Source organism: Photobacterium sp. GB-36, from assembly GCF_003026135.1.
Taxonomy (GTDB): domain Bacteria; phylum Pseudomonadota; class Gammaproteobacteria; order Enterobacterales; family Vibrionaceae; genus Photobacterium.
Window position 1 is genome coordinate 1 of sequence record NZ_PYNY01000013.1, and the last position, 104735, is coordinate 104735.

Consider the following 104735-nt stretch of genomic DNA (forward strand, 5'->3'; position numbering starts at 1 on the left):
AATACATCGCTTCTGGATTTTTTTTATCAGCTAAAGGTTGAAGTGTTTTTTCAGCTTTTCCCCATAACTTACGCTGAATATTCAAAATCCCCTCAAAAAGTGGATCACCAGGCTGATAGATACTCGCAATATCAATAGAAGGGTTGATACTTGATATCGGGTTTTCTGATAAAAATTGTTCAAACACAGCAATATCGGCTTGTTGAGGTGTTGTTGCTTTTGAGCAACCGGTTAAGGCTATCGAAGAGAGAGTTAAAAGTAGAGTAGTAATTATTACTTTCATGCATTTAAGGCCTTAATTTAGCTGACTAAGAAGCTAATTGATTTTAATGCATAATTGTACACCTAAAAATTACTAGGCAATAATTTGCTTTAATATTGATTAAAAAAGCGCTTCCTTTTCATTTAGGAAGCGCTCAAAAATTGCTAAAAAATAATTAACCTTCAGGGACGTGAGCACCATCGATATAAATCACTTTTTTTACCGAGTCAGCTTTTTCTTGAGCCTTTTTATTCGCAGCAATTAAGGCGTCTTTTTCTTTAGGTGGGTGGGTAAAACTTATTCCAAAATCATCGCCATTAAATAACTCTGTCGCTTTAGCTGCAATGTACTTTTGTGTTTCTGTTAATGAATCATCATGAAGGCTTTCAATTCTATAACCTCTCCATGATATGTTCGAACCAAGTTTTAACCCTTGTTCGTCTAAACGTTTCATCTCCTCACTATGGAGGCGATTATGCTTGGCTTCATAATCTCCTAAAGCATCAATAGCCGGTACAAAGTTATTAAACCGCGCATAATTAAGAAGATCCACAGCCATAGCTTCCATGTTTTTATTTGGCTTATCTTCATTGATAATTGTATTCGCATACTCTACGAGCGGGTAGTAATAATGCTTTTCAGCAGATTGAATAACCGCATCAATATACTCCTTGTGGGTTAGGTCAGGTTTCAATGTAGTGCTGTAATATACGGCACGAACGTCGCCTGTTTTGGCTTTTTCAGCAAAGAGTTTTTGTGCTTTTTTTGTCCATTTATCGCTGCATTCATTGGGAAAGTACATTCGACAAATATCGTTTTTTGGAGAAAAAAACAAAGCTGCGTATGGATTACCTTGTTCAGCTGATTCCATATATAGCTTTTTAGCTATAGGGTTGTTTTTAATACCCGTTCCCCATGTAATTGATGCTAACCAAAATTTTGCGTCAGGATTTTGGTTCTTTGCCATAGGTTCAAGTTGTTTCTTTGCCTCAGCCCAAAGGTTACGTTGGATATACAAAACACTTTCAAAAAGCGGATCACCAGGCTGATAGATACTCGCAATATCAATAGAAGGGTTGATACTTGATATCGGGTTTTCTGATAAAAATTGATCAAACACAGCAATATCGGCTTGTTGAGGTGTTGTTGCTTTTGAGCAACCGGTTAAGGCTAAAAAAGAGAAAACTAATAATAGTGTACTAATAGTTACTTTCATGCATTTAGACCTTAACTTAGCGGACTGAGAAGCTGATTGATTTTAATGCACAATAGTACACCTAACAATTACTGGGCAATAATTTGCTTTAATATTGATTTAAGAAGCGCTTCTTAAATATCTAGAAGCGCCCTAAGATCATTTAAATTGATGAGTTTGTATTATTGTATATCTGAACGTGAGTAGAACATTGTTGCGTGAGCACCATCAATATAAATAACTTTTTTAACAGCATCTGCTTTCGCTTGAGCTTCTTTATTAGCAGCGATTAAGGCTTCTTTTTCTTTTGGGGGGTGAGTGAAGCTTAGTCCAAAGTCATCGCCATTAAATAAATCAGTTGCTTTGGCTGCAATATACTTTTGTGTTTCTGTTAATGATTTATCCTCAAGAGCATTATTTCTGTAACTTCTCCATGATATTTTCGACCCAAGTTTTAACCCTTGTTCGTTTAAACGTTTCATCTCATCACTATGAAGGCGATTATTTTTGGCTTCATAATCTCCTAAAGCGTCAATAGCAGGAACAAAATTATTAAATCTAGCATAATTAAGCAGTTTAACTCCCAAAGTTTCTAAATCTTTATCGGGATTGCTTAATTTTACAATGTTGTTGGAATATTCAACCAGTGGGTAGTAGTAATAATTTTCAGCAGCTTGAACAATCGCATCAATATACTCCTCGTGGGTTAGCTCCGGTTTCAGTGTTACACTGTAATACACGGCACGTACATCACCTGTTTTTGCTTGCTCAGCAAAGAGTTTTTGTGCTTTTTCTACCCATTGCTCACTGCATTCATTCGGAAAATACATTTGGCATTGATGATTGTCAGGTGCAAAAAATAATGCCGCATATGGGTTACCTAACTTAGCTGATTGTAAAAGCATCTTACGAGCGATAGGTGTGCTTTTAATACTTCCTGAGTATGAGATTAAAGCAGACCAATAAAGTGCATTTGGGTCATTTTTATCAACAAGCGGTTTCAGTGCTTTTTCTGCTTTTCCCCAGAGATTACGCTGAATATTAAGTACCCCTTCAAAAAGTGGATCACCAGGCATATAGATACTTGCTACATCAATAGATGGACTGATGCTTGAGATCGGATTTTCTGATAAGAATTGCTCAAACACAGCAATATCAGCTTGTTGCGGCTTGGTTGCTTTGGTGCAACCCATTAACACTATCGATATAAGTGCGATAATGAAAGTCGTAAATTTAAATTGCATCTGTCTTCCATTCTATTGATGTGTATTGTTGAGTTCGTAGTTTATCTTTAAGCTGATCGCGAATTTCTTTGGTATGAGCATCAAGATCATCGCCATTATAAAAGCATATATAATCGGTCATTGTGAAAGCAGGGTTAGAAGTGATTACTTTATACAATGTCATGTTTTTACAAAGCTCAGCGCAGTTTTTATTAAATTCATATTCATCTTCTTTTTTGTTATCACCATACTTTTTAATAAATAAAGCCAATTTTCTCCAACTCACTTTAAAGCTTTCCCATTGGGTTGATGGGGCCTGCTGTGTTTCTATATCACCATTCATGAGCACGAGTGCTCGCTCAAATTGGTTTTGATTGACACCACTAGTGTTATTAGTTAACCATTGTAAAATTTGTAAGATAGCATTAATTTGGATAGTGTTTTCAGCAATTTTATACTGAACGGATATCAAACAGTTAAGTAGGGAAGATAGTGTTTCTGGTGGGATACTAGTTATCCATGTTTGCATATTAACTTTGTTTTCTTCTTCAGTAATACGCTGAGCAAGAAACGGCGCATACTCTCCTTTTAGCGTTTCTTGTTTATAGTAGCGTACTGCTTTATCGGGCAGTAACATCGCCTCGGCAAAAGTTAAACCCAATGTGATGGCAACAGTCAGCACGTTGTTAAAGGCAACAAAATCTTCATTTACACCGTTACTGTCAGATTCACCAAACAATGCAATGCGTCTAAATCCACTTTCCTTAAGCACCGCTAAGCAGCAGTTAATAAAACGGTCAGCATTTTCAGGGTTTAGCTCAATAGCAACTTTACCCGAGCAACCTGGACCTGCCACGAATTGAGCGGCAGCGATTATGATAAACTCCCCATGTTGATAGGTGAGTCTTAACTACACATCTCCAGTATTTGCCATCTTTATCCAAATATCTAACGCTTCTTTTTTATTGCCTTCATCGTAAATAATAGAAGCATAACCTACCATCCCCCTAAAGTTACCGTTACAATTTGCGACAGAACCAGATAGATGGCAAGGATAAAGGAAGACACGCTCAAATCAAAATTGATGATTTAATGAGCGCGTCAATAAAGCCTGACAGCCTTTAAACATGTGATAATACATCTGAGGAATACGGAGCTTCGATTCTAGCCGAAGATCTAATTATTTGCGACAGAACCGAAGAAGGCGCAACTGAATTATACATATGTATATAAACACAATCACTAAGTCACATGATCAAATAGTAACCCTTTTCGAATGGTGACTTCTTTTTGAGGGTCTTTTACGTAGATCTGGTACTTTTTATCATCATACTTAAACGTTATTAAACATTCATTGAAATGTCTTGTGTTTGATCTATGTGTGACTTCCTTATACGTACAATTTTCAATGCTAAATATTTTAATAGTATTTACCGTATAAGGGTAAAAGATTTCGAGAAATAAGATTACTTGCAATGCATGAATTGCAACTATAATGATCGCTGGATGTTTATGTATAAAATTAAATATAGACTCCCCCTTAGTGAATAATACTACAATATACCCAGCAATTATTGACACAAAAATCACAGAGGAAATTTCTGTTGGTACTCTTAACACAAAAATAGCGTTTATACTCGCTACCGTCAAAAGGCATGGGAATGCATATATAAATATACCAAAAGTATGATTCAATTTTTTTTCTAAAGATATCGCGAAAAGAGAGAACAAAAATAAACGGAAAAAAATCCAACAAAAATACAGCACAGGAAATATAAAAAACGAAATTAGCAGTGCTAAAGCGCCAATAAGTAAACTAGAAAAATACAAACCAAAACAAATACATATAAATAATGAGAAAGAAACAAACCTAAGTTTTTTCTCTAATACCCATAGTATAGCCCCTCCAATATAGAATTCGACCCAATCAACAAATTTTTGTATTGGCGCTATAAATTCTATTTTTTTATTTTTTGACATAATTTTATTTCTGCTCAATACAAAGAATCAACTTATTAAGTTTTAATATAAAAACGGCGTTGTTGATCAAATCGGTTTAAAGACCAACGACGCCATATGTGACTCGCAGTTAGTTTCGAACAAGCATACCTAGTCCTATGGCTTTGTTTATAGCTTTGTCATTCGCCATGATTTCTCCCACTTGAGCGTTATAACATCTCAAGCTCAATTTACCGCTGGTTAGGGCTTTGTTGACGCGCTCATTAAATCATCAGACATTATAGTTTTTTATCGTGACGGAGGATTTGAAATCATCGACTCCTACATCAAATTGCACGTTACTACTTGATTCTTTTTTGTTACATTCTATTAATTCCTTGCGTGCAAAATACAGCTTCACTTTCGCTTTTTTAACATCTGCAATCGTGCTTTTATAGTGAAAAATCAATCTAATGAAATAAGAAGTAACATTTCATTTTATTTTGCGTGACAATTCAAAGGCGGGGGAATTAATATTACTAGCTGATGTTTTGACAGCTCATTAGGCAATTAGTTAATGGGTTGTCCCATATTTATCCTAACACCTATCAACCCAGATAGAGTTGAAAGTCTAACAAGCTTTTGTCCAACAACGAGCTAGCTATCATGGCTAGCTCAGTGTGATCACCAAGCGACTTTGTCATTACGCTAACTACCAAGGGAATATGTCGGGACTGAATTAGCTTATCTTTTAAAGTAATTAATTAGACCTTAGAAGGAGCTAAGGATGTTCTACATGGATGCTAAATCTCAATTCACTGTTGATATCATTAGCAAAGTTATTGAGGGTAAAATTACCATCAATAGTGCTACTCAATTGCTGCAAAAATCACGAAGAACCGTTGAGCGTTACTTGCGTCGTTATCGCAAAGAAGGAATTCGATGTGTTATTCATGGCAACACTGGCCGTGCTCCAATTAATAAAACGCCTGATTCACTCAAAAAAGAGGTTAAGTATTACGATTTTAATCTTCAGCATGTGAGAGTAAAGGTCATGATTAAAAAGTTGCAAAAGTAACGGACGTATGATTTTTTGATATTATTAGCAGTAAGCAGGTTTCTCTAATATAAGATATAAGAAAAAGCCCGATAATAATTATCGGGCTTTCTAGAGTTAAATATTATTAACTTTGATTGCGGATGTAAATAAGTCCACTTCTTTTGCTAATAACTGCAGTAAAGTATGGTTATCAAGTTTATATATTTCATTTTCAATATAGATGAAAGATTGATAAATCAATTTCTCTTGTTTTGATATGTGCTTAAATAGTTCTGTGTGGTTTTGCGATTTCTTAAGTGTTTTATCTAGCTCTGTTAGAGATGCAATTACACTATCTAGATCACTATCAATGGTAGAATCCAGTGACAAAGACTGCTTGTTTTCATTCAGTTGGGTCAATATACGCAAGATAATATTAGAGCTGCGACTGCATAATAAAATATGCTCGCCTGTTTGTGACTTTCTATGCGGTTCACCTAAATAGCCCATCCAATGATCAAACAGATTGGTATCGTTAACCACGCAATCTTGGTAGTGACGTTGTAACTGAGTGGCCGTACTATCTGATTTATCTGCTACGTACATTTTTAAAGAGACCAGATAATCAATATAGCCTGTTGTTGTTGCCGTTAACTGAGTAGGGAATAATTTCTTATTCCAACCAGGTGATAAGATAAATACAAATAATAAAGGTAAGAAAACACCCAGAACAGTGCTGTCTAGGCGAGGTAAAAGAATATTATCGCCTTGTCCGTTAAGAGAGAAGCCTGCGAATACAAACAAAGTCACGCAGAATACCGCAAAGCCGTAATGACGTGCTGAGGTGTGGAAAAAAAGTATTACAGCGATACAAAAGATGAACGGCAGGATGCTTGACGATACTTGGAAGTGCAGTAATGCAACAACAACCAATAAACCACAAATTGTACCGGTTAATCGTTGAAGTAGTCGTGTCCATGTCATTGATAAATTCGGACGTAATACCAATAAACTAGTCATAAGAGTCCAAAAACCAAAGTCTAAGTTTAATGTTCGAACAATAATTAATCCCGTCGCTAAACTTAATGTTCCCCGAAGGGCATGTCGAAAATAACTCGATTTTAACGTAATTTGACTGGTTAACTTAGAGGCTAACTCTCGCCATTTCCATGACACAACAATTGGCTTGATAATGCTGGAGCTTAATGTTTGGCTTGTTTGTTGGTTCAACTGCTGAAGTGTTAAGTAGATAATATCCAGTTTATTAATATATGAAAGCGCAGCCAGTGCTTCCTCTTTTATGTTCTCTTGTATTGTATATTGGCGTAACTCTTCAAAGTCGATACTTGGAACGTTTATACGATGAACATTATCGACAGTCACTTGCTCTAAATATTGACTTATTTTTAACGTTGCTTGGTGAATCTTATCTAACCATTCAGGACATGTTTGTTTGAGATTTGAAGTTGGAATGAAATAAAGTAAACGTGTTTGTTCGTTAATACGCTCAGCAACTTTTAAGAAACGATAAATATCTTGCAGTTTTGCGCTATCTTCACCAGCAGTAAATTGCTGGTGAATTCGACCTTCTAAGGTGTGAGATAAGCCCGCAATTTGGGATCGTAATTGCGCCGATTTAATAAACAACTCATTTTTGTCGGAAGAAAAAATAAAGCCGTGATCGTGAGTGATAAGCTTTTTAGCAATCGCTTGATACAAATCAGACAGGATATCTTTGGATTCTTGGTTCGGAAGAAAGTAGATGGCTAACGCTTGCCAAAAAATGTACCACAAAGCGCCACAGGTTAACCACAAAGGAACAAGCCAAATAGGTCGACCATCTAAATGCAGTAACATAGCGTATATAGCGAGTAATATGGAGGCAAAACCGATAGCCCCTAGCCTTGGGCTTAAAACAGCCAACATAAATAAGCTAAAACTGACAACCGTTAAGCTAATAACAAATAAGACTGAATGTGGGAAAACGGCTTCAGTTCCTAGGCTGATAAGAAAGAAAACAGGAATAGCGATACAAAAATCAAGAATGCGATATTTTGTCACACTAGACGTATCAGCAAAGCCACAGCTAATACTACCCAGAGAAAATGCAATCCCCATGGTTACATGACCCATAAGGAACAAAGGTACTGAGCAAGTAATGAAGCTAAATGCAGCGATGTTGGTTCTAAAGTTGAGCAAAGTCCGTAAAGTAGGGTAACGGAGAAGTACGTTGTATAAATTCATAGTGTATTAAATATCGTCGTTTGTGCGATTTGCTTTGTTAATCATAATCTCTTTTTAAAAAGAGTGAAGGCTTTATTGGTATACACTGGTGTTTTTTAGGTATTTAGTTTGGTTGGTTATTCCCTAAATGTGAGTAAATATTTCTACATCAAGTAAAAAATTCTGGATGAAATGTAGTAAATTAAGATTAATATACTGTGTGTAATGTGAATGAAGATTTAATATCTAATATTTCTCAAATATCACATCGATTACTAAAATAAATAATTATTTAAAGCATGATTGTTTATTTTTTTAAATAATGAATAAATAACATGCATAAGATTGAATAAATAAAGAATGAAAATTAACCGTATGATTTACCTTGATTTTTAGTAATTCATTATTTTTTAGAAATATATCAATAAAATTATTGATATATTTATTTAATACTGTTTATGATGCGAGAAATAAAAAACGAATACAAACAACATGGAGATAGTTGTTAATGTTTTTACTTAAGGATATATCAATAAAGCTGCAGTTAGTTATTCCTGTTATATTTATGGCTGTTTTATTATTTATTGGACTAATGCTAGGGCGAAATAACCTTATAGAAAGTGTTGATAAAATGAACGCAACAACACAATTAGTTGTTGAAGCTAAAGATAGTACCGCGAGTTTAATTAGCAATAGTTACGCAATGAGAGTAAGTGCAATTTATGCGCTTTATGATAAAGATTTATTATCACGGTTATCCAAGTCTCTTGATAGTAGCGAGTTAAGTAACAAAAATGCGATTGCAAAATTGCAAAAAATACCTGAAATAAACCAAGAATTAGAAGCATTTCGAACATTAATGATCAGCTATATTAGCTTTAGCCGAGACACAATGTTAGAAGTGCTTGATCTTAGGCATTCCGGTCAAATAACCGACTCTGAATATCAAAAATATATTGTTAAATATCGCCAATTAGGTGATGACATGATTTCAGCAATTGATGCGTTGGATAAGCGTGTAAATTTAACCGCAGATGCTTATATTACCCAGCAAAAGAAAGAGCACGGACAAACAATAAATGCGATTGGTTATGAATTTATCATTACATTGATAATCGCTATTATTATTTGTTTAGTCATTGGTTCAATGATTGTTAAGCCAATTACTGATTTGCAACGTGCAATGCAGAAAATAGCTGATGGTAACTTGAAAGATGAAATCACCGTTGACGGCTCTAATGAAGTGGGTGAATTGGCACGTAATTTAAATCGCATGATTGTTAAATTGCGTTCAACTGTGGCGGTATTAAATGATGTTGGTCGTAATGTCGCAGCCTCATCGACTGAATTATCAATTGTGATGAAAGATTCTGAGACTCACGCAAATAACCAAGTGATTGAGATTGAGCAAGTGGTAACAGCAATCGATCAATTAACAACAACGGCACAAGAAGTTACTCAAGCTGCACAAAAATCTGATGAAAATTCAAAAAGTGCTAGTGAGTTGGCTAATAAGAGCCTTGATTTGTTCTCTAACAACCAACAAGCAAATGAAGAAATGGCTGAATCATTAGTGGAGGCCGCTGATGTTGTTGCGCAACTAAAAGTACAATCGGCGCAAATTAGCCAAGTTATTGACTCGATACAAGGCATCTCAGAACAGACTAATCTATTGGCACTTAATGCTGCGATAGAAGCCGCACGCGCAGGAGAAAGTGGTCGCGGTTTTGCCGTGGTAGCTGATGAAGTTCGTCAGTTAGCAGCAAGAACACAAGCATCAACAAAAGAAACACAGCAGATTATAGAGCGTCTGCAAGAGCAATCGACCTCAGCAAATGAGCGTATGCAATCTGCAATTGATACATTAGAAAGCAATAAATTAGTCGCTTTTAAAGCAAATGAAGCGCTAGAGGGCATCACTGCGGCTATTTCAATGAATAGTGATATGAATACTCATGTTTCAACCGCTTCTGAAGAGCAGTTACAAGTCACAATGGATATCAGTAATAGTATTGAGAATATTCATCATATCATTCGACAAAATGCATCAGGTTTAAGCCAGTGTACGGTTGCAAGTGAAGAGTTATCTGATCTTGCTGAAAAGCAAAGCGAACAGTTGAAATACTTTAGGTGTTAACGATTGATAATCAGTTATAAATAACCGTTTTTCTTGAAGCCTTACTGTGTGTATACATTTGATGATAAATCAATATGTAGCATACGCTGTAAGGCTTCTAGTTTTGTTTAGGGCTTTGACGCTCGAGGTTAAGTTCTTTTACACGTTGTAATAGATAATCTTTGAAATTAGCGCATCGCACTGGCATATATTTTCTTGGTTTATAATACAAACTCAGTTCAAATTCGCTACTAACATAATTGTTTAATACCGTGACTAACCGATCTTCTTGAAGATCGTGTTTAATCAAACTGTAAGGCAGGTAAGCAATCCCTCCACCGGCTAGGGCGATATTTTTTAAAATTTCACTGTCGTCTACTTCTACCGATCTAGGTATTTGAACAGAGTTATATTCACCATGTTGTTCAAAGATCCACTTGTTTCCACCGACTAATGTTGTTGCAAATAGGCACAAATGCTTTTTTAGATCATGGGGTATTATTGGCTCTCCATAGCGTTGAATATAACTTGGCGAACAACAGGCTTTTAACGGTTCACTGAAAAGAGAACGTTTAACCAGTAAACTGTCTTTGTTTTGAAAACCGCGGTAAGTTGCATTTGCTCGAATGGCAAAATCGACATCGTGGACATTATCCACTTCAAACGCTGTTTCGATCACAACAAAATTAATAGTAGGGTTATTACTGATATATTCACCAATAATTTTACTCAAAAAATGCTTAGCAAACAAAGGGGTACTAGCAATTTTTATTGTACCAATATCATCATTGCCTAAATTTTGTATTTCATTAATGGCATCGGTTATTTGATTATTGATGTGGCTAAATTGTTTAAATAGTAATCTGCCAGCTTGTGTTGGTGTGATTTTTCGCGTGGTACGTTTAACAAGGCTAACTCCCATGTTTTCTTCAAGCTCTGTGAGCCAGCGACTACCAGCAGACGGTGATATACCATATTGTTTTGCAGCATCAGTCACTGAATTGCAGCGTACGACATGAAGAAAAAAAACAATTTTGTCTAACATTCGCATTCCTTGCATTATTAATAACGTTCCGGAGTATCAAATGTAAATAGTAACGTTATAGTTTATGATTTAAAGCTATCTTCACGGTAATTGTGTCTTTTTCTTATATGTGGAACGTTATTTGATTATTTGCAAGAGTGAATTGCTTTAATGCAACTGCACGCTGAGGACAGGTTACCTATTATTAAGTTAAGCCGTAAAGATTAGAGCTTATGTATTGGGTGTAATAATAAGTATATAGAGTAAATATGTCTTTTTAAGAGGGGTAGTAAAAATGCTAACGGATAAGGTTTGCCTTGTAACTGGTGGTGCTCAAGGTATTGGTCGCTGTATTGTCGAAACCTTTGCTAACCAAGGCGCAAAGCATATATTTGTATGTGATATGAATTTTGGCGCCATGGCCGATTTAGAGCAACAATTTCCTAATGTAACTGCACTCGAATTAAATGTATGCGATAGAGCTAATGTATCGGAGGCGATCACAAAAATCGCACAACAGTATGGAACCATTGACGTATTAGTGAACAACGCAGGTATTACACGGGATAACTTAATTGAAAATATGTCGGAGAATGATTGGGATCTTGTCATTGATGTCAATTTGAAAGGCGTGTTTAACATGACACAAGCCATTGCTCCGTTAATGATGGCTTCAGGTTCGGGCTCTATTATCACAATGTCATCAGTGGTTGGCACCGACGGTAATATTGGTCAAACCAACTATGCAGCGACAAAAGCTGGCGTGATTGCAATGACAAAATCATGGTCAAAAGAGTTTGCACGTAAAGGGGCAAAAGTACGTGCTAATTGTGTTGCGCCTGGTTTTATTGAAACACCAATGACAGTCGATTTACCTGAAAAAGTGATTGATTATATGGTGTCTAAAACGCCGCTAAAACGTATGGGGCTGGCGCAAGATATTGCAAATGGTGTGCTATTTTTAGCGAGTGATAATTCAAGCTTCATTACTGGTCAAACATTGAAAATCGATGGTGGGCTAGTGATATAGAGGCAATACATAATTCATCTTCCTACCTCATTTAGACGAGGGAGTATTTTGCCTTGTTGCAATGTGTTTCTGGAACGAGAAAAGCGTAGAATATGCATTACTAAATAGACATCAAAACAAGATGGATTGAATTTTGAACAATTACTGCGATTGAATAAACATCACTATTGCTGGAATAGTGATGTTTTTACACTTAATTGTCAGAGTTGTGTAAAATATTAGGGTTTTGCTAATATTTTCAATGCTTTCCACTTGAAAAGCATTAAACTGCGTCGACTTATGCTTTTAGGATTGATGTCGTGGTCACCTTTTTTATACAAAATATAAGTGTTGAGAGTGTAGTGCTATTACTTCTCGCTGTTATTTTATTGTTTTATTCAATGCAGAAAGAAAATATTTGGTTAAGCCGTTTAGCGCTTATATTAATGGTTTGTGGTGGGGCGGCCTTGATCAATAAACAATACCAAGAGTATCAATCTTTTTCTGATCAATTAAATATAAAGCATGATCACAGTGGCTTTGTTGATATTCCATAAACCTGTTAGCACATTGTTGCGATAGTGACTTGATTTGACTTAAATAGGGCATAAATAGACATACCGATACGAAGGTTTTCTTCTATTAGATCTAGATTGTCTACTAATGCACAGACGGTAATATCATCATTTAATGCGATAGTAACTTCGGTTGATTTCGTATCTTGCTGAATTGACGTTATCGTGCCTAATAATTGGTTATCAAAACGATCACGTTTTCCGTGGATCATATTTTCTTCACTACAAACTGTAATCGCTGGGCCTTTAATCAGAGCGACGACATCTTTGTTTTTTTCCAATTGAAGTTTTACCGTACTGCCATGGGTGATCGTGGCATAGATATTATGGGTGTCGGTAAGTGTAATCGTAACGCGATCATGCAAGCTATGACGTTCGATAGAACTAATGTGCCCAAAGAATTGATTTCTCGCACTTGTCTGTAATGAAAAACGAGACATGATACCCAACAAACTATCTAATGGCGCGCTTTCATCATTTAAGGCTTTTAAGCCCATATCTTGAATTTGATTTAGCAGTTCATACATTTGCACTAAACGTAAACCAAATCGCGTGAGCTCCGCGCCACCGCCACCTTTACCGCCTTTTTCACTTGTTACAAGTGCAGAGCCAGCAAGAATATTCATATCCTTAACGGCATCAAAAGCGGCTTTATAACTAATACCTGCAAGTTTTGCTCCTTTGCTTATCGAACCTGTTTGGTGGATGGCATTGAGTAGAGCAATACGACGAGGATTGGCGAAAATCTTATTTTCAATAAGAAGAGTAGAGATGGCAGTAAGGTTCATAACAGTAATTTGATCTTATATTTTTTTCTATCTTAGCGCAGTTTACCCTGTAGGTATAATTTAAATATATAAGTAACCTTTTGTATTTATTATGATATTACTGTTTTATCTAAAGTAAAGTTATTGAATAATCAAAAGATTAGCTATAACACTGTTGGTTTTTTAAACTGCCTGCACCCACAATCCATGAGTACAGACAGTGCCTTAATCCAACGTAAAAGGGTTACGTTTGGCAATATGATCAGTAAGGCTACTGACTGATTCACAACAACATTGTTCCATCACTTGTTGTAGTTGTCTTTTCAACATATTAATAGTGTGATGACCACCGTTAATACCCAACGCACCAACACCATACATAAAACTGCGACCAAGAAAGGCAAACTCAATTCCTGTTGAGAGTGTACGAGCAATATCAGCTCCGTCACGAATACCACTGTCCATCATAATCGTAATTTGACCTTTGCATTTATCCATTATTTCAATGGATTTACTAATAGTAGAAGGCCCTGCATCTAATTGTCGACCACCATGGTTTGAGATAATTATGCCGTCTAAGCCAAGCGCAATGGCTTTTTGACTGTCTTCAACCGTTGATAAGCCTTTTAAGACTAGGTTGCCTTTCCACTTGTCACGTAAACGTGCGACTTTATCTTCACTTAAGCGACCATTAAAGGTTTTATCCATGAATAATGCGAGATGGTGCATGTTCATTGAGCCTGACATATATTTAGATAAAGTCTCGAACTGAGGCTGTCCTTTTTTCAACGTGGCTAATGCCCATTTGGGTGACAACATTATTTCGACAATGTTTTGCCATGTCATTTTGGGCGGCATAGCTAAACCATTACGGATTTCTTTAGGGCGATAAGCAAAAGTAGGGACATCAGAAAGCAATACTAATGTTTTGATCCCAGCATCTTCACAGCGTTTAAGTAAGTCATCTGTAATCTTGTCATCAACAGGGTGATAGAGCTGGAACCATGCTTTACCTTCTGTGATATCGGCAATCTTCTCAATCGGAGAGGTTGAAACAGTACTAAGAATAAAAGGTACATTTTGTTCAAAAGCGGCTTGCGCCAATATTTCAGGTGCATTTGGCCAAATCAAACCTTGTAAACCCACAGGGCTGATACCAAATGGCGCATCATACGTTTCGCCAAACAGGGTGGTTTTTAAAGAAATCGAATTGTAATCACGAAGATAATAGGGGATTAGCTCAATTTGGCGAATATCATGAGTATTGCGTTTGAGTCCCATTTCAATGTTGCAGCCGCCATCGACATATTCAAATGCAAACTTAGGTAAGTTGAATTTTGCCTTACGGCGAAGGTACTCAACATCAGGGTAATGGGTATTAAAATAATCCTTCATTTTTTATTATCTCATTTTGATAAGCTGCAAATAACATAGAACAATTGAATTGATTATGAACGTGATATTTACAATATCTAAAAAACAAAAAATGGAATAAATAAAACCCGTTAATCGATGTTGTTAAAAGCGATGCGCTATGTGATTAATTAATGGTTTCAAAGTAGAATTTGTAGTCGCGAACTCCATCTATTTGAACGCCTTTTTCTCTTAATTCCAGAAACTGTTTGAGTTTAATTGTTCTAAAATCCATTGCTTTAAGCGCAAGAATGATGCGTAGCTCATCCATTGATCTTGATTTAGCTTCAGAGCTACACGTACCGCAAACAACATGCGTTTTTTGTTTAAAGCCTACTTTATTCAGCCAGTTTAGCTCTTTGGGATCTTTTTGAGTGCCACAAAAGTAGCAGCAATTGTCTTGTTTTAGTGCGGCTTCTTCCCTTAATGCTTTAGGGCTAGGTGATGTGGAGGGTGAAGCCGCGCTATTTTTCTTATTACCACTGAATGCAGAGAATTGAACGACATTAGACATTTTGATTGCTCTTACTCATTAAGGAAAATTTATTAAAATTGAACATGATTTTAATCTACCTGTATATCCTATTTCTTGTGCATTCAGTTAGTCAAATATTCATAAAGTAACTAATGATGTTCAAAGTACGGTCATCGCAATGAATAAGCAAGGTAGAGAATACTGGCTCACTTTTTGAACACATCTCAGTGCTTATAAAAGTTAAGGATATGTAGCGCGTAACCCACACAGTTCCCGAAAATGTTGTTTAAGATCTTTTCGGCTAATGTATAAGGCGATTTATCAAGTGGATACATAATGCGAGGCAACGCACGACTATAAACATCAATCGTTACAGGGTGTTTACCATGCAATACGAGATAGGTAAGTTGTTGTTCATAAAATACGCTGAGTGATATTGTTATTTCCACTATTGCTCGCCATTTAGTAAGGCGTTAAATCAAAGGATGGTTTATGTCTATAGCAACGGGTATTGCACTATTTCTTGCGATGCTTCTATCTGCCGCTATTCCGGGACCAAGTGTGCTCGCTGTTATATCGAGATCTCTTACTTATGGTTGGAAACAAGGCTTATTAGTTGTGCTCGGAGTGGTACTGGCTGATTACATCTTTATCTTTCTAGCTTTGTCGGGTCTATCTGTGGTTGCAAACGTTATGGGTGAGTTTGCTATCGTCATAAAATATGTAGGAATTACCTATCTCTTTTGGTTGGCTTATGTCACATGGACTTCTGATGTTTCTGTAACATCAACACGAGTTCATGATAAAGGGATAAAAACTTCAAGTGTGGCTGTTGGTATGTTAATGACTTTATCTAACCCCAAAGCGATATTGTTTTATATGGGGTTCTTTCCCGCGTTTATAGATCTACAGTCAACTTCACTATCAGACGTTATTATTATTTTTATGATTTCGACGATATCTGTCGGTGGGGCACTAAGTCTCTATGCTTGTATTACGTCAAGGGTAAGTTTTGTATTTGAGGGAAAGAAAGTGAAAAAGTTACTTAACAAGTTCTCTGGTGGCTTTTTAGCAACCTGTGGGGTTTTGTTGGCAACAAAGGCTTAAAGTAGCGGACACCTATCTAACATTTTTGAAGTCCAAAAGATCTTAAGTAAGTAATCAGTGCCAATAGCATTAAGAGTTACGCTATAAGTAAGCACTACAAAGCTGATAGGTTAGGGGAAAGGCTAATATTTATTGTTAGATAAAATAAAACCTTACGTCTGAATAACTTATTTGAACAAGTAAACATTCGCAAGGTTTTATCGGTTTATTTACTTACCAGCAATATTTAGGCGAGCAAAACGGATTTTTGGCGCATAGAAGCTTCGATTGTAATCGTGTTCTAATACATTACTTACCGCGTCTATTTCTTTGAGCATTTGGTAGAAGTTACCTGCTACCGTAATACCACGTACTGCTTGAATACGTTGACCATCACGGCATAAGAAACCACTCGCACCAAATGAGAAATCACCACTGATAGCATCAGCGCCAGAATGAACGCCTTGCAATTCAACAAGCTCTACATATTCACCTGCAGTGGTTTCAGCAATGCTGTTCACACCTTCAGAAATAACCGTGTGACGAGAGCCAACACCTAATCCACCTTTTGCCGAACGTGATGCATTCGCGGTGTTTTCGATCCCGAAGTAACTCGCGGTATGGCTATTGTGCAGCAAGCTATTTAGTTGACCTTCACCGACTAGAATAGTATCGCGAGTGGCAAAACCTTCGCTATCAAAGGCTTTAATAGAAAAACCGCCTTCAATATAAGCTTTGTCAGTGATGGTAATAAGTGGACTCGCCACTTGGCGACCAATCGCATCACGCCAAGGGTTAATGCCTTTCATTGCAGCTTGACCAGAAGTACACATTCCAAATGCACCGAATAAGCTACTAAGTGAGCTTAGGGTGAAAATGACAGGGTATTGTTTGGTAGCGATAGGTGAACCATCGAGTAGGGCTTTTGCCATGTCATAGCCATAGTTAATACAGAAGTTAGCATCTAACTCACTGAACTTACGACCTGATGACATACCGCCATGCATCGCTTGCTTGCCGTCTTTTTCAATTAAGCTGTAAGCATAACAGTAGGTCGAACGCTCACTGTGATGGCAAAGCGTACCTTGAGTATTGGCTAAAATCACATGGGCGTCTGATTCAGCAAAGCCATTATATGGCGCGCTTTTAGCGTCTGGTTTGTTTACTACGCCTTGCTCTAGTGATAGAGCTAGAGCGATCTTTTGATCTACATCGCCATCATCATCTTGATAAATCTCACTTAAATCTGTGCTGATTTTACTATCAATACAGCTAATGGTTTGATGTGGATCTTGCTGTGAATATTCGGCGTTCAATAGCGCGTTATCAACCATTAGATCAAGGCTCGTTGGATCTAATGACTCAGAATAGCTGGTGGCAATACGCTGATCTTTTACCACGCGTACGCCAATCACTTGTCCTGACGTTACCTTGTATTCATCAAGCTCGCCATTATTCGCTTTAAGTGAGAAGTTATTGCTGCGATTGGCAATCACATCAGCACTCGCGCCTTTTTTAGTGACACGCTCAAGCACATGGTCGATGGCCTGCTGTAATTTATTTTGATCAGCCATTAGTTACCACCTCCCACAAGAATATTATCAACTTTTAATGCAGCTTGACCCACAGTTGTCGGCACTGAGCCACTGACAGAGCCACACATACCAGCCGCAAGGGCAAAATCATTACCAACCATACTGATTTCTTTTAATACTTTAGGACCAGTACTAATTAGGGTTGCAGATTTCAGTGGTTTAGTGATTTTACCGTTTTCAACAAGGTAAGCTTCCTGCACTGCAAAGTTAAACTCACCTGTACCAGGTTGAACTGAACCACCACCCATTTTTTTAGCGTAAATACCGCGCTCAACACCAGCTAGCATATCGTCAAGGCTACTATCACCGGGTTCGATAAAGGTATTACGCATACGTGAAGTTGGCGCAAATTTATAGGATTGACGACGACCAGAGCCTGTAGGAGCAAAGCCTGTTTTCATGCCGCCCATGCGATCAACCATGAAGCTAGTCAGTTTACCATCTTTAATGAGTTGAGTGCGTTGGGTCTCCATGCCTTCATCATCAATATTGATAGAGCCCCATTCGTTTACCATCGTGCCATCATCCACTGCGTTCACGACTGAATTGGCAATGGTTTCACCCATTTTATCGTAGAAAACAGAGGCTTTTTTCGCAACAGAGGTGGTTTCAAGCAAGTGACCACACGCTTCGTGGAAGATTACTCCACCAAAACCATTACCGATGATCACTGGCATTTCACCAGAGGGACAAGCATCAGCAAACAGTTTAACCATCGCTTGTTTAGCTACACCTTGACCTAACTGCTCTGGATTGACCTTGCTATTAAACTCCCAACCTGTGAATGCGCCTGGTGCTTCATAGCCAGTGGATTGTTCGCTACCATTTTGCGCGACGGCATTAGCAGAAATACGGGTGTAATGGCGAGTATCCCCAATGTGTAAACCTTCAGAGTTGAAGATTTCAATTTGTTGTTCACGTTGAGCAATGTTACCGATGAACTGGCTAACTTTTTCATTTTCAGCACGAGCCGCTTCATCTGCTTGGCGTAAAAACGCAATTTTTGCTGCCATATTCGCATCTTGGCTTAATGGTAACTGGCAACTGTGCTTATTGGTAAAGCGGTTTAAATTCAAACTACCAGCCGATAAAATTTGTTCACGTTTATCTTTTGCAGCCAGTAGGCTAGTAACGCGTTTCAATTCTTCTTCGTCTGTGCTGTTGGTATAGCCGTACAGAACTTTAAATCCGAAAAATAGACGAATACCAATACCAAAATCGATCCCTGAGTTGATTTTATCGATTTCACCTGAAATTAACTGCACAGAGTTAGATTGGTGATGTTCAACAAAGAGTTCGGCAAAATCGGCACCTAAAAATAGCGCATGATCGATGACTGCTTTTGCAGTGCTAGGGTTTAGCATGTGTGCTCCCTTGTGTTTTTATAAGTTCCATTTAATAAATTAGCATTTTTTTATTGTTTCTTCCTGCTATTACTCTAATAGGTCGAACCAATTAAACAGTGCTTGTTTGATGAGTAACCCTGATGTTGTTTGCTTAAGACAAAATAATAGAGCAAAGAATCTGTTCAAGATCATCCCAAGGTAAAACTTCATTATCAATGACTTCAATGCGGGATTCAAAACCTTCAAGTGATAGTTCGTTAACCGATACCACTTGGTTTACAACATTAAAAGCAAAACAACCATTTTCAGTATTCACGACAGCTTTTACACGGTTCGCATTTAAGCTTGAGAATAGACTGAAAAGCTTTGAAAATTCAAAATGTTGATCAGCGGCAAAGAACCAACCACAACTGTGGAATCCTTGACCGTGGTTTTCTTTACGTATGAATTGCTGCCCTGGTAATAGCTCGATCTCTGGCTCTGGGGCGATATCGTGGTGATGATCGTCATGATGATGGTGATGGCTATGTTGTGCAGCGCGATCAATACGTGGAATATCAAGCCACTCTAGCTCTAACTTACCCAGCTCTACCTCACCGATTAAGGCTTTTTTGGGTTCAGCTTGTTCAATCGCTGATTGGAAAGTGAAAAGATCGTAGTCATCACATTGGTCGATCTTGTTAGCAACGACAACGTCGGCAAGAGCAAGCTGATCTTGGAAGTTTTCATTATCAGTATAGAAACTATCAGCAAAGTGACGAGGGTCAACAAGGGTGATGGTGGCACGTAAATCGACGTAATCTGCATACATGCCAGAAGTTAGCTTGTTGATCACTTCCTTTGGATGACCTAATCCTGTTGGCTCTAACAGTAAGCGATCAGGTTTTTGCGCCAGTAGGGCATTAATACCAACAGACATGGGTAATCCAGCAACACAGCACATGCAGCCACCAGGAACTTCTTTGATAATGGCGCCTTGTTGTTCGAGAATTGCGCCATCGACGCCAACATTGCCAAACTCATTGATAAGAATTGCCCATTTTTCATTTTCAGGTTTACGAGCAAGAAGAGAAAGAATCGCAGTTGTTTTACCAGCACCTAAAAAGCCAGTAATAATGTTGGTTGGAATACGTTTCATGTTGTGCTGATCTCTATACGTCTACATTCTGTAATTTGTTTATTCTACCGTATGTTACAGAGTAACGGTATCTCGCTGAATAAAGCAAAAATGTGGATGTGTTGAGTCATTAATTTGATAAAGATGAATAGGAAGCCTAATGGTTGGCTTCCTGATATTGTCTTTGATCGCGGGAGCTGAAACTAAATATAATTTTTCGCTTCACTGTATGCTTCGATCTCTAAAGGCGTGCTGTTGTAACCGTAGATATAAATTTGCATCAAGTACTGACGAATTTGCTCTTGTACACCGCGTTGCTCAAATTGACGAACATGAATCAGTTCATGGGCTAATAGCTCGCGATTATCTCGTTCTTTATTTTTTATCCAAATACCATATCCATAGGTGTATCCCGCCATGTTAGGGCCCGCATAACCGGATTTTTTGGCTAATTGTGCTAATGTTGGATCTGTAGGGAATGGAAGTGTGTTGCTGTAGTAAACATGCACTTTTTCTGGGTGTTTAATACCGATACGTTTGGCAATAGCTAATGCTTGCTCATTCAGTGGTTGACCTTTTTCTTGCGCGATTTTCTCTTGTTGTTTTACATATTCTGTCGCTGCGGGAAGAATAGCATTAATGCTCTCTGTTAATTTAGCAGGTGGGTTAGCGTAAATTTCATCTCTGTTAATACACCCTGAAATTAATAGTGTGAACATGAGGATACATGCCAATCTCATAACGATTCCTTGTTAAGTTTTCGACTTTCTTGTGTTAGTAGGCATCGTATATGAGTGCATACTTGAGTGTTCCACTTTTACATAATAATACGAGCTATTTCACGAAAGTTGGAAAGAGTGATGTAAGCAGAGTCTTTGGGAGTGAACCTGTTAATGAAGACTTTAAAATAGGTATTATTGATAACGGTTGGTTGCGTGTCAAAAACGTCAAATTAGCTGTGAAGAAAAATTATTTTATTTCATTGGTAATTTTAACTTGCTGATAAATAAAGGTTGTCGTGTTTATGTCAGGCTTGTGACGTGATGTTTTTGATAAGATATCGTTAGGCTTTGGCGGAAAGTAGCAAAAAGGATTTGTAATGATTATTCGAAAATTACGATTACAACGTGGTTGGTCTCAAGAGCAACTTTCTCAATTAAGTGGATTAAGTATTCGTACGATTCAACGTATTGAGCAAGGACAAAAAGCGGGGCTAGAATCACTCAAATCTTTAGCTGCTGTGTTTGAAATACAAGTATCAGACCTTCAAATGGAGCCGCCAATGAATAAAGAAATCAGTGTCACAGAAGACGAAAAAAAAGCGCTTAACTATGTTAAAGGTATTAAAGGATTTTATTCGAATCTAACTACGTACGTATTAGTCATAAGTGCACTCTTCGTAATTAATTACTTTACGAGCCCTGGTTATTGGTGGGCGGTATGGCCTGCACTGGGCTGGGGGATTGGTATTGTGAGCCATGCGCTTAGTGCGTTTGAAGTCCTTAATATTTTCGGTCCTGAATGGGAGAAAAAGCAAGTCGAGAAACGCTTGGGTCGAAAGTTATAACCTTAACTGTAAGTTATTATCCCCGATTAAAATAACTGCATAGAGTGGTTAAACCTAGAGCCCTATACTTTATAAAAACATAATAAAGGTAGGGCTATTTTTATATATAGCTATTGTTTTTTATGGTTGTAAATAGGTAAACAAGTCTATATATGCGATATCGTTTTAACGACATAATCATGATAGGTTAACCAATCATGTAAGTAATATGTTCTGGTGTGTTAATGCTCTCTTCCGTCGTCCGTAATATCTGGTATACCCCCTCAGTTAACTTTGGTTTTCGTGCATTCAGTGCAATGTTATTGATTATTTTAATTGGTCTAATTTCTGGACAAGTCAATTATGCAATGACGGCATTAATGACATTACCAGCCGCTTTAATTAGTGGGTTAGATATTGCAGGACCGAGACGTTGGGCGCGTTTTTTGATCTCATCAGTGGTGTGGATTAGTGCGTTGTTATTGTCTTATTTTATGCTTACTTGTGCTATTCCATTGTGGGTTATTTATGGGGTGTTATCGATATTAGCGGCAGGCTGTGCCCTTAATGGTCCGTTTTGGGGGCGGTTGGGTATCTCTAGTTTATTGATTACTGTTATGGCCTTGTCACTGCATAACTCAAAAGCTGACATGTATTCCTATTTGATGCTGGTTTTAGGTCCATTAGGTTTTGCTTTATTCAGTTGGGCTTGGTTTGCATTATGGAAACACTATGCGCTAAAAGTCGGTTTAATTGCTATTTACGATCAGCTTAATGCGTTTTTTAAACACCGAACCCAGTTTTTATTGGGTGAAGATATCGAGAAAAAAGCAATAGAAACCAAATATCAATTGATTGAATTGTTTGAGCAAGCCGTTCAATCAGAGTCATTTCTATTATCAAAAAACGATGTAAATTCTTTAAAACAAGAGTTATTTATTGCCGCTGACATTTTTGAAGGTTTGATAAGTTGCCATACCAGAAATAAAGATCTGATCAGTCAGTTTCAACATGATAAAGAGAAACGTAATCTGTTGTTGAAATGGAGTGAAAATTGTCAGCAGAGGTTATTGTTTAAAGCGAAAGCGCTTCAACATACACAAGTTATACTCCCTGCAGAATCGTGTATTGCCATTGCAGATCAATTAATAGAGGCAGTTCAAGCAGAGTTAAATCATCAAACACGGTTTCGTTACTGGGCGGCAAGTATTAAATACCTCTCTCGTCGTATTGAACTTGAACAACCAACGTTCGAAAGACAAATTGAAATTCAACCTTTTGAATTAGCTTGGCATTGTCCAAAGAAAAATAATCCAATATGGCGACATGTAGCGCGTTTCTCGATGATTTTCACCTTGGGTGCTTTTATTGCTGACTCATTTCATTTAGCGCATCCAGAGTGGGTATTTATTTCAATTATAATGGTTATCCAACCGAGTTTTTCATCGATCAGAAGTAAAATATGGCAAAGATGGCTTGGTACAGGCTCAGGTTTATTATTTGCGACTGGGTTGATTTTCCTTGGTATCTCTGATCTCCAAGTTTATATACTGTTAACCATACTACTGACAGTTGCGATGTTTAATATTCTTAAAAATTATGCACTTGCGGTTGGTTGTATTACAGCGATGTTGGTGTTGGTGTTCCAAGTTATCGCTAACAGTGGCATTGATATTGTTGTTCCTCGAATGATAGATAACCTTATTGGGTGCTCTTTAGTATTAGTGGGCTACAGCTTACTTTGGCCACAATGGAGAGGAAAAGAGATCCACGCTCAATCGATTAAAGCACTTCAAGCATCTAAAACCTTATTCTTAATGTGTTATGAGGAACTTCAATCTGAAAGTAATAAGATTGAGCCCACTCAATTTGGTAAACAACGTTTGGAGATGATGTCCAAAGAGCGGGGACTGGAGCTGATTTATAATGAGATGCAGAATGAGCCTCGTTTCACACGCCGTGATCCTCAATACTATGAAGAGATGCTCAGTCATTATCGTTTGCTGTCTCACTATCTATGCTTACTTATTCCTCTTGCGAGAAATGGAACCACAATACATAGTCTAACGGATTGGGAAGGGACGATTAATCGTGCAATGGACGCTTTGATTTCAAGCATTCAAGGTGAAAAAGTCATTGAGCTTCCCTATTTTGATGAAACAAATATACCAATGACTTCAGATAAACCGACTAATGAGCAAGCAGCCTATGAGTTGGTTTGGTTATCTTTAATGGCTGTAAAACAAATGCATGATCTCGTGCGTGATAAATACTTACAAGCTGCTAGTTAAGCTAATAATTGGGCAATGAAGTGTTTAGGAGAGAGTGAACAACTGTTTACTCTTTTTTTATATGAATATAAATCTAGTCTTCATGCATGACTGTTGAGTAAGAAACGATGTTATGAAATATAACGGTTTCTGTCACTGCGCGATAGTCATGAGGTTTATCTGCCTCAAATCGAATACTTTCACCTTTGGATAAATAGTGCCATTTATCATCAACATACACACCTAACTCTCCCTCAGTAACAACAGAATGCTCAATGGTTCCAACCTTGTGTGGTGACGAATGTTGGGTATGAAAGTGGGTTAGTGTGATTTCGAACATCTCAAATTTAACCGTAGGATCATAAGCGATTAACGTCTTCACATGCATATCGATATCGGCTGGAAAGATCCGTCCATCAGTATCATTTTGATCACTAAAAAAAGCAGTGAATGATGAATTCAAACCACTCGATATCTTCCACAAGGTTGCCACGGTTGGGCTAGATTCTTTACGCTCTATTTGTCCAAGCATGGCTTTGGATACACCCGTTAACTTTGATGTTGCATCTAGGCTAAGTTTTTGTTTCTCACGCAATGCTTTTAAATGTTTCGATATTCTGGCTTTAAAAATGTCTTCGTTCATCAATTTTCCTGTTGTGCGCTATAACGCACAATGATAAGGTTCCGTCTGTGCGCTATAACGTACAAATAAACCTATCTGTATCGTGCGCTATAACGCACATGATAGCATTGTTCTAAGGAGTAGAAAATGAACGATCTGAGATTTAATTTAAGTCATATTTCAGCTGGAACAATTGCTGTTTTAGTCGGTTACACCTCGTCTGTTATTTTAGTTATTCATGCCTTAACAGAAATGGGGTTAGCCCAGTGGCAGATTAATAGCTGGTTGTTTGCTTTGGGGTTAATTATGGGTATAACCACTATCGGCTATTCTTTTTATTTCAAAGTACCAGTATTAACAGCATGGTCTACTCCCGGTGCTGCTTTTTTGATCACAGCTGTGCAGGGGTACAGCGCGGCAGATGTCATTGGCGCATTTATTGTATGTGGTTTATTGACCTTTATTTCTGGGTTAATTCGTCCACTTGCTTTGGCGTTGCAACGTATCCCATCGCCAATAACTTCAGCGTTATTGTGTGGCGTCATATTGCCTATTTGTTTAAGTGGATTCACGCAAATAGACACTCATCCAATCATGTTTTTGGTGTTGTTTAGTGTGTATATAATCACGAAACGATTTATGGCTCGATATTCGATGTTGCTGACGTTGCTTGCTTCTGTAGGTATTGCGCTGTATTCCAATACCTTAAATACCGCTGCAATCCATATGGCAATGCCAACATTTTATTGGTTAACGCCGAGTTTTCATTTTCAACCGATCATTAATATCGCTATTCCTTTATATCTAATAACTATGCTGTCACAAAATATTGCAGGTTTTGCTGTACTTCAAAACTTTCAATTTAAAGTACCCGTTCGCCCAGTATTTTTAGGAACAGGTTTAGTGAATATGATTGCTGCACCTTGTGGGATCTTCACGTTGAACCTTGCGGCAATCAGTGCCGCTATTTGTATGAATGACGATATTGACGGTAAGCATAGTGATCGCTACAAAGCTGCTATCTGTGCTGGTGGATTTTATATGTTAGTGGGTATTTGGGCATCAATTGTGGTCGCTATTTTCGTATCTTTGCCTGAGGGATTAGCCGATATTCTTGCTGGCTTTGCTTTATTAACCACCTTAATTAACTGCTTGTTTAATGCATTTTCTGCCGATGAATATCGAGAGTCAGCGATACTTACTTTATTGATAACTTTATCAGGTATTCATTTGTTAGGGATCAGTGCGGCTATATGGGGAGTAGGTGTTGGCTTGTGCCATTTCAAGTTAATGCAGAGTAGAAAACCCGTATTCATTGCTGGGCGTTAATGGGTGTATATCCACTTAACCTTAAATACAGCACAGTAAATCATTGCCTATTCAATAATGAATGGGCTGTAAACCACTGTGTTCTTGTTAACCGTCATCGTCATGATTTATTTGCACAATAAATACTTCGTGTAAAAAATAATAAGACACTGCTATTTGTCAGTTTTATGTAATTTATAACCCATTTTTGCTGTTATTGTTTGTTGTTTATCCTCTCTGTTGTTATGGTTGCGGCGAAATATTGTTTAGTGCTCTAAATAAATATTATTAGGTTTACATAACAAGGTAGGATTTTTTGAATACTTCGACGGATAAAGTAAGTAGTAAATACAGTATAGAAACGACGGATTATCAAGTTGGACAAGATAATATTCAGCGCTGGGGTTTTGATATTCACAAACCGGTGTTTGGTATTAGTGCGATATTAATTTTGCTATTTATTGCTGTGATGTTAGTTGTCGATCCTGCGACAGCAAAAACTGCATTAAATAATACGCGAAACGGTATTATGGAGCAGTTTGATAGCTACTTTATGTGGGCTGTTAATACGTTCGCAGTTTTTTGTATATTCTTAATGCTTTCACCACTAGGTAAAATTCGTATCGGTGGTAAAGAGGCAAAGCCTGAGCATTCAACATTGTCATGGAGTTCAATGTTATTTGCAGCAGGTATTGCTAGCGGTATCATGTTTTTTGGCGTTGCAGAGCCAACGGCTTATTTCACTAACTGGTTTGGGACGCCTTTTAATGTAGAGGCTCTGACGCCGGAAGCTAAGCAACTAGCGATGGCGGGTAGTGTGTTCCACTGGGGGATCAGCGCTTGGTCTATTTACGCAGTAGCAGCATTAGCGTTAGCCTTTTTTACTTATAACAAGAACTTGCCGTTATCAATTCGATCTTTGTTGTTCCCTATTTTTGGTGATCGCGCATGGGGTTGGTTAGGCCATGCTGTTGATATTCTTGCTGTTGTTTCTACTTTATTTGGTTTAGTGACCTCTTTAGGATTAGGCGCGCAACAAGCGGCGAGTGGTATTAATTATGTTTTTGGTACTCACGGCGGCTTAGGGTTGCAGTTCGGTATTATTGCCTTTGTTACATCAATCGCGATTTTCTCTGTAATACGAGGCATTGATGGCGGGGTTAAACTTTTAAGTAATATCAATATTGTTATTGCGTTTGGGTTATTAGTTTTAGTAGCAATTTTGGGTTTTGATGTCGTTAAACATTCATTACCAGATACCTTTATGGCTTATGCGAAGAACTTTTTTGCACTAAGCAATCCTATTGGTCGTACTGATGATACATGGCGTCATGGTTGGACTATCTTCTATTGGGCATGGTGGATTTCATATGCGCCATTTGTGGGTATCTTTATCGCTCGAGTATCTAAAGGACGAACAGTAAGACAGTTTATTTTTGCCGTTCTCTTTATTCCAACATTAGTAACGATGACTTGGTTCTCTGTCTTCGGTGGTATTGCGGTAGAGCAAGTAGCGTCAAAAGTAGGAGAGTTGGGATTACATGGCCTACAAGATCTATCTCTTACTTTATTTTATGTATTTGATGCGATGTCAATGAGCCTGTTGTTATCTGTGATTTCGATTGTACTTATTTTAGTATTCTTTGTGACATCATCGGATTCCGCATCGTTAGTTATTGATAGTATAACCGCTGGTGGTAAATTAGATGCGCCAGTACCACAACGTATTTTCTGGGCAACGATTGAAGGTGTTATTGCTGCTATTTTATTATGGGTTGGTGGTGCTCAAGCATTAGAAGCATTGCAGTCTGGAGTGGTGATTACCGCGTTACCGTTTAGCTTTATTCTGGTAATAACGTGCGTGAGCTTATGGAAAGGATTGATGAGTGAGCGACACTTATATACTTAAGCTAGAAGTAAATTAAGCAATTATCCAAAAGTCGGCATTTGTCGGCTTTTTATTTTCTAATCATAAAATTCATCAATAGTGCAGGGTGATCCATCACTGAATTTTAAAATAATTACTTTATTTAGCTTGTCGAGTACTGGCGAAAAGCCGAGCCTTTCTTCAAACTAAAGCCAGTAATAAAGTCGTGAATGAATGGAGTCACTATAATGATTAACTGGATTACTGTTGAGTCTAACGCAATTCGTAAAGTGGGTTATAGCGAAGCAAAAAATGAGCTTTATGTTGATATGGGACAGCGTCAACCTTATTGCGTCTTTTCTGAGGTTTCCAAATATGCTTTTTTTCATTTTGCAGCTGCAGAATCGGTAGAAGATCACTTCGAGAGCCATATTAAATCTGTTTATAGTCAAGTGTCATAGTTTAGTTGCTGTATATAGATGTTCAGTTATTTGCTTGTTTCTTAAGATTTCATTTTTCGAATAAAATACAGTTTGCTTAATAAGCTTGTCAGGCATATTTTAGGATAATAGAGCGTAATTATAATTAATAGAATTACGCTTATTCATCGTAAAGAGAGTAGGCAGTAATGAGCATTGCAGATTTAACCGAAGCATCTTTTTTAAGTGCAAACCGTATAAGCCAACAAGAATGGCAAGCCAGTTCGGTTGATTGGCCGACATTGCATCAAATTGGTCTTAATCATGAAGCCAATATTGAACAATTAAAAGAAACGGCTGAAATGTACGCGCGTATTATTCAGCGTTGTCAGTATGTACATTCCGTTCGCTGGCGGGTAAAAGATCCGCAGCATTTAATGGAAAAGATTGTTCGTAAAACCCAAGCAAATACTCCCACATTTAAACAAAAATATGTCGGTATTAACCCAACTAATTACGACCGTATTGTGACTGATTTAATAGGTGTACGTGCGCTGCATTTATTTAAAGAAGATTGTTTACCGGTTCATGATTATCTCTGCCAAGAATGGAAAAATGCTGAGCCACCAATTTATTACGTCCGTAATGGTGACGATAAGGTCTTTACTGAATTACCGAGTGATGTTGAAGTTAAGATTCATCCTGCGGGATATCGGTCATTACATTATGTCTTTGGTTCACAGCCGTTAAACCATACTGTTTTTACTGAAGTCCAGGTTAGAACAATTTTTGAGGAAGGTTGGACGGAAATAGATCATAAAATCCGTTACCCTAATTTTTCTCATAATGAACAAGTATGTGAATTTTTATTGATGTTTAATCGCTTAGCTGGATCGGCTGATGAGATGGGATCTTTTGTCAAACAACTGGTCAGTGAGCTAGAACAACACCAAAAATCAATTGATGAAATTACGCACAAAAGTGATGTAAACGCCCAAGAAGTAGCAGAGCTGTTTAAATTATTAGAGCAAAATGAATCAAAACAACAAGGCTCTCAAGAACTTATTGATAAGCTACGAGAACAAGTTGAACAGTTACAAACAGAGAAAAATACCTTACAGAAAGTGACAAAGCACCATGTCGTTAATAGGATAGATTTAATGGGTAAAGCGCAATGTAGGGCTGCTGATCTTATGAAATAATCGCATAACTATCCGTTTTTCGGATAGTATCTAGTTTGTTAGCCTTAGAATAATGCTTATAATTCATATATTCCTTTTAGGTATCTGTAAAATATAAAAAAGTTGTACTGAGGTTGTATATGATGAGAACACGTTTTGATCGTATTCGTCATGCTGTTTGTTTTGAAATTATTGGATTAGTGCTTTTAGTTGGTGTGTTGAGTCAATTTGGCTATGATTCTGATCATGTTGGAGCAGTTGGCATTGCGTTTTCATTTTTAGCTACAGGTTGGAACTACATTTATAATAACTGGTTTGATAAGTTAATGGTACGACGCTATAAAACTCTTAAGAAAACATCGTTGCAGCGTGTAGTACATAGTGTAGGTTTTGAAGCTGGATTATTAATTGTCACTATTCCTATTTTATCTTGGGTATTAAAGGTGTCGATTTGGGAAGCATTTATACTGGATATCGGTATGGTTCTTTTCTACTTAATCTATGCTTATGTTTATAACCTGATTTACGATAAGATTTTCCCTGTTCCTGAAGTGGTACATTAATTGGTGTTGCTACAAAAAAGCCCTCAAGTTTACTTGGGGGCTTTTTTATATTACTAACATCGATATTCTTACTGTTTAGCATCTAGCATTGTCCTTACGACAGGGTGCAGTGTTACAAATTGTAAGTTTTAGTTATTAATGACTAACTAGCCAACACAGGGTTTGACTTGATTTGTTATGCTTGTAATGTATCTGGATATAGCGAATTATCCATATATAACATTGCAAGTTGAGGGATCATGTTTCGATATATCCAACGCCGTAGAATAAAAAAAGTTATTAAGATCCTTTCGCCTATCTTATTAAAAGGTTACGGAAGCCGTGATTATTTCACGATTGGACAAGTAGAAGCCAATATAAAGTCACTTTGCAAACGTCAACAACAGATAGCATTCGCTTTGTTTGCTGATCCTAATGCGCTGGATTTAACAAATAATACTGAACTACACCAAATTCGTATCGATATATCTTACGATTTCTTTTTAGCCGATGAATATAACGCTCGTGATGTTCTCAACTTACTTAGTAAAGGTGGATGGAAAGGTGGTCGTATGGATGACGACATGTCGAACCGAATGGGAATGACTAGTCGTTACTAATAATGGTTCTGGTTTAAAAAGTGAGTAATAATTTGATCATAGTTGCTTATTTTACGGCGTATTTTCTTACCATAAATAAAGGGATGTTTGCGAGTTTTGTATCTAGTGGTTTTACATTCTCGCAGTCAGTTCAGAGCGGTGCTAAATTATCCCCGAGATTTAATCCTTAACCCGTTTTTAATTGCCTAGGTACCTAAAGTTATACATAGATGCGGTAATGAGTAGGGTATCTACTTATTTAAGCTCTTCAACTAGCGTGTATTTTACTTGTGCGGGACAGTGGTTTGCCAAAAGGTTATGCTCACTGGATTGGGGATTAACGTAAATCCGTAATAATAGTATGTTTTAGCTTGCTCAAAATCTCTTATCGCATTTTGGATACTTGGATCAAACGCCAACGTTGCAAGTAATGTTGCCGTGGTATCGAAATGATTTTTAATTTCAGATTTCTTGATTTCTCGGATAGAAATTAATTGCTCGATAGCGCGATCATAAATAGCATCTTCGCTGATCTCTGGACTTTTCCACGCAATATACATACCAGAGATAATGACGGAGCATGCGCATAAGAACGATAAGTATAGCGTGATCTTTTTGGCTATTTTTATATGGAAATCATTCCTTTGTAATATAAATTTGCCATTTATAAATTATTCTATATGCCGATAAGCATTTTTTATTATTATATGTAAGGCATTGCATTTGATGGAATGTTGTTGCGATAAAATTCAGATTAAATGAATGAGTATGCTTTTATTGCATCGGGATAGTGTGAATATTCACTTATATAAGAGTGTAATAAATAGTGAATATTTCTAAGATGTTAATAAAATTTAGGCGTTCTGGGTTGTAGGTAAGGCTTCAAAAAGAAATAGGTTCTTTATCTATTGAGCGTAAACGTTATATTCTCTACAATACCGACGTTTTTTATTAACGATAGAATTTTTGATCATGACAGATACTACATCACAACCAGCATTACCAGATCGTCTTTCAGGTAACCCTCGTAGCCCTCACCACGTGGCAGAGTGTTTCAACTATGACATCGGCATTCGTCTTAACGGCAAAGAGCGTTTTGATGTTGATGAGTACTGCATCAGCGAAGGTTGGGTGAAAATTCCTTCACCGAAGGCACTAGATCGCCGTGGTCAGCCAATCTTGATCACACTAAAAGGCACGGTAGAAGCATTCTACAAGTAATAAGTGTTGATTAATGAATCAATGAAAGCCTAGTTTTCGAACTAGGCTTTTTTTTGCGTATAATCTGAGAAAATAAATTCACAGTTGGAAGCCATGTTATTTCGGTCTTGCGACTGAAAAGGTCTTTTCCAATACTGCGTATTCACTGCCGCCTAAGCGTGATAACGGATTTACCTTTAATGCTTCAATTACTAAGCGCTTTTGCTCACTATCGATAACTTCGTCATCAATGTAGATCTGCTTAATTTCAGCGAAGATCAAGCTTTGTGGTGTTTCCCCAACCTCTTTCACTTCATATAGGTGACAACCAAAGGCAATAGGGCAATCTTTTAGCCTTGGCAGTTCAAAGCCATCAAAAGAGGTGAGCTCTAATTGGGTCTGTTCAACCTCAGATTCGCCATACTCTAAGGTAGCAGCGGTTTGAGTGACTTGTTCTGCTAACGCAATATTAGCGATATGTACCACCATCTTTTTATTGGCAATAACGTTACGCGTAGTGTCTTTGATTTCTCCGCTCGGTTTTTTACCCACAGAAAACATCAATAATGGTGGGTTACTAGCAACTGGGGTGAAATAAGAAAAAGGGGCAAGATTGTAGTTGTGCTCACCAGAATCTGTCAGAACCCATGCGATAGGACGAGGGATAATGGTTTGTGTCATTAAATGGTAGATATCAGTGGGAGATTGTGTGGATAGATCAAGGTACATGTGCAAATCCTTCGCGCTGAAAAGTTCTTATCTATTGTACTGCGAATGAAGGTTAACTCAATGTGATCAAGTTAGAATGAATAGACAATAAAAAGCCGACGGAGAAGTCGGCTTTTTACGAAAATTACGCTTTAATTACGTTTTTAAAATGTTTTTTCTTTGTAAATAAGAAATCAACATCAGGCGGGAAATCTTTGTTCGTTTTAGCGTGCTTCATCATATCAAATACTTTGAATTCAGCTAACACGGCAAATTGGTAAGGTTCGAAGCTTTCGCTGTTTGCCTGAAGTGTTGGATCGTAGTATTTACCATCTTTGAAAATAATCGCTTGGTCAACGATGGTGTCTTCATTACAACGATAGCCAAGTACGTAACGCTCACCTTTGCAATAAATCACATTCATATAGCTGTTGTAGAAGGTTTCATTTTCAGTTGCAGTGCAGGTTGCCAGCATTTCTGGATCCATTGCTTCTACTGTCACAAGACGGACTTTTTCAGCAATAAAATTGCGTTCATTGAGTTGTTGGTGAATAGCTTCAAGACTTAGTTGAGTCACATTAAATACCGCGAAATGAATAATGAATAAAAACGGGCAGATTATACGACTGTTAATGATAAATGTCTTCGTTAAAAACAGTATTGGGTACGGATTAATAAAGACAACTGAAAAAGAGACGACGGCAAAACGAACAAAATGCGGCTTTCAGCCCGAATAAATTTTCAAGAAATCTTTACGAATGCAAAGAATGTAAATTTAATGCAAATGGTAATGGTTATCACTTATATTCCTTTTCATCGTTTGGTAGGCACTTTATTACTTACCACATAGTAGCCATGATTTGCTCTTTATATTATTACAAACAATACCTATTCAGCAGTGATAGGTGCTGAGAGTAACTCTGATGTGGCTTCACTTTCAGGTTATATCTTTATTTTGGAGTTAAAGGAATATGTTTTCTAAAAGCCAGCTGACGTTGTTAATTGGTGCGGTACTTTCTGCCCCTGTTGCTTATGCAGAATCAACAGAAGTTGATGAGCACATGGTCGTAACAGGTCGTGATTACGGTTATAAAGCCGATACCAACTCTACAGCGATGCGTATGGAGATGACTCAGCTAGAGACGCCAGGACAAGTTGCAGTAATTGATGAACAACTTATCGATGAACAGCGTGCGAGCACGCTAGGTGAGGTGTTACAGAACGATGCAAGTATTTCAGCTGGTGGAACAGGCCGTAACCGTGAACGTTTCTCTCTACGTGGTTTTGAACTTGGTAGCAGTAGCGGTTTCTTGCGTGATGGTCACCAACATTGGTCTCACTACCGTCAACCTGTTGAGCTTTTAGAGCGTGTTGAAGTAATGAAAGGCCCTGCAGGTCTTCTTTACGGTAAATCTGCACCTGGTGGTTTAGTCAACATGGTTGCTAAGAAACCAACTCACGAAACACAAGTTAACTTTAGCCAAGATGTTGGTTCAAATAATCATACACGTAGTGTGTTAGATGTGAGTGGGTCACTCAATCAAGACGAATCACTTCGTGCTCGCGCTGTTGTTGCAAAAGAAGATTATGATTTATGGCGTAAGTATGGTGATGGTTCAACACCTTCAACCGATCGCTTTGTTGGTGGTCTATTTGTTGATTACGACATAAATGAAGATGTGACATTGTCACTACACTACGATCGCACTAACGATAAAGGAAGTGTAGATTCTGGAGCTTACATTGTTGATGGTAAGCCAGTATTGGGGCGTGACCATGTGTGGGATGCACAGTGGTCAAAAATTAATAATGAAGTAGAAAACTATGGTTTTGATGTTAAAGCGCAACTAACAGATGTTTGGGCATTAAATACAGGTTTTAATTACCAAGACTTTACACGTCACGATGTGGAAAGTTACCCGAACTTTGCAAACTTTGAAGAGTCAGGTTTAGTAAAGCAAGGTGGCAATGATCGCCACGATCATTGGGTATTTAAAACCGCTTACGCTGATTTCGTCGGTGAATTTGATGCACTTGGCATGCAACACCAGTTACTCGTTGGTTCTAACTGGTTAGGCTACAGCTACGATCGTTTCCAACGTTCATTTAATTCTGTAGAAGTAGCACCAAACCAATCTACACCAGTACCTAGTTACAAATCGGGTAAGCCAAAAGAATCTCACTCTTCTTATAATGCTTGGGGTTTCTACGCACAAGATATGGTAACGATTAACGATTACTGGCAAGTACTTGCTGGTGTTCGTTTTGATCGTCAAACACAAGAAGGTAAAGCGGCGGAAGAAGCAGTATCACCTAAAGTGGCTGCGATTTTCCATCCAGCAGAAAACGGTTCAATTTACTTAGCTTACTCTGAAAGCTTTGAGCCGCAAGGTACGGTAACATCAGGCTCTACGAACTATGTGAATGATGGTGAACAACTTGATCCGCTTCGTGGTAAGCAATATGAGCTAGGTACTAAGTGGGAACTACTAGATAATCGTCTGTTTGTATCGGGTGCAGTATTTAACATTACGCAAGAGAACTCGACGATTGATGTTCAAGTAGGTAAAGATCTGTACGAGAAAACTCAAGCGGGTGAGCGTGTTCACAACGGTGCAGAACTTGCGCTGCAGGGTAACGTGACAGATAAGTTAAGCATGAGCGCGTCAGCAATGTACCTTGATGCGGAATACACCAAAGATCAGAAGTACCAAGGTAATCGTCCTGTTGACGTACCAGAATTCGCTGCAAGTGTTTGGTCTACGTACAAGGTAACACCGGCAACCGATGTTAACCTTGGTGTTATTTACGAAGGTTCACGTTTTGGTGATGCTGCGAATACCTTTAAGAAAGACGGCTATACACGTGTTGATTTAGGTATGGCTCACACGTACAAGTACGATGATAATTTAGATATCATTGGTCGTATTAATGTAGAAAACGTATTTGATACTGATTACATGGCTGGTGGCGGTTCAACAAGCAAAGATTATGTTGGCGCAACGGGTGTAACACTTGGTGAAGGTCGTAACTTTATGGCTACGCTTGAGTTTAAATACTAATTTGTAAATATTGTAACTAAGGGGGAGCCATTGCTTCCCCTTGTTGCGATTAAATGCTATTTCACTATTTTTGGTCGTTGTACGATTTAACTTTTTATTATTACTTCACTTTTTTATTTTTTGCGATTCAAGATTACTCATTATTAAGTTTGATTATGAATTTTATTAAAACCAGTTTAGCGGTTGTGATTTTAAGCATCACAACTGGGGTACAGGCATCGAGCCTTGATACAGCACGTTCTATTGAAAACAAAACCAATACGGCTTCAGCATTAAGCCAAGATAAGATTGATCGTAATGCTGATTCGGCTATCGCGATGAAAGCACAAATCGAGCAATTACAAGAAGAGCTTAAAAACCTGACGGTCTATCACGATCACCTTGCGCGTATGGTTGATAATCAAACCCAAGAAATGGCCTCTATTCATGAACAAATAGAGAACATTAAAGAGACGCGCCAAGGTGTTGTACCTTTGATGTACCAAATGATTGATGGTTTATCGACTGTTGTTGAGCAAGATAAGCCTATCAAACATGAACAGCGTTTAGCGCGTATTGAAAAGTTGAAAACGATGATGTCGCAAGCTGATATTAGCGATGCAGAAAAATTCCGTCGTATTCTAGAAGCCTATCAGATTGAAATGGATTACGGCACGAAATTGGGTACGTACCAAGATAAAATTACGTTAGAAGACGGTAAAACAATCGAGGCTGATTTACTGTATCTCGGTCGTATTGCATTTGTCGCTCGTAGCTTAAACGGTAGTCATTACTGGAGTTGGAACAGTAACAAACAGCAGTGGCAGGCACTTGATACAAGTGAAGCTGCAAATATTGATAAAGCGTTTGCAATGGCGAATAAGCAAATTGCACCAAGCCTATTACGTTTACCTATCTCAGCGCCCCTTGCTAACGTGGAGAGCAAATAATGAAATTAAAAGCGTTAGCTATTGCACTCTGTATGGCATCGGTTCCGTTCACAGTATCTGCTGAATCGGTTGTACAGCAAGCGAAACAAGAAAATGTCACACAGCAGCAACATAATGTGCAACGTGAAGCTGAATTTAGTCAAGAAGCACAGAAAATTCGTCAACAACGTGATGCATTATTAGTGCAACGTAATGCGTTAAAAAAACAAACAGAATTACTGAGCCAAAGTTTTAGTACCAATGAAGCAGAACTCGCGAAATTAGAACAGCAACTTCAATTAGATTCTGGCAGCCTTGGTGAGTTATTTGGTGTCGTTCGCCAAACAGCAAAAGAACTAAAAGCCGAGCAAGGTTACGCTGTCACTGGTGTTGATGTGACGAAATATATCCCAGTTGTTGACCAAATCGTTGATGCGAAAGCACTGCCGTCTATGCCACAATTAAAAGGTTTGTGGCAAGCAATGGAATCACAAATCGTTGCAAGCGGTGAGTTGGCAAAGGTGAACGTACCATTTATTAATGGTGATGGTGAGCAAACCACAGAAAAAGCATTGCGTTTAGGCGCATTAGGCCTAGTAGCTGAACAGGGTTATTTAAAGTGGGATGGCCCTCGCCATCTTGCAACGGCTTATCAACAACAACCTGAAAATGGCCCACAACTTTCAGATTTAGCTGCAATAGCGGCGGCAGGTAGTGAAAGTATTGCTCTTGATCCTTCTCGTGGTGTGATATTAGAGCAATTAGCCAATGCACCTACGCTGGAAGATCGTTTAACAGCAGGTGGTGTGGTCGGTAAAATTATTCTACTTCTATTAGCTATTGGTGCGGGTATTGCCATTTTCCGTGGCGTTAAATTAGCGATTATTAATCGTCAAATTAAGCAACAATTAAAAAATCCAACTCAAGCTGGAAATAACCCACTGGGTCGTATTCTTGCTGTGTATAACAAAGAGCAAAATCGTAGCGTAGAAGCGTTAGAATTACGTTTACTTGAAGCGATTGTTGATGAGCAGCAAGGATTAGAAAAAGGCTTATCGATGCTTAAACTGTTTGCGGCTTTAGCGCCAATGTTAGGCTTACTGGGTACGGTGACGGGGATGATTGAAACCTTCCAAGTTATCACGCAGTTTGGTAATGGTGATCCTAAAGTGATGGCGGGTGGTATTTCAATGGCATTGGTAACGACCGTTCTAGGTTTGATTGCCGCGATGCCTTTATTGCTGGCTCATAATGTACTAAGTACACAAGCTGAAAATATTCGATTGATCCTTGAAAAACAAGGGATCAGCTTAGTTGCTCAGCAAGCTGAAAAAAACGAATCTTCTCAGACATCTAACCGTAACGTATTAGCAGAACAGGCAGCATAATGGACTTCAGCGTATTACATGGCTGGTGGTTTTCGCTTTCTCATTTTATGGCGCAAGGTGGCGCCATATTATGGTGGCTTGCTGCGGTTGTTGCGCTATGTTGGCTTTTGGTTATTGAACGCGTGATTTATTTATTCTTCTATTTTCCAAAGCAAAAAGAGCAGTGGTTAACTAGCTGGATGGCTCGTAAAGATCATTCCTCTTGGCATGCATGTGCAATTCGTGATGGCTGGCTTAATGAAGCAAAAATTGCCCTTAATCAGAATTTAAATTTTATCAAAGTATTAGTCGCAATCTGCCCCATGCTAGGTTTACTTGGCACAGTGACGGGGATGATTTCTGTCTTTGATGTAATGGCGACGCAAGGTAGTAGTCAACCTCGTTTAATGGCATCCGGCATTTCTTTAGCAACCTTGCCAACAATGGCAGGGATGGTTGCGGCCTTAGCGGGTATGTTTGTTCACGCACGTTTATCTAAAGCTTGTCAGATGCGTGAGTTTAAATTAGAAAAATTATTAAGGAGTCAGCAATGAGACTCAGCCGCCGTTCTTCAAATCGAGAAGATGCACAAATTGATTTAACATCAATGCTCGATATCGTATTTATTATGCTGATTTTCTTTATTGTAACGAGTTCGTTTGTACGGGAATCAGGCGTAGAAGTTAACCGCCCTCAAGCAAGCCACGTGGTAAGCCAAAAAGACGCAGGGATCTTTGTTGCAATTACTTCAGCAAATGACGTTTATATTGATAAACGTGTTGTTGATGTAGAACGTGTTCAAGCAACATTAGAACATATGCTTACAGAGCAACCTGATGCTTCTTTAGTGATCCAAGCGGATGAGCATGCCTATAACGGCACTGTGGTTAAAGTGATGGATGCAGCAAAAGGAGCTGGGATCAAAAATATCGCATTGGCGGCGGAGAAAAATTAATGATCCGTCTTTTAATGGCTTTTCCATTAGCTATTGCTGTAGCGTTAGGACTTTTTACTTTTATGGCATGGATGGTAGATAACGGTAATCATCAAAAGCCTGATAATAAAGAAGTGCTAGCGTTCAACATGGTAATGATGGAACAAGAGCAAGCACCTCAACGGCGACAGCGTGCGGTGCCACCACCACCTGAAACACCAGAGCCACCGCCAGAAGCAAAGCCGGTATCATCAAGAGCAGCAACCGCAAGTGTTCAACCTGTTGCGTCTACGACAAGCTTAGGGTTGGATACAGCGGTTACAGGCTTATCGATCAAGATGCCGAAATTTAGTGATTTTAGCAGTGCATCGAATGCGGTAGGTGCGCCGACTATCGGTCAGAGTCAGCAAGCTATGCCATTGTATCGTGTTGAGCCAAGGTATCCGCCCCGCGCGCTAAAACAAGGTAAAGAAGGTTACGTTATACTGAAATTCACGATTGATCCTCAAGGCCGACCAATCGATATTGCAGTGCTTGAAGCAAAACCTAATCGTTTATTTAATAAAGAAGCGATACGTGCATTGCGTAAATGGAAGTACCAACCACAAGTGCAAAATGGCAGTGCTGTATCACAGCCTGGTCAGACGGTACGTTTAGAATTTAAGTTGAATAAATGATGAAAAGATTAGCATTTATTATCGCTTTAACCGCTGCAGCGAGTTTGCCTTTATCATCCGCTTACGCGGGAGGTAAATTGTCGCAGTCGATTGCCGTTAAGGTTCAAAAAGCGAATAACTTACAGCTTGATGATAAGGTTAATCAGGCGATTGATTTACTTGTCTCTTTAAAGCCGATAGAGCCTTATGACAAAGCATTTGTTCAGCGTATGTTGGGCGTGTTTTATTGGCAGCAGGGCAATCCATCAAAAGCGATAAGCAATTTATCTAAAGCAGTTAAAAGTGGCTTATTACAAGATGATCAAGCATGGGTTACTCAGCGTATGCTGGCTGATATTTTACTTTCTGAGCAAAAATACAGCCAAGCACTACCACATTACTATCAGCTAACAAAGCATATTCCAAAATCACAAAAGGGCGATGAACTATGGCTGCGTATTGCCCAATCACATTATCAATTGAGCCAGTGGTCAAAAGTCCTTTCTGCAATGAAACGCTACGATGGCTATAAACGTAAAGATGAAATATCGCCGTTGTCGATTAAGTTGGGTGCTCAGTTGCAACTAAAGCATTGGAATGGTGCAACTTCGACATTAAATCGTTTGATTGCGATAGAGCCAAATAAGCTCAATTGGTGGCAGCAATTAGCTAATATACAATTGCAAGCAGGGAAACCTGCAGAAGCATTGAGCACATTAAAATTAGCAAAATATCAAGGTGTTAAGTTAACGCAGCAAGATTTACATCGCCTAGCGCAACTGTATGCTCAGCGTGGTATTCCTGAACGTGCTGCTAAACAAATAGCAGAGCTTGAAGGCGCAACAACTAATACAAGGTTGCTCGTTGAACAAGCTAACTATTGGCAGATGGCAAGAGAGTGGCAAAGTGCTATCAATATTTGGGAAAAAGCAGCCCAGCGTAATAACCGTTATCGTTGGCAACTTGCACAATTGTTGTTGCAGGAAGGGCAATATCAAAAAGCGTTAATTGAGCTTAATAAGGTTAAGCGTAAAGATAAACAGTCTGATGTTGAGTTGGCGAAAGTCCGTGCGTATTACAAGCTAAATAACTTTGATAAAGCGATTATTCATGCCAAACAGGCAAATAATATAAAGCCTTCATCGGCAGCATCGAGCTGGATAAAATATTTATCACAAATGCGTGAAATGGAACAAGCTAGCTAAATATTTTATTTGTATTTAATCCTGAGCTAATCAAAAAAATGAGTGTGTTAACTTAATAATCACTAAGTTAACCACTCATTTTTTTATTCTAGTGCACATGCTTGGTTTAACTAATCACCATATTTGTCGCCATTGCTAGTAATAATGCTGAGAAGATTTTTTTAATGATTGGCACAGGTAAATAGTTTGTTGCCTTAGCGCCTAGCGGAGCGGTAAACCAAGAAGTACAAACAATACCAAATAATGCGGGTAGATAAACAAAACCGGCAAAGCCATCAGTAAGAGAAAGATAGCTAATGCCTGAGCTGACATAACCGATAGAGCCAAAGAGTGCGATAACAATGCCACAAGCAGAAGCACAACCGATAGCTTTCTTCATATCGAGAGAGAAGAAGGTTAACAAAGGCACTAACAGTGCGCCGCCACCAATACCAATCATGGCCGACAATCCGCCGGTAATTGTTGTTAAAAAGGTAAGAACAAAATTATTGGGCATGTTACGTGTTGTTGCTGTCTCTTTTTTTGTACTGCTATAAAACATCTTCAGTGCAATGAGTGCCACACTGACAGCAAATACAATACGAACAACATTACTCGGTAATAGAGCCGCTAAAAACCCACTGATAAGTGCACCTAAGGCAACACCTGTCATTATCCATGGTGCTAGGTTCCATGGCACATTGCCATTTTTGTGGTGAGCGATGGCAGAAGACGTTGAAGTGAATAATATGGATGCTAAGGAAGTAGCAATAGCGACGATAACCACTTGTTCAGGCGGTAAAATGGCGAAATGAAGCAAGATAATACTTAGAATGGGTACTATAACAAGTCCTCCTCCTATACCTAATAATCCTGCCAAAAATCCAACACCACTGCCAAGTAAAGCGCAGTATATTATTAACAATAATTCATTCATTTCTTTGTCTTCTTATATGTGGTTAGCGGTTAACGCATTGAATAAAAATAGATATCCTTTCTATGTGATGAGAACTATAACTTACAAATTTGTAACAACTCAAACGTAACCACTTGAGTTTTTTTCATGTTGATAGTGAAAGAAATACGCTTTTATTGATCGAATACTCTACGTATAAATAAATACAGACAACTCGACAGCTTCTACGAACGTCATCATTTATTTCAGCTAATAGGATATCGGTCGCCATGAATAACGATTTTACATTTACAATAAATAAGACTGGCCTTGATGAAAATTATCATCCCGCTAGCAACACACGTATTACTACCAATTTCGCTAACTTAGCGCGAGGGGAAAGCCGCCAACAGAACTTACGTAACGCATTAAACATGATCAATAACAGCTTTAATGCTTTAGCGAATTGGGATAACCCCGAAGGTGATCGTTATTCTGTTGAGCTTGAAATTGTCTCGGTTGATATCGACATTGAAGGACAGGGGCAAACATTCCCATCGATTGAAGTATTAAAAACCCACATTATTGATAATCAAACTAACCAGCGTATTGAAGGGATTGTCGGTAACAACTTTTCTTCTTATGTGCGTGATTACGATTTCAGCGTACTACTGCAAAACCATAATAAAGGTAAGCCACAGTTTAGTATTCCAGATAACTTTGGCGAGCTGCATGGCAAAATCTTCCAGAGCTTTGTTAACTCTGATGTATATAAAGACAATTTTAAAAAGACACCGGTGATTTGTTTATCTGTATCTGATAACAAAACCTATTTCCGCACCGAAAATCAGCACCCAGTATTGGGCGTGGAATATAAATCCAATGAGTCGTCATTGACCGAGCAGTATTTCCAAAAAATGGGCTTACAGGTACGTTACTTCATGCCTGCAAACAGTGTTGCTCCTTTGGCGTTCTACTTCTTTGGTGATTTATTAAATGATTACACCAACCTTGAGCTGATCAGCACCATTAGCACCATGGAAACCTTCCAAAAGATCTATCGACCAGAAATCTATAATGCAAACGCAGTGGCTGGAAAGTCCTATAAACCCAACTTAAAGTGCCCCGATCATTCACTGACCAAAATCGTGTATGACCGAGAAGAGCGCAGCAGGTTGGCAGGTGAACAAGGCAAATTTGCCGAGCAGCACTTCATTAAACCGTACCAAACCGTGCTTGAGCAATGGTCAGCGAATTTCGTGACTAGCTAACATCAACATTGCTTTCATCATTTATTACAACATAGGACGTTAACTATCATGAAAACATTATTACCGACATCAACAGCAGGAAGCTTACCGAAACCCGATTGGTTGGCAGAGCCTGAAAAACTTTGGTCAGAGTGGAAATTGGAAGGGGATGCATTAGCGGCAGGAAAACAAGATGCGCTACGTTTATCACTGCAAAATCAACAACAAGCAGGAATTGATATTGTCAGTGACGGTGAACAAACTCGCCAACATTTTGTAACTACCTTTATAGAGCACCTCAACGGCGTTGACTTTGAAACCCGCAAAACCGTTAAAATCCGTGATCGTTATGATGCCAGTGTACCTACTGTTGTTGGTCCTGTTTCTCGTCAAAAATCGGTGTTTGTTGATGATGCTAAATACCTTCGTCAGCAAACTAAACAACCGATCAAATGGGCACTGCCAGGTCCTATGACTATGGTTGATACTCTATATGATGCGCACTACAAAAGTCGTGAAAAACTGGCATGGGAATTTGCTAAAATCCTTAATCAAGAAGCCAAAGAATTAGAAGCAGCAGGGGTTGATATTATTCAATTTGATGAGCCAGCCTTTAATGTGTTCTTTGATGAAGTTAATGAATGGGGTATTGCCTGTTTAGAAAGAGCCATTGAAGGGCTGAAGTGTGAAACTGCTGTTCATATTTGTTATGGCTATGGCATTAAAGCCAATACTGATTGGAAGAAAACACTCGGTTCAGAGTGGCGTCAATACGAAGAGGCGTTTCCTAAACTGCAGCAATCTAATATCGATATTATCTCGTTAGAATGCCATAACTCTCATGTACCCATGGATTTGCTAGAGCTTATTCGTGGAAAAAAAGTGATGGTAGGGGCGATTGATGTTGCCAGTGATAAAATTGAAACGGCGGAAGAAGTCGCGGATACATTGCGTAAAGCACTTAAATTTGTTGATGCTGATAAACTCTACCCATGCACAAATTGCGGCATGGCACCGCTAGCCCAGCATATCGCACAAGGCAAACTTGAAGCCTTAAATGCAGGGGCTGAAATCATTCGAAAAGCGCTTTCAGCTTAGAAGGTTTGGGTATCACCGTGTGTAAATGTACTTTATTGATAGCGTGATATAGTGCATTTACATAATCAAATTATCTCTTTTTCAGAAGCTCTAAATTCTTTAAATAAACAACACGCGTTTAGAATACTCTGACATACTTGCTTATCACTATTATCGTCTGGCACTATTCGCCAAAGAATACCGTAATCAGTCAACGGTATAGAGAATGTGAAGGTCGTCAGTGTTATTCAATAGCCAACAATTAAGTCAGCAATACGAAGAATTAGGTTACTTCGTTATTCGCAATTATTTCAGTGAAGATCAGATAACTTCACTCAGAAAAGTCGTTTTAACTTTTCATGAATTATGGAAAGCTGACAACAAAGAGTTCTATCAAGAAGAAGCATTTAACTCATCTTTGATCACTGGAAGCCAGTATTTATCTATCGCAGAGAGAACGGAACTATTTGACTTTATTAGTTCAAAAAAAATCATGGATGTGGTTGATACCGTAATACCTAAAAATCCTGCTTTCATGAATACTCAACTGTTCTTTAATCCGGTGAACCCGCAACAAAAAGACTTTTGGCACCGTGACTGTCAATATGATTATGATATTGAAGACCAAATGAGAGTCATATTAGAAACGCAAGTATTGCACCTTCGTGTCCCTTTATTTGATGAACCCGGTATGGAAATAATACCCGGCACGCACAAGCGATGGGATAATGAAGAAGAATACAATGTTCGCCAAGAAGTGAATGGCAAAGTCAGCCATGATAGCCTTTCTGGTGGGAAGAAGATTGCATTATCGGCAGGTGATTTATTGGTATTTTCAGCAGATATGATTCATCGTGGTTTATACGGATTAGATCGCTTAGCATTGGATATTTTAATTTTTGATTCGGCATCTGATTATGTTGATTACGTTGATGATGATTGTTTACCTACTCAATTAATATTGCAAAAGATTGCTGACCCACGATTGTTTATTAATACGCTACAGCTTAAGTCAATGGCGTGTGCTTCATAACAAATATTAAAATTGATGCTTGAAAGGGAGTTCAACATCAAGTTCACATCAAAGTTTATATAATAACTTCCTTTTTCTCGAATTAACAATTCTAACTGTGTAGTGAATAGTTATCATTAATAGCAATACTTAAATGTTATTAATTTCGTCATGTTTAAATTCTAATTCATATTATCTATCCCAATGCGTATTTCTTATATTTGAGAAAGTAAAAAATTAATAAAATTTATTGTGACTTTTTTAGTTGTTGCTGAGTTTGTGTAAATACAGCCGGGCATTGCCATGGACTGAATATAAATAAAAACAAAGTAACAATTAAAGGAGTAGTATCATGAAATCAACAATTACTGCGGTGTCTGCTGCGGTTGGTATGCTGTTATCTTCAGTCACCTTGGCTGAACAAATTAGCATGTTTGATTATGATGAAGCGACATCAGCGTATGAGGATGCATATTTAGATGCGCAATTTGATTTACGAGATGGAAATCAAGATCAAGCCAGTTATAACGCTGTTGTAAGTGCAAATTATGATCGTGTATTTTCCTCGGCAAATCGTAATACGCGAATTGAGTTCGTCGGTGATACAAACATCAGTCAAGGCCCGAATAGTAATGATGAACGTAAAGAAAATTACCAAGCTTTATCTGCGCTAACCAATGATATGTACTTTAGCCCTAAGAAAAGTGATTTCTTTTGGTATGGGAAAGCAGAAGTTGGTGCCCAGACTGATATGAAAGATCCCTTTACTAAGTTAACGGCAGGTTTAGGTTATGGGCGAGTGGTAAATGCAACTCCAATGGCAAAAGCGATCCGTGTCGTTCAATCTCTTCAAGAACATGGTTTATTAAGAGGAAATGTTAGCCGAGAAACCTATCAAAATGTGGCACAAGTTATAGCAAGAGAAGCAGCTTATCGCAGCCGTTATGGCTCTGCTGATTATGCCGAATATTGGGTTGAAGATATTGGTAAAGCATTAGGTGATAAACTGAGCGCACGCGGTGCAATAAACTCTTACGATGTATTGATGAATGAGCGCATTTCAACCCGTAAATATGGCTGGCTAGTCAGAGCTGGTGCTGGTGCGGTATTGACTAACTATGATGGTTCAGATAGCAAACCAGCGCTTGAAGTGGGAGCGGAATACCATTATCCAATTAATAACCAAACCCAATTTTCAAACGAAGCAATTTTAACCGCCATTTTGGATGATGGTAATAATGGCTTTAACGCAACCAATACAATGTTTTTAACGTATGAGCTGCGTGACAATATTGATTGGGAGAACGCATGGTTACTCACTTATGCTTCAAGTGATAAATCAGAAGATTTGATGACCAATAGTTTACGTTCAACATTCCGTTACTATGTTTCTAATTTTATTAGTTTATCTGTAACTGGCGGCTTGTCTAAAACTGAAGATAATATTGACTATGATGGAACAACAAACACTAATCGAAATGATGATATCGATACAACGTTCCACTTTGGCTTAACGTACCGTCTTAAGTAATAAATTAAGTTCTAAACGCTAAAACACAGACTTTCTTTTTTATAAGACAAGTCTGTGTTTTTTTTTGCATATAGTAAATATGTATTGCGATTAACATGATTTTTTTGTCATTGAAATAATATAAAATTACTATACGGATATGCTAATGAATATATTAAATAATGGTTTGTCAAATGAAAGCGATTTACTTTATGTTTTTCAAAATAATAGATTAAAAAGGAATGAAATATTTTCATTGTTAATGAAATATTATTGGCAATCTTTATATTCAAGATGTAGATATAGATTAAATGATAGTGGCAGTATTGATGATGTTGTTCAGGATGTTTTATTAAGGATTTACCAAGCACTACCAAAATATTGTCATCAAGGTGTTTTTAGAACATGGATTTATACAATTGCAGATAATGTTTGTTATTCTCACTTAGCAAAAAAGATGAGATATAATAAAAAAAACATTTCGATAAATAATATTGAGCCAGTAAGTCATTATAGTCAGGTCAATATAGATGATAAAATTGATATGGATATATTGCTCGATGAATTATCTTACAGTGAAAAAGAAATTATTGATTTACGATTTTATCAGGATCTAACATTATTAGAAATTAGTGATATTTTATGTATAACAATTAGTGCTTGTAAAATGCGCCTATATCGTGCGCTAAAGTTACTTCATGGCATTCTGTTTAGAAAAAATATCAGAACAATATCTATTTAGTTTTATTAAAACGCCTAATGGATTTAGCAGCAGTAAGATGTTGAGTTCGTAAACCGTAAAGACGTTGCAGTAAAAGCCAGTTGAACCTTTGTTTGATTGGCTTTTTTGTTTTTATTCAACTGGTTATATGTTTTGATTGGCGTTTTATTACTCCCTTCATAATGTCCTCCACTGACTAACGTAAACAATGTAAATTGAATGCCAATAAGAACGATTATCAATTAAATTACTGCCATTCTAGGTAGGTAGCTAGTTTTTTACTATGGTGTTAAAGCAAAAAAATGTCCAATTGTGGGCACGTCGTCTTCATATTTACATTTCAATGGCGTTGTTATTGATTGTTTTATTTTTTGCCATTACTGGCATTACTTTAAATCGTCCTGAGTTGTTTGTATCTGATACACCCAGTGTGACAGAGCAAAAAATTACCATACCTACTTCATCGCTTTCGTCTGAACAAGGTCCGTTTGTACCTAACAAATCGGCTTTGATCAGTTATCTCTCTAAACATACCGATGTGCGTGGTACGGCTTCTGGTATTGAGATCTTTACCGATCTAGAGGGTGACGAATTAGTCGAAGGCGAGATCTCATTAGATTACAAAGGCCCTGGTTATAACGCTGTGGTCTTTATTGATATGACAACCGCACAAGCGAATATTGAAATCACCAATTATGGTGTTATTGCGCTACTTAACGACCTTCATAAAGGTCGTAATAGTGGCGAGGTTTGGAAGTGGTTTATTGATATTACTGCGGCTTTGATGATCTGTTTTGTGTTAACGGGTGTGTGTTTGCTACTACCGAAAAAGAAAACACTTAATACATCAATGAAGTGGATGAGTTTCGGCTCAGTTGTTACCGCCATTATCTACATTGTATTTGTTCCATAATATTTAGCAGGTTAACGATGACCATTAAAAATAAATTAAAAAAGACCGTACTGGCAACGTTACTGCTGGCACCTTTATCAACGGCATGGGCGGCACCTTTGCCAGAAACCGCTCAGTTAGATGTTGAATTAAGTTTACCTAAAATTGAAACCTCAATGTATGCCCGTCCTTATGTCGCAGTGTGGATTGAAAACAGTGAACGTAAACCCGTAAGAACGATGCAGCTTTGGGTCGGTAAAGACGAATGGTTGAAAGATTTACGTAGCTGGTGGCGCAAAGTGGGGCGTTATGACCGAGAACTTGTTGATGCTGTTACATCTGCCACACGTCCGGTGGGTGAATACCGTTTTTCATGGGATGGCTTAGACGATAAAGGCAACCGTGTAGAGCAAGGGGATTATACCTTTTACGTTGAAGTGGTACGTGAACATGGCGGACGTAACTATTTACGCCAGAAATTAACGCTCGGTGAAAGTGCTGTTAGCCATGTTTTAGCACCAACACAAGAAACTGGCACTATTAAGATTAACTACAAACTCTAAGTGAATTGTCATCATGAATAATAAATTAAAAGCACTATCTTTAGCATGTCTAGTGACAGCGGGTTTAGGTGTGGCATCTGTCGCTCAAGCACACCCACGTTGGGTATTACCTTCACATTTCACTGTTTCCAAAGAGGGTGGTGATTGGCTGTCATTTGATGTGACAGCGTCACACGGAACATTTGTTTTTGATAAGCCAGCAAGCATTGAAACGACACAAGTTGTTATGCCTGATGGGCGTATTGCTTACCCAAATTTCACCATTCGTGGTAAACGTCGTGCGATTTTTGATTTCTTCTTTGAAGAAGAAGGTACTCATAAAGTACAAATTAATCAGACACCTAGATACTACACTTTCTACAAAGCGGGACGTCGTGATACTGAAAAACGTATGGAAGCGAATAAAGCGGATCGTATGACAATACTCCCGGAAAAGTCGCGTGACGTTGTCACTCAGGTGAGTTATACCCGTGCAGAAAGTTATGTGACTGTTGGGAAACCATCAACTAAAGCGATGGAACTGACAGGTAAATATCTTGAAATGGTACCTGTTACACACCCATCGGACATTGTTGAAGGCGAGCCAGTAACCTTCCAATTTTTCTTTAATGGCAAACCGCAAGCAGGAGTAACGGCGGACATTACACGTGAAGGAACGCTGTACCGTAACCACCAAGAGCAAATTGATGTGGTAAGTGATAAAGACGGCAAGATCACCTTCACTCCAGAAGTGGCGGGGCGTTACCTAATGAAGTCAAATTATAAAGGTATGGTTGAAAACGATCCTATGTACGACCGTGCAAACGTCAATGTTCACTTAACTTTTGAAACCTTACTTCAGTAATACAACTTCTGGTTAAGGCGTGAATCCATCACGCCTTGATCTCTGCATTCTTTAAGCCTGTCTTTGGGCTTGTTTGAGGTTTTTATGACAATGAAATCATCCATTATTGCGGCATCTTTACTTTGTTTAGGGACTTTTTCAACGGCAGCATTTGCTCATTTTCCACTAATGAGTTGTTGGTTTGAAGCCGATAAAGTGTTGTGTGAAGCCGGTTATAGTGATGGCAGTACCGCAGTGGAATACAACGTTGATATGTTTGATTACGACGATAACTTAATCGCGAAAGGCATGACAGATAAGCGCTCAATCGCTGAGTTCACCAAGCCTGATACTGACTTTTATTTGGTTTTTGATGCTGGACATGAGAATCCTGTTGAAGTCGATGTTGTTGAGATAAAAGAAAAATGATCCGTCAAACTGTTCGCTCTGATAATGGAGATCGAGAAGGCAAGTGGGTCGCCTTATGTATTGGATTAATCTTGTTGGTGTCTTTTGTTTTACTTCCTTATCACCAAACCAAGCAACCCAAATCGGCACTGCTTTCGCATCAAATTTCAATTACTGATTTAGCCGCTGAAGAAATCGCTATGATTGCGGAATTACGGCTTGCTCATGAAGAAATCCGTAACTTATATCAAGATAGCCAGTTAAGTGCTGCTGTTGGTCAATGGCCACAAATCTCTGAGCTTCAAGAGTTTTGGATTGCTCCTTTTGTGACAGATAAAAGTTGGGAGCGAAAAGGTCGTCATCAGTGGGCACTGATAACTGATGCTATCTATCAAGGTGTGAGGTCGGATGATAAAGGCGCGATGTCGATAGTGCTTAATAGTCATTCAGCGTCTCCCGATATTTGGCTCGCGATGAACGATAATGTGAGCTTACTTGATGCCAATACATTACGCGATTTTGATGGCAAACATTTAATCAATAATGGTTGGACGCAAATTGTGTTTAACGATTCTCCTAATAACAACGGATCACACAATCACTAATAACGGCGCTTTGGTTTTCTTGCCGTTAATCTTTACTGTACCGAGATTTAGATAACAATGAATAAATTAATTAAATCTAGCCTTACTGCCATAGCATTGCTTGTGAGTATGAATAGCTTTGCTGCTGATAAAAAGACCATTGGTATTACTTTGCAGCCTTATTACAGTTATGTAAAAGCGGTTGTTGGTGATAAAGCAGAAATTTTGCCATTGGTTGATGCAGGTTTTAATCCCCATAACTATTTACCTCAACCTAATGATCTTAAACGTCTAAAAGAGATGGATATCATTGTGGTTAATGGTATTGGTCACGATGATTTTGCGTTGAAAGTTATTCAAGCAGCAGATCGTGATGATTTGATTGTCATTGAAGCTAATAATGATGTGCCACTGTTGCCTGCGATGGGACAGTCGGTTGGTAATGGCGCTGTGAATCCCCATACGTTTGTTGGATTATCTACCACGATTCAGAAGGTTTATACCATTGCTAATGCATTAGCGAAAATTGATCCTGACAACGCCGCTGAATATCGAAAAAATGCCCGTGATTATGCCAAACAGTTTCGTTTAATGAAGCGTGATGCAATGTTAACGCTGGGGGATTTAGATACAGCGGGAATGAAAGTTGCGACAACGCACAATGCGTATGGTTACTTATTGCAAGAGTTTGGTGTTGATGTTGCTGCGGTGATTGAACCTGCGCATGGTGTAGAACCAAGTGCAAGCCAACTACAAGAAACCATTGAGAAAATTAAACAATCAGGCATTGACGTTTTGTTTTATGAATTAAACATGCCTAATCGTTATGTCGATACCATTGAAAAGGCAACAGGTGTCCAGTTATACCGTTTTTCTCACATGACACATGGAGACTATGACGGTAAGAAAGTTGAACTTGAGATGAAAGAAAACCTTGCCACATTAGTTGAAGCAATCAAGTTTGCTGCAAATAAGGATCAAGCATGATCATCGGCCCTAGCATTCAGTTAACTAACGTTAACCTTCAATACGGTCCTAATCAGATTTTATCTGAAATCACTCATCAATTTGACGGTGGACAATGCCATGTGGTCATGGGACCTAATGGTGGCGGTAAAACATCATTGCTACGTTCTATTTTAGGCTTAACACCGTTTCGTGGGCAAATTGATATTTTATGGGATGAATCAGTTAATAACGGTAAAGCTGGTACGATTGGTTATGTGCCACAAAAAGCAATGTTTGAACAAAGTCTACCGTTAACCGTGATGGATTTTATCTTATTAAATCAAACCCGTTCACCTTTGTTTTGGTGCCAACGTCAGAAAGATAAACAAATCGCATTAACGCAACTTGATCGTGTCGGTATGGCGAATCGTGCAGATCGTCGTATGGGGCAATTATCTGGCGGTGAACAGCAGCGTGTGTTGTTTGCTCAAGCACTATTAGATAATCCTGATTTACTGGTACTTGATGAGCCAACGACGGGTATGGATGAGCAGGGTGTGCGTTATTTAGAATCGCTTATCCATGAATTTGTTAACCAAGGTAAAACTGTATTAGCGGTTCATCATGATGTGACAGCGGTTCGACGTTTAGAAGCGCAAGTTCATGTGGTCAATCGTGTGTTAGTTGATAGCGGTGATCATAGTCAAGTATTGGTACCAGAGAAGATTGAACGTTTGTTTAATCATTATTCACAGCCAGCAGTCTCTGCGTCTAATCAATCAGAGGTGGCGTAATGGAACTATTAAGACATTGGGCACAACTCGGTGTTGATGCTGGTTGGTTAAGTGACAGTTTCTCTTATGCCTTTATGGTTAATGCAATCGTAGCGGCACTGTTGCTTGGGCCTCTTTTAGGTGGTTTAGGTACCTTAGTGATAGCTAAACGTTTAGCTTTTTTTTCTGAAGCTGTCGGTCACGCCGCTCTAACGGGTATTGCCTTAGGTGTATTGTTAGGCGAGCCGCCAGAAAATCCATTCATTGGTTTATTTAGCTTCTGCATGATTTTTGCTTTATTGCTGCATTTCGTGCGAAATCGAACCAATGTACCTTACGACACATTAGTCGGTGTTTTCCTCGCGTTAGCATTAGCGGTTGGTGCTGCATTGTTGATGTATGTAGCACGTAAGATCAATATTCACATGTTAGAAAACGTCTTGTTTGGTTCAATCCTAACGGTAACAGATCAAGATTTGATTGTTCTTGCGATCAGTTGTGCCTTAATTGTACTGCTCTTAATACCGACGTTTAATCGGATTTTATTAACCTGTATTAGTCCTGATATTGCGCGAGTTCGGGGCTACAAAACCAATTTTTACGATTACCTCTTTGTGATGATGATAACGCTGGTCACGATTGCATCTGTGAAAATTGTTGGAGCAGTGTTGGTTGGGGCGTTGCTATTGATCCCTGGCGCAACGGCGCGGTTATTAACCAAGAATATGGGCAGTTTTGTTTTATTGTCGGCTCTACTAGCCACAATAAGTTGTGTTATTGGTACGGTATTGCCAATGGAATTAAAACTTCCAGTTCCATCAGGCGCTGCGATTATTATTGTTTCTGCTATCTTTTTCATGTCAGCAACGATGTACCGCATTATTCGTAAAAGTTAATCAGGAAACCACATGTTTTTGTTGAATAAATTTTCTATCTCCATGCGCAAAACGCAAACTGTGTTATTCGGTGCCTGTTTAAGTGCTGCCGTTTTATTGCCAACAAGTGTTGTTTACGCCAAAGACATTTTAACAGCAACGCCTGTGACTTATATGTTAGCGACAGAGCTGACTAAAGAGACAGGGATCACGACAGAGTATTTGCCTCCTAAACGCTACGGTGTAACGCGTTTACCTAACTGGTTTTCAACAAAGGGGGGGGATGTTGCTTCAAACGCAAGTAAAACTGCAAAAGCTGTGATTACGTTAGGCGCCATTTGGCCGAATGATCCGCTCTTTATTCATGCTCGTGAGGGCAATATTAATATTGTTGAAATTGATGCCTCTCAAGCAATTTCGCCACGCGCACAAGGTGTTGCTGCATTACGTTTACCTGATGGCACTACATCGTTATATGCATGGTTAAACCCAACTAACTTAACGCGTATGGCAGCAATTGTAAGCGATGACCTCCAGCGTTTATGGCCTGAAAAAGCCCAGCAAATTGAAAAAAATCAACAAGCTTTAATGATAGATGTTCGTAAGTTGATTAATCGTCAACAAGACACTCTTATGCAAGCCGATGTTAATGCTGTTGTCTTACTCTCTGCAGAGCTAGAAGATTTTGCATCAGGTAATCAGCTATTTGTTGTTGAGCGTATGACGAAGCCTGAATTGGAATGGACAGATGCCGATAAAGCGCAGTTAAGTCGAGTGTTAAAAGAAGATCCTTCACTAACTATTTTGACAACTAAAGCGTTAAGTCAAAATATGAAAGCATTCGTTTCTACTGGTACCAAAGTTATCGTGATTGATAGCCTTGATCGTTGGGGACGTGGCGGTATTGATACCAAACAGCCACTACAACGCTGGGAAGTAAAACTATAAACTAGGATATTATCGCTATTTATTCATTTATTTGTAAATAAAATGTAGTGATTAATTGCAATACTCAACTAGTCTAAGCGTCCACAGCTTATGACGTAGTCGCTACTTATTCAATCTGTATTATACAAGAATATAATTAGCACTGCTTTGCCCAGTTTAGTACTGGGCTTTTTTATTGGTTAGAACGTGAAAAGCAAAGATAGTACACCTAACCCAATAAGCAATGTGCCAGAAATGATGTCGTTATATTTACCAATCACTTTACCAATAACATAATTGCCTAAATTATTACCGGCATAGGTTAATCCAACACCAGTAATAAAGGTTAATGCTACAACTAACATGATATTTAGATGAGTAATACTACCGAGAATACCCACTCCAATATTATTAATTGAAAGTAAAAAACCTAATATAACCGCACCTTTGATGCTTAGGTCACGGGGTTTCTCTTGTTCTATTTGTTGTTTTTTAACAAAATTTGAACCAATAAACCAAGCGCCCATTAGAATAAAAATGATTGAACCTAATTCATTCGAAAATTTGTGAGGAACAAGGTGAGTGATCAGTTGACCAAACAGCATGGATAAATAGGTAATGAAAGTGGTAATAAATGAAATGATGATATTCGATGAAAGAGGAATATCTACACTTTTAACTCCATATGTTAAACCTATGACAAAATTATCGAGGTTAGAGGATAAGGTAAATAGTAATGCGAGTAGGAAAGACATGAACTATCACTTCAAAAAGCATTCTTTATAATCTTTTACTGTGAGAACTACGATCAGTATGTATGGGTAGTTATTTTCCATATATGGTTTTTTACGCTGAAATCTTTTCAGCGCAAAATATTATAGGAGACCAGCTAAACGTGCTTTAAGAAAAGCAGACAGGGTTTTGTTATCTTTAACTTCATTTTTTACAATTTTTTGCTCGAGTTCAGTGACCGAAAGGGTAACTACTTCGATAATCTCATCATCATCAAGCTGACCAATTGTTGGGGTGAGATCTGTTGCAACGAAAAGGTGTTGGATCTCATCGCAAAAGCTAGGTACTGGTAGTAATTCGCCTAATGATTGCCAGCTTTCTGCTTTTAAATTGGTTTCTTCAGCGAGCTCTCTTTTCGCACAAAGAAAAATATCTTCATCAGGCTCTATTGTTCCAGCTGGAAATTCCAAAATCCATTGTTTAATTGCAGGACGATATTGGTTTACTAAAATAAGATGTCCTTGGCTATTAATAGGAATAATGACCACAGCCCCAGGATGCTTAATTGATGTAAATGTTACTTGTTTATTATTCGGCAGTACGTGCGCTTGTTCTTCAACTGAAAAACATTTCCATTGGCACAGTATTTTAGAAGACATGCTTTAGCACCTTTATTCATTGGTTGCTATTTGATTATATCCCCAACGTTTCGCACGCATCAATGCACTCTCTGCTTTAATGTAGTCATATCTAAAATCTTGATGTTCAACGGTGGTTATACCAACACTGATCGTCATATTAATTTTATGACCAGATTCTAACTCTAAAGTCCATTTAGCGACCTCATTGCGTAATGCAATGGCTATAAACTCTGCTTTTTGGAGATCTGCATTAGGTATAAGAATACAAAATTCTTGGCAACTTAATCGTGCAATTTGAACATCGGCATTACAAGTCTCTTTCATGCATTTTGCCAGCATCATAATAGCTTTATCACCCACATCGAGTCCGTATCGATCGTTAATGTCGCGAAGATTATCGATATCAATGAGTAGCATCGATATATCACGACGATAGCGTTTACAACGAGATGACTCATTAAGATAAAGAGGGATGAAGCCTTCACGGCTTAGAAGCCCAGTTAAGTAGTCATGCGTTGTGGTACGTTTAACTTGCATAATGGCATCATAGCGATGGCGAGAAAGTAAAAATGCCATCACAAAAATTATTGAATAAGCACTGATGTTTTGTAATGCCGATGATATTTGTAAGTGTTTATTGGAAATTTCAGAAATACTCAGAACGATATAGATAAAACCAAATAGAGTGCTATACCATGCTGCTGTTTTTATCCTTAAAGCGAAAAAACACAACAGAGGAATGGTTAATCCAATTGTGTTACTGATGTGGCGTGCACCTTCAAAATAAAACCCACTAGCACAGACTAAGGTTGTCGCAATCAAGAATATCCAGAATAAGACTTTCGCTGAAAAAATAGAGCGGTTGAGGAGAGCAAGGCTATAACAAAGGAACATGCCAACGATACCGACAAGCGTGAAATAAAACTCAGCATCAGAAACAAAATAAGTAAATGCGATGACAGCACAAATAGCGCCAGAAAAAGGGAAAAGTAATGCGAGCTGTTTTTTAAGTGTTTTTTCGCTAAGTTCGATATAAGCAAAATTGGTGGGGTGGAGTTGATTGCTTTTGATTAATGTCGTCATAAGTTGGAAACGCCTTCGCACAGAATGAAAGAATACAGCATGTTGTGCACTGTGCGAGAATAGCAGCGTTTTACTCTATGTCTAATTTTTTTTGAAATTTAATGTAACGAGTTTTATCAAGAACAATAAAGAATAGAAACGATGATTTATTTTGTCTAACGTGTTAATAACGTAAGAAGCCAGTGATAATGAGGGAAGAATGTATCTTCCCTCTTATTTACTACTGCTCACTGATTTATTGTTGTAAAAAGTTATTAATCAGTTCAGATGTGAGGTGGGGTTGCTCATTAGTCACACCGTGTGCAGTATTTGGGATAACCACGATGGGTGCTTGAGTATATTTGCTGAGTTTGATGCCATTAGATAATGGAAATATCTTATCTTTTTCACCCCAAATGAGCATGAGTTTCGGCAAATGAGTAGGATCGAATTGCTGAATTCGATCACGATCTAATGGCAGTGTTTGGATCAAACTGGTACGTTCTGGCTTCCATTGTGAAAAATAGCCTTGATAGATTTGCTCTGCAACAAAATCCGGCATTGGCTTTTTTTTCACAAAAACATTGTCGTATAAACGGCGAATACCGTCAGCACCATTCGGCACAAATAACGCTTCTGGTGTATTCACATTGGCACGTTTAACCAAATCAGCTAAGTCATTATCGCTAAAAAGCGGGCCTGGGCTAGCAATGATAATGGCTTTATTGATCCTCTCTGGTGTCGTCATCATATCGTAAGTAATAAAACCGCCGTAAGAGATACCAGCAACATTGATTTTTTGTAGTTTTAAGTGATCAACAAGTTGCCATATTGCTTGAGTTTGGGTCGCTAAACGTGCTTCTGCTTTACTTTTTGATTCACCAAACCACAATAAATCAGGCGCGATAACACGATAATGTTTGCTTAACTCAAGCATTTCAGCTTTCCATGTTGCCGCAGCTGTTCCGCCAAAACCGTGCAATAATAATAAAGGTTCACCTTGTCCACCTTCCCAGTAAGTCAGCGTTCCGCCTTCTTTTAATGCAAGGGAATGTTTAGTAAAACCATCATCATGTAGTACGGTTTGATCATGATCGGTTTTCCATTGAACCACTTCACAGCCATTGAGAAGAGGTAGCAAGCTGCATACCATCATAGTTATAGGAAATAAACGTTTCATAGTGACTCGATAGTTAAAAAAGCACTGCATAATAATACGGTGTTTTATAACAGCGGTGCAAGTCATTAAAACTGAAGATATTGTTTGTAATTGTAAACATAGATAATAAAGATTAAGTGCGTTCGATGGTAATATTAAGCATAACTGACTTGAAACTATGGTGATGAATCACGATAATTATTGTCAACTGATTGATTATCCATTTAATATGACGGCTTAATATAGCTTTGTATGAATGTGATAGCCTCTATTTTAAGGATTAGGAGACACTATGCGTGTTTTAGTTACTGGTGGCATGGGATATATCGGCAGTCATACTTGTGTACAAATGATTGAAGCAGGTATGACACCAATTATTGTCGATAATTTGTATAACAGTAAAGAAACAGTATTGGGTCGTATTGAAAACCTAACTGGCGTTAAACCTACTTTTTATCAAGGGGATATTCGCGATCGTGCTTTTTTAGATAAAGTTTTCGCTGAAAATGAAATTGATGCTGTTATCCATTTTGCGGGTTTAAAAGCAGTGGGTGAGTCAGTAGAGAAGCCTCTTGAATACTACGATAATAATGTTCATGGCACATTAGTGCTTGTTGAAGCTATGCGTGCGGCTGGTGTGAATGCATTGATCTTTAGTTCATCAGCAACGGTTTATGGCGATCCCGCTTCTGTACCAATTACAGAAGACTTTCCAACCAGTGCGACCAACCCTTATGGCCGTAGTAAGTTAATGGTTGAAGAGTGTTTGGCCGATATTCAACACGCTCATCCAGAAATGAGCATTACGTTACTGCGTTACTTTAATCCTGTTGGTTCGCACAAATCAGGCACTATGGGTGAAGATCCACAAGGTATCCCGAATAACTTGATGCCATTTATTTCTCAAGTTGCAGTTGGCCGCCGTGAATTCCTATCTGTGTTTGGCAATGACTATCCAACGATTGATGGCACTGGCGTTCGTGATTACATTCATGTCGTTGATCTTGCTGATGGTCACTTAGCAGCACTGAACCATAAAGGCTCTGAAGCAGGTTTACACATTTATAACTTAGGTACAGGTAAAGGTAACAGCGTACTGCAAATGGTTGATGCATTCTCTAATGCTTCAGGTGTGGAAGTGGCTTACCGCATTGCAGCGCGTCGTCCTGGTGATATTGCTGAATGTTGGGCCGATCCTGCAAAAGCAAAAGCAGAGTTACATTGGGAAGCGAAATTAACCTTAGATGATATGACACAAGATACTTGGCGCTGGCAGTCGACTAACCCAAATGGTTATCCAGACTCTGAATAATTAGCGTTAGCACTGAATTACGAATAATCAAAAGGCGCTCACTTTATATTGAAGTGAGCGCCTTTTTGATATGAGCATTTAACAGCAGATGTTTTAACCTTCGGTTTGCTTATAGGTTTTAAAAATAAAGAATAAGATCAAACTAAACACGGCACCTAAGGTGTCAGCTAACATATCTTTCTGAGCATCCCAAATATCTCCTTGAGAGCCTAAGAATTCAATGCCTGCTTCACCACCAGCACTTGCAGCGTACCACCATTCAATGATCTCATAACCAGCAGCAATCGCCATGACAGCAAATAAACCAAATAAACCGGCAATAAGCGGCTTACAATGGTCTTTTCTCACTAAATATTCAGCGATAGGGAAAGCATAAAAGCCAATTGAAAAGTGGGCAAGACGATCAAAATTATTACGTCGGGAACCAATTAAATCATTAAACCAATCAAATGGGACATTCGCAAAGGTATAGTGAGCGCCGATATTGTGTAGTACTAACCATACTGCCATTAAAGCGTAAGCAAGGTTACTAAAACGATAGTAACGGAAAGTGAAAATGAGTATTCCAAAAATAATAATCAGCGGAATGGCTTCTGCTATCCATACTTCTCTAAAAGCAGGGTTTATTCCTAAAATGATGAAAAAGAGGGTATAGGAAACGGCTAACCATAATGGGAATTTATTTTCTGACATCATACATCCTTATTGAATAAATCTTCGCTAGATTAGACTAAATGCTCATTGCTTTCCAATTCGCTTTTATCTGCCGCTTTATGAGAAAATGAAAAAGGTAAATATGCTTTCTTAATCAGAACTTGTGTTATAATCAACGGCTAATGTTTTTCACGTTATTGTGATATTCATCATAGTTAACTGTAAACTCTATCCAAAGAGTTGTTTTTACCGGAGCGTCATTTTGCATTTTAAAGATCTTGGATTAGACCCACGCCTACTGAAAAAAATCAATCATTTGGCGTTTGATCGAGCAACCGAAATTCAGCAAACAGCTATTCCTGTTGCTATCGCAGGCAAAGATATCTTAGCCTCATCGAAAACGGGTTCCGGTAAAACATTGGCGTTTTTGCTTCCTGCAATGCAACGTATGTATCGTAGTAAGCCGTTTACACGCCGTGATCCTCGAGTATTGATCCTGACACCAACGCGTGAATTGGCTAAACAGGTTTTTGCGCAATTACGTACATTAAATGCAGGTACACCTTATGACGGTACCTTGATTGTTGGTGGTGAAAACTTTAATGATCAAGTTAAAGCACTTCGTAATGACCCTATGTTTGTTGTTGCAACACCGGGTCGTTTAGCTGATCACCTAGAGCACCGTAGTACGCACCTTGACGGTTTAGAAATGCTAATCCTTGATGAAGCAGACCGTATGCTTGATTTAGGTTTTGAAGCACAACTTCGTCGTATTAACGAAGCGGCTAACCACCGTCGTCGTCAAACCTTAATGTTCTCTGCAACGTTAGACCATTCAGATGTCGTAGAAATTGCATCTGAAATGCTTGATAACCCGAAGCGTATTTCGATTGGCCACTCAGCAGAAGAGCATAAAGATATTACACAACGCTTTATTCTTTGTGATCACTTAGATCATAAACAAGCGTTACTGGATAAAATCTTAGAAACCCAAGATTACAAACAAGTTATCATCTTTACTGCAACCCGTGCTGATACTGATCGTTTAACCGCTGAACTAAACGAGCGCAAGCTAAAAGCCGTTGCATTAAGTGGCAGCTTAAACCAGAACCAACGTAATAGCATCATGAGCCAATTTGAGCGCACATGTCATAAGATCCTTGTTACAACGGATATTGCTTCTCGTGGTTTAGATATTGATAACGTATCACTGGTCATTAACTTCGATATGCCTAAACACGCGGAAGAATATGTCCACCGTGTAGGTCGTACAGGTCGTGCGGGTAACAAAGGTGATGCTGTATCACTGGTTGGCCCTAAAGACTGGAAGAGCTTTAAAAACGTTGAAGCATTCTTAAAGCAGAAGATTGAATTTACCACTATCGAAGGGTTAGAAGGTAAGTTTAAAGGGTTGAAACCTGCGCCTAAGAAGAAGTTTATTAAGAAGAAACCAACAGGCGATAAAGTGGTTGCTCAGAAGCAGCAAGCTCCACGTGCTAAGAAGAAAGTGGATAAACGTTTTTACGAAAACCAAGCGGTGGGTAACGACGTATTTATGCCGAAGAAAAAGCGCAATACAGACGTGAGTAAAGATGGCGAATAAGCTCTCTATTTAATCACTGCAAAAAAGCCAGAGTATGACTCTGGTTTTTTATTTCTGTTAAAAAATATAGACGATAAAAAACCAGCCTAAGTGCTGGTTTTTTATTGCGTAATCAAAGGTTGATTAACGTAGTTGGTATACCTGACCTTCTTTGTCAGCTTTCACCTTGGCAAAGCTTAATGGGAATGGTCCTTGTGCTTGAACAGATGCAGGTAGACTGTGAATAGCTTGGCGAGCTTCATCTTTTGTTGCAAAGTTACCATAAATGACAGCGTACCAGTTACGGCCGTCGACATGTTTCCAGTTAACCCAGATTGGCTCATTACCTGTAATTGGCTGTAGGTAACCACGTAAATTACGCTCTTCACTTAGTGCTAAGATTTGTACTGTGTAACGAGAAGGAGAAATATCACCAAATGCTTGGTCGTTAGTCATTGATGTCTCATCTTCAAGGTGCGCATTATTGTTGTTGATATAATCGCTATCAATCACTGGCGGTGGCGTTACTGTTGTTTCAGGAACGACTGTATGAGTTGGTTTTTCACACTGAAAATTAGCACCATCAATTTTTGATGGCATAAGGTAACCTGAATCGCATGGGCTGTCAGAAGATGCACAACCAGATAAAGCTAATAGGCCTAAAAGAGTAACTGCCTTACGAGTCAGCAACGTCATATGTGTCTCCATAATCTTTGAGAGTAGATACTATATCGACGAAAGCCTAGAAATAGGCGTCAATATTCAGTATCGGAATTTATTTGATTCATTGTATCCAATAAAGGTATATTCTCCGCATTAAAATAGTATAAAAAACGCTGTTTGATGATTTTTCATTCGATTAAAATACTGATTTACTAGTTTTTAATATGTTTCATGAATAATGGATTTTTGCAGTAAGAGAAAAAACAATAAAAAAAGTGACCTTACAGTACCAATCGTATTAAACTGTATAAATGTACAGTAGTGTTTTTGGTCTGTTTAATGACAGCATATCCGTATTTTATTGAATCAGTGATGTGTGGTTTTCCATCTCCCGCTGATGGACATCAAGAGAGTTTAGATCTTGATGAGTATTTGATCCGCCATCCTAATGCGACTTTCTTTTTGCGTGCATCCGGTGAGTCCATGATTGGCGCTGGAATTTTTGATGGTGATTTGCTGGTGGTTGATCGGGCTGAAAAGGTGATCCCTGGGCGAATAGTTATTGCACGCATATATGATGAATTTACCTGTAAACGTTTAATTCGTTTAAATGATGCTTGGTGGTTAAAAGCAGAAAATCCAGCCATGAAATCATTTCCTCTACCTCAAGATGCTGAAATTTTTGGTGTCGTGACCCGTAATATTCACAATTTACTTTAATGCTGTATTTGAAATGACAATATCTGAAATTATTACAGGTAAACACGATCAAGTGTGGGCATTGGTAGACGCCAAGAGTTTCTATTGTTCTTGTGAACAGTTGTTTGATCCAACGTTAGTGAATAAGCCCTTAGTGGTACTTTCAAATAACGATGGTTGTTGTGTCGCTCTTTCTGATCAAGCGAAAGCACTGGGCATTCAACGTGGTGCGCCATGGTTTAAAGTTGAACGAGATGTCCGTATGAAAGGCGTTCAGGTACGTAGTTCAAATTACAACTTATATGCCGATATGAGTCGTCGTTTTATTGAAGAGCTATCTAAATTTTCTCCGTGTGTTGAACAATATTCAATAGATGAAGCCTTTGTTCGTCTTGATGGTTTTAAGTTAGAACAATTGCAAGATTATGGTCGCGAAATTAAAGACACTATTTATAAAAATATTGGATTACCTGTTCGTGTAGGGATTGGTGCTACAGCAACCTTGGCTAAATTGGGCAATCATGCAGCCAAAGTGTATGAGCGACAGGTGAATGGTGTCATTCAAATTGACAGTGATTATAAAAGAGAATGGTTATTAGCCCGTACAGATATTCAAAATATTTGGGGAATAGGGGCAAAAACGGCAACGAAGTTACGTACATTAGGTATTGATAATGCATTACAACTATCTCAAAAGAGCGCGCCAGAAATGCGGCGAGTATGGAATGTCGTTCTTGCACGAACAATAATGGAATTGCAAGGTGTCGCGTGCATTGCGCCTGGGGATATTGATGAAACCCGAAAACAAATTTTATCGAGTCGAAGTTTTGGGCAAGGCATTACCGAGTTTGAAGAGTTAAAATCTGCTTTGGCTTTTCATTGTCAACGAGCGGGAGAAAAACTACGAAAACAAAGAAGCCAAGCCAATATTGTTGGTGTGTTCTTACGTACTAATCGCTATAAACAACTCCCACAGCGAAACCGTAGTAGCGCAGTGGCACTTATGTGCCCAAGCCAAGATAACTATAAGTTTATTGAATCCGCAATACAGCAGCTAAAACAGCTCTATAAAGAAGGCTATGAGTATCAAAAAGTTGGTGTGATATTAGATGAACTGACGCCAGCTGAAAACAATAGTTTTCAATTAGATATGTTTGATACCAGTGCCTATGATGAAGCTAAACGTCGAGAGTTAATGGCAATCACAGATATGATGAATGCGAAGTTTAAAAATGGAATTAAACCCGCCTCTGTTATTGCAACTTCCAACTGGCATATGAAGCAAGCACATCGTTCTAATCGGTGGACTACACGACTTGATGAATTACCGATTGCGAAATGTTAAACCTCTGTCGCGGCGAATAGTTTTAAGTTGACAAAAGCCTGACCTAAATGAAGATAAGTTGTCACATAACTCGCTTAATCTCGCGTTTTTACACGAATATTAAGGTTTTATATGCGTTATCTTGCTTTGTGTTGTGCTCTGGGCGTTATCGGGATCACAGCTTGTCATTCAGATGATAAACCCGATCCCGTTACTGAGTATCAATTTGGTACAAAAACAACTTATGCGCCACAGCAGAAACGCGGTAGTTACCAACAAGCACCGCAAGGTTATGAGTTAGTTTATTCTGAGTTGGTCTCTCGTCATGGCTCCCGTGCACTTTCCAGTTTTAAATATGACGATATTTCAATGCAAATTTGGCGTGAGGCACAAAAGCAAGGTGCGCTTACTCCATTAGGTGAAAAGCTCGGTGCTGAAATCGAACGTATGACTGCAGCTAACGAAGCGTTAGGTTACGGTAATTTATCTGGTTTAGGCCATGATGAGTTGGTGGCGATTGGTAAGCGTGCAGCACAGCGCAATCATTCTTTGGTTGATCAAGCAATAGAAAATCAACGTCATGTTGTGGTGGAATATTCAGGTAAAGATCGCGCACTGGCAAGTGCCAATGCTTTTACTGAAGGTTTGACAGAAAATAACCAAGATCTCGCCGATTTACTGTTAGAACCAAAAGTTAACAAAGCGCAGTTGTATTTCCATAAAGAAAACAAAGAATACAATGACTATGTTGATCACGACGCTGCATTAAGAGCGGCTATTGATCGTTTATTCGATAGCGAGAAATCTCATCAAGTAGCACAAGCAGTATTAGAAAGTCTCTATAGTCCTGAGTTTGTACAACAAATAGTAAATGGTGAACTGAAGTTTTATTCAACAGAAGAGCCTGATGAGTTATTGGCAGAAAATGAAGTCGATGCAGTAATACATTTGTTTAACCTCTACTTAATTGCGCCAGGTATGGCACAAGAAGCAGGTGAAGAGCCTTGGCACTTTGAGCAATTCTTTACTCCAGAAGAAACTCAATGGTTAAGCTATGTATTAGATGGTGAAGATTTTTATGAAAAAGGCCCAAGCTTTAACAATACTGATATTACTTACAAGATGGCATCGGTATTGGTTGATGACTTTTTCAATGAAATCGAAAAAATTAAACAAGGTAATGAGCAGGCGGCACTAAAGGTACGTTTTGCCCATGCTGAAACTATCATGCCTTTTGCTGCCAATATGCAATTGAAAGGTAGTGAAGAGGGTGTTGATCCTCAAACGACCTTTAGCTACGACAACAATGATTGGCACGGTAAATGGGTAGCACCTTATAGCAGTAATATTCAGTGGGATGTGTATCGTGGTGAAGCTGATGATTTGCTTGTGAAAATGCTTTATAACGAGAAAGAAATTGGCTTTAAATCATCATGTCACCCTATTGAGGCTGGGAGCTATTTCTATCGCTTTAGTGAATTAAAGCGTTGCTATAAGCAATAATCGCTAACCGAGTTGATGCTCTATCTGTATCGTAAGAGCCAAATAGTATGTTTGCTTTTTAATACTCACATTTAATAACGAGTATTTGATAGACTATTTTACTCTATCAAATACTCAATCGATATTTTTCAACCTTCATCACTCTATTACTATTAATCAGCAGATAGGAGTGAAGTATGAAAAAATGGTTAGATAAAAATAATGATAAAAAGCTTAGAATTACAGCGGCATTGATTGCGATTGGGCTAATAGTTGCTTCGCTAATGACATCAGGATTAATCAGTGCAATTTGCGATTTAATCGCCTTTGTTATTCTTATTACAGTGGTATGGCTTAAAGTTGATGAGAGTAAACATCACGCAATTCAAACTGTATCTAGATCTGATCGGGTTGAAATTGAACCATAATACTGTGAGTTCGTAATGTTGATTTATTGATAACTTCTATTTAGTTTTTTAATAGGGGATTTACATTTTAGAAGAGTAAATGGTCTTATTTCAATCATTACAAAACTAGAAAGTGATGATTAATTATTCGATATATTTCTATTAAACTGCTTATATACCTATTTTTCAGCAATTTACCTTCACTTTTTGCTATTTAGTCCCTCCATTTGCTATGGTTTCAGAAGTTGTACTGTTTACCTATGTAAAAGGAATACTTATGCGCTTGCTTATAGGGCTATTAGTTTCTCTACTTCTCTGTTTTTCTGTACAGGCAAGTGAAAAAAAATACTCAGAAACGGACATGTTAGAAAAGCCGTTCATGGAACGTTATATTCTTGATGAATTGAAAGATTTACGTGAATCACAGCAAGATCTTGAACGTCGAATGGTGATAGAAATTACCGATCGCGAATTATCAGTTGCCGATAAGTCATTAAATTATGCGAATGTCACCGTCACTTACTTTTTCTACATTATTGCAGGTGTCGCATCTCTTATCGCTTTTGTTGGCTGGCAGTCTCTTCGTGAGTTCAAAAGTAACACCACTGAAATGGCGGATAAACGATTAGAGAAGATTGCCCAAGAATATGAGAAGAAGTTCTTGGCGCTTGAACGAGATTTAAAACGTAAAACACGCATTATTAGTGAAAATAATAAAGAAATTGAGAAAATTAACGAAATTCATAACCTTTGGTTACGTGCGCAAAGTTCTCAAACACCAGAACAACGTATTGGCGTGTATGACGAAATTTTACTTATTCGCCCCGGTGATCTTGAAGCGTTAACCTATAAAGCAGATGCGGCAATGGAAATTAAGGAATACCATTGGGCGCTGAGCTTATGTAATCGAGTGTTGGAGGTAGATGACACCAATGGTCCTGCACTTTATCAGCGTGCTTGTGCTTATTCTCGATTAGGGATTGAAGAGCAAGCGATTGAAGATCTAGAGCGTGCGATTATTGCAAGCCCATCTATTCGTGATTTAATTGCGGATGAGCCTGATCTTGATATTCTTCATGGTAACGGCCGTTTTGACTTGTTGTTATATTCACCTGAATAAACAAAATTGTATTTATCCTTTTTAATTAAGATCTCTATCACGAAGCGGCAAAATGATAGCCGCTTTTTTATTTATCCGTGTTTCTTGTTATATAAAATAGCCGCGCCATCAGATACTTTATTTATTATATTGAAATGTCTATTGGTATTAGAGGCAAGGATGAGCAGCAAACTATCAGATTTCTCCGTACATTTACCCATCAACCCAGAACTTGTCCAATTTCAGCAAAGTGTTAAAGAAAAGCTGTATGACTTTAACCATGCTCGACCATCAGAAGACGAAAAATATCATCGCATCCTGTCTGAGTTATTGGGTTCGGTAAATGGCGTTACTATTCTTCCGCCATTTTATTGTGATATGGGAAAGAATATACATTTCAAACGTGGTGGTTTTCTTAATGCAGGCGTTAAAATTTTAGATATTGCTCCAGTGATGCTTGGAGAGTTCGTTCAAATTGGACCGAATGTGGTTATTAGTACAGCAGGTCATCCATTAGATATTGCTGAAAGAGTCTTACCTATTGCCGCTGCTAATCCTATCACTATTGGTGATAATGTATGGATAGGAGCCGGAGCCATAATATTAGACGGGGTTACTATTGGTGATAGAAGTGTCATTGGTGCAGGTAGTATTGTAACGAAAGATATTCCTGCAGACTCTGTTGCTGTAGGTAATCCCTGTCGAGTAGTAAAAAAAATCGAGCATAGTGCTATACCATCAGAAGAAGAATTAGAAGAGATGTGGCGTCCAATTATGGAAATGTAATACTCAAGGCTGCTAACCAGCGTATAAAAACAAAGAGCCAGACATATAGTCTGGCTCTTTGTTTAGACAATAGCGAAAAGTTAAGGGATAAACATTTCGATATATATTAATGAGGATATACCAATAGCAAGCCAGAGTAGCACACCTAATAACATCGGTTTTGGACCCGCATTTCTCAGCTTATTAACAGTGATCCCAGAGCCGATTAAGAATAGACACACCACCAGCAAACGTTTCGAAGCTGTAAATATCACATCGTAAACAGATTGAAATTGCGGTAAAAAGTGCGCAATTAAAATAGCAACACAATATAAAACGATAAAGTAAGGTACCGCGATTTTCTTGCTGTTCCCTTTAAAAATTAAAGCACTGATAAAAGCGACAGGGATGATCCATAATGCACGCGCTAACTTTAACGTTGTTGCTGTTTTTAAGGCTTCATCCCCGTAAGAACCAGCTGCACCGACAACAGATGAAGTGTCGTGAATGGCAATCGCTGCCCATGTTCCGAAAGCGTGCTGGCTCATGTCCAATAAATGACCAATAGCCGGGAATACAAACAGTGCGACAGCGTTTAAGACAAATACCGTTGCTAAGGCAAGTGATGTTTGCTCATCTTTTGCATTAATAGCAGGGGAAACCGCTGCAATAGCGCTACCACCACAAATTGCAGTACCAGAGGCAATTAAATGACCGGTTTTCTTATCTAGTGATAAAAAGTGAGTAGCAATCCAGCCTAGAAGTAGCGTAAAGAAAATAGAGCAAATGATTAAACCTAATCCAGCTTTACTGGCTTCAATTGCCTCATTTAAATGGATACCAAAGCCCAAACCTATAATGGAATAAGATAAAAGTTTTTTGGTTAGGGCAGCGATATTAAATTGTGAAGGGACTAAACCAAAACTGGCAAGAAGAAAACCAAGGATTAAAGCGATTGGCGAACTGATAATAGGCAGTAAACATAATAACGCAGTACAAATAAATATCGCGTCTATTGGTCGTAGACGTTTGAGGTTATCAATGATGGGCATAGTAATAGCGATAAAAATATAATTATAATTAAAAATATTATACGCTGAATACTGAACAGTTTAGAGTTAAATAGACTGAGTGTGGGGTTAAGAAAAACTTAACATAAGTAAGGGTTTATTTTTTAACCCAATCCCCCGTTTTAGTTTGAAAATACTGTCCCGGTAAAGTTTTCTCTACCGCTTTTTCTTGTGCCATGCTACTCACTTCATCTAATGATAGATTATTTTTTTTGCTGATATGCAAGTAGCCTTGTTGGCGTTTGCTATTCACGGAATCAATTAAGGCACGTAAAGACGGTGAAGGAGTAGGTTGTACACTGGCCACATACCCATTATTTGCCTCACCAATCAGTCCGTGCTGTTTAGCTTGTTGTAACGTTAATGCATGAGCCACTGACGACAATAGCAATAGCCCACTAAGTACACTCAGAACGAATTTAAAATATATCTTTGTCATTGAATAGCTCATTAATTTCACGATCGGCTTTCACATTGATTTCATGCTTAATATTGATGTTAAGGTTAATAACGATCGGCTTTTCTGAAAGTGCAACCTCAACCTTTGGTGTACAGCCACTGATTACAATAATACTCGAAAGGCCTAATAGCAGAAAAGCGGCTTTTACTGCTGAAAAATGACCATCAGAGCGACTCTTATTGTCTTGATTTTGGCAATGTTTGTTATAGGTAATCATATCTGGTAGTTGTCTTCTTATTCTTGAATGCCAAGTTGTTGTTTGATTTGAGCGACTAAATGTGATGAATAAATCAAATCTTTTGAGCGCAATAATTTAGGGATATTGTCATTTAAATTAATGTTTAAGTGGATCGGACGTCCGTTCTGGAAGTCTGGGCTTTGACCTTTGATTTCTGTTATTAATGAAAGGTCGCCATTTTTAGCGTAATCAAAGGTAAGAGCAATACTATTATAATGGTAATTTTCTAAAACCTTTACAATATTGAGCGGACTTGACGCGCCCGCCTCTTTAATTTTTTTATCAAGGCTTGAGCCTTCAATGTAGCGTAATACGCCGCCGGGTGTACGGGTATCGAGCGAAGCGTTACGTATCACAATACTGCGATTATCAAGTGCAATAGGAATAATACCATCCACTTTTCCTGTTAGTTCAATATTGTCTTGATCCGCAATCGCCATGACACGTTTTAAATCAATCCCCGTTACCTTTAAAGGAACTTCTTTAATATTACTCAGGCTAGTGATAGTGAGTGGTGTAATAGTGACATTTCCCCCGTAAAGCTCAGTTGAACCGTGTGCAATATGGTAATACTGTTTTGCGGTATCAAAATCAGCAACAAAACGAGGGTTTGACATCGGAATACCCAGATCAAGATAATCGGCTGAGATTTCCAGCGGTGATTGTGTTTTCACATTAGAATCAATCAGCGTTAATTCTACATTGCTATCAACGTTACCAAAGCGATAACTTTCATACGCACCTGTAATGCCTTTACTTGATAGTTCAATAGAGCCTGTAATTTGTGCATCTTTATTTATATGAATATCGGCACTCGTGGTTAACTGACCATGGGTAATATTTAAATCAATCGGCAATATAGGAATGTAATAGCTTTTGAGATCTTGCTCTGGTGTAAAATCAAATGTGTGACGTTGTAACTTTATGTGAGAGTTCCCAGTGTCAAAGTTAGCGTGTAAATCAATATCTGCAAATAAAGCCTTTCTGCTGTTTTTAAATTGATTGTTGAGGGTTAACTCATTGCCTAATAACTGTACGTGGCCATCACTGTAAATTTTACCCAGTTTTAATTGATTACGTTGAACATTAAATACAATACCGTAATCAGACCTAATGATCAGTGGTTTAAGAATAACGTCACTATCTGTATTGTGGTTTATATTATCTGATGTATCGATGATAGACGCGGTTAAAAAAGCCTCTGGATTATCAATTTCGTTACGTAATGGCGCAGTGAAATGTGATGCTCCCGCACAAACATTCAATTGTGGTAGAGCCGTCGCTGAGTAGACGTTATCTTTAATTAACGCTTCAACACTGTATGCGTGACTATGCTTATACGGTGGAGTAGGAATACTTCGCATGACAGGATTGCACACTTTAGATGACGGATCTTTATTTGTACTATCCGTATTAGGCTTCACGTTTTCTAATGACGTGTCATCGTCTAATTTCAAATCTTGGCTAAGATAAAAATTATTAACTTTGATCCCTAGATCTGCGCGATAGCGACTTAATGATGGATGCCTGTTTTCATCTGAATGAGCTCCTTCTTGGCGGTTTACTACAAATTCAGAATTCAGTGATGCCTTTGTTTCTGCTGGTTGGTAAATGGTAAATGTACCAATAGTACCTTGTTTATTTTGTGTATAGAGTCCGACTAATGAATCTAACTGGAAGTTAACATTCTTACTTTGGCTCTTTTGAAAGCCAGGAATACTTTGAACATCAACATTATCCATTGAAATATTATTCTTAGCCATTTTTGCGACTAAGAGGTTGTTAGCCCATGTTGCTACCATGTTGGTGCGAAAATTGAAGTTTTTAATCAAACTATTAGGCATGGGATAAATCTTATCGGCTTTAGCTTCAATCTCTGCATTAATATGACATTGCAAATTAGGGTAAAGACAGCTGAGATCTTTAAAATTTAGTTTGATAGCCGATTGCGTTTTTTTATTAACAAAACTAATTTTTTTACTGTCATCTTTCAAATTGACACGTAGTAGCTTGTCGTAGAAATTCACGTTAAATTCGATTTTGCCATCACTGATCATTTTAACATCAGCAAGTTGTTTGTTTTTACGTTGTTCTGCGTGCTCACCATTAAATTTTTTGAATAAGCCTGCTGGGAGAGCGTACTTGTTTAAGGCGATCTCAAAAGATTCAGGTAATTCAAATCCTACATCATAATAAGCGGTAGCAAGTTTGTTGTTAAGCAGCATGCTTTTATTCTTAGGCGCATCAATAGGAGCTGATGTTTGTTTAGCCCAAAAGCGCAGTGGGCCATTGATCTTTGCGTTAGGCAGTTCAGTTAGGCCTAGACGATCTGTAAATTCTTTGGTGTCTTTGAAGTTAGCATTACAATTGAAGTAAGTAGGTAATGGTTGTTTAAAGAGGATTTTAGATTCACAGTAAAGGTTGTTACCGTCACTGCGTGTTAGGTGGGTATTAACCCATGCATCAATTTTAGTTAAGTGACGAACTGTCACATCAAGATCGTAGGGATTAGGCGCAAGTGCTTTACCACGAACAATAAATTTCGCTTTTGTTCGCGCTTCTTCTGTGACGTTAAGATCTTTTGCTTGTTGTTTCGCTTGATCTATTGCCTTTTTTCTATCAATTTGTTTCTGTGTCGCCAGTTTTTTAGCTGTTTTCTTTTTATGCTTTTTTTGTTCAGTCTTACCTTCTGTATTTGCGAGTGGTGTTTCTAAAACCACCTTCGCATCTAAAATTAAATCACCGTAAGTAAAAGATTTCACTTTAAATTTGTGCATCGGCAATTGCGCAAGGTTGGCAATGGTTTGTCCTAAGTGGTAGCCCTTATTATTAATATCGGCACGCTCAACAAATTGCGGCAAATATTTAGGTTCTTCAATATGAAATTTATCAGTGGTTAACACCATAGAGTCTATTGGATCATGGAAATCAATCGCGAAAGCCATTTTCGTGATGATTTGCTTTTCTAAAATTGAATATAAGGTTTCCCACTCTGGAACCAAAGAGCCAATATTAATTTTGAGTGGAGTTGAATCCTTCTTCCAAGCAATAGAAAAATCACCATCGTTAAAAGGTAAACGATAATGAGGAGAGGGATTATAGTCAGGGAAAAACAGGGTTATCACACCGTGCTTTACTGTGCCAGATAATGCAATATCAGGATCACTATTAAAATCTACGTTAACATCTTCTAGTATCTGGATAGCGTTAGGCCACCCACTTACACTGTTAGTATGCAGCGCTGATGCTGTTACTTTTCGCGCATGGGCTGAAAAACGAAAAGGTGTCTTAAAATGCGTAAACTTAAAATCAGCATCCCAAAAGTGTATGTAGTTAAGTTGTACATTGTTCTCTTTAAGCATTGATTTTGCTGCAGGAGGAAGTACCAGTTTCGTTTTTGTTGCCACTATATGATACGACACTTCTCCACTGGTTTTATCGAGACGTCGTTGAAGAGATAAATTGTTAAACTCTAATTTTGTATCATTAATACTGACAGAGATTTTCTTGGCAGAAAGACCATGTTTGAAATGTAACCCTGAAACGCTGTTAAGGTGGATCCCTTTACTGTTCAGCCAGATAGAAAGTACGACAGGCGGAAGCGTTGTGAAAAGTAAAATCGTCCAAAATAGAAAGCGACGGAATCGCTTAGGCTGCGAAACCGCATTAGTATGATCATTCTTACTTATATCTGAGTTTGTTTCTGCTTTATTATCTTTTTGACTGCCATTCGACATAGAATACAAACTCATCCGTAAAAGTGTAACAACACAATGTAAATCGTTATCATGTTATTGATATTAAAGATTATAGCCCTATAGTAAAGTGATTGTTTTTTGCTTTGTCATATTTGGGTTATTTATAGCTTTAAATATTGATTTGCAATGAATATATCATTCATATCAGCTTGCTTATCGTTATTCGGCAAGATAATGCAACCAGCCTTGATTAATGACAGAAAAATATTCAGGACAACGCTCTTTTTGCTGTTGGCGTTCAGAGACGGGTAACTCATCGAATATACGTTGATAACGGTTAGGGTTACTACCATACACTAAACATAAAATATTATAGTAACGCTGCAAGTCTAAACTGTGCTCGCTGACAAAATCCGCGTCATCAAAACTGTCTATATCCAGATCTTCTAACGCAAATAAATCGGCGGAGTTCATCGCTATTTCATCTCCTCTTGCGATATCGTTAAGTAATAGGATAGTCGCAAAGTTATCAATGGAATCTTCCTCTTTGCCTAAAATGGGTATTGCTCTATCAAGAATATAAGCATGACCAATTTCATGTAGTAGGGTATGTAATAATGCATCTTCTGTTGCTTGATTTAACTCTCGTTGATTGTTGATCAAGCCTTTATTTTTAAAACGTTTACGGACTTCAATGACAAATTGATAGGGAATGTGGATCGAATTTTTCTCAGGATCGAACAGTGGGCCATCTTTAGAACCGAACACAACCTGTAAACTGGGTGAGAAAATAAAACGACGTTGGCTAAGTTGTTTGATGGTGTCGAGTACAGGAGATTGTTCTATAAATTGTTCAATTTGTTGCTGTCCAGCTGCTGGTGGTAAAAAGCGATAAGTGATAGTTGGAGCAGGTTCAAGTGCTAATCCGTACTGATCATCAAGAGGAATGTTGGTACCAATATTTTTGGTCGTTCCTGCGTAAGTAAAATGCGATAGAAACAAAAAGCTCATGATAGTGGTGAGTAAATATAAATAATGACGTGTTTTATATCCCTCAGTGTTTAGATAGTTATACACAGTAACACCTCACATAATTCGGATAACTGTCTTTAAAGTGAAAATTATAGTGTATAAGGCATTTTTGTTAGCTAAATATGCTACGGCTTTAAAGATAATTTTATCAATACGTTTGATATTCTCAGTTTTAAAACAAATTACTGTAGTTTATAAATTTAAGTGCAATTAATTGCTTATTCTATATAAGGCTACAAGCTATGGACATTTTGGGTTAACTGAAGTGATCGCCGTCATATCTGCCGTTATTACTCAATAATAAAAGGCTAATACATTATGAATATCTCCAATATTTCAATAAGAAATAAGCTACTAATAAGTAATGGCTTCGTTATTTTTTTACTTGGCGTTTTATTTACCATTGTATGGAATGCAATTAATACAATGGAGCAAACATCCAAAAAAGTAGAACACACATATAAAGTTATCGATCATGCGAATGGGCTTGTTAGTGCGATGATTGATCAAGAAACAGGACTGCGCGGTTTTGCTATTGGTGGGCAAACTGAATATTTAGAACCTTATGTGAGTGGTAAAGATAGGTTCAAAAAAGATCTTAATATTGTTAAACAATTGACCAGTGATAATCCAACACAACAACGACGGTTTGATAAAGTCGAGAGTGATGCGATGAACTGGCAAAAGTATGCAGAAAATATCATTAAGCTTCGAAAAGATATTAAAAGTGGTGAGAATGCAGCCATTGAAATCGATGAACTATTAGCTTCTGGAATGGGGAAGAAGCTTATGGATCAGATTCGAGTTGAAGTAAAAGATAGAAAGTTTGGCTATAAAAGCACTGATGTACTCCAAGCGTTAATTAATATGGAAACAGGATTACGTGGTTATATCATTAATAAAGATGAAGCTTACCTTGAGCCGTATTACATCGGTAAGAAAGAGTTAGAAAATATATTTAAATTCAACAAGTTTGAAGATAGAAACGTCAATGCTTGGATTAATAATTATGCTGAGGTTGCAATTAAGCTGATAAAAAATGGGCTTGATTACAAAGTGATGGAAGATTTATACCAAGAGCTTTCAACGAAGCAAGGCAAGATCTACATGGACGAACTGCGTACTAAAGTGAATGATATCATCGTAGTTGAAAAAGACTTAATGCAGCAACGTAAAATATCGGCAGAAAATGCTGCGGATTTAGCAACCAAAGTGATTACTTGGGGGGGAATCATTACAGCGATTCTTACCTTGATTATTGGCATTATTATTTCGAAAACCATCACTGGACCAATAGGACGAGCGGTTGTTGCCGCAAAAGAGCTCGCTAACGGTAATTTAACGATTCAAATCAAGCCAAATGGTAATAATGAAGTAGGTGTATTACTCACTGCGTTGCAAACAACAGCAGATAGCTTAAAACAAATCATTTTAAAAATGAGTAATGCGAGTGATCAACTTGGAAATGCATCAGATAATTTAACCACGATAACGACGCAATCAAGCCAAGGTGTGAAAGAACAACAACATATGACAGATGAAGTGGCAGTGGCGATGAATCAAATGTCTATGTCAGTTCAAGAAGTTGCACAGAATGCCTTTTCAGCCGCTCAATTCGCTAATGAAGCAAATAGGGAAGCGCAATCAGGGATTATCATTGTTAAAGATACAATAGAAGGTATCCATCAACTTGATGAAGAAATAAACCTCACCTCAGTACGGTTAAATCAATTGGTGCAAGAGACTGAAAATATAGGTGGAATTTTAGATGTTATTCGCGGCATCGCAGATCAAACGAATTTGCTGGCTTTAAATGCTGCAATTGAAGCGGCACGAGCTGGCGATCAAGGGCGAGGTTTTGCTGTTGTGGCTGATGAAGTCAGAGAGTTAGCAAAACGCACGCAAGATTCAACGACAGAAATTCAAGTATTAATTGAAAAAGTGCAGCTAGGCACTAACGAACTAGTTGTCAGCATGGATAAGAGCAATAACTTTGTGAAAGAAAGTGTTGTGAATGCGACGAAATCCCGAGATGCGTTTGGCGTGATCAGCGAATCTATAGCCAAGATCAACGATATGAATACACAAAGTGCTAATGCTTCAGAAGAGCAAAGTACAACGACTGAAGAAATAAATAGAAACATGGAAACGGTGAATATGATTTCTCAGCAAAGTGCTCAAAGCGTTAATGAAACCGTTAAATCCACCCAAGAATTATCTGATTTATCATCACAGCTACATTATATAATTCGTCAATTTAAAGTTTAACGTTAGATGTTGAATATAAGCAATAAAATCAAAAAGGCAGCAATTTGATGATTTCATCGAATGGCTGCCTCGGAGCTTAGCTATCTTTTTTGTCAGTAAGTGGAAGTAGCATTTCCACAATGCCATCTTCTAGTTGTACATCAATGCTAAAACCGACTTTCTCTGCAAGATGGATCATCCCGCGATTTGACGGCATCGTCATTCCCGTTAAATATTGCAATCCACGTTGTTTACTGTATCTCACTAACTTGTCCATTAAGATACTGCCAAGTCCTAATCCTTTCATATCAGAGCGTACTAGAATCGCAAACTCGGCATCGTGGTTTTTAGGATCGGATAACGCCCGAGCAACACCTAAAACAACATCTTCTTTCTCATTTGTATCTGGGTTGATATTGGCATTTTGTGCAACGGCAACAAAAGCCATCTCACGGTCGTAGTCTATTTGCGTAAACTTAGCGAGTGCTTCATGGTTTAGCTCGCCGACATCAGAGAAAAAGCGTTTATAAAGATCTTCAACCGAAACCTTAGACATAAAGGTTTTATGTAACGGTTCATCTTCAGGCAAAATAGGGCGCAATAGTAAGGTTTGACCATCTTTGAGCACACAACTTTCTTCGTACTCTTTAGGGTAAGGACGTATCGCAAGGCGTTTTTGTTTATCACCACTGAAAGATTGAATCTCCATTGAGGCATCTAACACAGTGAGATCACTACCGCTGATTAATAATGGATGAATATTAAGGGCTTTGATCTCTGGGCAATCGATGATCAAATGTGAGATCTTAACCAATAAATTACACAAAGCAGGAATGTCTATTTTCTCTAATGCACTGCGCTGTTTGATTTTTCCTGTTTTTAGAGCATCGATCACCATATAACGAGCCAGCGCCATATTTAATGGTGGTATACCTACTGCTGCGTCACGGTGGATATCCCAATGCGCATTATCTTCACCCATTAAGATCACAGGGCCAAAGATCGGATCATTATGTACATCGATCCGCAATTCCTGTGCCCCTGAACGATCTGCCATACGTTGTACTAACAATCCATCAATACGCGCAGTGGGGTAAAGCATAGTAGCCCTATCAAAGATAGCTTGCGCTGCGGTTTCAACTTCTGCTGCGGTACGTAAATGAAGAACAACGCCATGTATTTCTGATTTATGTCGTATATCAGGAGAGCGTAACTTAACCGCAACGGGATAGCCTATTTGCTCAGCAATATGAACCGCTTCAACAGCATCAAGCGCAATCCATGTTGGTAGAGTATTAAAGCCATAACATTCTAAAATCGGGCGAGCTTCATGCGTTTCTAAATGATGAATATTATTGGTCAGCATGATATTCACTAATTCATGGACTTGATGTGAATTATGATTGTCATAGCCAACAGAAGCCGGTGTTTCCATCAGTTGCTTTTGGTTACGTCGGTATTCGACTAAATGCATGAAAGCGGAGACTGCGCTTTCAGGAGTGCGATAGGCAGGAAACCCTGCTTCTGTAAAGGTTCTTCGTGCTATAGCCGCTTCGTTTTCACCTGCCCAATTAGTCAATATATTAAAACGTTTAGTCCGAGGGTGCTGGTGGAGAGTGTCAACGAGTGCTTCAGCGGTCGCTGTATCGGGCGCAATAGCAGATGGACTGTGCATGATCAATAAGGCATCAAAATCATCACTGTCTAATAAGATCTTAATTGCCTGTTGGTAACGCGTTATATCAGCATCACCAATAATATCAATGGGATTAGAGTGAGACCAAGATGAAGGTAACACAGCAGAAAGCCGATTAATGGTTTCAGGACTGAGTTGGGCAAGTTTTCCACCGCGATCTGAAAGCGCATCGACAGCCATAATTGCAGGCCCGCCGCCATTGGTTAAAATCGCTAAGCGCTCGCCTCGTAACGGCACAGAGTGGGCAAGTGTTTCAACCGCAGCAAACAGTTCATGAGTATTGTTTACGCGTAACATACCTGATCGCCTAATCGCAGCGTCATAAACCGCATCTAAGCCAATATCACCACCGGTATGGATATGTGCAGCAGAGCTACCGGCTTGGGTTCGGCCACTTTTTAACACCAGTATTCGGCGGTTACGAGCAGCGGCCCTAGCGGCAGACATAAAACGGCGTGCATCTTTTACCGAATCAATGTAAAGCAAAATCGCTTCTGTTTTAGAATCTTGGCATAAGGTATCTAATAACTCCGCAAAGTTAATATCGCAAGCATCACCGAGTGACAAAAAGGTAGAGAATCCAATACTCTTATTTTTTGCCCAATCTAAAATAGTGGTACAAACAGCCGCCGATTGAGAGATGAAGGCAATATTTCCTTTATTAGCACTTATGGGAGAAAACGATGCGTTCAAGTTTAGCCACGGTAAGATCAATCCCATACTATTAGGGCCGATTAATCGCATTCCATATACTTTGGCTTTCGCCAACATTTGATCTTCAAGGCTTGGCTGATGGTTTGGCGTAAAAGGGGCGGGGTTTAACTGTGGATTATTCATTCCTGCCGCAAGAATAATAGCAGCTTTAACGCCTTTCTTACCCAGTTGTTCAACGATATCAATATTTAACTCAGCCCGAGTACACACAATAGCTAAATCAGGGACACGCGGTAGGCTAGCAATATCAGGATAAGCGAGAATACCTGCTACCGCATCATATTTTGGTGTGACAGGCATAATAGGACCACGGAATTGATCGGATAAGAGATTCCGAATAACCACATTACCGGCACGCGAAGGGTTATCTGATGCGCCAATAACGGTAATTGATTTTGGTTTGAGCAAACGTCTCATCCCATCCATGATCGATATCCTTTATAGTTAATAGATAAGCTAGTTATAGGATAAACCTGAATCAGATAAGATGGAAAACCTAGCCAAAGAGCTGTGATCTGAACGTAATAAATTCATAAAGAGATAAAGCTAAGAGGATCATTAATATCGATACTTGACTAGATAATTACACAATTCATTCAATTAACATTATTTTTTATCAATAAGTTATCTAATTGTTTTTATATAGATTTTGTTACAGTTTCTTTTTGGAGTATTTTTAACTGTTGAATTATTATTCATTAATATAGAACAAGAAAGAATAATAAATATGCTATCTAAATTTACATTCCACTATCAGCCCAGATATATCAACGGCGAAATCTCATCTTATGAAGCGCTATTATGTGCTGCCGAACAATCGATTAATATTCAAAACTATGTCAATGCTGTAGAAGATACTGTGAATTTTGATCTCATGGTTATTCGTCAGGTACTTGAGCAACGTGGAGTTAATCACTGTGCGTCAAAGATAAGAATTGCGATTAATATTTCAATTAACAGTTTGATTAACTTTGAGTTTATTAAACAATGTAAAGATATCTTCGCTGTTGAGAAAAATGTTATATTAGAATTAACGAACCATGATAAGTGTCATGATTTTCGTCAAATTCAAGCGGCAATTGCTGAATTAAAAGCCGTTGGTGTGAATTTTGCGCTGGATGATTACGGCAAAGGCTATATCAATAGTGAGATGTTGATTCATCTTGATGTCGATTACATTAAATTAGATAGAAAATTAATTGAGAATATAGATCAAAGCTATGTCGCCTATTCGTTAGTAAGAACAACTTATGAAAAAATAGCTAAAGTTCTAGGTAAAAGAATTATTGTTGAAGGAATAGAAACCTTTGAACAGTTGAATTTGCTAAAGCAGTTTGGAGAGATGGAATATCAAGGTTTCTATTTTTCCAAACCGTTACATGTAGATAAATTGCAACCTACAAAGTCCTTGTCAGTTAATGAAAAAGGGCAAAAGTCTTTATGTTTAGCACTTGATCAGGCGATTTATGAACTTAATCGTTCTAAAAGCCCACTAGAAGCCAGAGCGGCGATAGAAAAGTTAACTCAAATTGATCACTATAATATTATCGGTGTGAGTCCCAATAGTTTTGATGTTTATGCAGAGCAACAAAGGATCAACGAGAATTATAAACAGATCTTAGAAAACTGTAATAGTGCACCATCTTTACTGATGTCATCACTGATTAGTACCTGTGATGCATTTGTCATTATTCGTGATAATAACGGTAATGCGATTTATAACAATCAAAAGCATATTGATTACCTTAATATGGATTTAGTTGATGTACCTGTTGATGAGGTATGCAGAATATTTCCTGATTACCGTACTTGCTTAGCGCTAGATCAAGAATTACTTAATGGTAATAGTTGTTTCATTACATCAAATGAAACCGTAGAAACAGACAATGGTAGTCAGTTTTTTCAGACTTATCGCCAAAAGTTAACCCACTTTGGCCAAGACTTTGTGATTTGTAGTGTCTATGAAGATAACGGTAATATCTCGATTGATAATTTAACGGGTTGCTTTCAAAAAGATTACTTAGAATCAAGCTATGTTAAACATAGCCAACAATTAGTGTTTATTGATCTAGATGGTTTTAAACCTATTAATGACTCGTACGGACATAGTAAAGGCGATGAGGTTCTACGTGATTTTGCTTACACTTTGAAAACTATGTTACGTGCGAATGATGTCATGATTCGTTTTGGCGGCGATGAATTTATATTACTGTTCGATAGTCTATACGTTGATGTTGTAAGTAAAAGAATGGAAAAAATACGTACTAGTATTGAAGAGTATTTTTCAGCTCAAGAACTATATCTGAGCTTTTCATATGGTATTAGCACCTTAGATGATGGTGTTAAAGCTGCACTCAACATTGCAGATCAGAATATGTATGAACAGAAACATATTCGAAAGTTGGCTAAGCAGTAATAAAAAGAGATCACTATGATCTCTTGTTATCATCAATAAAATGTCATTGCTTAAACTTGATAACGTGTTTTATCACCAATATCAAAATGTAATGGCATACGCCACTTACTAAATGCAGCTACGCCTAATAAGATTGCGCCAAGCATTGCACACGCAATAACGCCGGCGGGAACATTAAAGATAAAACAGAACCAAAAGCCAGCTAATACAATAGGGGTAAGCAGCAATGCTTTAATTTGAAAACAAAAGTATTCTTTGACGGAGAGTGCGCTAAACACAAATAAAGCAGCACCTAATGCTAACGGTTGCCATAAACCAGCAATTAGCCAAATAGCAGCAAATAAACCAGCCCCTTGAATTAACCAGCGGAAGCGTTTGTCATAAATGTGGACGGTTGTTGAAGCTAATAAAGCGACAATAATTAAGAATGGCGTTGCTGGTATCGTTTCGTAGCCAATAATAGCCATGATAAGTGCAGCAATCGTTAGTGCAGAACGGTAAAGCACAACAGTGAGCTTATCTAATACATCAAGTTCACATTTAATATGGGGATCAGCCATATCTACTCCAAAATAAAACACAATACAAAATAATAACGTCAGTTTACTGAATGAAGATGCTGACTTAAATAACTATTTAGTCAATATAGCTTTTCATTGACCTGCTTTAAAAAAATACCTTTCATGAGAAAAAATATCGATGCTTAAAATGAATATATACGTTTTGACTCAGGTATATCTGACGGTATGAGTGCTACTGAAACCGATGTTGAATTACGCTTAAATCTGAAGAACTTATTTGATATTGAGTACTTTGGCGGTGGTGGAAAAACAAATACAAATGTAGCTGGTGATCGAGAGTAAAGGCTAGGCATCAATGCAACATTATAATCAACTGAACCGTATTAATTCTTTTTATCGCTAACATTTCGCTCTGTATAATGCAGGGGGCTTTTTTCCTTTTTAGCGTGACCTTTAAAACAATTACTTAATAAAGAATCTATTAATAGAAGGTTACTGTTGATTGGTGAATAAAGGCACGGCAGAATATCATTAATGTAGTTGCTACACTTTCGTTAGGTCTGAATCCAATCATGAAAAAAATATTTACTATCAGTATGCTAGCTGCACTTACTGGCTGTATGTCTACACCGCAAACTCAAGCACCGGTTGAAACAATTAATCAATCTAATGCAGAACAAACAATAAAACCTATCGATACCGTAGCGGAAGTCGATCCAAGTGTTGTGTCTGAACCTTTATATTTATCCAGTGAATCTGTCGCCATTAGTGAAAAACAACTCCCAACAGAAACAACACCTGCTGTTGTACCAACAACAACTGAAACCCCAAATACGCAGACGACAGCAATAGAGCCTGAGCAAAATATAGCACAAGCTGATAATGCTAAGGTTCAAACACCTAATGATATGGTAGATATCGTGGGTGAAGACCATCAAGTATCAGCCCAACGTGTTGCTCAAAATACTCAGAACAAAAATGTAGTCGAGGCAACACCACAAGCAGCAGCGAATGTAGCGACAGCAGCAACAACGGCTGAACAAGCGGCAGAAATGGCGGTTGAAAGTACACCAGAACCTGAAGTTGTAAATGAACAAGCGACAGAAGCCACGCCAAATACACAGCCAATCGATGAAACACAAAACGCAGTTAGCAAAGAGGCTGTGACAGAAGAAGCGGCAGTAGGGGAGAAAACCACAGCCGTTAAAGGGTTCAGTATTCAACTGTTAGCCATGCGTGAAACAAATGAATTTAAACCCTATTTAAGTCAGTTACCCACCGATCAACCCGCATGGCTCAATGATAAGATGATCAATGGTAGTAGTGTCTATACCTTGTTATATGGTCATTACAAGGATTATGAAACTGCAAAAGCAGCACTGGCAGCTATGCCTCAAAAAGTGGTTCAATCTGGCGCATTTGTTCGTAACCTCGCAGATATTGAAGCAACACAATATCCAACATTACAACGTATTCGTTAAGCATTTCACATAACAGATTATATTGATGAAAAGTCATTTATTACGGTAAATGACTTTTTTATTGCCGTAAGTCCAGTAGATACATGTAAGCACGGTGTTAGAAGCGTTGATTTACTAAGCAAGTAACGAGTCAAATTTAAAATAAATCACGATTAGCGATAGCAGAGGGTGCACAGTATCGATTTTTTTGATTACTATGTTATTCACACAGACTTTGACGATTTTGCATTGGTTCTATTTGTATCAAAGTTATTAATTATTTTCACGTTAGCGACATCTAAAGCTAGCGGCGTTTACAAGGGATGATGATGAGCTCTATCCATGTTTTATTATTATGCGGCGGCGGTAGTGCTGAGCATGAAGTTTCTCTCGTATCAGCAAACTTTATTGAAGAGCAACTAAAAACGATCAGCGGTGTTACTTATACTCGAGTAGAGATGACTAAAAATGACGGCTGGTTAGACGCTGAAAATCGTTCTTGTGAGTTAAATTTAGACAAAACATTGATTGTTGGCGATCAAGAAGTAGTGATCGATTATGTCATTCCTTGTGTTCATGGTTTCCCAGGTGAAACGGGCGATCTGCAATCTTTACTGACAATCGCTGGTCTACCTTTCTTAGGGTGTGGAGCAGAAGCAAGCACAAATTGCTTTAATAAGATCACAACTAAACTGTGGTTTGATGCACTAAACATCCCTAACACGCCTTATATTTTCCTAAGTGAAAACAACCAAGAAGCACATCAAGAAGCGCTTGAAGCATTTAAAAAGTGGGGCAAGGTCTTTGTTAAAGCGGCTTGTCAGGGATCTTCAGTTGGTTGTTACTGCGTAACGACTGAACAAGAACTAACAGATGCTGTTAACAATGCGTTTGGTTACTCTGATCAAGTACTTATTGAAAAAGCGATTAGTCCACGTGAACTGGAAATTGCTGCTTACCAATACGGTGACGAGCTAGTGATCACCAAGCCGGGTGAAGTATCTTGCCCAACTGATAAATTCTACAGCTACGAAGAAAAATACAGCGCTGATAGTGTATCAACCACCATGGTTGAAGCAGAGAACTTAACGCAAGAGCAGATTGAAGCGATCCGCACTTATGCTCGTAAAGCGTTTGTACAAATGAAGCTAAAAGATCTTTCTCGTATTGATTTCTTCCTAAGTGAAGACAACGAAATCCTACTGAATGAAATCAATACCTTCCCAGGAATGACGCCAATTTCTATGTTCCCGAAAATGCTAGAGCATCACGGACATAAATTTGCTGAGTTCATCGAACAAGCAATTAAGAGCGCAGCGAAGTAATCATCGCCACGTTTAGCTAAATATAAAATAAAGCCCGTATACATGTTTATGAACAAGTTTACGGGCTTTTTGCTGGTGGATGTGAAGTTATTTATCGCTGTTTTTCTTAGCGAATTTTTTTAATTCATTATCACGTTTACCACGTTGGCCAATATATTGTGCGGGCATAGCAGGGCTTCGCCAACGTCCCTGATGCTGAATTTGACTAATAGATAGACCAGAATCGGCTAAATCTTGGCTTGCACCAACACGGGGTGATTGTCCTGAGAAAATGACATCAGCAGGTAAATCCAACTCTTGGCTTGCACGACGGAAAACACGGTAAATTGATGAGTGATCCAGTGGTTTATCGCCAATGTTACTGTGTCTATCAATACGTCTAAATACAAAGCTGTCCATAATCATGCCGAGTGTTAACCAGCGTTGAACCGCTTTAGAGGCTAAATCGCTAAGGGCAATAATCCTATCGTTTACAGTGATATTGATTAAGCCCGAATCTTCTATTTCAATATGATTTATTGTCAGTGCTGCGACTTCTGAACGTTTTAACATTGCCTCAAAGGTAATAGCCCAAATGGCCATATCGCGGACATCTTTGGGTTTTGTTGATAGGGCAAAGATATCAAGTAATGCCTGTAAATGATTATCTCTAAAGCCTTGTGCATGGGTGTAGTCATCATGTTTATCTAACCGCTGCTTATGCATTGCGAGCTTAATTTCTTGGCTTTGACATGGATTAGCTAGGGCATGACATTTATGAATAAGCCCTATAGTGACAATGTAACGTTTCAAGCTGGCTAATTTACGTGACTCTGCCATTTTTTCGATAAAACGATGCACTGTTTCGGCTGTTGCAGGTAATGCTGATACCTTATTGTTTTCACAGAACATTAAAAAGTGGTTCCAGTCATTTTTAAACGCCACCAAGGTATTTTTAGCGTAACTATGGTGGGTAAGTGATTGCCAAATAGCAATGTTATCTGCCACTTGTTTAAACTGAGTAATACTTTTGGCACGTTTTACATCACAATCAATAATTGGAATTTTTTTCGCCATTACTTAACACCTAACGCACTATAACTTTATATCTAGAGTAAATTATAACACTATATATTGAACAAAGTATGCAAACTTTAAACATAAACCGCTTTAGTAGCATTAAAATACTAGTCATCAATAAAACATCATGCTTAAATTACAGAGCATTTATTAACAAATGGTAACCTTGTTATCATGATGTTGGACTTAAAGTAAGACAAGGATCAACAGTATGAAAAAACGGATTTTTCACCGTGGATATACTATTGAAAATACAACGGGCGTTACCAATGAATGGAAATCAGCAATTAAAGGTAACCCTATCAGCGGCACACTGACTGAAATTAAAAAAAGTGTTGATTGGTGGTTGGACATGAGTACATTCATTCATCCTCAGAAGTTCTCATCTCAATCCTCAAAGCCCGTTTCCCAAGGTTCATCTGAGAACTATCGTGGTTTTATCATACGTAATGATACGGGTAAGCCTAACGAATGGTATTTGCTTTTAAGAGGGCAGTTATTAAAGGGTAATGCGACATCCATTAAGCAATACCTTGATAAAGTCATTGAGAAACAATCTAAAGCGCAATAAACGACAAAGCCTGCTAATTCAGCAGGCTTTGTTTTAATCGTTATGACTTACTCTTTGTTTTTTATTATCTAATCGTCAGCATCTTCTTTTGTAACATCAACAAGGTAATCACCTTCTAGCCAGTTACGTCCAATTAAGAGTTTGTATTCTAATTTACTACGATCACGTAAGTTAACAGGAATTGCTTTGTTCTGACCGTTCCAAATCAGATCCATGACAACGGCATAACGACGCTCGACACCTTGCGCATTACGAATTTTACTTACTTTAATAATTTTAGCGGTGTGCGTGACTTCTTGACCAAGCTCATTCTCAGTTGTGAAAGTAATCTTGCGTCCTAAATTATTATGCATACCTTGCTTACTGTCGTCGTTCTCAGTTTTTCCGTCGATTTTGATATTGTAAGCATTGATAGATGTTGTGTTAGCTCCTGTATCTATACGGGCTTTATAATTAATACCAAGATCTTTTACTTTGATCGTTTCAACGGGGCCCACAATGGATTTTCCATCACATTGTGGTGTAGCAAAAGTTGTTCCTGAGGCAAGCAAAAGCACCGCAGAGATAAAAATGTTTTTCACACATACTCCTGAAACAAATAATATATCTATTTACTGATAATAGACTGGATACACCATTATTGGTTCAAGTGATTGTTAAAATTCATTAAAAAGCTTGGATTTCAGGGCTAAACATTGCAAGTACTTCTTCTATTTCTCTTATACAGTCTTGCGTTGGTGTAAAATGCACCGTATTAAACCCGAGTGATTTAGCTGTTTCGATATTAGGATAATGATCATCAATAAAGAGACATTCATGGGGATTAAGATGATAACGTTGACACAAAAGATCAAAGATTTCAGGCTCTGGCTTCATAGTTAGCTCTTTTCCTGAAACAACACCACCGTCAAAAAATGAAATAAAATGATGCTTTTCGTACAAGGTTTCAAAAAAAGCACTACACATATTGGTTAGGTAGTAGGTAGGGTAGTTTTTATCTAGAATTCTAAAAAATAATGCCTCAGTTTCTGGTATTTTTTCCAAACTTAATTGTATATGGTTAATGAAATCTTCCATCCGTTGGCATGAAATCCCTGTCCTTGCTGAAAATTTAGGTATTTCCTCTGCTAGAAGCATAGTCCCACGATCAAGCGCTAACCAATCAGGATGGGCGAGTACTTGTTTCATTAGGATATTTTGCTCATCTATAGATTGAGTAAAAGTATCTACTATTTTCTGTGGATCCCACTCAAATAACACTGCACCAAAATCAAATATAACATTCCGAATCATAAGCTGTTCCGTTTAGTGTTCTTTTCTTGATAATATTAGCTTAAAGCGAATTAGCAAGATTCATATGTGAACTTGAAAGCTTATTCACAATAACCACGTAAACAATGAGACTAATTGCACAATGAATGATAACAGTCGTTTAGTTTTCTCAACCGAAACTGGTCGAATTAAAGAAGAAACTGTAGCACCCGTTCGCCCAAAAGGTGATGGTATTGTCCGTATTCAGCGTGAAACTAAAGGTCGTAAAGGCAAGGGAGTTTCTATTGTCACGGGCTTAGATGTTGAGGACACCCAACTAAAGTTAATTGCTGCCGAATTGAAGAAAGTATGTGGCTGTGGTGGTTCAGTAAAAGATGGAAAAATTGAAATTCAAGGTGATAAGCGTGATGTAATTAAAGCGCACCTTGAGAAAAAAGGTCACACAGTAAAATTAGCTGGCGGTTAAGTCAGCAATATAGAAAAGAGGCCATTAAGCGGCCTCTTTTGCTTTGAAATGAGTTATATTTTTAACGCTCGGAATTTTAATTGAAAAGGCTACAAAGCAACCTGTTGTAGTGAGTACATCATGTTACTCTGGGCAGCCTGCATCAATCATTGCTTGAATATGGTTACCGTAGAACGAATCGTCTCCGACCCAACCCGCAGGATCGGGAGAAATAGCTGTGCCAGGCATGGTTTGATTAGCTGCACTTCTTAGCACTGTGTTGCAATAATCAAAGGAGATACCACCTATCTCATGGCAACTCGCACATGCACCATCGCCAAGTTCAGCAAAGGCAGGGGGATTTGTCCAGCCTTGTGCAGAGATCGGCTGATAGCGAACATTAGGATCAATGTCGTAATCATCAGAAATATCAATTGGCGTGTCGGGGTGAATTAAGAAAACGTTCTTACCTCTATGGCAGTTAGTACAGTTTTCAGCGAGGTTATCACCATTTTGAATATCCGAAATTTTAAACGTTAAATCTTCACCACCTGTAATTCTTCCGCCTGTTTCTTTACTGATATTATCCCAAAAACACGCTTTACCTGTGGTTTTACTTTGGCAAATGATGCCAAGAAATTGTATATATTCACTGCCTGAAGCCCCTAAACTCCAGCGAGGTAGTGCCATACAGGTTCCTGCAACACTAGGATCTTCATAGGCATAAACTTCAGTTCTTCGGCTAGCAAGAAAATCAGTGGTTGCTGTACCTTGGTGTACCCATAAATCAGAGCCCCAATCGGGTGGAATAGGGACATTATTTTCACGGCAAGTCGCAGCATAATCGTCAGTCGTTTCTGGTGGGATCAATATAATATGCGTTAACCAAGAGCGTTGATTTAGAAACTCAAATAGCCAGCTGTAATCACCTAAGCGTGAAATAGGGAACAGGTGATGGGTCTGTTTACGGAACAAGCGAAACGAAGTAAGGTATTTATCTTGTGTCGCTTTATCTGCACTGCTTAACATGGCATCTATCATGCTATTAGAAAATAAGACCTTATCAACCTCATTTTTTTCATCGAGATCTTCAAATGCCTTATAAGCTTCGTTAAATGTATTTTGCTGTTCCTCTGTCAAAATAGGTAACACATCATCAACTAATGCGTCTTGCATAGATAAAACCTGATCTTTATCTAGCGTTAACTCATTACCTACCGCGTCATACAACTTATCGTAATAACCGCTTGAGATATCACTGATCAAAAATTTAGGCTCAGGATCATCAGTAGGTTCAGTTTCGTTCTCTGGTGTGCTGGGAAGTTGTTCATCAAGGGGAGGGAGCTCAGCCGTTGGTGTATCAACTTCAGTTGTATTTGTTGTGTCATCAGAGCTTCCTCCTCCACATCCTGTGTAGGCTAAAGAAGCTAATAACACAAAAAGTATCGTGTACTTCATCAATCATTCCTGTACTTATTGTGCTTAGAATCAATTACAGAAAGGATAGTGAGCAATAAATAATCACAAATCGCATAATTAAGAATTGAGGTATAGAAGCAAGAATGTTCTATAGTGAAGGTGTCATATATAAATAAAATTTAAAATAATGCCGCAACATAAAAAGCGCTTACTAAGTAAAATACTATGTTGGAACGGTTACTGAAAATGCATAAAAATAAAGAGAATAGACATGTCAGAACTTAATGTTTTTAAACAACCCAAGCCGTTTTATCTCATTTTTTCCATCGAGTTTTGGGAACGTTTTGGTTTTTATGGCATGCAAGCCATCCTTACCGTTTACTTGGTCGATGTGCTTGCCATGTCAGAAGCCGAGTCATTTACCTTATTTGGCGCATTTTCAGCATTGGTGTTTGGCTCTATTGCTATTGGTGGCTGGGTTGGTGATAAAATTATAGGTACAAAACGCACCATCGTATTGGGTGCAATTGTGCTTATGTTAGGGTATGCACTACTGGGTATTTCAGCGTCAGGCGAATTTAATAGCAAGGAACTGATTTATATTGCGATGGGGTTTATTACTATTGGTAATGGCCTATTTAAAGCGAATCCATCCAGCTTATTAGCTAAAGTTTATGAAAAAAATGATCCACGATTAGATGGTGCTTTCACCATGTATTATATGGCGATTAACCTCGGCTCATTTATCTCTACATTACTTACCCCATGGATATCTGAGCATCTAGGTTATGGAATCGCATTTGGTGTAAGCTCAATTGGTTTATTGATCACCATCGCTAATTTTCTTGTTAGCCGTCGATTAGTAAAGAACATTGGTTCTCAACCAGACAAAGAGCCAGTTAATTACGGTAAGTATTTTATCGTTGTTATAGGAACTATTCTATTAGCGTTTGTGAGTGCATTTTTGTTGCAACATATCTTTTATGCTCACCTGATCCTTGCCGTTGTGGGTGTCACCATTGTTACCTTATATTTCAAAGAAGCATTACAAACGACAGGATTAGAGCGCGCAAAGATGATGGTTGCGTTTGTACTTATGCTACAAGGAATCGTCTTCTTTGTTCTGTATTTTCAAATGCCAACGTCGTTAAATTTTTTCGCTATACACAACATTCACCATAAGATCTTTGGTATCGAAGTACAGCCAGAGCAATTTCAAGCACTCAGTCCATTTTGGATCATGATCTGTAGCCCTATACTCGCCATGGTATATAACAAAACGCGCGAAAACTTTTCCATGCCCTATAAGTTTGCTTTAGGTATGGTGTTATGTAGCTGTGCATTTCTTATATTAACCTTAGGCAGCCATTATGCAGATGCTAACGGTATAATGAGCTCAAATTGGTTAATACTTAGCTACTTATTGCAATCTCTTGGTGAGCTATTAGTTTCAGGATTAGGGCTTGCGATGATAGCCCAATTAGTGCCACAACGGATGATGGGATTTGCCATGGGGATGTGGTTTTTAACATCAGCAACTGCAGCGGTTATTGCAGGGTGGGTGGCAACATTAACAGCCGCACCTAAAGGGGTAACCGATCCACATACAACGCTAGAAATTTATGGTGTAGTGTTTAAAGAAATCGGCGTTATCACGGGTATTATTGCCATAATAACATTGATGATGGCACCTAAACTCACTCGTGTTATACAAGGTAAATAACCCGTTACGCGATTTTACAACATGTACACTGGCAATAAGACATCATCGTCTTAAGGAAATATATTCCCAAATGTTTACCATGTTCATAATCGTGATTTAATGAAGTTATATCACTACCAATAAGTTTAGATTTCAAAGGCTTATGCGGGAAGATTTCATAAATATTAACATCATCAGGAGGGTTGGCAATAAAGTGTTCACTCTCGCTATAGCTTTTCTCGTGTAATAACAGCATATCAATTAATGTTGCTGCTTTAGTTTTTGATAAGCCTGCTTTTACTTTATGTAACCATTCATGATTCGCGCTAAGGCCAATAGGGTTAGTGCGAATAACAACAATGTTTTTAAAACCACGGTTATAGGCTTCTTTAGCTGGAATTGGAGCATTAAGGCCACCATCAACCCAATAATGATTATCAGAATAAATAGGTTGACGGTTTAATACAGGAATAGCACAAGAGGCTTTTAAGCGTTGATCCCATGAGTCAGAATTTAAATCAAAAAATCCCGCTTGATGGTGATCAATACCTGAAGCACTAGCAAGCACCGTTTTATTTTGCATATTACGGCGACCCGTTTCCCAGTCTAACTTTAATGTGGTTTGGGTTTGTTCTAATAACCAATCCAAATCCATACCACCTCGATTTGAAAACAGTTTGGAATAGCTAAAAAACTTCTTCTTTGTGGTGATTTCTGTGATCACACGATAAGCATGTTTTTTTTGTTCACAGATATATGAGGCAAGATTTAATGAACCAGCAGAAGTACCAATTAATAACGAAAATGGATTAAACTCATGCTCAAGAAACGCATCTAAAACACCTGCAGTAAAAATACCTCGTTGGCCTCCACCTTCAGTAACAAGTGCGATATCTGAAATATTTTTTTTTGTAGAACAAAGAGCTTCAAAATTATTACGACAATATGAGATATGTTTTCCAGTCATGGTTAAATCCATTTTAGTTAAAAAATACCGATAATTTTAACCTAAAAATTATCGGTAATTGTTTACGCAGCACGAACATGTAATGGTAATTCACAACCATTTTTTGTTAGTGAAAATTGTAATAGGTTTAAATCACGACTTCTAAATGCACCAGCACAACTTAATAAGTAATAACGCCACATACGATAGAAACGGTCGTTATATTGATCAGATATTTTATGCCAGTTACGTTCAAAGTTTTCACACCATGCCATTAATGTCTGATCATAATCAGGACCAAAGTTATGAATATCTTCAATATTCATTTTTCCTTCAAGCGCACTGCTTAATTGTGTAATAGATGGAACAACACCATTAGGAAAAATATATTTATTAATCCACGGGTCAGTTTGATTCACTGATACTGGGCTACCAATAGTATGTAAAAGGAAAATACCATTATCTTTTAAAAAACGATTAGCGCAATTAAAAAACTCGGTATAATTTTCAGGACCTACGTGTTCAATCATGCCTATAGAAACAATGCGATCATATTGTTGAACTGGCTGATACTCACGATAATCTTCTAAAATAATTCTTACAGGTAGCCCTTTATTATCTGCAATATTTTGACCTAGTTTCATTTGCTCTTGGGATAACGTTAAGCCATCACAAATAACACCATATTTTTCAGCAGCATAGTTCATAAAACTAGACCAACCACAACCAATGTCTAACAAGCGCATATCTGGTTTCAAATCCAGTTTTCGACAAATTAATTCCATTTTATTTTCTTGAGCTTCGTTTAGATTCTTTGCTCCTTTCCAATATGCGCAAGTATAAGCCATACGATCATCTAACATATTAGTATATAAATCGTTACCAATATCATAATGGAAAGGAACATCTTCTTTTACACGAGATACAGATTGATGATTGATGAGATTTTTTAGTTTAGATACGCCAATTTTAGCTGCTATTTTAAACTTATCTGTGCTTGAAAGTTTTTCTTCAATATTTGAACGTAATAATTTGCTTATTAGAATATCAATTCTTTGGCAATCCCATAGGTGATCCATATACCCTTCACCAAAGGCAATAGTTCCTTGAGATAAAATATTATCGAAAAGCTTATCGTCGTTAACGATAATATCCCACGGACGGTCACCATTAATTTTAATGTCAGCTTGATTTAAAAGATTAGAAAAAAGTTCTTTATTAGGCATAACAGACCCTGATTATTATTGATAATATACAATGATTTTTAATAATGTATGTGATTTATTGTTTAATTCTCAGGAATAGTATCAAACATATATTTTTATAAAATTCAAAATAGATGAAAGTGATATTAAGATTTACTAAAAATAATAAAGTATTAAACCGACATACATTTAAATACGAATTGTTCTTAAGTTAGAAGTATTATATCGCGGATGTTTTTTTCTGTATTTAGAGTTAAAGACACAAAAAAACTAAATACAGACATTGGGCGTGAATAATTTTACTGTGATGTTGGGGAGTTAAAATTAAAAAAACAACGGGTAAGGAAATCAGAATCTATTTTTTACAAAGTAGAAATAGAAAGTGATTAAGAAGGATCAAAAAAACGGCGATCAAACATGTTGATCGCCGTGGCAGTAATTAATTCCAACATAACTTAACCATGAGCAGCTAAGTTATTTACTTACAAACTTAGGTGCGGGAAGCTTGATAAATAGGTTCGATTGTTTCTGCCAAAGCAGCATCAAACTCAGATTGAGGCTGATCTGCATATAAATCATCGGTAAGTACACGAGAGAAACTTGCAATAATACCGTTGTTTTCAGATAACTTTTCACACGCTTTCATAAGTGGAAAACCACCTGATAAAGCAACCACTCTAATTACATTAGGGTGTGAGATCGTATCAGCGTATAAATTAGGTTGCTCTGGAAGTGTGAGTTTTAGCATAACGTAATGGCTAGGGTGTAAATTATCTAATTGAGACATTAACTCACGATTTAAGATAATTTCAGCCTGCGCTTTTTCTGGGCTATCAATACTCACTTCAGGCTCAATAATAGGCACTAAACCAGCATTGATAATTTGTTGAGCAAATAGAATTTGCTGTGCAACCACATCTCTAATACCTTGTTCATTGGCTTCCCAAATCACAGAGCGCATTTTAGTGCCGAATACATCTTTAGCTTTTGCTTTAGCTAAGAGTTGATCTAGCTCTGGCATTGGTTTCATTAATTGTACGCCATTAGCTTTATCTTCTAAGCCTTTATCGACTTTTAAAAAGGGAACAACACCTTTTTCTTCCCATAAATATTGTGAAGTTGGTTTGCCTTCAATTTCACGGTCTAACGTATTTTCAAATAAAATAGCACCGATAATACGATCACTAGTGAAGACTGGGCTTGTAATAATACGAGAGCGCATGGCATGAACAAGATCATACATCTGTTCGTCATTATTGTAGTCTGATTCATTAATACCATAAGCTTTTAATGCTTTAGGTGTGCTGCCGCCACTTTGGTCAAGTGCTGCAATGAAACCATCTTGAGTACGCATTTTTTCTAGTTGTTTTGAAAATGTCATCATAATTCCCCCTGGGACTACTTGTGATTCAGTGCCACATGCTTCAGCGTTTCTACAGATTTATTATCTTTCTAACTTGTTACAAACTATAACGAATAATTTTATTGCTGAATTTATAACTTTTGACAATTAAAAGCTAAAAACAGCCACTGCGTGTTTTTAGTTCTTACATGTCGGTTAAGTATCGCATTTACCTCTGATTTAACATCATCACGGGCTCGCCATCCCCAAAAACGTTCTCTCGCTTTTATGGAACTGCGAGCCAGATCAATAATGGGGGAAAGATAACGGCTGTTGTTATCTAGTTGGTACATCACAACTTCTAATTCTTTAAGCGTCCAAGGTTCAAATAACAAAGGAACGGGGATATTTGCTAATTCAGGTATCCATTTATGGATAAACTCACCATCAGGATCATGTTCTTGTGCCTGTTTAGTCGGGTTATAAATACGAATAGTGTTAATACCTGTGACACCAGCTTGCATTTGGAATTGGCTGTAATGAATACCGGGTTCGAAATATAAAAACAATTGGGCAAGGTGAGTGACATCGTCATGCCAGTCAATATTCAAGTGGTGGGTAAGAAAGTTAACAAGCATTGAACGCATTCTGAAATTGATATAGCCGGTGTGATACAAACATCGCCTGCAAGCATCTATAAGAGGGATCCCAGTATTGCCGTGAAAGATAAAGACTTGGCTATTTACACAGCAAACTGATGGTTCATATCTTCCAATGATTGGCCGATAAATCGCAATAAGCCACACACATTTACTTTTATCATCAATCTAGAGTACTTGTATGATTAAAACAATGTATACCCAAGCGACTTCAATATGCCTGATTCAGAGCTAAGGTCGTCTCGCTGAACACTGCACCTTGAGGTTGCTTGGGTATATAACATTACGAAGTAAATAATCTTTTTTCTCACTTGGTACGTAACAGTCATTACACTTAATGTTTAAAACAAAGAGAAGAGACACATGATGACGATGCCACTAAGTAAACTAGAAAAATTCTTTTACATTGATAAATTGGTTGTTCATTCGTTAGATTTATCATTGTATCAAGTATCAGTGGTTATAGATGAACAAGAGCATTACATTACTAATGAAAAAGGTGATTACATCAAAGCGATTTCTATATTAGAAATACAAAAAATATGCAGGAAATTAAAAGTAAAAACCTGGGTGCTTAGGCAACAAAGTGCTTACGATGAAATGATAGGTATGCCAAATGGCAAACAAGATAATACTTTAGAAGTTCCATTAAGCAATAATAAACTTTATTAAATTACTGAGTATAATAAATGAGGTGCTTTTCTTGTCATTTTAATCACTATCAATAAATGACAACAAAACGATAATCAATATATTTAAATATAAACAGAGCCATTCATAAGGTGAATGATTGTGTGATAAATAGCTGCATATTTCTGTAAATAAAATCGAATTATTGCTAAATAATCAATGTAGACTATTCATAGTGATGACTAATAGCTTATTTTTCAAAAATAAAAAGTTAGTAATATCTAATATCTGTTTTTATAACTGTCTATTCTCTATAGAATCAAAGTCATAATACTAACTATCGAAAAAAGCAATATCTTGCTTATTAAGTTGCAATAATAAGCGATTATATTAGTAGACGATAAAAACATAGCAGCATCACTCATGTCTTCATATCGCCTTAAAAACGTATTAAAAGCTAAATTAAGAAAGACGTTATTATTGTCCTTAATAGCTTTACCGATAACAGCATTCGCACATACGCATTCTGAACATCATGTTGAACTTGATAAAAAACATCATTCAAATATTCATCATCATGTAGTTACTCACCATTACAGTCATAATATTGAACATAAACATAGCAAAACACCAAAACATAGTGAGAAGCATGAAACGCATCATGCACATTCAACACACCACCGCACAAATCATCATGTAGTGCATAAATCGCATTACTCACACCATGATAGTCACTCAAGGTACCATGATAGTCACTCAAGGCATCATGTTAGTGCTAGGAGGTATAGAATTCCTGTCGATTACTACACCTTGAAAGGGCATTACGTACATCACAGATCATTTTGGTCTGATGTCAGGAATTTGAGGCTGTCTCAAAAATGGCGTGCTAAGATCTGGCATGCTTATTCACATTGGGCGCATACGCCATACCTTTATGGTGGTAACTCACATCATGGTATTGATTGCTCAGCATTTGTTCGTCGAGTGTTTAATGAGGTCTATCATGTACATTTACCAAGAACCACATTACAGCAAGTAAAATTAGGTTATAAAGTTAGAAAAGAAAACCTTCACTATGGTGATTTAGTCTTCTTTAAAACCAGTGGCTGGCATCACCATGTTGGAATCTACTTAGATCACGGACGTTTTGTGAATGCAACAAGTTCACGCGGTGTGGCTATATCCAATATTAATCATCCCTATTGGCGTAAACGTCTATGGCAAATACGTCGATTAGTTGATTAGACGATTAATGAAATAAAGTGAACTAAGTGCTGCTGATATAGTGGCACTTTTTTTATATGTATATGAATAAAAAATTGAAATATAGATTTGAAATTATTCATTTAGAAACTATAAATATACTAATAATTTATAAAGTTTATCTCGTGTTATTTTAGAAGTCCGATTAAATCAACTCATTTTTTAACTGATACCTATAGTAAAGTTATATGAATTTTATATTAAGATTTTATTACATTTAATTAAATTAAAGGTTTACGGTTTATACAAGTTAAAGAAAGTAAATGTAATTATTTCAATTAGTAACCACTGTTTTTACATGGATAGAATATTACGCTTTATTTTATTAATGGGTGAGTATTATGGATAAAAAAACATTACTTATTACAGGGACAAGACCTGAAATAATAAAAATGGCTCCGGTGTATACTGAATTTAAAAACCAAGATAAAGCTATTGAATGGTGTCACACTGGTCAACATGATTCTCTTGCAGAGCAAACATTTGAAGTCTTTGATATTAAACCTGATTATATATTTCAACGTCCAACTGGTACTACATTAGTTGATCTTTTATCTGGCTTAATGACAAATATTCAACCGTTGCTGCAAAAAAATAGCTACGATTGCGTTTTGGTTCATGGTGATACCAGCTCAACTCTTGCTGGGGCTTTGGCAGCGTATTACACAAAAGTACCTTGTATTGGACACGTTGAAGCAGGGCTTCGATCTGGCAGCTTACAACATCCATTTCCGGAAGAATCTAATAGAACATTAGTCGCTCGTATTGCGAATTTACATTTTTCCCCTACTGAAATTGCACAAAAAGCATTATTAGCAGAGGGGATTAATATAGATACAACCGTTGTAACGGGCAACACTATAATTGATGCACAAAAGTTATTAATAAATAAAGGGTTAGTGACCCCTACGGTGAGCAATACAGTATTAGTTACGACTCATCGTCGTGAAAATTGGCAATCCATTCCCACAATCAGCCAAGCAATTAAACATCTCTCCTCAATTAAGCCCGAATTAGATTTTGTCTTTGTCGTGCATCCCAACCCAACAGTAAAGCAAGCTGTATTAGATAACTTAAGTGGCATTGAAAATATTACCATTGTTGAGCCGTTAGATTACCTAGCGCTTCAGCAACTATTAGCTTCTGCTGTTTTAATTATGACCGATTCTGGTGGTATTCAAGAAGAGGCACCGACTTATGGCACGCCTGTTGTGATTTTACGAGAAACGACAGAGCGACCAGAAGCAATACATTTAGGTTTATCAAAACTTGCAGGAGCAAAAGATTATAAATCTATTGTAGATGCGGCCTTAACATTATTATCTATTGGTAAATCAGACGCTTGCTTTAATCCATATGGTAAAGGAAATGCATCCAAAATCATTCTCCAACGAGTGCAAGAGTTCTAATTATGGATATGTTCGATATTTTCATTTATTACCTATATGGATTACGTCTCGTTTTATTTGTGACTATGGTGATCTTATGTATTTGCGGTATCGATGATCTATTTGTTGATATTTATTACTGGGTGCGTCACTTATGGCGTAAAGGAACCGTTTATAAAAAATACACACGCAAAAACGTGGATGATCTTTATCAAAAAGACGAACAACCACTGGCTATCATGGTACCAGCCTGGCAGGAATTTGGTGTTATTGACAAAATGGCTGAGCTTACCGCGTCAAGTTTGGATTATGAAAATTACCAAATATTTGTAGGCACTTATCCGAACGATCCTGAAACCCAAGCTGATGTTGATCGAGTTTGCATGCGTTTTCCTAACGTGCATAAAGTTGTGTGTGCAAGGCCAGGACCGACTAGCAAGGCTGATTGCTTAAATAATATTATCTCATCAATTATTGAATTTGAGAAAAAGGCAAAGATTAAATTTTCGGGGTTTATTTTGCATGACGCTGAAGACATTGTATCGCCAATGGAATTACGTCTTTACAACTACTTATTGCCTGAAAAAGACCTCATTCAGTTACCTGTATATCCGTATACCCGCAAATGGTATCAAATGACGCCAGGGCATTATGCGGACGAATTTGCAGAATTACATGGCAAAGATGTTGTTGTCCGTGAATCTATTGCAGGGCAAGTACCTAGTGCTGGTGTGGGTACCTGTTTTAGTCGCAGAGCAATTTTAAAACTATTGGTTACCGGTGATGGTTTAGCGTTCGATGTTCAATCATTAACTGAGGATTATGAGATAGGCTTACGCTTAAAACAGTGGGGCATGAGCGAGATATTTGTACGTTTTCCTATTATTGATAAAGAACAACCAACACTAAAAGAATCGTCATTAGGCGTATCCCTGCACGATGGTAGTGTGGTTTGTGTGCGTGAACATTTTCCGACAACCTTTAGCGCTGCAGTACGTCAAAAAAGCCGTTGGATAGTGGGTATCGTGTTTCAGGGCTTTAATAAACAAAAATGGACCAATGACTGGAAGTTAAATTATTTTTTGTGGCGCGATAGAAGAGGCTTTATTAATAATACGATAGGCTTTTTGTCTATGGTTATTTTCCTTCAATTAGTGGCGCTCAGTATTTATTCTTACTTTGTGAAAGATGGTTATCATTTTTTGTCAATTATTGCTGATAATAAAGTGACTCAAGTACTATTAGTGATTAACACTTTCCTACTAATCAACCGCTTATTACAACGATTTTATTTTGTTAGCCGCTATTATGGTTACTTTGAAGGTTTCCTATCATTGCTACGTTTATGTTGGGGAACGGTGATTAACTTTGCAGCTAATGTACGTGCGATTCGTCAAGTAATTCAACAAGGTGATGTTCATCGTGTTGCTTGGGATAAAACGACCCATGATTTTCCAACTCTTGCTAATGATTCACGAAAGCAACCACTTGGTGAGATATTAAAACGTAACATGAAAATTTCAGAAGAGATGCTAACAAGTGTCCTTCTTGATATGCCTAAAAATCGCTTGATAGGCTCGTATTTAGTTGAGCAAGGGATAGTCAGCAATGATGATTTAAGTCAGGCGATTGCAGAACAATTTGAAGAAGAATTTGAACACTGTGATCCCTTTGAATTAGATCCTTCACTCATACATCTATTACCTAAAAAACTGGCCTTAAAATACTCGGTACTACCTTTGCGGAAAGATGGTAATACTTTGATTTTAGGAAAAGAAATGCCATTAAGCCCTGTCGCAAAAGCAACAATTTCGAGACGTTTAAAGTGCCCAGTTAAATCAGTGATCACCACCAATGGTGCAGTGACACTAGGGCTAAGATACTGGTATTTAGAACAAAAAGGGATCAATCCTTATCACATAATTAAGACCATGGTCGGTCACCATAAATACTCAAAAGCCAAATATAAGCCTTTGATTGATAAATACTATGCAACACAAAGTCAGTTGGGGCAGTGTTTGTTAATGAGTAGGGCAATTGAACCTGCTGTATTACATCAAGCAATTCTTGCTTATGAAAACGAGCATGAAAAAAGCTTCGGAAAATTTTTGATTAATCATCGCTATGTCACCAAAGAAGTAATTGATAAAGCACTTGAATTACAAGTCGACCAACAAATGAATGTTGATAACCTTATTAATGAGTGTAAACAGTACTAATGAATTATATCGAAAAAGCCTTAATCGCAAGCGTTTGTACATTATTAAGTATCAGAGTTGATGCGGATGACAATATTTACACTAATTTGTCTGATCTTGAACATTTTCGTACATACCCGTATGTTGATAAAGCGTTTAAAATGCAAAACAATCAACAATACAATGCGGCATTAGAAGAGCTAAATAATGCATTAGCAATTGTTCCAGCCCATATTCCTTTTTTAAAATTTGGTTATCAGCTAGCAGTCAAAGCCGATCAACCTATCAACATTCAACTCAAGTATCTAACTAAAATTCCGCAGGGTAAAAGGGGGGATGACATTCTTAATGTTTGGCTTGACGATGCCAACAACGGCAAGATCTATACGGATACCCAATTACAACGTATTGCTAGTACATTAACATCTAAACAGATGAAAAAGTTCTTTATATACAATGTTTATAAACTGTTAAAAAAATATAATGCAGAAACTGCAGTCGAATGGTCGTATAGTAAGCCTCATAAATATAAATCATTAGCGACTTTGCATTTTGAAGCGTATAACCTTTATGCAATAAAAAAACATGAAAAAGCCCAGCCGTTGCTAGAAAAACTTTATGAGTCATCACATAGCAACCAAACATATTTAAAGTATTTAGCCTTGAATACACTCGCAAATGGCAATGAAACTCAAGCATTAAAATATGCGGAAAAGATAATATTAGACAGTAGTTATAAAGACTTTTACAACCAGTATATAGAGTACCTATTATCAACTTATCAATACCGTAAAGCCAAAATTGAGCTCAATAAATTACACGATAATAATGCGCTACCAGAATCTTTTGCCAAACAGCATGATTATCTTAATTTATTAAATCAACAAACACTTAAAGAATTTTCGGTAATGTCTGATTGTCTAAAAAAGACAGTTACCAAGATCAGTACAAATAAAGCAGAACTAGCGCGATTTCAGTTTAAACACTGTAAGCCAGAAACTGACTCAGTAATGTGGATTAAACTGGCAAGTGAATTGAATTTATATACACAAATTGAAAACACCCAATTTAATACAGCAAGTGCTAAAAAGTTGAAAAAAGAGGTGTTACTAACACATTATAAACAACAAGAAAAATGGTTGAAAATCATAAACGAATTAAAAGATGATGGCTATAAATCACCATCATTATCACGTGATTTGGCTTATGCCTATTCACAAGTAAATCAATATAATAAATCTGCTCAGATCTTTTTTATCAACTATAAAAACAACCATCAGAATAGCGATTTAAGCCATGCTATTTTTAATGCGTTACAGTCGCCAAATGGGGATGAAATTGCAGCTTCGATGGTTAACTATGGATTGAAAAAACAGAAAGGAAAATTACTCGCTGATCCAATGTTTGTTAAGAACATTCTCAATATAACGCAACGTAACGTAAGATTATTCTCACCACAGAGTATTGCAGCCGCCAACCGAAAAATAGTGACATTGTCACCTAAAGTTTGGGGAATGCAGCATCAATGTCATTTGATTGAAGGCTTATCTACTAATGATGACTTTTTAAAACAAGCAATCGCATATTGTGTTGCTGATAAGGATCCGCTGAAGGCAGCTAAGCATTACCAATCCTCGCTTAAGCAACAACCCACCAAAGAACAAGCATTACTATTAGCAGAATGGTTTGCAAAAGCAAACGAATATCAAGCCAGTTCGACATATTGGCTTAAAGCGGTGCGTAACAGTACTGACCTAAAAGGGCTTACGCCATATTCACGTTATCTCTTTATTCATACACTTAATAAGGTAGGACAACCAACACTGGCTAATCAGTCTTGGGTAGAATCGGACTTTGATAAAAAAAATGTACAATGGTGGGAGTTAGGCATTGATATTGCTAAAAGGTTAGAAGACCAAGAAATATTGATTGCACGTATAGAGCAGGGAGTTGATCACACACAATCAGCAGTATTAACACAGTATCTAGCCGAACACATAGTGACAACTAGCGATAGTAGATTAGTTAACAAACTATTTGAAAATGATAAAACGGGCAATGCGAGTGCATTACTGGGCTATCAAACCTATAAAAAAGATCCACAGTTAGCACTACGTGCATTTGAAAGTGCATATCGTTATCCGAAGCACAAAAAAAATGTAGATATGATCTCTCAATATGCTGATCTCGAATATAAAAATGGCAATCTTAGCAATGCACAACAGCTTTATAAGTCTGCGATTGATCAAGTACTTGAACAAAAAGAAGCTAATCCGAAATTATTAGCGTACTTACAAAGCTCACATAAGAATATTGATCTAGGCTGGAAATACAATGTTTCTGGTTGGGTAGGAACAGATCAACAAAATGCGATACCTGGACTAACTAACAGCACAGGCAATTACTTTTTATACGAAGAAGCCAAATACTATTTTGAAAAACCTTGGTTACCACGTTCTGCTTTTTCTATTGCGGCGTTAAGTAATGGGGGATTTGAAGATAAGTTATCGGACAATATCACCGATATAGACTTATCATATCAAATTCAGCCCTTTGCTAAACATAACAGCTACTTAAAAGCAGGCATACGTCAGCGAGTTATTGGAAAAGATCGTAAAACACGACCTTACCTTCGTATTAGTTCCAACGTATTATCAAATGATAAATGGTCAAAAGATTGGAAGCCAGAGCCTGACCAGTGGCTATATCAAAGTCTTTATGCTGATGGTCTAATTTACGTTGATAATTTACATGATTATATTTTGTTTGCTCGCTACGAAATAGGTAACACATTTAAAATTAAAGAGAAATACCAGCAAAGGCTTACTCCATATACATTTGTACAATGGGCCGACGACAGTGAAGACATATCGACTGTTGTTGGCTTGGGAGTAAGTTGGAACTTTAAATTGTTTAACACAAAATACAATGGCTTGAACCTAGATTCAGAAGTAGGTCTTGAATGGCAACATACAGTAGAAAGTTCACAACGCAACAAATCAGACGATGCTGCATTAGTACGGTATTCCTTTTCCTTTTAATCGGTTGCCAGAACACAGCCCAGAAAAACGATCTCAGCATCTTTTACCAACCACTCAATCAAGACTACGATATTTCAATAAAGCAATGGCAGCATTTTGGAACTGAAATAAAAAAGCTAGGCGTTCAAAATGTTGTTATCCAATGGACGCAATATGGCAATGAAACTTTTGGTGAATCACATGGTTGGCTTGCTAAGCGGATGGAAGTACTTCAAGACAACAATATAAAGCTATGGGTTGGCTTATATTCAGATCCCAATTATTTTCGACAAATACATACAGATCAAACCGCACAAAAAGTATATTTAAAGCAATATTTCGATAAGTTACATGAATCCTATTTACAATGGCGAGTATGGTTAAAGGTATATGCTAATAAAGTCCAAGGGTTATATTTACCATTGGAATTAAGCGATTATGACTTCAAAACACCAGCTCAAAGAGAACAGTTGGCAGAGATCTTAGCGCAACAAGTGAAGTTATATGACCAGCCATTAATGATAAGCCTTTATCTATCGGGTGAATTACCTCAAAAACAGATAAAGCTATGGACAGAGCAACTTACAAACTTGGGTTTAATTGTCTACGTACAAAATGGTGCGGGAACTCAAGCATTATCGGCAGATGAACGGCATGCATACTTAAATGATTTAGACTGTAATGTCGGCATTATCCGCGAAATCTTCGTGCAAGACAAAGCATATAAAAGTTTCAAAGCTGATCGTATAAGTAAAGGAAAACTCGACGGCATTTTGAACGAAAAAACCTGCCATCCAGACGCTATGTTTTCTTTACGTTACTTACCCATCAATTCCAATCCATTGAAATTGGTTGGCGAAAAGTAATTTCATTGTGGGTATATTTTTTATATTTAAAATTGAAATATAAATTTGCAGTAAATTATATTTTAATTAAATAAGAGAGCGATGTGTCGCTCTTTTTTAGTTTTAAGTATATGTAATTCATGATGTTGGAGAGAATATAAGTACCTTTTCCTTACAATCATTTTAAACGGTGTATTATTTTTTTCTTTTTATAATTGAATATATTGTTTTATTATCGTAAATTCAGTCCGAATTATAGGTTGATTGAAAGTTACGTAA

General features: G+C 37.8%; 95 protein-coding genes and 4 pseudogenes. 56 read left to right on the forward strand and 43 right to left on the reverse strand.

Annotation, left to right across the window (positions count from 1 at the left end):
- The 6 genes and pseudogenes from C9J46_RS12700 to C9J46_RS12725 form a co-directional block, all read right to left on the reverse strand.
- A pseudogene (locus C9J46_RS12700) lies at window positions 1–283 on the reverse strand (hypothetical protein); the annotation flags it as partial.
- A 154-nt stretch (window positions 284–437) separates the two neighbouring features.
- Window positions 438–1478 (reverse strand): hypothetical protein, encoded by a 1041-nt coding sequence (locus C9J46_RS12705; protein ID WP_107208788.1) that lies wholly within the window; start codon window positions 1476–1478, stop codon window positions 438–440.
- Window positions 1479–1639: 161 nt separating this feature from the next.
- Window positions 1640–2701, reverse strand: coding sequence for a hypothetical protein (locus C9J46_RS12710; RefSeq protein ID WP_107208789.1), 1062 nt, complete (start codon window positions 2699–2701; stop codon window positions 1640–1642).
- Window positions 2691–3536, reverse strand: a complete 846-nt coding sequence (locus C9J46_RS12715) for a hypothetical protein (protein ID WP_107290986.1) — start codon at window positions 3534–3536, stop codon at window positions 2691–2693. The genes C9J46_RS12710 and C9J46_RS12715 overlap by 11 nt, the downstream gene beginning before the upstream one ends.
- Before the next feature lie 386 nt (window positions 3537–3922).
- Window positions 3923–4660 (reverse strand): hypothetical protein, encoded by a 738-nt coding sequence (locus C9J46_RS12720; RefSeq protein WP_107290987.1) that lies wholly within the window; start codon window positions 4658–4660, stop codon window positions 3923–3925.
- A 109-nt stretch (window positions 4661–4769) separates the two neighbouring features.
- Window positions 4770–4889: pseudogene (locus tag C9J46_RS12725) on the reverse strand (IS5 family transposase); the annotation flags it as partial.
- 516 nt (window positions 4890–5405) lie between these two features.
- On the opposite strand from C9J46_RS12725, the pseudogene C9J46_RS12730 reads away from it, so the two are divergent.
- Window positions 5406–5660, forward strand: a pseudogene (locus C9J46_RS12730) (helix-turn-helix domain-containing protein); the annotation flags it as partial.
- Window positions 5661–5792: 132 nt separating this feature from the next.
- Here the strand turns inward: C9J46_RS12730 and C9J46_RS12735 are convergent.
- Window positions 5793–7901, reverse strand: coding sequence for an FUSC family membrane protein (locus tag C9J46_RS12735; RefSeq protein ID WP_233217753.1), 2109 nt, complete (start codon window positions 7899–7901; stop codon window positions 5793–5795).
- A gap of 487 nt (window positions 7902–8388) precedes the next feature.
- On the opposite strand from C9J46_RS12735, the gene C9J46_RS12740 reads away from it, so the two are divergent.
- Window positions 8389–10017 carry a methyl-accepting chemotaxis protein gene (locus C9J46_RS12740; protein ID WP_107247004.1) on the forward strand — a complete coding sequence of 543 codons (1629 nt, stop codon included), beginning with the start codon at window positions 8389–8391 and terminating at the stop codon, window positions 10015–10017.
- Between the two features lie 97 nt (window positions 10018–10114).
- Here the strand turns inward: C9J46_RS12740 and C9J46_RS12745 are convergent, their stop codons facing one another.
- Complete coding sequence (locus C9J46_RS12745; protein WP_107247006.1) at window positions 10115–11041, reverse strand: LysR family transcriptional regulator; 927 nt, start codon at window positions 11039–11041, stop codon at window positions 10115–10117.
- A 274-nt stretch (window positions 11042–11315) separates the two neighbouring features.
- Here C9J46_RS12745 and C9J46_RS12750 point away from each other — a divergent pair, with 274 nt between their 5' ends.
- On the forward strand, window positions 11316–12050 hold the full coding sequence (locus tag C9J46_RS12750) for a beta-ketoacyl-ACP reductase (RefSeq protein WP_107261264.1): 735 nt from the start codon (window positions 11316–11318) through the stop codon (window positions 12048–12050).
- Window positions 12051–12349: 299 nt separating this feature from the next.
- Window positions 12350–12586, forward strand: a complete 237-nt coding sequence (locus C9J46_RS12755; protein ID WP_107261266.1) for a hypothetical protein — start codon at window positions 12350–12352, stop codon at window positions 12584–12586.
- Window positions 12587–12591: 5 nt separating this feature from the next.
- Here the strand turns inward: C9J46_RS12755 and C9J46_RS12760 are convergent, their stop codons facing one another.
- The 4 genes from C9J46_RS12760 to C9J46_RS12775 form a co-directional block, all read right to left on the reverse strand.
- On the reverse strand, window positions 12592–13392 hold the full coding sequence (locus C9J46_RS12760) for a TOBE domain-containing protein (RefSeq protein ID WP_107247010.1): 801 nt from the start codon (window positions 13390–13392) through the stop codon (window positions 12592–12594).
- 204 nt (window positions 13393–13596) lie between these two features.
- Entirely contained in the window at window positions 13597–14766 is a 1170-nt protein-coding gene (locus C9J46_RS12765) for an alpha-hydroxy acid oxidase (protein ID WP_107247012.1), read from the reverse strand.
- A gap of 145 nt (window positions 14767–14911) precedes the next feature.
- Window positions 14912–15298 (reverse strand): hypothetical protein, encoded by a 387-nt coding sequence (locus C9J46_RS12770; protein WP_107207843.1) that lies wholly within the window; start codon window positions 15296–15298, stop codon window positions 14912–14914.
- 185 nt (window positions 15299–15483) lie between these two features.
- A complete protein-coding gene (locus tag C9J46_RS12775) occupies window positions 15484–15708 on the reverse strand; it encodes a hypothetical protein (protein WP_107247014.1) in 225 nt (74 codons plus the stop codon).
- 43 nt (window positions 15709–15751) lie between these two features.
- Between C9J46_RS12775 and C9J46_RS12780 the strand changes: the two genes are divergently transcribed.
- Window positions 15752–16366, forward strand: a complete 615-nt coding sequence (locus C9J46_RS12780) for a LysE family translocator (protein WP_107247015.1) — start codon at window positions 15752–15754, stop codon at window positions 16364–16366.
- 209 nt (window positions 16367–16575) lie between these two features.
- Here the strand turns inward: C9J46_RS12780 and C9J46_RS12785 are convergent, their stop codons facing one another.
- The 4 genes from C9J46_RS12785 to C9J46_RS12800 all read right to left on the reverse strand — a co-directional run bounded on the left by C9J46_RS12785 (window position 16576) and on the right by C9J46_RS12800 (window position 21143).
- Complete coding sequence (locus tag C9J46_RS12785) at window positions 16576–17919, reverse strand: TldD/PmbA family protein (RefSeq protein ID WP_107290989.1); 1344 nt, start codon at window positions 17917–17919, stop codon at window positions 16576–16578.
- The gene (locus C9J46_RS12790) at window positions 17919–19304 is read right to left on the reverse strand and encodes a TldD/PmbA family protein (protein WP_107290990.1); all 1386 of its coding nucleotides are present in this window, start codon (window positions 19302–19304) and stop codon (window positions 17919–17921) included. The genes C9J46_RS12785 and C9J46_RS12790 overlap by 1 nt, the downstream gene beginning before the upstream one ends.
- A gap of 133 nt (window positions 19305–19437) precedes the next feature.
- Complete coding sequence (locus C9J46_RS12795) at window positions 19438–20424, reverse strand: GTP-binding protein (protein WP_107290991.1); 987 nt, start codon at window positions 20422–20424, stop codon at window positions 19438–19440.
- A gap of 182 nt (window positions 20425–20606) precedes the next feature.
- Window positions 20607–21143 (reverse strand): DUF4157 domain-containing protein, encoded by a 537-nt coding sequence (locus tag C9J46_RS12800; RefSeq protein WP_233217750.1) that lies wholly within the window; start codon window positions 21141–21143, stop codon window positions 20607–20609.
- Between the two features lie 359 nt (window positions 21144–21502).
- Between C9J46_RS12800 and C9J46_RS12810 the strand changes: the two genes are divergently transcribed.
- Together C9J46_RS12810 and C9J46_RS12815 are read left to right on the forward strand one after the other, a co-directional pair.
- Entirely contained in the window at window positions 21503–21970 is a 468-nt protein-coding gene (locus C9J46_RS12810) for a 2TM domain-containing protein (protein WP_107247021.1), read from the forward strand.
- 218 nt (window positions 21971–22188) lie between these two features.
- Window positions 22189–24240 (forward strand): FUSC family protein, encoded by a 2052-nt coding sequence (locus C9J46_RS12815; protein WP_370444985.1) that lies wholly within the window; start codon window positions 22189–22191, stop codon window positions 24238–24240.
- Window positions 24241–24313: 73 nt separating this feature from the next.
- Here the strand turns inward: C9J46_RS12815 and C9J46_RS12820 are convergent, their stop codons facing one another.
- Window positions 24314–24862, reverse strand: coding sequence for a helix-turn-helix domain-containing protein (locus C9J46_RS12820; protein ID WP_107207849.1), 549 nt, complete (start codon window positions 24860–24862; stop codon window positions 24314–24316).
- A 126-nt stretch (window positions 24863–24988) separates the two neighbouring features.
- Between C9J46_RS12820 and C9J46_RS12825 the strand changes: the two genes are divergently transcribed.
- From C9J46_RS12825 to C9J46_RS12850, 6 genes are all read left to right on the forward strand, one after another.
- Complete coding sequence (locus tag C9J46_RS12825; RefSeq protein WP_107290994.1) at window positions 24989–26170, forward strand: benzoate/H(+) symporter BenE family transporter; 1182 nt, start codon at window positions 24989–24991, stop codon at window positions 26168–26170.
- A gap of 295 nt (window positions 26171–26465) precedes the next feature.
- A complete protein-coding gene (locus tag C9J46_RS12830; RefSeq protein WP_107261276.1) occupies window positions 26466–28058 on the forward strand; it encodes a BCCT family transporter in 1593 nt (530 codons plus the stop codon).
- A 206-nt stretch (window positions 28059–28264) separates the two neighbouring features.
- Window positions 28265–28477 (forward strand): KTSC domain-containing protein, encoded by a 213-nt coding sequence (locus tag C9J46_RS12835; RefSeq protein ID WP_107207852.1) that lies wholly within the window; start codon window positions 28265–28267, stop codon window positions 28475–28477.
- Window positions 28478–28644: 167 nt separating this feature from the next.
- Window positions 28645–29637 (forward strand): RelA/SpoT domain-containing protein, encoded by a 993-nt coding sequence (locus tag C9J46_RS12840; RefSeq protein ID WP_107290995.1) that lies wholly within the window; start codon window positions 28645–28647, stop codon window positions 29635–29637.
- Window positions 29638–29759: 122 nt separating this feature from the next.
- Entirely contained in the window at window positions 29760–30179 is a 420-nt protein-coding gene (locus tag C9J46_RS12845) for a PACE efflux transporter (RefSeq protein ID WP_107207935.1), read from the forward strand.
- A gap of 239 nt (window positions 30180–30418) precedes the next feature.
- On the forward strand, window positions 30419–30778 hold the full coding sequence (locus tag C9J46_RS12850) for a DUF6559 family protein (protein ID WP_107290996.1): 360 nt from the start codon (window positions 30419–30421) through the stop codon (window positions 30776–30778).
- A 263-nt stretch (window positions 30779–31041) separates the two neighbouring features.
- Here the strand turns inward: C9J46_RS12850 and C9J46_RS12855 are convergent, their stop codons facing one another.
- A complete protein-coding gene (locus C9J46_RS12855; protein ID WP_107247460.1) occupies window positions 31042–31317 on the reverse strand; it encodes a hypothetical protein in 276 nt (91 codons plus the stop codon).
- A 412-nt stretch (window positions 31318–31729) separates the two neighbouring features.
- Here C9J46_RS12855 and C9J46_RS12860 point away from each other — a divergent pair, with 412 nt between their 5' ends.
- Window positions 31730–31978, forward strand: coding sequence for a DUF3297 family protein (locus C9J46_RS12860; protein WP_045082022.1), 249 nt, complete (start codon window positions 31730–31732; stop codon window positions 31976–31978).
- Window positions 31979–32074: 96 nt separating this feature from the next.
- On the opposite strand, the gene C9J46_RS12865 is transcribed toward C9J46_RS12860, so the two are convergent.
- Both C9J46_RS12865 and C9J46_RS12870 read right to left on the reverse strand, forming a co-directional pair.
- Window positions 32075–32686 (reverse strand): flavin reductase family protein, encoded by a 612-nt coding sequence (locus C9J46_RS12865; RefSeq protein WP_107290997.1) that lies wholly within the window; start codon window positions 32684–32686, stop codon window positions 32075–32077.
- Window positions 32687–32810: 124 nt separating this feature from the next.
- Window positions 32811–33242 (reverse strand): hypothetical protein, encoded by a 432-nt coding sequence (locus C9J46_RS12870; protein ID WP_105062138.1) that lies wholly within the window; start codon window positions 33240–33242, stop codon window positions 32811–32813.
- Window positions 33243–33636: 394 nt separating this feature from the next.
- Here C9J46_RS12870 and C9J46_RS12875 point away from each other — a divergent pair, with 394 nt between their 5' ends.
- The 7 genes from C9J46_RS12875 to C9J46_RS12905 all read left to right on the forward strand — a co-directional run bounded on the left by C9J46_RS12875 (window position 33637) and on the right by C9J46_RS12905 (window position 40797).
- On the forward strand, window positions 33637–35727 hold the full coding sequence (locus C9J46_RS12875; RefSeq protein ID WP_107290998.1) for a TonB-dependent siderophore receptor: 2091 nt from the start codon (window positions 33637–33639) through the stop codon (window positions 35725–35727).
- A 155-nt stretch (window positions 35728–35882) separates the two neighbouring features.
- Window positions 35883–36656, forward strand: coding sequence for a DUF3450 domain-containing protein (locus tag C9J46_RS12880; RefSeq protein WP_199188106.1), 774 nt, complete (start codon window positions 35883–35885; stop codon window positions 36654–36656).
- Window positions 36656–38023, forward strand: a complete 1368-nt coding sequence (locus tag C9J46_RS12885; protein WP_107290999.1) for a MotA/TolQ/ExbB proton channel family protein — start codon at window positions 36656–36658, stop codon at window positions 38021–38023. Before C9J46_RS12880 ends, C9J46_RS12885 begins: the two co-directional genes overlap by 1 nt.
- Window positions 38023–38556, forward strand: coding sequence for a MotA/TolQ/ExbB proton channel family protein (locus tag C9J46_RS12890; RefSeq protein ID WP_045082027.1), 534 nt, complete (start codon window positions 38023–38025; stop codon window positions 38554–38556). The genes C9J46_RS12885 and C9J46_RS12890 overlap by 1 nt, the downstream gene beginning before the upstream one ends.
- Entirely contained in the window at window positions 38553–38957 is a 405-nt protein-coding gene (locus C9J46_RS12895) for a biopolymer transporter ExbD (RefSeq protein ID WP_005365390.1), read from the forward strand. Before C9J46_RS12890 ends, C9J46_RS12895 begins: the two co-directional genes overlap by 4 nt.
- Window positions 38957–39613 carry an energy transducer TonB gene (locus tag C9J46_RS12900; protein ID WP_107291000.1) on the forward strand — a complete coding sequence of 219 codons (657 nt, stop codon included), beginning with the start codon at window positions 38957–38959 and terminating at the stop codon, window positions 39611–39613. Before C9J46_RS12895 ends, C9J46_RS12900 begins: the two co-directional genes overlap by 1 nt.
- Window positions 39613–40797, forward strand: a complete 1185-nt coding sequence (locus C9J46_RS12905; protein WP_107291022.1) for a hypothetical protein — start codon at window positions 39613–39615, stop codon at window positions 40795–40797. The genes C9J46_RS12900 and C9J46_RS12905 overlap by 1 nt, the downstream gene beginning before the upstream one ends.
- A gap of 106 nt (window positions 40798–40903) precedes the next feature.
- Here the strand turns inward: C9J46_RS12905 and C9J46_RS12910 are convergent, their stop codons facing one another.
- Window positions 40904–41713 carry a sulfite exporter TauE/SafE family protein gene (locus C9J46_RS12910; RefSeq protein ID WP_107247454.1) on the reverse strand — a complete coding sequence of 270 codons (810 nt, stop codon included), beginning with the start codon at window positions 41711–41713 and terminating at the stop codon, window positions 40904–40906.
- A gap of 248 nt (window positions 41714–41961) precedes the next feature.
- Here C9J46_RS12910 and C9J46_RS12915 point away from each other — a divergent pair, with 248 nt between their 5' ends.
- The 14 genes from C9J46_RS12915 (at window position 41962) to C9J46_RS12980 (ending at window position 54055) form a co-directional block, all read left to right on the forward strand.
- Complete coding sequence (locus tag C9J46_RS12915) at window positions 41962–42942, forward strand: DUF1852 domain-containing protein (protein WP_107291001.1); 981 nt, start codon at window positions 41962–41964, stop codon at window positions 42940–42942.
- Window positions 42943–42990: 48 nt separating this feature from the next.
- Window positions 42991–44019 carry a methionine synthase gene (locus tag C9J46_RS12920; RefSeq protein ID WP_107291002.1) on the forward strand — a complete coding sequence of 343 codons (1029 nt, stop codon included), beginning with the start codon at window positions 42991–42993 and terminating at the stop codon, window positions 44017–44019.
- Between the two features lie 220 nt (window positions 44020–44239).
- Window positions 44240–45031, forward strand: a complete 792-nt coding sequence (locus C9J46_RS12925; protein ID WP_107247451.1) for a phytanoyl-CoA dioxygenase family protein — start codon at window positions 44240–44242, stop codon at window positions 45029–45031.
- Between the two features lie 331 nt (window positions 45032–45362).
- On the forward strand, window positions 45363–46541 hold the full coding sequence (locus C9J46_RS12930; protein ID WP_107247450.1) for a hypothetical protein: 1179 nt from the start codon (window positions 45363–45365) through the stop codon (window positions 46539–46541).
- A gap of 145 nt (window positions 46542–46686) precedes the next feature.
- Window positions 46687–47262 (forward strand): RNA polymerase sigma factor, encoded by a 576-nt coding sequence (locus tag C9J46_RS12935; RefSeq protein WP_107247449.1) that lies wholly within the window; start codon window positions 46687–46689, stop codon window positions 47260–47262.
- 262 nt (window positions 47263–47524) lie between these two features.
- Window positions 47525–48154, forward strand: coding sequence for a PepSY-associated TM helix domain-containing protein (locus C9J46_RS12940; protein WP_107291003.1), 630 nt, complete (start codon window positions 47525–47527; stop codon window positions 48152–48154).
- A 17-nt stretch (window positions 48155–48171) separates the two neighbouring features.
- The gene (locus tag C9J46_RS12945) at window positions 48172–48696 is read left to right on the forward strand and encodes a DUF2271 domain-containing protein (RefSeq protein WP_005365370.1); all 525 of its coding nucleotides are present in this window, start codon (window positions 48172–48174) and stop codon (window positions 48694–48696) included.
- 13 nt (window positions 48697–48709) lie between these two features.
- The gene (locus tag C9J46_RS12950; RefSeq protein ID WP_107291004.1) at window positions 48710–49540 is read left to right on the forward strand and encodes a DUF4198 domain-containing protein; all 831 of its coding nucleotides are present in this window, start codon (window positions 48710–48712) and stop codon (window positions 49538–49540) included.
- Window positions 49541–49630: 90 nt separating this feature from the next.
- Window positions 49631–49948, forward strand: a complete 318-nt coding sequence (locus tag C9J46_RS12955) for a hypothetical protein (RefSeq protein ID WP_199187125.1) — start codon at window positions 49631–49633, stop codon at window positions 49946–49948.
- Window positions 49945–50532: a hypothetical protein gene (locus C9J46_RS12960; protein ID WP_107247444.1), complete on the forward strand. Its 588-nt coding sequence runs from the start codon at window positions 49945–49947 to the stop codon at window positions 50530–50532. The genes C9J46_RS12955 and C9J46_RS12960 overlap by 4 nt, the downstream gene beginning before the upstream one ends.
- 57 nt (window positions 50533–50589) lie before the next feature.
- The gene (locus C9J46_RS12965) at window positions 50590–51498 is read left to right on the forward strand and encodes a metal ABC transporter solute-binding protein, Zn/Mn family (RefSeq protein WP_107207881.1); all 909 of its coding nucleotides are present in this window, start codon (window positions 50590–50592) and stop codon (window positions 51496–51498) included.
- Complete coding sequence (locus C9J46_RS12970) at window positions 51495–52253, forward strand: metal ABC transporter ATP-binding protein (protein WP_107291005.1); 759 nt, start codon at window positions 51495–51497, stop codon at window positions 52251–52253. Before C9J46_RS12965 ends, C9J46_RS12970 begins: the two co-directional genes overlap by 4 nt.
- Window positions 52253–53128: a metal ABC transporter permease gene (locus C9J46_RS12975; protein ID WP_045082039.1), complete on the forward strand. Its 876-nt coding sequence runs from the start codon at window positions 52253–52255 to the stop codon at window positions 53126–53128. The genes C9J46_RS12970 and C9J46_RS12975 overlap by 1 nt, the downstream gene beginning before the upstream one ends.
- 12 nt (window positions 53129–53140) lie before the next feature.
- Window positions 53141–54055, forward strand: coding sequence for a metal ABC transporter solute-binding protein, Zn/Mn family (locus C9J46_RS12980; protein WP_199190634.1), 915 nt, complete (start codon window positions 53141–53143; stop codon window positions 54053–54055).
- A gap of 179 nt (window positions 54056–54234) precedes the next feature.
- Here C9J46_RS12980 and C9J46_RS12985 read toward each other — a convergent pair whose 3' ends face one another.
- The 4 genes from C9J46_RS12985 to C9J46_RS13000 form a co-directional block, all read right to left on the reverse strand.
- Window positions 54235–54789: a manganese efflux pump gene (locus tag C9J46_RS12985; RefSeq protein ID WP_107291006.1), complete on the reverse strand. Its 555-nt coding sequence runs from the start codon at window positions 54787–54789 to the stop codon at window positions 54235–54237.
- A gap of 120 nt (window positions 54790–54909) precedes the next feature.
- Window positions 54910–55425 carry an NUDIX hydrolase gene (locus tag C9J46_RS12990; RefSeq protein WP_107261287.1) on the reverse strand — a complete coding sequence of 172 codons (516 nt, stop codon included), beginning with the start codon at window positions 55423–55425 and terminating at the stop codon, window positions 54910–54912.
- Window positions 55426–55437: 12 nt separating this feature from the next.
- On the reverse strand, window positions 55438–56490 hold the full coding sequence (locus C9J46_RS12995; protein ID WP_107207887.1) for a GGDEF domain-containing protein: 1053 nt from the start codon (window positions 56488–56490) through the stop codon (window positions 55438–55440).
- Between the two features lie 235 nt (window positions 56491–56725).
- A complete protein-coding gene (locus tag C9J46_RS13000) occupies window positions 56726–57649 on the reverse strand; it encodes an alpha/beta fold hydrolase (RefSeq protein ID WP_107207889.1) in 924 nt (307 codons plus the stop codon).
- Between the two features lie 271 nt (window positions 57650–57920).
- Between C9J46_RS13000 and galE the strand changes: the two genes are divergently transcribed.
- Complete coding sequence (gene galE, locus C9J46_RS13005; protein ID WP_107287877.1) at window positions 57921–58940, forward strand: UDP-glucose 4-epimerase GalE; 1020 nt, start codon at window positions 57921–57923, stop codon at window positions 58938–58940.
- A gap of 93 nt (window positions 58941–59033) precedes the next feature.
- On the opposite strand, the gene C9J46_RS13010 is transcribed toward galE, so the two are convergent.
- Window positions 59034–59633, reverse strand: coding sequence for a DUF2238 domain-containing protein (locus tag C9J46_RS13010; RefSeq protein WP_107207893.1), 600 nt, complete (start codon window positions 59631–59633; stop codon window positions 59034–59036).
- A 223-nt stretch (window positions 59634–59856) separates the two neighbouring features.
- Here C9J46_RS13010 and C9J46_RS13015 point away from each other — a divergent pair, with 223 nt between their 5' ends.
- Window positions 59857–61197 carry a DEAD/DEAH box helicase gene (locus tag C9J46_RS13015; RefSeq protein WP_105062160.1) on the forward strand — a complete coding sequence of 447 codons (1341 nt, stop codon included), beginning with the start codon at window positions 59857–59859 and terminating at the stop codon, window positions 61195–61197.
- Window positions 61198–61320: 123 nt separating this feature from the next.
- Here the strand turns inward: C9J46_RS13015 and C9J46_RS13020 are convergent, their stop codons facing one another.
- Window positions 61321–61872 carry an SPOR domain-containing protein gene (locus tag C9J46_RS13020; RefSeq protein ID WP_107207894.1) on the reverse strand — a complete coding sequence of 184 codons (552 nt, stop codon included), beginning with the start codon at window positions 61870–61872 and terminating at the stop codon, window positions 61321–61323.
- A gap of 306 nt (window positions 61873–62178) precedes the next feature.
- Between C9J46_RS13020 and C9J46_RS13025 the strand changes: the two genes are divergently transcribed.
- From C9J46_RS13025 to C9J46_RS13050, 6 genes are all read left to right on the forward strand, one after another.
- On the forward strand, window positions 62179–62559 hold the full coding sequence (locus C9J46_RS13025) for a LexA family transcriptional regulator (RefSeq protein ID WP_107207896.1): 381 nt from the start codon (window positions 62179–62181) through the stop codon (window positions 62557–62559).
- Between the two features lie 13 nt (window positions 62560–62572).
- Window positions 62573–63883 carry a Y-family DNA polymerase gene (locus C9J46_RS13030; protein WP_107291007.1) on the forward strand — a complete coding sequence of 437 codons (1311 nt, stop codon included), beginning with the start codon at window positions 62573–62575 and terminating at the stop codon, window positions 63881–63883.
- Window positions 63884–63994: 111 nt separating this feature from the next.
- Window positions 63995–65365, forward strand: a complete 1371-nt coding sequence (locus C9J46_RS13035; protein ID WP_107291008.1) for a histidine-type phosphatase — start codon at window positions 63995–63997, stop codon at window positions 65363–65365.
- A 176-nt stretch (window positions 65366–65541) separates the two neighbouring features.
- The gene (locus tag C9J46_RS13040) at window positions 65542–65772 is read left to right on the forward strand and encodes a hypothetical protein (RefSeq protein WP_107207901.1); all 231 of its coding nucleotides are present in this window, start codon (window positions 65542–65544) and stop codon (window positions 65770–65772) included.
- A gap of 256 nt (window positions 65773–66028) precedes the next feature.
- The gene (locus tag C9J46_RS13045; protein ID WP_107207902.1) at window positions 66029–66871 is read left to right on the forward strand and encodes a tetratricopeptide repeat protein; all 843 of its coding nucleotides are present in this window, start codon (window positions 66029–66031) and stop codon (window positions 66869–66871) included.
- Window positions 66872–67030: 159 nt separating this feature from the next.
- Window positions 67031–67636: a sugar O-acetyltransferase gene (locus C9J46_RS13050; RefSeq protein WP_107287874.1), complete on the forward strand. Its 606-nt coding sequence runs from the start codon at window positions 67031–67033 to the stop codon at window positions 67634–67636.
- A gap of 80 nt (window positions 67637–67716) precedes the next feature.
- Here C9J46_RS13050 and C9J46_RS13055 read toward each other — a convergent pair whose 3' ends face one another.
- From C9J46_RS13055 to C9J46_RS13075, 5 genes are all read right to left on the reverse strand, one after another.
- Window positions 67717–68667, reverse strand: coding sequence for a YeiH family protein (locus C9J46_RS13055; protein ID WP_107247435.1), 951 nt, complete (start codon window positions 68665–68667; stop codon window positions 67717–67719).
- Between the two features lie 115 nt (window positions 68668–68782).
- Window positions 68783–69124, reverse strand: a complete 342-nt coding sequence (locus C9J46_RS13060; RefSeq protein WP_107291009.1) for a YdbL family protein — start codon at window positions 69122–69124, stop codon at window positions 68783–68785.
- Complete coding sequence (locus C9J46_RS13065) at window positions 69105–69362, reverse strand: YnbE family lipoprotein (protein ID WP_107287872.1); 258 nt, start codon at window positions 69360–69362, stop codon at window positions 69105–69107. Before C9J46_RS13065 ends, C9J46_RS13060 begins: the two co-directional genes overlap by 20 nt.
- 17 nt (window positions 69363–69379) lie before the next feature.
- Window positions 69380–73120 (reverse strand): YdbH domain-containing protein, encoded by a 3741-nt coding sequence (locus tag C9J46_RS13070; RefSeq protein ID WP_107291010.1) that lies wholly within the window; start codon window positions 73118–73120, stop codon window positions 69380–69382.
- 180 nt (window positions 73121–73300) lie between these two features.
- Window positions 73301–74158: a DUF4344 domain-containing metallopeptidase gene (locus C9J46_RS13075; RefSeq protein ID WP_107207910.1), complete on the reverse strand. Its 858-nt coding sequence runs from the start codon at window positions 74156–74158 to the stop codon at window positions 73301–73303.
- Between the two features lie 273 nt (window positions 74159–74431).
- On the opposite strand from C9J46_RS13075, the gene C9J46_RS13080 reads away from it, so the two are divergent.
- Window positions 74432–76381 (forward strand): CHASE3 domain-containing protein, encoded by a 1950-nt coding sequence (locus C9J46_RS13080; protein ID WP_107291011.1) that lies wholly within the window; start codon window positions 74432–74434, stop codon window positions 76379–76381.
- A gap of 76 nt (window positions 76382–76457) precedes the next feature.
- Here the strand turns inward: C9J46_RS13080 and C9J46_RS13085 are convergent, their stop codons facing one another.
- Window positions 76458–79196 (reverse strand): bifunctional acetate--CoA ligase family protein/GNAT family N-acetyltransferase, encoded by a 2739-nt coding sequence (locus tag C9J46_RS13085; protein ID WP_107207913.1) that lies wholly within the window; start codon window positions 79194–79196, stop codon window positions 76458–76460.
- A gap of 301 nt (window positions 79197–79497) precedes the next feature.
- Here C9J46_RS13085 and C9J46_RS13090 point away from each other — a divergent pair, with 301 nt between their 5' ends.
- Complete coding sequence (locus C9J46_RS13090) at window positions 79498–81186, forward strand: GGDEF domain-containing protein (RefSeq protein WP_107291012.1); 1689 nt, start codon at window positions 79498–79500, stop codon at window positions 81184–81186.
- A 50-nt stretch (window positions 81187–81236) separates the two neighbouring features.
- Here the strand turns inward: C9J46_RS13090 and C9J46_RS13095 are convergent, their stop codons facing one another.
- Complete coding sequence (locus C9J46_RS13095) at window positions 81237–81746, reverse strand: hypothetical protein (RefSeq protein ID WP_107207916.1); 510 nt, start codon at window positions 81744–81746, stop codon at window positions 81237–81239.
- Between the two features lie 533 nt (window positions 81747–82279).
- Between C9J46_RS13095 and C9J46_RS13100 the strand changes: the two genes are divergently transcribed.
- Window positions 82280–83188 (forward strand): SPOR domain-containing protein, encoded by a 909-nt coding sequence (locus C9J46_RS13100; RefSeq protein WP_107291013.1) that lies wholly within the window; start codon window positions 82280–82282, stop codon window positions 83186–83188.
- A 308-nt stretch (window positions 83189–83496) separates the two neighbouring features.
- Entirely contained in the window at window positions 83497–84492 is a 996-nt protein-coding gene (locus tag C9J46_RS13105; protein WP_107291014.1) for a D-alanine--D-alanine ligase, read from the forward strand.
- 87 nt (window positions 84493–84579) lie between these two features.
- Here C9J46_RS13105 and C9J46_RS13110 read toward each other — a convergent pair whose 3' ends face one another.
- A complete protein-coding gene (locus C9J46_RS13110) occupies window positions 84580–85548 on the reverse strand; it encodes a tyrosine-type recombinase/integrase (RefSeq protein WP_107291015.1) in 969 nt (322 codons plus the stop codon).
- 214 nt (window positions 85549–85762) lie between these two features.
- Between C9J46_RS13110 and C9J46_RS13115 the strand changes: the two genes are divergently transcribed.
- Entirely contained in the window at window positions 85763–86122 is a 360-nt protein-coding gene (locus tag C9J46_RS13115) for a DUF3319 domain-containing protein (RefSeq protein WP_107207923.1), read from the forward strand.
- A 68-nt stretch (window positions 86123–86190) separates the two neighbouring features.
- Here the strand turns inward: C9J46_RS13115 and C9J46_RS13120 are convergent, their stop codons facing one another.
- Window positions 86191–86703, reverse strand: a complete 513-nt coding sequence (locus C9J46_RS13120; protein WP_107207925.1) for a RimK/LysX family protein — start codon at window positions 86701–86703, stop codon at window positions 86191–86193.
- Window positions 86704–86788: 85 nt separating this feature from the next.
- Window positions 86789–87415: an HAD family phosphatase gene (locus tag C9J46_RS13125; RefSeq protein ID WP_107207926.1), complete on the reverse strand. Its 627-nt coding sequence runs from the start codon at window positions 87413–87415 to the stop codon at window positions 86789–86791.
- A gap of 121 nt (window positions 87416–87536) precedes the next feature.
- Here C9J46_RS13125 and yciH point away from each other — a divergent pair, with 121 nt between their 5' ends.
- The gene (gene yciH / locus C9J46_RS13130) at window positions 87537–87860 is read left to right on the forward strand and encodes a stress response translation initiation inhibitor YciH (protein WP_107207928.1); all 324 of its coding nucleotides are present in this window, start codon (window positions 87537–87539) and stop codon (window positions 87858–87860) included.
- Between the two features lie 123 nt (window positions 87861–87983).
- Here yciH and C9J46_RS13135 read toward each other — a convergent pair whose 3' ends face one another.
- The gene (locus tag C9J46_RS13135; RefSeq protein WP_107291016.1) at window positions 87984–89297 is read right to left on the reverse strand and encodes a hypothetical protein; all 1314 of its coding nucleotides are present in this window, start codon (window positions 89295–89297) and stop codon (window positions 87984–87986) included.
- Between the two features lie 232 nt (window positions 89298–89529).
- Here C9J46_RS13135 and dtpA point away from each other — a divergent pair, with 232 nt between their 5' ends.
- Entirely contained in the window at window positions 89530–90981 is a 1452-nt protein-coding gene (gene dtpA, locus C9J46_RS13140) for a dipeptide/tripeptide permease DtpA (protein WP_107207931.1), read from the forward strand.
- Window positions 90982–90985: 4 nt separating this feature from the next.
- Here the strand turns inward: dtpA and C9J46_RS13145 are convergent, their stop codons facing one another.
- The 4 genes and pseudogenes from C9J46_RS13145 to C9J46_RS13160 form a co-directional block, all read right to left on the reverse strand.
- Entirely contained in the window at window positions 90986–91927 is a 942-nt protein-coding gene (locus C9J46_RS13145) for a patatin family protein (RefSeq protein ID WP_107291017.1), read from the reverse strand.
- Window positions 91928–91989: 62 nt separating this feature from the next.
- Entirely contained in the window at window positions 91990–93132 is a 1143-nt protein-coding gene (gene cfa, locus C9J46_RS13150) for a cyclopropane fatty acyl phospholipid synthase (protein ID WP_107291018.1), read from the reverse strand.
- A gap of 469 nt (window positions 93133–93601) precedes the next feature.
- Window positions 93602–94492: a fructose bisphosphate aldolase gene (locus tag C9J46_RS13155; RefSeq protein ID WP_107247421.1), complete on the reverse strand. Its 891-nt coding sequence runs from the start codon at window positions 94490–94492 to the stop codon at window positions 93602–93604.
- A 113-nt stretch (window positions 94493–94605) separates the two neighbouring features.
- Window positions 94606–95172, reverse strand: a pseudogene (locus C9J46_RS13160) (FAD-binding domain-containing protein); the annotation flags it as partial.
- Between the two features lie 306 nt (window positions 95173–95478).
- On the opposite strand from C9J46_RS13160, the gene C9J46_RS13165 reads away from it, so the two are divergent.
- Window positions 95479–95784 carry a DUF6482 family protein gene (locus C9J46_RS13165; RefSeq protein ID WP_107247462.1) on the forward strand — a complete coding sequence of 102 codons (306 nt, stop codon included), beginning with the start codon at window positions 95479–95481 and terminating at the stop codon, window positions 95782–95784.
- Between the two features lie 541 nt (window positions 95785–96325).
- On the opposite strand, the gene C9J46_RS21810 is transcribed toward C9J46_RS13165, so the two are convergent.
- Window positions 96326–96502, reverse strand: coding sequence for a hypothetical protein (locus C9J46_RS21810; protein ID WP_233217754.1), 177 nt, complete (start codon window positions 96500–96502; stop codon window positions 96326–96328).
- 101 nt (window positions 96503–96603) lie between these two features.
- Between C9J46_RS21810 and C9J46_RS21815 the strand changes: the two genes are divergently transcribed.
- The 5 genes from C9J46_RS21815 (at window position 96604) to C9J46_RS13190 (ending at window position 104477) form a co-directional block, all read left to right on the forward strand.
- Window positions 96604–96987, forward strand: a complete 384-nt coding sequence (locus C9J46_RS21815; protein WP_233217755.1) for a C40 family peptidase — start codon at window positions 96604–96606, stop codon at window positions 96985–96987.
- 359 nt (window positions 96988–97346) lie between these two features.
- Window positions 97347–98414 (forward strand): non-hydrolyzing UDP-N-acetylglucosamine 2-epimerase, encoded by a 1068-nt coding sequence (gene wecB, locus C9J46_RS13175; protein ID WP_107291020.1) that lies wholly within the window; start codon window positions 97347–97349, stop codon window positions 98412–98414.
- Between the two features lie 2 nt (window positions 98415–98416).
- Window positions 98417–100612 (forward strand): glycosyl transferase family protein, encoded by a 2196-nt coding sequence (locus C9J46_RS13180; RefSeq protein ID WP_107207124.1) that lies wholly within the window; start codon window positions 98417–98419, stop codon window positions 100610–100612.
- Window positions 100612–103632, forward strand: coding sequence for a hypothetical protein (locus tag C9J46_RS13185; protein ID WP_107291021.1), 3021 nt, complete (start codon window positions 100612–100614; stop codon window positions 103630–103632). Before C9J46_RS13180 ends, C9J46_RS13185 begins: the two co-directional genes overlap by 1 nt.
- Complete coding sequence (locus C9J46_RS13190) at window positions 103554–104477, forward strand: DUF4434 domain-containing protein (RefSeq protein WP_107207126.1); 924 nt, start codon at window positions 103554–103556, stop codon at window positions 104475–104477. The genes C9J46_RS13185 and C9J46_RS13190 overlap by 79 nt, the downstream gene beginning before the upstream one ends.
- Window positions 104478–104735: the final 258 nt, after the last annotated feature.

Bases quoted from the DNA above. Each gene is read 5' to 3' on its own strand.
- C9J46_RS12705 (WP_107208788.1), bottom strand. From the start codon at position 1,478: ATGAAAGTAACTATTAGTACACTATTATTAGTTTTCTCTTTTTTAGCC.
- C9J46_RS12710 (WP_107208789.1), bottom strand. From the start codon at position 2,701: ATGCAATTTAAATTTACGACTTTCATTATCGCACTTATATCGATAGTG.
- C9J46_RS12720 (WP_107290987.1), bottom strand. From the start codon at position 4,660: ATGTCAAAAAATAAAAAAATAGAATTTATAGCGCCAATACAAAAATTT.
- C9J46_RS12735 (WP_233217753.1), bottom strand. From the start codon at position 7,901: ATGAATTTATACAACGTACTTCTCCGTTACCCTACTTTACGGACTTTG.
- C9J46_RS12740 (WP_107247004.1), top strand. From the start codon at position 8,389: ATGTTTTTACTTAAGGATATATCAATAAAGCTGCAGTTAGTTATTCCT.
- C9J46_RS12745 (WP_107247006.1), bottom strand. From the start codon at position 11,041: ATGTTAGACAAAATTGTTTTTTTTCTTCATGTCGTACGCTGCAATTCA.
- C9J46_RS12750 (WP_107261264.1), top strand. From the start codon at position 11,316: ATGCTAACGGATAAGGTTTGCCTTGTAACTGGTGGTGCTCAAGGTATT.
- C9J46_RS12760 (WP_107247010.1), bottom strand. From the start codon at position 13,392: ATGAACCTTACTGCCATCTCTACTCTTCTTATTGAAAATAAGATTTTC.
- C9J46_RS12765 (WP_107247012.1), bottom strand. From the start codon at position 14,766: ATGAAGGATTATTTTAATACCCATTACCCTGATGTTGAGTACCTTCGC.
- C9J46_RS12770 (WP_107207843.1), bottom strand. From the start codon at position 15,298: ATGTCTAATGTCGTTCAATTCTCTGCATTCAGTGGTAATAAGAAAAAT.
- C9J46_RS12780 (WP_107247015.1), top strand. From the start codon at position 15,752: ATGTCTATAGCAACGGGTATTGCACTATTTCTTGCGATGCTTCTATCT.
- C9J46_RS12785 (WP_107290989.1), bottom strand. From the start codon at position 17,919: ATGGCTGATCAAAATAAATTACAGCAGGCCATCGACCATGTGCTTGAG.
- C9J46_RS12790 (WP_107290990.1), bottom strand. From the start codon at position 19,304: ATGCTAAACCCTAGCACTGCAAAAGCAGTCATCGATCATGCGCTATTT.
- C9J46_RS12795 (WP_107290991.1), bottom strand. From the start codon at position 20,424: ATGAAACGTATTCCAACCAACATTATTACTGGCTTTTTAGGTGCTGGT.
- C9J46_RS12800 (WP_233217750.1), bottom strand. From the start codon at position 21,143: ATGAGATTGGCATGTATCCTCATGTTCACACTATTAATTTCAGGGTGT.
- C9J46_RS12810 (WP_107247021.1), top strand. From the start codon at position 21,503: ATGATTATTCGAAAATTACGATTACAACGTGGTTGGTCTCAAGAGCAA.
- C9J46_RS12820 (WP_107207849.1), bottom strand. From the start codon at position 24,862: ATGAACGAAGACATTTTTAAAGCCAGAATATCGAAACATTTAAAAGCA.
- C9J46_RS12825 (WP_107290994.1), top strand. From the start codon at position 24,989: ATGAACGATCTGAGATTTAATTTAAGTCATATTTCAGCTGGAACAATT.
- C9J46_RS12835 (WP_107207852.1), top strand. From the start codon at position 28,265: ATGATTAACTGGATTACTGTTGAGTCTAACGCAATTCGTAAAGTGGGT.
- C9J46_RS12840 (WP_107290995.1), top strand. From the start codon at position 28,645: ATGAGCATTGCAGATTTAACCGAAGCATCTTTTTTAAGTGCAAACCGT.
- C9J46_RS12845 (WP_107207935.1), top strand. From the start codon at position 29,760: ATGAGAACACGTTTTGATCGTATTCGTCATGCTGTTTGTTTTGAAATT.
- C9J46_RS12850 (WP_107290996.1), top strand. From the start codon at position 30,419: ATGTTTCGATATATCCAACGCCGTAGAATAAAAAAAGTTATTAAGATC.
- C9J46_RS12855 (WP_107247460.1), bottom strand. From the start codon at position 31,317: ATGTATATTGCGTGGAAAAGTCCAGAGATCAGCGAAGATGCTATTTAT.
- C9J46_RS12860 (WP_045082022.1), top strand. From the start codon at position 31,730: ATGACAGATACTACATCACAACCAGCATTACCAGATCGTCTTTCAGGT.
- C9J46_RS12865 (WP_107290997.1), bottom strand. From the start codon at position 32,686: ATGTACCTTGATCTATCCACACAATCTCCCACTGATATCTACCATTTA.
- C9J46_RS12875 (WP_107290998.1), top strand. From the start codon at position 33,637: ATGTTTTCTAAAAGCCAGCTGACGTTGTTAATTGGTGCGGTACTTTCT.
- C9J46_RS12880 (WP_199188106.1), top strand. From the start codon at position 35,883: ATGAATTTTATTAAAACCAGTTTAGCGGTTGTGATTTTAAGCATCACA.
- C9J46_RS12885 (WP_107290999.1), top strand. From the start codon at position 36,656: ATGAAATTAAAAGCGTTAGCTATTGCACTCTGTATGGCATCGGTTCCG.
- C9J46_RS12890 (WP_045082027.1), top strand. From the start codon at position 38,023: ATGGACTTCAGCGTATTACATGGCTGGTGGTTTTCGCTTTCTCATTTT.
- C9J46_RS12895 (WP_005365390.1), top strand. From the start codon at position 38,553: ATGAGACTCAGCCGCCGTTCTTCAAATCGAGAAGATGCACAAATTGAT.
- C9J46_RS12900 (WP_107291000.1), top strand. From the start codon at position 38,957: ATGATCCGTCTTTTAATGGCTTTTCCATTAGCTATTGCTGTAGCGTTA.
- C9J46_RS12905 (WP_107291022.1), top strand. From the start codon at position 39,613: ATGAAAAGATTAGCATTTATTATCGCTTTAACCGCTGCAGCGAGTTTG.
- C9J46_RS12910 (WP_107247454.1), bottom strand. From the start codon at position 41,713: ATGAATGAATTATTGTTAATAATATACTGCGCTTTACTTGGCAGTGGT.
- C9J46_RS12915 (WP_107291001.1), top strand. From the start codon at position 41,962: ATGAATAACGATTTTACATTTACAATAAATAAGACTGGCCTTGATGAA.
- C9J46_RS12920 (WP_107291002.1), top strand. From the start codon at position 42,991: ATGAAAACATTATTACCGACATCAACAGCAGGAAGCTTACCGAAACCC.
- C9J46_RS12930 (WP_107247450.1), top strand. From the start codon at position 45,363: ATGAAATCAACAATTACTGCGGTGTCTGCTGCGGTTGGTATGCTGTTA.
- C9J46_RS12935 (WP_107247449.1), top strand. From the start codon at position 46,687: ATGAATATATTAAATAATGGTTTGTCAAATGAAAGCGATTTACTTTAT.
- C9J46_RS12940 (WP_107291003.1), top strand. From the start codon at position 47,525: ATGGTGTTAAAGCAAAAAAATGTCCAATTGTGGGCACGTCGTCTTCAT.
- C9J46_RS12945 (WP_005365370.1), top strand. From the start codon at position 48,172: ATGACCATTAAAAATAAATTAAAAAAGACCGTACTGGCAACGTTACTG.
- C9J46_RS12950 (WP_107291004.1), top strand. From the start codon at position 48,710: ATGAATAATAAATTAAAAGCACTATCTTTAGCATGTCTAGTGACAGCG.
- C9J46_RS12955 (WP_199187125.1), top strand. From the start codon at position 49,631: ATGAAATCATCCATTATTGCGGCATCTTTACTTTGTTTAGGGACTTTT.
- C9J46_RS12960 (WP_107247444.1), top strand. From the start codon at position 49,945: ATGATCCGTCAAACTGTTCGCTCTGATAATGGAGATCGAGAAGGCAAG.
- C9J46_RS12965 (WP_107207881.1), top strand. From the start codon at position 50,590: ATGAATAAATTAATTAAATCTAGCCTTACTGCCATAGCATTGCTTGTG.
- C9J46_RS12970 (WP_107291005.1), top strand. From the start codon at position 51,495: ATGATCATCGGCCCTAGCATTCAGTTAACTAACGTTAACCTTCAATAC.
- C9J46_RS12975 (WP_045082039.1), top strand. From the start codon at position 52,253: ATGGAACTATTAAGACATTGGGCACAACTCGGTGTTGATGCTGGTTGG.
- C9J46_RS12980 (WP_199190634.1), top strand. From the start codon at position 53,141: ATGTTTTTGTTGAATAAATTTTCTATCTCCATGCGCAAAACGCAAACT.
- C9J46_RS12985 (WP_107291006.1), bottom strand. From the start codon at position 54,789: ATGTCTTTCCTACTCGCATTACTATTTACCTTATCCTCTAACCTCGAT.
- C9J46_RS12990 (WP_107261287.1), bottom strand. From the start codon at position 55,425: ATGTCTTCTAAAATACTGTGCCAATGGAAATGTTTTTCAGTTGAAGAA.
- C9J46_RS12995 (WP_107207887.1), bottom strand. From the start codon at position 56,490: ATGACGACATTAATCAAAAGCAATCAACTCCACCCCACCAATTTTGCT.
- C9J46_RS13000 (WP_107207889.1), bottom strand. From the start codon at position 57,649: ATGAAACGTTTATTTCCTATAACTATGATGGTATGCAGCTTGCTACCT.
- galE (WP_107287877.1), top strand. From the start codon at position 57,921: ATGCGTGTTTTAGTTACTGGTGGCATGGGATATATCGGCAGTCATACT.
- C9J46_RS13010 (WP_107207893.1), bottom strand. From the start codon at position 59,633: ATGTCAGAAAATAAATTCCCATTATGGTTAGCCGTTTCCTATACCCTC.
- C9J46_RS13020 (WP_107207894.1), bottom strand. From the start codon at position 61,872: ATGACGTTGCTGACTCGTAAGGCAGTTACTCTTTTAGGCCTATTAGCT.
- C9J46_RS13025 (WP_107207896.1), top strand. From the start codon at position 62,179: ATGACAGCATATCCGTATTTTATTGAATCAGTGATGTGTGGTTTTCCA.
- C9J46_RS13030 (WP_107291007.1), top strand. From the start codon at position 62,573: ATGACAATATCTGAAATTATTACAGGTAAACACGATCAAGTGTGGGCA.
- C9J46_RS13035 (WP_107291008.1), top strand. From the start codon at position 63,995: ATGCGTTATCTTGCTTTGTGTTGTGCTCTGGGCGTTATCGGGATCACA.
- C9J46_RS13040 (WP_107207901.1), top strand. From the start codon at position 65,542: ATGAAAAAATGGTTAGATAAAAATAATGATAAAAAGCTTAGAATTACA.
- C9J46_RS13045 (WP_107207902.1), top strand. From the start codon at position 66,029: ATGCGCTTGCTTATAGGGCTATTAGTTTCTCTACTTCTCTGTTTTTCT.
- C9J46_RS13050 (WP_107287874.1), top strand. From the start codon at position 67,031: ATGAGCAGCAAACTATCAGATTTCTCCGTACATTTACCCATCAACCCA.
- C9J46_RS13055 (WP_107247435.1), bottom strand. From the start codon at position 68,667: ATGCCCATCATTGATAACCTCAAACGTCTACGACCAATAGACGCGATA.
- C9J46_RS13060 (WP_107291009.1), bottom strand. From the start codon at position 69,124: ATGACAAAGATATATTTTAAATTCGTTCTGAGTGTACTTAGTGGGCTA.
- C9J46_RS13065 (WP_107287872.1), bottom strand. From the start codon at position 69,362: ATGATTACCTATAACAAACATTGCCAAAATCAAGACAATAAGAGTCGC.
- C9J46_RS13070 (WP_107291010.1), bottom strand. From the start codon at position 73,120: ATGTCGAATGGCAGTCAAAAAGATAATAAAGCAGAAACAAACTCAGAT.
- C9J46_RS13080 (WP_107291011.1), top strand. From the start codon at position 74,432: ATGAATATCTCCAATATTTCAATAAGAAATAAGCTACTAATAAGTAAT.
- C9J46_RS13085 (WP_107207913.1), bottom strand. From the start codon at position 79,196: ATGGATGGGATGAGACGTTTGCTCAAACCAAAATCAATTACCGTTATT.
- C9J46_RS13090 (WP_107291012.1), top strand. From the start codon at position 79,498: ATGCTATCTAAATTTACATTCCACTATCAGCCCAGATATATCAACGGC.
- C9J46_RS13095 (WP_107207916.1), bottom strand. From the start codon at position 81,746: ATGGCTGATCCCCATATTAAATGTGAACTTGATGTATTAGATAAGCTC.
- C9J46_RS13100 (WP_107291013.1), top strand. From the start codon at position 82,280: ATGAAAAAAATATTTACTATCAGTATGCTAGCTGCACTTACTGGCTGT.
- C9J46_RS13105 (WP_107291014.1), top strand. From the start codon at position 83,497: ATGAGCTCTATCCATGTTTTATTATTATGCGGCGGCGGTAGTGCTGAG.
- C9J46_RS13110 (WP_107291015.1), bottom strand. From the start codon at position 85,548: ATGGCGAAAAAAATTCCAATTATTGATTGTGATGTAAAACGTGCCAAA.
- C9J46_RS13115 (WP_107207923.1), top strand. From the start codon at position 85,763: ATGAAAAAACGGATTTTTCACCGTGGATATACTATTGAAAATACAACG.
- C9J46_RS13125 (WP_107207926.1), bottom strand. From the start codon at position 87,415: ATGATTCGGAATGTTATATTTGATTTTGGTGCAGTGTTATTTGAGTGG.
- yciH (WP_107207928.1), top strand. From the start codon at position 87,537: ATGAATGATAACAGTCGTTTAGTTTTCTCAACCGAAACTGGTCGAATT.
- C9J46_RS13135 (WP_107291016.1), bottom strand. From the start codon at position 89,297: ATGAAGTACACGATACTTTTTGTGTTATTAGCTTCTTTAGCCTACACA.
- dtpA (WP_107207931.1), top strand. From the start codon at position 89,530: ATGTCAGAACTTAATGTTTTTAAACAACCCAAGCCGTTTTATCTCATT.
- C9J46_RS13145 (WP_107291017.1), bottom strand. From the start codon at position 91,927: ATGACTGGAAAACATATCTCATATTGTCGTAATAATTTTGAAGCTCTT.
- cfa (WP_107291018.1), bottom strand. From the start codon at position 93,132: ATGCCTAATAAAGAACTTTTTTCTAATCTTTTAAATCAAGCTGACATT.
- C9J46_RS13155 (WP_107247421.1), bottom strand. From the start codon at position 94,492: ATGACATTTTCAAAACAACTAGAAAAAATGCGTACTCAAGATGGTTTC.
- C9J46_RS13165 (WP_107247462.1), top strand. From the start codon at position 95,479: ATGACGATGCCACTAAGTAAACTAGAAAAATTCTTTTACATTGATAAA.
- wecB (WP_107291020.1), top strand. From the start codon at position 97,347: ATGGATAAAAAAACATTACTTATTACAGGGACAAGACCTGAAATAATA.
- C9J46_RS13180 (WP_107207124.1), top strand. From the start codon at position 98,417: ATGGATATGTTCGATATTTTCATTTATTACCTATATGGATTACGTCTC.
- C9J46_RS13185 (WP_107291021.1), top strand. From the start codon at position 100,612: ATGAATTATATCGAAAAAGCCTTAATCGCAAGCGTTTGTACATTATTA.
- C9J46_RS13190 (WP_107207126.1), top strand. From the start codon at position 103,554: ATGGCAACATACAGTAGAAAGTTCACAACGCAACAAATCAGACGATGC.